The sequence below is a fragment of the Paenibacillus sp. FSL R5-0519 genome (genome assembly GCF_037974275.1).
In the GTDB taxonomy this organism is placed as follows: domain Bacteria; phylum Bacillota; class Bacilli; order Paenibacillales; family Paenibacillaceae; genus Paenibacillus.
This window is the reverse complement of record NZ_CP150234.1, coordinates 3227845-3343187: the sequence shown is the minus strand read 5'-3', so window position 1 is coordinate 3343187 and position 115343 is coordinate 3227845. Positions and strand designations below refer to the sequence as shown.

At 43.9% G+C, this 115343-nt stretch carries 88 protein-coding genes and 2 pseudogenes (2 of these 90 only partly in view); 62 read left to right on the top strand and 28 right to left on the bottom strand.

Annotated features, from left to right (window positions below):
* The 3 genes from MKY73_RS15100 to MKY73_RS15090 form a co-directional block, all read left to right on the top strand.
* On the top strand, positions 1-293 hold the 3' end of the coding sequence (locus tag MKY73_RS15100) for a HAMP domain-containing sensor histidine kinase (RefSeq protein WP_339302426.1). It extends 961 nt beyond the left edge of the window; only the last 293 of its 1254 coding nucleotides appear in the window; its start codon lies off the left edge, out of view; its stop codon occupies positions 291-293.
* 105 nt (positions 294-398) lie between these two features.
* On the top strand, positions 399-1088 hold the full coding sequence (locus MKY73_RS15095; protein ID WP_339302425.1) for an ABC transporter ATP-binding protein: 690 nt from the start codon (positions 399-401) through the stop codon (positions 1086-1088).
* Positions 1081-3735, top strand: a complete 2655-nt coding sequence (locus MKY73_RS15090; RefSeq protein WP_339302424.1) for an ABC transporter permease — start codon at positions 1081-1083, stop codon at positions 3733-3735. The genes MKY73_RS15095 and MKY73_RS15090 overlap by 8 nt, the downstream gene beginning before the upstream one ends.
* An 84-nt stretch (positions 3736-3819) precedes the next feature.
* On the opposite strand, the gene MKY73_RS15085 is transcribed toward MKY73_RS15090, so the two are convergent.
* Positions 3820-4095, bottom strand: coding sequence for a hypothetical protein (locus tag MKY73_RS15085; protein ID WP_339302423.1), 276 nt, complete (start codon positions 4093-4095; stop codon positions 3820-3822).
* A 187-nt stretch (positions 4096-4282) separates the two neighbouring features.
* Here MKY73_RS15085 and MKY73_RS15080 point away from each other — a divergent pair, with 187 nt between their 5' ends.
* Together MKY73_RS15080 and MKY73_RS15075 are read left to right on the top strand one after the other, a co-directional pair.
* Positions 4283-5899, top strand: a complete 1617-nt coding sequence (locus tag MKY73_RS15080) for a helix-turn-helix domain-containing protein (RefSeq protein WP_339302422.1) — start codon at positions 4283-4285, stop codon at positions 5897-5899.
* 28 nt (positions 5900-5927) lie between these two features.
* Positions 5928-7673 carry a sensor histidine kinase gene (locus MKY73_RS15075; protein ID WP_339302421.1) on the top strand — a complete coding sequence of 582 codons (1746 nt, stop codon included), beginning with the start codon at positions 5928-5930 and terminating at the stop codon, positions 7671-7673.
* A gap of 39 nt (positions 7674-7712) precedes the next feature.
* Here the strand turns inward: MKY73_RS15075 and MKY73_RS15070 are convergent, their stop codons facing one another.
* From MKY73_RS15070 to MKY73_RS15055, 4 genes are all read right to left on the bottom strand, one after another.
* Positions 7713-8603: a carbohydrate ABC transporter permease gene (locus MKY73_RS15070; RefSeq protein ID WP_339242749.1), complete on the bottom strand. Its 891-nt coding sequence runs from the start codon at positions 8601-8603 to the stop codon at positions 7713-7715.
* 21 nt (positions 8604-8624) lie between these two features.
* Positions 8625-9515 carry an ABC transporter permease subunit gene (locus MKY73_RS15065; RefSeq protein ID WP_339242751.1) on the bottom strand — a complete coding sequence of 297 codons (891 nt, stop codon included), beginning with the start codon at positions 9513-9515 and terminating at the stop codon, positions 8625-8627.
* Between the two features lie 87 nt (positions 9516-9602).
* Entirely contained in the window at positions 9603-11207 is a 1605-nt protein-coding gene (locus MKY73_RS15060; RefSeq protein WP_339302420.1) for a hypothetical protein, read from the bottom strand.
* Between the two features lie 184 nt (positions 11208-11391).
* Complete coding sequence (locus tag MKY73_RS15055; protein ID WP_339302419.1) at positions 11392-12402, bottom strand: alpha/beta fold hydrolase; 1011 nt, start codon at positions 12400-12402, stop codon at positions 11392-11394.
* A gap of 125 nt (positions 12403-12527) precedes the next feature.
* On the opposite strand from MKY73_RS15055, the gene MKY73_RS15050 reads away from it, so the two are divergent.
* Both MKY73_RS15050 and MKY73_RS15045 read left to right on the top strand, forming a co-directional pair.
* Positions 12528-13412, top strand: a complete 885-nt coding sequence (locus MKY73_RS15050; RefSeq protein WP_339302418.1) for a LysR family transcriptional regulator — start codon at positions 12528-12530, stop codon at positions 13410-13412.
* 66 nt (positions 13413-13478) lie between these two features.
* The gene (locus tag MKY73_RS15045) at positions 13479-13943 is read left to right on the top strand and encodes an NUDIX domain-containing protein (RefSeq protein ID WP_339302417.1); all 465 of its coding nucleotides are present in this window, start codon (positions 13479-13481) and stop codon (positions 13941-13943) included.
* 208 nt (positions 13944-14151) lie between these two features.
* Here the strand turns inward: MKY73_RS15045 and MKY73_RS15040 are convergent, their stop codons facing one another.
* Entirely contained in the window at positions 14152-14499 is a 348-nt protein-coding gene (locus MKY73_RS15040) for a helix-turn-helix domain-containing protein (RefSeq protein WP_339302416.1), read from the bottom strand.
* A gap of 130 nt (positions 14500-14629) precedes the next feature.
* Between MKY73_RS15040 and MKY73_RS15035 the strand changes: the two genes are divergently transcribed.
* Positions 14630-15544 (top strand): DsbA family protein, encoded by a 915-nt coding sequence (locus MKY73_RS15035; protein ID WP_339302415.1) that lies wholly within the window; start codon positions 14630-14632, stop codon positions 15542-15544.
* Between the two features lie 139 nt (positions 15545-15683).
* A complete protein-coding gene (locus MKY73_RS15030) occupies positions 15684-16268 on the top strand; it encodes a hypothetical protein (protein WP_339242762.1) in 585 nt (194 codons plus the stop codon).
* A gap of 501 nt (positions 16269-16769) precedes the next feature.
* Here the strand turns inward: MKY73_RS15030 and MKY73_RS15025 are convergent.
* On the bottom strand, positions 16770-18293 hold the full coding sequence (locus tag MKY73_RS15025; RefSeq protein WP_339302414.1) for an alpha-N-arabinofuranosidase: 1524 nt from the start codon (positions 18291-18293) through the stop codon (positions 16770-16772).
* 196 nt (positions 18294-18489) lie between these two features.
* Here MKY73_RS15025 and MKY73_RS15020 point away from each other — a divergent pair, with 196 nt between their 5' ends.
* The 5 genes from MKY73_RS15020 to MKY73_RS15000 all read left to right on the top strand — a co-directional run bounded on the left by MKY73_RS15020 (position 18490) and on the right by MKY73_RS15000 (position 25441).
* Positions 18490-19425, top strand: coding sequence for an ArsR family transcriptional regulator (locus MKY73_RS15020; RefSeq protein WP_339242764.1), 936 nt, complete (start codon positions 18490-18492; stop codon positions 19423-19425).
* Positions 19426-19653: 228 nt separating this feature from the next.
* Positions 19654-20502 carry a PRD domain-containing protein gene (locus MKY73_RS15015; RefSeq protein ID WP_339302413.1) on the top strand — a complete coding sequence of 283 codons (849 nt, stop codon included), beginning with the start codon at positions 19654-19656 and terminating at the stop codon, positions 20500-20502.
* A 152-nt stretch (positions 20503-20654) separates the two neighbouring features.
* Positions 20655-22595: a beta-glucoside-specific PTS transporter subunit IIABC gene (locus MKY73_RS15010; protein ID WP_339302412.1), complete on the top strand. Its 1941-nt coding sequence runs from the start codon at positions 20655-20657 to the stop codon at positions 22593-22595.
* 81 nt (positions 22596-22676) lie between these two features.
* Positions 22677-24143: a family 1 glycosylhydrolase gene (locus tag MKY73_RS15005; protein ID WP_339302411.1), complete on the top strand. Its 1467-nt coding sequence runs from the start codon at positions 22677-22679 to the stop codon at positions 24141-24143.
* Positions 24144-24316: 173 nt separating this feature from the next.
* Entirely contained in the window at positions 24317-25441 is a 1125-nt protein-coding gene (locus MKY73_RS15000; protein ID WP_339302410.1) for a phosphotransferase, read from the top strand.
* A gap of 102 nt (positions 25442-25543) precedes the next feature.
* Here the strand turns inward: MKY73_RS15000 and MKY73_RS14995 are convergent, their stop codons facing one another.
* Entirely contained in the window at positions 25544-26374 is an 831-nt protein-coding gene (locus MKY73_RS14995; RefSeq protein WP_339242773.1) for an AraC family transcriptional regulator, read from the bottom strand.
* A gap of 197 nt (positions 26375-26571) precedes the next feature.
* On the opposite strand from MKY73_RS14995, the gene MKY73_RS14990 reads away from it, so the two are divergent.
* Positions 26572-27978, top strand: a complete 1407-nt coding sequence (locus tag MKY73_RS14990; RefSeq protein WP_339302409.1) for a glycoside hydrolase family 4 — start codon at positions 26572-26574, stop codon at positions 27976-27978.
* Positions 27979-28073: 95 nt separating this feature from the next.
* On the opposite strand, the gene MKY73_RS14985 is transcribed toward MKY73_RS14990, so the two are convergent.
* Entirely contained in the window at positions 28074-28961 is an 888-nt protein-coding gene (locus tag MKY73_RS14985) for a LysR family transcriptional regulator (protein ID WP_339302408.1), read from the bottom strand.
* A 151-nt stretch (positions 28962-29112) separates the two neighbouring features.
* Between MKY73_RS14985 and MKY73_RS14980 the strand changes: the two genes are divergently transcribed.
* From MKY73_RS14980 to MKY73_RS14965, 4 genes are all read left to right on the top strand, one after another.
* Positions 29113-29859 (top strand): acetoacetate decarboxylase, encoded by a 747-nt coding sequence (locus MKY73_RS14980; RefSeq protein WP_339308607.1) that lies wholly within the window; start codon positions 29113-29115, stop codon positions 29857-29859.
* 14 nt (positions 29860-29873) lie between these two features.
* A complete protein-coding gene (locus MKY73_RS14975; protein ID WP_339302407.1) occupies positions 29874-30908 on the top strand; it encodes a ketopantoate reductase family protein in 1035 nt (344 codons plus the stop codon).
* Positions 30909-31339: 431 nt separating this feature from the next.
* Complete coding sequence (gene codB, locus MKY73_RS14970; RefSeq protein ID WP_339302406.1) at positions 31340-32617, top strand: cytosine permease; 1278 nt, start codon at positions 31340-31342, stop codon at positions 32615-32617.
* On the top strand, positions 32586-33854 hold the full coding sequence (locus MKY73_RS14965) for a cytosine deaminase (protein ID WP_339302405.1): 1269 nt from the start codon (positions 32586-32588) through the stop codon (positions 33852-33854). Before codB ends, MKY73_RS14965 begins: the two co-directional genes overlap by 32 nt.
* A gap of 443 nt (positions 33855-34297) precedes the next feature.
* On the opposite strand, the gene MKY73_RS14960 is transcribed toward MKY73_RS14965, so the two are convergent.
* Positions 34298-34945: a GerAB/ArcD/ProY family transporter gene (locus MKY73_RS14960; RefSeq protein ID WP_339302404.1), complete on the bottom strand. Its 648-nt coding sequence runs from the start codon at positions 34943-34945 to the stop codon at positions 34298-34300.
* A 12-nt stretch (positions 34946-34957) separates the two neighbouring features.
* Between MKY73_RS14960 and MKY73_RS14955 the strand changes: the two genes are divergently transcribed.
* The 6 genes from MKY73_RS14955 to MKY73_RS14930 all read left to right on the top strand — a co-directional run bounded on the left by MKY73_RS14955 (position 34958) and on the right by MKY73_RS14930 (position 39995).
* Complete coding sequence (locus tag MKY73_RS14955) at positions 34958-35347, top strand: hypothetical protein (protein ID WP_339302403.1); 390 nt, start codon at positions 34958-34960, stop codon at positions 35345-35347.
* A 271-nt stretch (positions 35348-35618) separates the two neighbouring features.
* Positions 35619-36359: a type I methionyl aminopeptidase gene (gene map, locus MKY73_RS14950; RefSeq protein ID WP_339302402.1), complete on the top strand. Its 741-nt coding sequence runs from the start codon at positions 35619-35621 to the stop codon at positions 36357-36359.
* Positions 36360-36915: 556 nt separating this feature from the next.
* Positions 36916-37287 carry a hypothetical protein gene (locus tag MKY73_RS14945; RefSeq protein ID WP_339302401.1) on the top strand — a complete coding sequence of 124 codons (372 nt, stop codon included), beginning with the start codon at positions 36916-36918 and terminating at the stop codon, positions 37285-37287.
* 39 nt (positions 37288-37326) lie between these two features.
* On the top strand, positions 37327-38208 hold the full coding sequence (locus MKY73_RS14940; RefSeq protein ID WP_339302400.1) for an aminoglycoside phosphotransferase family protein: 882 nt from the start codon (positions 37327-37329) through the stop codon (positions 38206-38208).
* Between the two features lie 312 nt (positions 38209-38520).
* Positions 38521-39375 (top strand): AraC family transcriptional regulator, encoded by an 855-nt coding sequence (locus MKY73_RS14935; protein WP_339302399.1) that lies wholly within the window; start codon positions 38521-38523, stop codon positions 39373-39375.
* Positions 39376-39545: 170 nt separating this feature from the next.
* Complete coding sequence (locus MKY73_RS14930) at positions 39546-39995, top strand: GNAT family N-acetyltransferase (RefSeq protein WP_339302398.1); 450 nt, start codon at positions 39546-39548, stop codon at positions 39993-39995.
* A gap of 105 nt (positions 39996-40100) precedes the next feature.
* Here the strand turns inward: MKY73_RS14930 and MKY73_RS14925 are convergent, their stop codons facing one another.
* Together MKY73_RS14925 and MKY73_RS14920 are read right to left on the bottom strand one after the other, a co-directional pair.
* The gene (locus tag MKY73_RS14925; protein ID WP_339302396.1) at positions 40101-41450 is read right to left on the bottom strand and encodes a response regulator; all 1350 of its coding nucleotides are present in this window, start codon (positions 41448-41450) and stop codon (positions 40101-40103) included.
* 1 nt (position 41451) lies between these two features.
* Positions 41452-43080, bottom strand: coding sequence for a histidine kinase (locus MKY73_RS14920; RefSeq protein ID WP_339302395.1), 1629 nt, complete (start codon positions 43078-43080; stop codon positions 41452-41454).
* Between the two features lie 488 nt (positions 43081-43568).
* On the opposite strand from MKY73_RS14920, the gene MKY73_RS14915 reads away from it, so the two are divergent.
* The 4 genes from MKY73_RS14915 (at position 43569) to MKY73_RS14900 (ending at position 48748) form a co-directional block, all read left to right on the top strand.
* Positions 43569-44363, top strand: a complete 795-nt coding sequence (locus MKY73_RS14915) for an ABC transporter permease subunit (protein WP_339255194.1) — start codon at positions 43569-43571, stop codon at positions 44361-44363.
* Between the two features lie 18 nt (positions 44364-44381).
* Positions 44382-45251, top strand: a complete 870-nt coding sequence (locus MKY73_RS14910) for a carbohydrate ABC transporter permease (protein ID WP_215077778.1) — start codon at positions 44382-44384, stop codon at positions 45249-45251.
* 24 nt (positions 45252-45275) lie between these two features.
* Entirely contained in the window at positions 45276-46961 is a 1686-nt protein-coding gene (locus tag MKY73_RS14905; protein ID WP_339302393.1) for a hypothetical protein, read from the top strand.
* A gap of 71 nt (positions 46962-47032) precedes the next feature.
* Positions 47033-48748: a discoidin domain-containing protein gene (locus tag MKY73_RS14900; protein WP_339302392.1), complete on the top strand. Its 1716-nt coding sequence runs from the start codon at positions 47033-47035 to the stop codon at positions 48746-48748.
* Between the two features lie 147 nt (positions 48749-48895).
* Here the strand turns inward: MKY73_RS14900 and MKY73_RS14895 are convergent, their stop codons facing one another.
* The 3 genes from MKY73_RS14895 to MKY73_RS14885 all read right to left on the bottom strand — a co-directional run bounded on the left by MKY73_RS14895 (position 48896) and on the right by MKY73_RS14885 (position 53128).
* Positions 48896-49423, bottom strand: a complete 528-nt coding sequence (locus MKY73_RS14895; protein WP_339302391.1) for a DinB family protein — start codon at positions 49421-49423, stop codon at positions 48896-48898.
* Between the two features lie 145 nt (positions 49424-49568).
* On the bottom strand, positions 49569-51590 hold the full coding sequence (locus MKY73_RS14890) for an ATP-dependent DNA helicase (RefSeq protein ID WP_339308451.1): 2022 nt from the start codon (positions 51588-51590) through the stop codon (positions 49569-49571).
* A 59-nt stretch (positions 51591-51649) separates the two neighbouring features.
* Complete coding sequence (locus MKY73_RS14885) at positions 51650-53128, bottom strand: PLP-dependent aminotransferase family protein (RefSeq protein ID WP_339308450.1); 1479 nt, start codon at positions 53126-53128, stop codon at positions 51650-51652.
* A 146-nt stretch (positions 53129-53274) separates the two neighbouring features.
* Between MKY73_RS14885 and pdxS the strand changes: the two genes are divergently transcribed.
* Together pdxS and MKY73_RS14875 are read left to right on the top strand one after the other, a co-directional pair.
* Entirely contained in the window at positions 53275-54159 is an 885-nt protein-coding gene (pdxS, locus tag MKY73_RS14880; protein ID WP_253442583.1) for a pyridoxal 5'-phosphate synthase lyase subunit PdxS, read from the top strand.
* A 246-nt stretch (positions 54160-54405) separates the two neighbouring features.
* Positions 54406-55476 carry an ABC transporter substrate-binding protein gene (locus MKY73_RS14875; RefSeq protein WP_339308448.1) on the top strand — a complete coding sequence of 357 codons (1071 nt, stop codon included), beginning with the start codon at positions 54406-54408 and terminating at the stop codon, positions 55474-55476.
* A 159-nt stretch (positions 55477-55635) separates the two neighbouring features.
* Here the strand turns inward: MKY73_RS14875 and MKY73_RS14870 are convergent.
* Together MKY73_RS14870 and MKY73_RS14865 are read right to left on the bottom strand one after the other, a co-directional pair.
* Positions 55636-55973: pseudogene (locus MKY73_RS14870) on the bottom strand (cupin domain-containing protein).
* A 54-nt stretch (positions 55974-56027) separates the two neighbouring features.
* Positions 56028-56629 (bottom strand): annotated as a pseudogene (locus MKY73_RS14865) (AraC family transcriptional regulator); the annotation flags it as partial.
* 168 nt (positions 56630-56797) lie between these two features.
* Here MKY73_RS14865 and MKY73_RS14860 point away from each other — a divergent pair.
* The 6 genes from MKY73_RS14860 to MKY73_RS14835 all read left to right on the top strand — a co-directional run bounded on the left by MKY73_RS14860 (position 56798) and on the right by MKY73_RS14835 (position 64186).
* Positions 56798-58267, top strand: a complete 1470-nt coding sequence (locus tag MKY73_RS14860; RefSeq protein WP_339308446.1) for a HAMP domain-containing sensor histidine kinase — start codon at positions 56798-56800, stop codon at positions 58265-58267.
* A gap of 6 nt (positions 58268-58273) precedes the next feature.
* Entirely contained in the window at positions 58274-58966 is a 693-nt protein-coding gene (locus tag MKY73_RS14855; RefSeq protein WP_339308444.1) for a response regulator transcription factor, read from the top strand.
* 119 nt (positions 58967-59085) lie between these two features.
* Complete coding sequence (locus tag MKY73_RS14850; RefSeq protein WP_339308442.1) at positions 59086-60594, top strand: S-layer homology domain-containing protein; 1509 nt, start codon at positions 59086-59088, stop codon at positions 60592-60594.
* 10 nt (positions 60595-60604) lie between these two features.
* A complete protein-coding gene (locus MKY73_RS14845; RefSeq protein ID WP_339308440.1) occupies positions 60605-61309 on the top strand; it encodes an ankyrin repeat domain-containing protein in 705 nt (234 codons plus the stop codon).
* 286 nt (positions 61310-61595) lie between these two features.
* Entirely contained in the window at positions 61596-62309 is a 714-nt protein-coding gene (locus MKY73_RS14840; RefSeq protein ID WP_339308605.1) for a glycoside hydrolase family 16 protein, read from the top strand.
* A 191-nt stretch (positions 62310-62500) separates the two neighbouring features.
* Entirely contained in the window at positions 62501-64186 is a 1686-nt protein-coding gene (locus MKY73_RS14835) for an extracellular solute-binding protein (protein ID WP_339308438.1), read from the top strand.
* A 162-nt stretch (positions 64187-64348) separates the two neighbouring features.
* On the opposite strand, the gene MKY73_RS14830 is transcribed toward MKY73_RS14835, so the two are convergent.
* Both MKY73_RS14830 and MKY73_RS14825 read right to left on the bottom strand, forming a co-directional pair.
* The gene (locus MKY73_RS14830; RefSeq protein ID WP_339308436.1) at positions 64349-65989 is read right to left on the bottom strand and encodes a response regulator; all 1641 of its coding nucleotides are present in this window, start codon (positions 65987-65989) and stop codon (positions 64349-64351) included.
* Positions 65990-66000: 11 nt separating this feature from the next.
* Positions 66001-67710, bottom strand: coding sequence for a histidine kinase (locus MKY73_RS14825; RefSeq protein WP_339242820.1), 1710 nt, complete (start codon positions 67708-67710; stop codon positions 66001-66003).
* 212 nt (positions 67711-67922) lie between these two features.
* On the opposite strand from MKY73_RS14825, the gene MKY73_RS14820 reads away from it, so the two are divergent.
* From MKY73_RS14820 to MKY73_RS14795, 6 genes are all read left to right on the top strand, one after another.
* Entirely contained in the window at positions 67923-68807 is an 885-nt protein-coding gene (locus MKY73_RS14820) for an ABC transporter permease subunit (protein ID WP_253442589.1), read from the top strand.
* 15 nt (positions 68808-68822) lie between these two features.
* Positions 68823-69701, top strand: coding sequence for a carbohydrate ABC transporter permease (locus tag MKY73_RS14815; protein ID WP_253435956.1), 879 nt, complete (start codon positions 68823-68825; stop codon positions 69699-69701).
* Between the two features lie 41 nt (positions 69702-69742).
* Positions 69743-74200, top strand: coding sequence for a carbohydrate binding domain-containing protein (locus tag MKY73_RS14810; RefSeq protein WP_339308435.1), 4458 nt, complete (start codon positions 69743-69745; stop codon positions 74198-74200).
* A 107-nt stretch (positions 74201-74307) separates the two neighbouring features.
* Positions 74308-74436, top strand: coding sequence for a DUF6254 family protein (locus tag MKY73_RS14805; RefSeq protein WP_219845137.1), 129 nt, complete (start codon positions 74308-74310; stop codon positions 74434-74436).
* Positions 74437-74821: 385 nt separating this feature from the next.
* Positions 74822-76120 (top strand): NCS2 family permease, encoded by a 1299-nt coding sequence (locus MKY73_RS14800; protein WP_339308433.1) that lies wholly within the window; start codon positions 74822-74824, stop codon positions 76118-76120.
* A gap of 164 nt (positions 76121-76284) precedes the next feature.
* The gene (locus tag MKY73_RS14795) at positions 76285-77262 is read left to right on the top strand and encodes an alpha/beta hydrolase (RefSeq protein WP_339308431.1); all 978 of its coding nucleotides are present in this window, start codon (positions 76285-76287) and stop codon (positions 77260-77262) included.
* A gap of 67 nt (positions 77263-77329) precedes the next feature.
* Here the strand turns inward: MKY73_RS14795 and MKY73_RS14790 are convergent, their stop codons facing one another.
* Positions 77330-78682, bottom strand: a complete 1353-nt coding sequence (locus MKY73_RS14790) for an MATE family efflux transporter (RefSeq protein ID WP_339308429.1) — start codon at positions 78680-78682, stop codon at positions 77330-77332.
* A 137-nt stretch (positions 78683-78819) separates the two neighbouring features.
* Here MKY73_RS14790 and MKY73_RS14785 point away from each other — a divergent pair, with 137 nt between their 5' ends.
* Complete coding sequence (locus tag MKY73_RS14785; protein ID WP_339308428.1) at positions 78820-79500, top strand: TetR family transcriptional regulator; 681 nt, start codon at positions 78820-78822, stop codon at positions 79498-79500.
* Positions 79501-80044: 544 nt separating this feature from the next.
* Here MKY73_RS14785 and MKY73_RS14780 read toward each other — a convergent pair.
* Entirely contained in the window at positions 80045-80704 is a 660-nt protein-coding gene (locus MKY73_RS14780; protein WP_339308427.1) for a metalloregulator ArsR/SmtB family transcription factor, read from the bottom strand.
* 166 nt (positions 80705-80870) lie between these two features.
* Between MKY73_RS14780 and MKY73_RS14775 the strand changes: the two genes are divergently transcribed.
* The 6 genes from MKY73_RS14775 to MKY73_RS14750 all read left to right on the top strand — a co-directional run bounded on the left by MKY73_RS14775 (position 80871) and on the right by MKY73_RS14750 (position 87463).
* A complete protein-coding gene (locus MKY73_RS14775) occupies positions 80871-82229 on the top strand; it encodes an MFS transporter (protein ID WP_339308425.1) in 1359 nt (452 codons plus the stop codon).
* Positions 82230-82579: 350 nt separating this feature from the next.
* Positions 82580-82939: an iron-sulfur cluster assembly accessory protein gene (locus MKY73_RS14770; protein ID WP_017688344.1), complete on the top strand. Its 360-nt coding sequence runs from the start codon at positions 82580-82582 to the stop codon at positions 82937-82939.
* A gap of 21 nt (positions 82940-82960) precedes the next feature.
* Positions 82961-83248, top strand: coding sequence for a Fe-S cluster assembly protein HesB (locus tag MKY73_RS14765; protein ID WP_339308424.1), 288 nt, complete (start codon positions 82961-82963; stop codon positions 83246-83248).
* Between the two features lie 189 nt (positions 83249-83437).
* Positions 83438-84802 (top strand): MFS transporter, encoded by a 1365-nt coding sequence (locus tag MKY73_RS14760; RefSeq protein WP_339308423.1) that lies wholly within the window; start codon positions 83438-83440, stop codon positions 84800-84802.
* A gap of 70 nt (positions 84803-84872) precedes the next feature.
* The gene (locus MKY73_RS14755) at positions 84873-86096 is read left to right on the top strand and encodes a macrolide family glycosyltransferase (RefSeq protein ID WP_339308421.1); all 1224 of its coding nucleotides are present in this window, start codon (positions 84873-84875) and stop codon (positions 86094-86096) included.
* Positions 86097-86233: 137 nt separating this feature from the next.
* Complete coding sequence (locus MKY73_RS14750) at positions 86234-87463, top strand: multidrug effflux MFS transporter (RefSeq protein ID WP_339308420.1); 1230 nt, start codon at positions 86234-86236, stop codon at positions 87461-87463.
* Positions 87464-87567: 104 nt separating this feature from the next.
* On the opposite strand, the gene MKY73_RS14745 is transcribed toward MKY73_RS14750, so the two are convergent.
* Positions 87568-88542, bottom strand: a complete 975-nt coding sequence (locus MKY73_RS14745; protein ID WP_339308419.1) for an HTH domain-containing protein — start codon at positions 88540-88542, stop codon at positions 87568-87570.
* A gap of 104 nt (positions 88543-88646) precedes the next feature.
* Between MKY73_RS14745 and MKY73_RS14740 the strand changes: the two genes are divergently transcribed.
* From MKY73_RS14740 to MKY73_RS14685, 12 genes are all read left to right on the top strand, one after another.
* Positions 88647-89126, top strand: coding sequence for a GyrI-like domain-containing protein (locus MKY73_RS14740; RefSeq protein ID WP_339308418.1), 480 nt, complete (start codon positions 88647-88649; stop codon positions 89124-89126).
* 302 nt (positions 89127-89428) lie between these two features.
* Positions 89429-91729 carry a stalk domain-containing protein gene (locus tag MKY73_RS14735; RefSeq protein WP_339308416.1) on the top strand — a complete coding sequence of 767 codons (2301 nt, stop codon included), beginning with the start codon at positions 89429-89431 and terminating at the stop codon, positions 91727-91729.
* A 275-nt stretch (positions 91730-92004) separates the two neighbouring features.
* Complete coding sequence (locus tag MKY73_RS14730) at positions 92005-92760, top strand: class I SAM-dependent methyltransferase (protein ID WP_339308415.1); 756 nt, start codon at positions 92005-92007, stop codon at positions 92758-92760.
* Positions 92761-92961: 201 nt separating this feature from the next.
* Positions 92962-93909: an ABC transporter permease subunit gene (locus tag MKY73_RS14725; protein ID WP_339308413.1), complete on the top strand. Its 948-nt coding sequence runs from the start codon at positions 92962-92964 to the stop codon at positions 93907-93909.
* A gap of 13 nt (positions 93910-93922) precedes the next feature.
* Positions 93923-94792, top strand: a complete 870-nt coding sequence (locus tag MKY73_RS14720) for a carbohydrate ABC transporter permease (protein WP_339308411.1) — start codon at positions 93923-93925, stop codon at positions 94790-94792.
* Between the two features lie 65 nt (positions 94793-94857).
* The gene (locus MKY73_RS14715; RefSeq protein ID WP_339308409.1) at positions 94858-96441 is read left to right on the top strand and encodes an extracellular solute-binding protein; all 1584 of its coding nucleotides are present in this window, start codon (positions 94858-94860) and stop codon (positions 96439-96441) included.
* A gap of 93 nt (positions 96442-96534) precedes the next feature.
* Positions 96535-98274: a histidine kinase gene (locus MKY73_RS14710; protein ID WP_339308407.1), complete on the top strand. Its 1740-nt coding sequence runs from the start codon at positions 96535-96537 to the stop codon at positions 98272-98274.
* Positions 98274-99896: a response regulator gene (locus tag MKY73_RS14705; protein ID WP_339308405.1), complete on the top strand. Its 1623-nt coding sequence runs from the start codon at positions 98274-98276 to the stop codon at positions 99894-99896. The genes MKY73_RS14710 and MKY73_RS14705 overlap by 1 nt, the downstream gene beginning before the upstream one ends.
* 84 nt (positions 99897-99980) lie before the next feature.
* Positions 99981-102221 carry an FAD-dependent oxidoreductase gene (locus MKY73_RS14700; RefSeq protein ID WP_339308401.1) on the top strand — a complete coding sequence of 747 codons (2241 nt, stop codon included), beginning with the start codon at positions 99981-99983 and terminating at the stop codon, positions 102219-102221.
* 7 nt (positions 102222-102228) lie between these two features.
* A complete protein-coding gene (locus tag MKY73_RS14695; RefSeq protein WP_339308399.1) occupies positions 102229-103437 on the top strand; it encodes a GDSL-type esterase/lipase family protein in 1209 nt (402 codons plus the stop codon).
* A gap of 288 nt (positions 103438-103725) precedes the next feature.
* On the top strand, positions 103726-108798 hold the full coding sequence (locus tag MKY73_RS14690) for a hypothetical protein (RefSeq protein ID WP_339308397.1): 5073 nt from the start codon (positions 103726-103728) through the stop codon (positions 108796-108798).
* 340 nt (positions 108799-109138) lie between these two features.
* A complete protein-coding gene (locus MKY73_RS14685; protein WP_339308395.1) occupies positions 109139-110026 on the top strand; it encodes a cation diffusion facilitator family transporter in 888 nt (295 codons plus the stop codon).
* Positions 110027-110153: 127 nt separating this feature from the next.
* Here MKY73_RS14685 and MKY73_RS14680 read toward each other — a convergent pair whose 3' ends face one another.
* The 6 genes from MKY73_RS14680 to MKY73_RS14655 form a co-directional block, all read right to left on the bottom strand.
* A complete protein-coding gene (locus tag MKY73_RS14680) occupies positions 110154-110624 on the bottom strand; it encodes a ferritin-like domain-containing protein (protein WP_339308393.1) in 471 nt (156 codons plus the stop codon).
* Positions 110625-110717: 93 nt separating this feature from the next.
* Positions 110718-111176, bottom strand: a complete 459-nt coding sequence (locus MKY73_RS14675) for a hypothetical protein (RefSeq protein WP_339308391.1) — start codon at positions 111174-111176, stop codon at positions 110718-110720.
* Positions 111177-111234: 58 nt separating this feature from the next.
* Positions 111235-111420 (bottom strand): hypothetical protein, encoded by a 186-nt coding sequence (locus MKY73_RS14670; RefSeq protein WP_339308389.1) that lies wholly within the window; start codon positions 111418-111420, stop codon positions 111235-111237.
* 230 nt (positions 111421-111650) lie between these two features.
* Positions 111651-113072 carry an alpha-L-fucosidase gene (locus tag MKY73_RS14665; RefSeq protein ID WP_339308387.1) on the bottom strand — a complete coding sequence of 474 codons (1422 nt, stop codon included), beginning with the start codon at positions 113070-113072 and terminating at the stop codon, positions 111651-111653.
* A 14-nt stretch (positions 113073-113086) separates the two neighbouring features.
* Entirely contained in the window at positions 113087-115111 is a 2025-nt protein-coding gene (locus MKY73_RS14660) for a beta-galactosidase (RefSeq protein ID WP_339308385.1), read from the bottom strand.
* 108 nt (positions 115112-115219) lie between these two features.
* Positions 115220-115343: the end of an AraC family transcriptional regulator gene (locus MKY73_RS14655; protein WP_339308383.1), read on the bottom strand. Its footprint extends 704 nt past the window's final position; the window shows 124 of its 828 coding nt (coding positions 705-828); the start codon falls outside the window, past its right edge; it ends in the stop codon at positions 115220-115222.

Here is a 115343-nt window from a genome sequence, read left to right as displayed (position 1 = left end):
CACTGGAACACACCCCCTCAGAGGGAGAGGTTCGAATCCATTTGGAGGAGAATTCACTGTTTGATACAATCATTATTCAGGACTACGGCGAAGGTATTCATCCCGAAGATATGCCTCACATTTTCAAGCGGTTTTATAAAGGCAAGAACCATAACAAGCCTAACAGTATAGGCATTGGTCTGGCTTTGAGCAAATCGATCATTGAGGAACAACACGGGATCATAACGGTGGAGAGTGTGCCTCAAGAAGGGACGACATTCAGAGTTTCGTTTTTCAAAAAAGAGTGGAACTAAGAAGAAGCTTACGATAATGTAAGCTTCTTCTTCACTTCAACGTAAGCTTCCACACCTATAATAACAATCAAGCAATGTTAATCATACAACTGGAGGTACAACAGGGTGGAAATTTTGAAGACCGATCATTTATGTAAAATATACGGAAGTGCTGAGGCAAGGGTGGAAGCATTGAGAGATGTTAATCTGTCCGTCAATCAAGGAGAATTCGTCGCGATCGTAGGCGCCAGCGGATCTGGCAAAAGTTCATTGCTGCATCTGCTCGGGGGAGTGGATCAACCGACAAGTGGTCATGTCATTATTGACGGTATTGACCTGTATTCTCAAAGTGAAAATGAACTTGCTGTGTTTAGAAGACGCAAAATCGGTTTTATTTTTCAATCGTATAATCTGATCCCGGTATTAACTGCGCAAGAAAACATTAAATTGCCAATGCTGCTTGAGAATAAACATGTAGACGAGGGTTATCTTGAGGAATTATTGAGCGTGCTGGGACTCAGCGATCGAAGGCACCACCTTCCATCCCAATTATCAGGTGGGCAACAGCAGCGAACTGCAATTGGACGCGCATTGATCAATAAACCATCGATTATTCTGGCGGATGAACCAACCGGCAACCTGGACAGCAAAAACAGTAGAGAAATTGTGGATCTGCTTACCTACTCCGTCAGAAAGTACAATCAAACCTTGATTATGATCACACATGATTTGAATGTTGCTCAGAGAGCGGACCGTGTTGTAAATATAAAAGATGGTGCACTCTTGCAGCAAACAGGGGTGATAGGTCGTGAATAGGTATACCAGTCTTACCCAAAAATATTTGCTGGGGCAGAAAAAAAGATCAATCCTAACGATCGCTGGCATTATTTTATCCGTAACTCTACTTACTGCCATAGGAACCATTGGTCTTAGCTTCAGAGACAAGGTGATTCGGCAAACCGTTCAAGAGTACGGGGATTACCATGTTTCTTTTAACGGATTACCTGGAGAAGCAGTCCCAAGAGTCGTCAATAATGCATCCGTAGAGAGTGCTGGGATCATTAGCAGAGAAGGTTATTCGGTCATCAGCAAAACGAATGAAAAAGAAAAGAAGGAAAATCCGTTTGCCGCACCTTATCGGTATTTGAACCTCAAAGGTTATGATGCCGATGCGATGAACATGCTCCAAGTTCAACTGGATTCGGGCAGGCTGCCGAAAAATTCGCATGAAGTTATTCTTTCGACCTGGAGTCTGGATCGATTTGCGACCAAACCAAAGCTTGGAGAATCGATTACCCTGGGTCTGGGAGAACGAACGGTCGCATCAACCGGGGAGATCAAACCTGTCAATGGTCTGGGTGATTTTGGTTGGGATCTTGATGAAGACTTTCGTCCGCAAAAAGAGAGAGAGTTCACTGTTGTAGGGTTTATGAAGGGAGGTACTAATGCTTCGTGGTCGTCCAACTTCATCTTTCCAGCCATCACGTATGAAGATAATGTAAACATCGATGCGAACAAAAGTTATTTTATTTATGTCAAAATGAAATCGATGAATCAGATTCAGGCGAAGACGGAAGCGATAATATCTTCATTAAAGCTTAACCAAGTGGATCAAGGCTCTGCCTTAGCCTTGGATAAGGATAATCAATATAAAAATATTCGTGTCGAATACAATAATGAACTGCTTAAGCTGTATGGCAAAAGCACCTTTGAAGGTGTAAACCATAGTTTGTTATATGCATTCGCAGCGATCATCATTATTATTATGGGTTGTACGAGTGCAGTGATCTATAATACGTTTCATATTTCTGTTCTGGAGCGGACCTCCCAATTCGGAATGTTACGGTGCATAGGGGCTACCCCATCACAAATACGTAAATTAGTTCTCAAAGAGGCTACAATACTTAGTCTAATTGCTATCCCTATTGGATTACTGACGGGAACTGTTTTTATGAAACTTTTGTTTTACAACATCAGCTTTTTGGCGTTGGGAATTCTGAATGATATGCAAATGGTCATCTCCATGCCAATTTTAATCATCGCCGGGGTACTGGGATTATTGACTGTCTATCTGTCGGCAATCGGACCTGCGAGACTGGCAGCGAAGGTATCTCCACTTGAGGCGGTTCATAGCTCAGGTAGCCTGAATGTCGAGAACGTAACATCTGTCCGGAGATCAAAGCTGCTGGGAAAACTGTTAGGTATCGAAGGGCAGTTTGCTAGTCGAAACATCAGACGGAACAAAAAACGCTTCCGCATCACTGCCTTTTCAATAGTGGTCAGTATGATTCTATTTATTGTCTTTAACGGATTGGCTGGTTTACTTGGGCAGCCATCGCAATCAGGTATCGATTATTCCTACTCGGTTATGTATGAAGGACCTTCCAAACGGATCGATGATTCCGTATATTCTGACATTGTCAAGCTTGATGCAGTAGAACATGCTTACAGGTTTTATAGCAATCAGATTATGGCGATATATCCCAAGGAAAAAGTTAACCCTAAATATTATGAAATCCGTCCAGGTATGTATCCTGTTGCCATAGGGGAAGAGTATCAAACAAGCAACAACTTTATAGAATCTTTTGGTAATAATGGCCTTGACGCTCTGAAATCCAAACTAACCGCTGGTACGGTCAACATAGAGAAGATGAACAAGGAAAATGGTGTTATCATTAATCAAAAACTAAGAGTAGTAACCGATGATGGCAAACAGATAGTTACAGATCAAACTCAATTTAAGGTTGGGGATCACATAAAAGTACGCAGTATGGATAGTGAGAATCAAGAATACGAGACTTTGACGGTAACTGGAATTGTTGATCAAGGCTTGTTGTCGAACAGTTATAATGAGAGTGCAATGCTTGAATTCATAACCACGCCTGAAGTCGTAGAGAAGGTCACAGGAAACGATACGTACTCCAGAATCTTTATTCTTGCCAAAACCGATGTTTCCAACAAACCAATTACGGACTATCTCAAATCTTTACCCCAAAAAGATGCTGGTTATAGCTACACAAATAAGGTGGAGCAACTGGCCCAAGCAAAAAACGATGCGACAACTGCCAAGATCTTTTTATACGGATTTATTGGTGTCATTGTCCTGATTGCCTTCCTGAATATACTGAACACCGTCAGCACAAACCTCATTCTACGCACCAAAGAATTTGCGGTGCTCAAAGCGATCGGCATGACACAGCGTAATGTCGGTAAAATGATTCTATTAGAAGGTGTTATATACGGCGTGTACGCTGCAGGATATGGTAGTATACTCGGAACAATACTAAGCTATGGGATACATCTTCTCTTCAAAGGTGCTTTCGATGTAGGTTGGTCCATTCCATGGGCTAGTATAGTTCTTGCTTGTGCAGGTGCCATAGCAACAACACTTGCTGCCACTGCTTGGCCGATGTATCGATTGAACCAAACGAGCATCGTTGAGGCATTTAGAAAGGAAACATAGACAACTATACAACAGATGATTGCTTGAAAAGTCGCATAGATAGAATGCGGCTTTTTTGGTTTTAAGACCGTCTTTTCAATACCTTTACATCACAGCAGATGATTCAGATGCCTTATTTTTCTTCGCAAGCGGTTTTTTCCTGAGTGTTCGATCATATAGATACGGTTTACCGTGATATTCCCATGCTTTCTTTTGTTTTTGCTTTTTATGTATATCAACCTTAATCTCCAGATTGGCAACGTTGCTCTGGAATTCAGTCGCAATTCGTTTGCACCATTTCAGTCCACTTTCTTCTGATGCACTGAAGTGCACGCGTAACAGATATCCATTCACCGTCAATTCAAACTTATATAAATTCATGGTATGTATCCTTTCCAGGTAGAGATTATATACTGCACAAAATACGATAATCTGATTATAACACGAACGTATGTTCTGGAAAAGTGGTATTTATGAAAACCATAATCCAAGAAGGTTCGTTAGACTCCTTCGCAGGAGTTCGTTTAATGGTAAAATATCTAAAAATGGTTCATGTTGGGGGATACGCATGTATAAACTGATGATCGTCGATGATGAATTGCTCATGCGGGTTGGAATTCGTTCTATGCTGAATTGGGAAGAGTACAATTTCCATGTTGTTGGTGAAGCTGGAAATGGTAAAGAGGCATTGAGCCTGGCACTTGAAGTAATGCCGGACCTAATTATTACAGATATCAAGATGCCGGTTATGGATGGACTGCAGCTTATACAAGAGGCCTCCAGCTCACTAAAAACCTGTAAGTATGTCATCCTGAGTAATTTTGACGAATTTCATTATGTGAAAGAGGCACTGAAACTTGGCGCTACAGATTACTTGATTAAAAGCGAGATCACCGAATCCTCCCTTATTGAGCTCCTGAGCACGGTTGGACAGAAACTGCAAAGTGAACATGTTCATCCAACCAATTCACCCTCTATCGCGCAGGATTATTCCAAGAATCTAAGATATCTAAAGGATAGTTTTTTTCAAGATATTGTAAGCGGATTCATAAGTGGAGAGTACATCTTCTCCAGAGCAGAAGAACTGCATTTTCGTATCCATTCGGACCAGCTGGTTGTCATCAAGTTCATCGTGAACTATTACGAGGACGCAAAGAGGAAATATGTTGAGAAGGGGGAAAAGCTACTCCGATTTTCAATTCTTAATATTATGGAAGAGATTATTCCCTCGAAGTGGGAGAAGGAGATTTTTGTTGAAAGCTCTTCTGAATATTGGGTGATCGTCAATGTACATCCTGAGAGCCAATCGGTAAACACCGATATAAATAAACTATGTAACAAATTGCTGTCTTCCATCAAGGATTTTATGAATCTGTCACTCACCGCAGGGGTAAGTACGATGGTTTCCGGCTTCCCTCACATTAAGAAGGCCTGCCAAGAGGCGGAAATGGCTCTACAACATGGGTTCTTCACAGGTAGCAACAAGGTATTGTATTACGAGTATATGGTCGAATCCCCAGATCGACAGGAAGTTAAAGGGGCTTTAAGCCCGCAACAAGAACGAGATTTGTTGAAGTTATGGGTAAGCAAAGACATCAATAAAGCGAAAGAGTTCCTCGAAGGAATCCGATCCAATATGGAGCAGCTACGAGCGGATGAGAATAGCATTCGCAAGCAATATATCATGGTATTGGAAGTGATACATTCCCATCTTTCCCGAGCTACGGAAAGAGGTACATCTTCTTTAACAGAAAAATCGCCATATGAAATCGTTCTAAAGGGGGAGTATTGGGAAGATATTCACCAAGATATGCTTGCCCATATTGCGTATTACTTCCAAACCGATTCCCAAAACAAACAGGAAAGCACCTACACCGATCTGGCCACTGAATTGATCGACAAGTATTATGCTGAAGATATTTCCTTGCAAGGCATCGCAAGCCAAATCAGTGTTAATCCGTCATATTTAAGCCGGGTGTTCAAGCAGGAACGAGGAGAGAACTTTATCACGTATTTGACCCGAGTTCGCATTGAACACGCTAAAACGTATCTATCGAGCAGAGGAATGAGAGTGTATGAAATCGCAGAAAAGGTAGGCTACCATAATTACACGTACTTCAGTAAGATTTTCAAAAAATCGGTAGGTGTCACCCCTGAGGAATATCGAGAGTTACAGCAGGGATAAATGTAATCGGTGAATAGAGGTGCAGCATATGAAGCATGTTCGGCCTTTCCGAATCAAGTACAAAATTATGGTGATCTGTATGACCGTCATTATCCTTCCGGTATTGGTGATGACGATCAATTCGTATTACTCCTCAGAGCGGTTATTGGCACAGAACTATACAACGCTGCTCAATGATCTGGCCAAACAGACGAATATTCGCATTGACGAGTTCCTCAAGGAGATTGAAAAAATTTCATTACTGGCTAGCAATGGTCTTAGTGACAATCTGTCTGCCACTCATGAAGGAAGTTTTCCGATCCAGGATTTCCTGCGAACGGGTGATGAACAGCATGAGATTGCCGCATACAACATTCTGATGAATTATATCATGATGAAAGATCGTGTATTCTCTATCTACCTCTACAATATGAACGGGGGACAGGACCTTTTTGTCAGTCCGCATCAACCCATTGATCCGAACTACAAAGTAGCGAATGAATTATGGTTTAAAAAGTTCATGCATGATAATGATCGAACCATTACCCTCACAACACGAATCGACGAGCAATTGGAGAATAAAATACTGGCCGTGTCACACGCTCGCAAAATTCATGATGTGTCTAGTGGAGAGCTGCTTGGTGTAATCGTTGTCAGTATTGATATCAAATTCATCGAGATTGTCAATCGAAATTTGCAGGAAGGGTTACGCTCCAGATTCATGATCGTTGATGAGGATGACAAAATCGTATATAACGTGAACGAACGATTAATTGGGACATTGTTCAGGGACAACGTGCGTCCACCTGAAACATTCAATGTCGTGGTGACCAGTCCCCTTAGTCAGCAAAAATGGACAACTTACTTATATATGCCTTTGGATGAGTTGACTGCGGATGGCAAAATATTGGGCCGTAATCTGGTTACACTCGCCATAGTCATTGTTCTTTTTGCTGCCGTCATATCCATTTTTCTATCTCACGTGATCACAACGCCCATTAAAAAACTGTTACGGAATATCGCGTTAGTTGAGAAAGGTCAGTTTGAACAAGTCGAACCTATTGGCTCAAGAGACGAGATTGGACACTTATCCATTCGATTTAATAGAATGTCTCACGAGTTGAAGCGGTTGGTCGAACGGATGCAGCAAGAAGAGATCGAAAAAGCCAAGGCCGAGATGCGTGCGCTCCATGACCAGATCAAGCCTCATTTTCTATATAATACCCTTGGGTCGGTGAAATGGATCGCCTCGATGCAACAAGCTGACAAAATCGTGGATATGACTGATGCCCTAATCTCGATGCTCCGCTATGCCACAAAATCCGATGGAACCCTCGTAACGATTCGTGAGGAACTCGATAATATAGCCAATTATGTAACGATCCAGAATGTCAGGTACTATGATTGTATTCAGATGAGATATGAGATTGAGGATAGCGTGTTGGATTATCGGATGCCCAAAATGATCCTGCAGCCCATTGTGGAGAATGCAATTTTTCATGGCCTGGCCGAGCTAGAGGAAGACGGAATCATCACCATTCGGATTCAACTGCGAATGGATGAAGTTGTCATTGAAATCTGTGATAATGGCGTGGGTATGGATCAACATACGATGCAGAACCTCATGGAAGAAAAGTCCGGTGCAGGTACAGGAACCAATGGAATTGGACTGCATAATGTGCAGCGACGAATTCAACTTCATTTTGGGAAACCTTATGGAATACAGGTGGAGAGTATAGCAGGTGAAGGTACCAAGTTCTCCATTTTGCTGCCTGCCATTTCAGAGTTTAGATAGAACCAAAGGGCTTGCAGTATGAACTGCAAGCCCTTTGGTTTACCCCTTGACGCTTCCTAGCACCAAACCTTTGGTAAAGTATTTCTGTAGGAACGGATACACGAGTAAAATCGGAATGGCTCCCAAGAACATTTGTGCTGCGCGTCCCGTTCTGGCGTTCATCATGGACAACAGCTGCGTGTAATCTGATCCTGATTTCAGCATAATTTGTTCAAAGCTCTGCAACAGGGTCTGCAGGTAGCTTTGTAATGGATAATTGGCTGGATTGTTCATATAAATAATGCCATCGAACCACGAATTCCAGTGGGCAACGATACTGAACAAACCAACGGTTGCGAGAGCGGGCTTAAGAAGTGGAAGCAGAATCCGAAGCAATACCTGTACTGGACCAGCACCATCGATAATGGCTGATTCTTCAATCTCCTCGGGCAACCCCCTAATGAAATTCATGAGGATAATCATACTGAATACGGGGAGAGCCCCAGGCAGGATCAGAGACCATATGGAATCGATTAGTCCCATTTTGACCACCACGAGATAGGTCGGAATTAATCCTCCACTGAATAACATGGTTACGATGAAAAATCCCATGTAGATATTACGCCCCATCAATTTTTGTTTGGATTTGGAAAGGGGATAAGCTGTAAGTACGATCAGAACCAGATTCACCAATGTTCCGAGAACGGTTCGTTGGATGGCCACCCAGAGAGAGGAGAAAAATGACCCTCCCGTTAACGCAAATTCATAGGCTTTTGTCGTAAATTCCACAGGCCAGAATGTAACACTCCCCGCAGATACAGCTGCGCTGCTGCTGAATGATACAGCGAGCAGGTTAATAAATGGCAGGATACATAAGAGAGAAATTAGAAGCAATATAGTGTAGTTTAAGATAAGAAATACACGTCTGCTCATACTTTTATCATGGATCATAATGTGAGTTCCTCCTCCTTCTTAGAAGATACGATAGCCAGCCACTCTGTAAGCCAGAATGTACGATACAGCAACGAGAACACTGGAAATGATGGATTTGAATAACCCGACAGCGGTTCCGATCGAATATTGAGCCTGTTGAATTCCCAACCGATATACATAGGTATCAATAATATCACCGGTCTGATAGACAACAGGGGAGTAGAGATTATAGATCTGGTCAAAGCCGGCATTCAGTACATTTCCTAACGACAGCACAGTCATTAAGACAATCGTTGGCATGAGGAGAGGCAGCGTAATGTAGATGGTTTGCTTCCAGCGTTTGGCTCCGTCAATTACCGCGGCTTCGTAAAGTCCCGGATCAATACTGGTCAGGGCTGCCAAATATACAACTGTGCCAAACCCGAAGCCTTTCCATATGTCGCTCACGATCATTGTCCAGGGAAAAATGGAGGGTGTGCCAAGAAAGGAGATCGGTGCAATCCCGAATACGCCTAAAAAGGTATTGATAATGCCGTCAGAGCTCAGTATGTCCAGCATGATGCCAGCCATAATGACCCAAGAGAGGAAATTTGGAATATATACAAGCGTTTGAAATGTACGTTTGATTCCGCTGTGAAGGACTTCGTTAAGGAGTAATGCGAAAATAACGGGCACGATTATCCCGCCGATAATCTTGAAGACAGACATGTACAGTGTATTCCAGATGGTTCTTACGAAGTTCGGCTGATTGAATACGTGCGTGAAATTATCCCATCCCACCCATGGCGAGTTGAAGCCGAGTCCCGGATTGTATTTCTGAAACGCGATAATAAGTCCGTAGAAAGGAATGTAACTAAAGATGAAGACCAAGACCAGGCTTGGGATCAACATGAGATGGTAAGGACTCTGCTGTTTCCATTTTCTCAACATTCATATTCCTCCGTTCATCGTGCGGGAAATGTAATCGCTATCAAATAGAGGGGTGAGATCACCCTCATCCCCTCTTTATGAACGAGATTATTTTGCCCCGTATGCCTCATTGACTGCCTGGGTTGCATCATCGCCTCCGGCTGCACGCCAATTCTGGACAATCACATCGAAATAATCGATACTTTCACTTCCCATAATGATCTTGGTAAAGCCCTCTGTCAGGATATCATCCAAGGTTGTTCCATAGCTGGACAGGATCTCTGGTGTAACACCCCATAAGGCTGTCTTCGTATAGTTTTCGCTGTCGAGTACTTTTTTGGCTAGGCCATATGCATTTTTGGGAGCACCTTGTTGCAAATAATCACCGACTGCACCAGGGGTTGCGTTCTCCATGAATTCAACACTGTTATTATATTTTTGCCACATACCCGAAGTCGTGAGTCCACTGGTATCCTTGGATTCAAGGGCAGCCGACACCGCCTCGAATTGCTCGTAATCGGAATTGGGGTTAAGTACACGGAAGGCTCCAACAACATGGGCAATATCGTTATCCAGCAACGCAGATAGCGTTTCTGTAGATTCCTTGCCATTGCCTTCATCCACGATATAAGCATAGTCGTTCAAAATCTGGATCACTTTCTCGGGGTTCTTGAATCCCTTCTTCATGACAATATAATTGTTGTTGGCGAAGAAGATGGATTGTGTGGCTTCCTTCCCATCGACGGTAGGAATGATATAAGGGTAGAAGATCGCGTCCTTACCCAAGTTGGATACGGTATCGACACCCGGATTATAACCCCACCATTGGTAATAAGGCTGCATTCCCACTTTGCCGGCGACAATGTCCGCGTTCATCGCATTGAAGTCTTTGATTGCAAATTCCGGATCAATAATGCCTCGCTTGTACCATTCCGACCACTCCGCCAGCGCATGCTTCATCTCAGGCTGTACAGATCCGTATACGAGTTTTCCACTGGCATCTTCCATCCACAGGTCCGGATGTGCATTCCATGCGATCGCGAGCAGGTTGAGGTAGTCCAACGACTGGTCTACTGCTATGCCGTAACCGCCATGCTTTTCCATGAATTTAAGTGCGATATTCTTAATGTCTTCCACAGATTTCGGGTCCTGAAGCCCTAATTCTTCTTTCCAGTCGTTCCGAATCCAGATGAAGTCTGGTTGTTCGATTAATCCCCAGTGCATCTGTGGTATGCCGTACAGCTTACCATCCTTTTTTCCGGACTCGTAACTGTCTGCATCCGCTTCCATATAACCTTTGAGACGATCCGAAGCGTGTTGATCAAAGACCTCGGAGAGATCCATGACCATATCGGCTTCGACCAACTGTCTCAGTTGTGATGGATTAACTCTGAATACGTCAGGAAGATCGTTCGATGCGATAGCCAAATTCAATTTGGTATCATATTCATCGCTGACCCAGTCTGTTTTGACATCGATATTAAACTTCTCTTTGTATCGCTTAATCCACACATTGTTGGTGATATCATCGCCCTTTGGATATTTGGCAGAAGAGTATTCTGACGTTACGGTGTGAATAGTTGTCGTTCCAGCCTCGTTGGAATCCGGGTTCGTCGTTGGATCTTTCTCGGCACCGCTTCCACTGCTACAGGCAGCAAGTAATAAGGTTGACATGCACACAGACAAGAGTAAAGCTTTCGTTTTCTTGTTCATTTCTTTTCCCCCTTATCAGTCATTTCAATAATGCTTTCTTGAAAATATTCTAAACGAGAAAGGGGAAAGGGGATATAAAGGTTATTGACGAGAACCCATACGTTTTTTTACTTTTGAGTTGTAGCGAAGAAAAGATAAATAAGCGTAGTGCACTTTTTTTACTCTATACGCCTTCTTTTTTTACTCATGTCTCCAAAAATTGCTTTAGATGACGATCGATAACGAGTGAATCCGCTTCGTTAGCTCCGATTCCAAAGCAGTGTCCCCACTTGGATTCTATCGGTTGATACACAGCGTTGGGCATGTGTAGAACATCATACGCACTGTCTTCTGGTGTAAAGAACAAGTCGCTGGACCCAGGCATAACGAGGGCAGGAGAGGTGATCTTACGCAGTGCCTGTTCAAAGTTGCGATTATCTGTGGGATTATCACTAATGTCTCCATATATTCCTGTACGAAGCATGGTGATTAAGTCGTTAGCATCAAAGGATAGAAACACCTGGTCCCAGTAATCTTCAACATAAGACTTCAAGGTATCGTAACCTTCAGATTGATACAATTTCTCCAAATAGTACGCCTGCGAAAACCCCCATGGAGCATAAACTCTCCCCATTGCAGAGAGACCAGCAACCGGAGGGCGCTCATATCTGCCATTTTTAAAATTGGAATCTGCCTGTAACGCTGCGATCATTGCTTCGAATACCAACTGTGTATGGGGTCTGCTTTTTGCTGTCCCGCCAAAGGGGGCAATACGTTCGACCATCTCCGGATAACTCGTGCCCCATTGAAACACCTGCATGGCTCCCAGAGACCAGCCCACAACGAGTTTGATTTTGGAGATACCGAATTTCTCAGTGATGAGTTGATGTTGGGCACGCACATTGTCATACATGGAGATGAGAGGAAAGTTCTCTCTATTAAATGGGGCAGGGGTATTGCTCGGAGACGACGATAATCCGTTACCCAACATATTGGGCACAACGATAAAATACCGACTGGGGTCCAGTGCCTTGTCCACTCCAATTAACCATTCATTATCTGTGTGAAGTCCAGCAAACCAGGTTGGGACAACAATAACATTGTCTTTGGCCGCATTGAGGTTACCATAGGTCTTGTAGGCAATAAAAGCTTGCGGGAGATGCTGACCCGATTGAAGTAATGTAGCTCCAAGGTGATATGTTTCATAATCGTTCATGGATGGATTCTCCTTATAAAAGTAGTGATAACTTGATTTCACTCTACAATACGTCTATCATCAATTCAACGAAACGTTGTTGAATATAACATTCATTTATTTTGAACAAAGGAGGTTTTGGATTCATGGAAATACGACAGCTAAAAACCTTTTGGACCCTTGCATCGACTTGTAGCTTTCATCAAACTGCTGAATTATTGAGTTATGTCCCGTCTACCATAACCATGCAAATCAAATCGCTTGAAGAAGAGTTGGGCGTGAAATTGCTGGATCGATTAGGTAAAAAGGTTGTATTAACAGATGCTGGGCAGCAATTCCTGCCGTACGCCACTAAAATCTTAAACGATGTAGAGGAAGCGAAGTGCATATCTAGTCAACACGGGGAATTGGCGGGAACGGTAGTTATTGGAGCGGACGAAGTGCTGTGTGCTTATCTTCTTCCAGCCTTGTTCAAACGTTTCCGAGCGGACTATCCTGGTGTGCGGTTATTGTTCCGCCCGTTGTCTGGTCAAGAGCTTAAATCAAGTCTGAGGGAAGGGCATACGGATGTCGTTTTTGTATTGGATGAGCACGTGGGTGCCAAAGATCTTCACTCCACGTTTTTGAAGAACGAAACCTTTCAAATGGTGGTTTCACCCGATCATATGTTAGCATCGCGTTCCGCGTTAGTTATCGATGACTTTCACAAACAGCATTTTTTGCTGACCGAAAAGAACTGTTCTTATCGTGCTTATTTTGAACAATCTCTGCTGAAGAAAGGCGCAGATGTGCTGACAGAGCTGGAGTTTCATAGTGTAGAAGCCATTAAACAATGCGCAGTGGCAGGTCTCGGGATCGCTTTATTGCCTGAAATGGCTTTGAAACAAGAGTTAAGCAAAGGGGAACTGGTTGCATTACCTTGGAATTTAACAGATGTATCGTTTTCTGCACAAATGCTTTGGCATCGAGAAAAATGGATATCTCCATCCATCACTGCTTTCATCCAGGTCGCCAAGCGTGAGCTAAGTTGATTGTTCAGAATTTGTTTAGATGTATGTGTTAAGATATTCTTCACAGACATATATGGGGGATTAACAATGGAAAGAAAGATTCGAAATTCTGCAAAAGCATTGATCATCAACGATGGAAGGATGCTTGCAATGAAGCAGGATGATCATGATGAAGTGATCTATATCCTGCCGGGCGGGAGCCAGAATGCAGGGGAGACATTGACCGACGCTGTGAAGCGTGAAGTCGGAGAAGAAATCAGAGTAGAGGTAGAACCGTTATCATTGGAATTCGTTATTGAAGGGGTATACGGTGAAGCTTTTCATCGTGTAGATTTTGTTTTTTTGTGCGAGTACATAGGTTTGATGGACACAGATAGTTCTATTCTGCCAAGTGACGAAAATCAGGTGGAATATGAATGGCTGGAAATTAAAAACATAAACGAACTACCTTTATTCCCTTCAAAATTACGAAAGCAGATTCTTAGATTGGTTGGGGGAGAACCCACGGTTATGTATTTAGGAAATGAGGAAGATGAGGAACTGTATGGTTAGTCGTGTCTAACACATCGAAGCCGAGAATGAATATGAAGTGATGCATAAACAAGCGGAAGTCTTTTATTTATATAAGGAAAGGCTATTTCAAAGGACGTGATGGTCCAGTGAGATAGCCTTTTTTGCCGTTGAACAAAGTGTACTGATCGATTCGAAAATAACCCTAGACTAAGGGGTTACATAAGGCAAGGCCCACCAAAGTGAGGTGTTACATATCTTGTTCCTTCACACCTGCTGTCATATGTTTCTGACCCCACAAGACCATGGATTCAATTAAAGGAACCAATTCCTTGCCTGATTCGGTGAGTGAATATTCCACTCTCGGTGGTATCTCGTTATATTGCTCCCGATGCACGATACCGGAATGAATCAAATCCTTCAAACAGTTCGTTAGCATCGTTCCGGTAATGCCAGGCAATCTTCTTTTTAATTCATTGTAACGTATACAGTCACTTTCACTGAGGATGGCCAGGATCGGAAGATTCCACTTGCCTCCAATGACCTGAAATGCATAAGTCGCTGGACATAACTGATCGAAATTAAACTCGTATTTCACTTGATACCCTCCAATAGTATACTTTTTGATACTAAGTCAGAAAAAGAATCGTACTTGTTCAGAAGATTGTAGACATTATAATCAAACTAACACAAGGAAATCAATTCATAAAGTTAAAGGCGGGATATATGTGAGTAACGAATCTATGATGTGTGATCTGGAAACAGGCATATGTGGTGTGAGTGAAGAGGAGGCTATGCAAAAAATCAATCTGAATCACGTTGAAAAAAGGATAACTGTTTATTACGCAACAGATCCGATCTGTTCTCACTGCTGGGCGCTAGAGCCTGTGCTTCAACGGTTTGTTGAGGAATACGGTCATTATTTTACGATGCAAACCAAAATGGGTGGGCTACTGGCTAACTGGAATGGTTTCTCGGATGGAGCTAACGGGATTCAGAAGCCTTCGGACGTTGCAGGGCATTGGAAGCAAGTGGGTGAGCATTCACGCATGCCCATCGACGGTTCCTTATGGCACGATAATCCAATACTTTCTTCCTATCCGCCTTCTCGCGTATATAAGGTCATTCAGAGTACACACCCTGGTAAAGAACATGAATTTTTAAGACGTGCGCGTGAAGCCGTGTTTGCATTTAATCGAAATATTGGGGAAGATGATGTGCTGACAGATATCGTCAATCAACTGGGCATGAATGGAAAAGAAGTGGTTGAGGCGGCTGCACAGCAATCTGCACAAGAGTTACTGGAGGAAGACTTTGAACGTGTCGCCAGTTTGGGAGTTAGAGGTTTCCCATCCATTATCATTGTGAATGAAGAGAACGAAGGTATGAAAATTGTCGGAGCGCGTTCTCTTGAAACCTATGTGCAAGTACTTCAGCAAGTACTGGGAGTTGATCTGCAACCCAAACAGATTACCCCGTTGGAGCAGAAAATCAATGAGGGACACCTTCTTTTTTCTAAAGAAATAGAAGTCATGTACGATATCGAAAAGAGTGATGTTGCATCCTATGTGACATCTGAATTGGCTGAAAACACATATCGTATGGGTCATATTTTGAATGAGATGTATATTGAGTATATCTGAGAAAAAACAAGAAATCTGTAGCAGCACATTATCCTTAACAGAATCTTCCTGCTTCGGCACACGGTTGTGTTATTCGCACAGGCAAGTCGTCCACCCATTGCGTAGACTAAAGTAGATCAAGTCAAGTGAGGTGAATTCCATGGTTAAGACCAATGAAATACACGTCAAGGCAAAACGGCTCAAAGATCGTCCAGTCTGCGTGACTCTTCATAATGGGGAAACGTACGTTGGCTATATCTCTGGTGTCAATCACGCAGGGGTAGTGATTACCGGAGGCGGAAAGCTTACTCAGGCCGCAATCTCAGCACCCTCATCTGAAGGAAGTGCTCGCAAAAGCAAACCTAAAGCAGAGGCTACAAGAAAAACAGTATCCTCTCGAAAGCGTAAACGGACGAACAATACTCGTAAGTCGCAGGTACGATCCCGGTCGATGTCTTCTCGTTCAATCTCTCGGCAAGCTCAGGTATCATCATTCATGCCTATGTTAGGTTCATTGTTAGGTGGTGGCTTTGGCGGACTTGGCGGTGCAGGCTCGATTGGAGGTATGTTAGGCGGTGGTATGCGGTTGTTTGGCATGATCCAGCGGTTTACACCTGTGGTCAAAATGGGGTATGGCATGATTAAGCAGATTCAGCCATTTATGGGGGCGGTTCAAGGGCTGATGACTCCAGCAAGCCAGGCTGCGGCAGATGCCGAAGGTGAAGAGGAGGCACAACGAGGATAATACTTGAAATGAAAATCGTGAAATAGTGAAATAGAACACAACCTTCGTTGCATATGGAAAGGAAGGATTGCTAGTATGTTGGGTGATCTGATCTCTTTCTGATCTGTTCTTATCTTCTCAGCTAGATGCTTAACTGCAAGCTGCTCTCCGTGCGCCAGACGGGGGGTGGCTTATTTGCTTATGCTGTATATGAGATTTGAACCAGCTCGATTTCGCATGATTGCTCAGTGCTAACGAACCTCAGAAACCTTATTCGGGTCAATATCAAGTCATTAAAATTCGCCCGAATCGGGTTAATAAGACTCCCTGTGTTCATTAAATTCCTTCGTTGCGAGGAATAAAAACCGAGATTTTCAATACGCGTCTAACATTTATCTTTGATACCATGTAGTTCGGCCGACTACCCTTATGCAGCAAAAAGCACCGCGCGCAGGGAGCTGCACGCGGTGCGAAAAACAATGCTGATGTTGCAGAGTAAGAGAAAGTTCTATTCCGCTCTGATTAAGCTTGTTTGGTTTTAAGACGAATGACGTTCCAGGACGCTTTGTTCAGTACAGCTTGCACTTTACCTTGATCTACGGTTGTGTGCCCGCCGTTGTGAGGAAGAACGTTGCGTGGGTTTTCCTTGGTATTGGTTGCTTTTAAGTCGTTGTTCTCCAATACAATATGCTCCACAAATGTGGTTTCTCCGAAGGAACGCAGATCCACATTCAGTTCCAATTGCTCATCCAGATGTCTGTTCACCGCAAAGATCGTGATCGTGCCATTCTCTTCATCATGCACACTGATTGCTTCGAGATAAGGAACATCTGTAAAGTCTTTGGAATCATATTTAGGTGAAGTAGTGATGGAACGCAACACTGTACCACGACCGAAGTTGGATGCATGCATGAACGGGAAATATGTCGTCTGGAACCAGATCGCTCCGTTATTTTCCGTCATGATTGGTGCAATGGTGTTAATCAACTGAGCAAGACAAGCCATTTTTACACGGTCGGCGTGCTTGAGAATGGTAATCAGGTAACAACCCACGGCTAGTGCATCTTCATGCGTGTATACATCTTCAAATTCAGGAGGAGCAATCTGCCAGCGTTCTTCCATACGACTTGTGCCAATGGATTTCCAGACATTCCATTCATCCAGGGACAGCATCAATTTCTTTTTACTGCGTTTTTTGGCTTGTACAAAATCACAGATCGAAGCCACACTATCAATAAATTGATCCAAATCCAGCGATGTCGCCAGGAAGTCATACGTGTTGTCTTTGTTGTTATTGTAATACTGATGCAGGGACAAGTAGTCTACATTTTCATAGGTGAGATCGAGTACAGTTGCTTCCCAATCTGCAAATGTCTTCATGTCACGGCTGGAGCTGCCACATGCAACGAGTTCAATCTCTGGATCAACCCATTTCATCGCTTTTGCTGTTTCGTTCGCAATACGACCGTATTCATATGCAGTCATTGCACCAATCTGCCAAGGGCCGTCCATTTCGTTGCCAAGACACCAGGTTTTGAATTTATGCGGGTCCTTGTAACCGTGAGAGATACGCAGATCACTCCAATATGTGCCGGATGGGTGGTTGCAGTATTCAATCAGGTTTCTGGCCGCATCAATACCGCGAGTACCCAGATTTACAGCCATCATCACTTCGGTTCCAACCAGTTTGGCCCAATCTGCAAATTCATTCGTACCTACCGCATTCGTTTCAATCGTCCACCATGCGAGTTCAAGTCTGCGTTTGCGCTCAGCAACCGGGCCCACACCATCTTCCCAGTTGTAACCGGATACGAAATTGCCACCTGGGTAACGAACGATGGGTACATTCAGCGCTTTGATCGCTTCAATAGCGTCCTGACGGAAACCTTGAGCATTCGCAGTAGGGTGACCTGGATCATAAATACCGCCGTACACGGCCCGTCCCAGATGTTCTATGAATGAACCATAGACACGTGGATCTACTTCAGCAATCTGAAAGTCTTTATCGATAAGCATTTTGGATGTAAGCAATGGGAAAACCTCCATAGAATTAATTTTAGGTGCGTAATGGACTTTATTTTACTTTGAATTCGCATAAAAGCAAAATCAACTCATTGATTTGTTATCTAATGTGTATCATAATGCTATTATATTGAGCAAGTTCATTTTACAGGGTTCGCTAAAAAACGAATCCTAAATCACTAAATATAATGGATTTTATAGAGATATGGGAGTGAAGTTCATGATGCTTGGCACGGATGCCGCGTCCTTAATCATTTACGAGGCCCTCGCAAGCGAGGCCCGTCTAAATATTGTTCGCTTATTATTGCAGAACAGAGAAATGCACATTAATGCGCTGGCCAAAGAACTGTATCTGAGCAAAGCCATCGTGAGTACTCATGTGAGCAAGCTGCAAAAAGCCGGGATTGTAGGCAGTCGCATGAAGCGGGAGAATGGTGGTACATATAAATACTGCTTTATTCTGCAAGAATTCATGACGATCAATCTCTCTCCTGAACCCGTTGATGCTCCGTACCATGAAGTATCTATTCCAGTTGGTCACTACACGGATTACGAAGCCTGGCCCACCTGTGGAATTGCAACAACAACACAAATGATTGGGCAATATGATACGCCGGCGTGCTTTATGGACCCGGATCGGGTTAATGCGGGTATACTCTGGTTGGCACGCGGGTTCTTGGAATATAAAGTCCCTAATTATCTGAATACAGAACAGCATCTCCAAGAGATTGAGATTTCACTCGAACTCAGTTCGGAAGCACCTCAAGTTAATGAAAACTGGCCTTCCGACATTCGTTTCTCCCTTAATGGAAAACACCTGGGAACATGGACAAGCCCCGGGGACTTTGGGGATCGGAAAGGCAAACATACACCGCTGTGGTGGAAGTTGGACGTTAATCAGTATGGTGTTCTGAAGGTACTTCGTATTAACAGAGAAGGAACGTTTATGGATGGCCAGCGTATCTCGGATGTGTGTATCCATGATCTGCAACTCGATTCATCGACCTACTGGACGTTTGCATTAAGGCCGGAAGAAGGGGTGCCCGGGCGTGGTGGTCTGACACTTTTCGGGAAAGGGTTCGGCAACTACGATCAGGACATTTTGATTCGATACTATTACGAGGATGCAAGGGAATCTACGCCTATTGATGTATAAAATTCCTTCTTTTATGTCAATTTAATAAGACAACGCACACATAGACGAATTGCATGTAAATTCCATAGTATTGGTATTGACAACGATTACATGGGTGGTATAAGATACAGCTAAATAAGGAGTGTCACTGATTCGATCAGGCACCACCACAGTCTGGATTTCACAAGTTTGTTTGACTTGTGCTCTGGACCATGGTGGTGCTTTTTGCATATTGGGGGTGAGAACATCATGAGGTTCAAAAAATCGTTAAACAACAACATCGCTCTGGCAGAAGATGCCGAAGGCTGCGAAGTCATTGTGATCGGGACCGGAGTTGGGTTCAAAAAAGTGAAAGGACAATGGATTGAACGGGAGCAGATTCAAAAAACATTTCGAATCGGCTCAGATGACAAATACCAGCGATTGGAGCAATTTTTTAATGATATCCCGCTGCAAGTCATTAACGTCACCGATCAAATCATTGAGCATGGCCGGAAACAAATCGGTAAAAAGTTGAATGATTCCATTCTGCTCACCCTGGCTGATCACATTCACTTTGCGCTGGATCGCTTCAAGAGCGGTGTGGACATGCAGAATCCGCTTCACTGGGATATCCGTCATCTGTATCCTGTGGAATACCGTATCGGAGCCTATGCCGTCGAGCTAATTAACGAAGCTTTTGAGGTAAGTTTGCCGTCAACAGAGGCAAGCTCCATCGCTCTTCATTTTGTGAATTCGCAGTTTGATTCCGGCAGTATGAATCAAACGATCAAGATAACCCAGATGATTAATGACATTCTGGGTATCATGACAGATCATTTTGGCATGGCACTGGATCAGGAAACCACTGATTTTTCCCGTTTCGTTACCCATCTCCGATATTTCATCGTTCGACAATTGAACAGGGAAGTGCTCTCCTTCAAAGATCAGCAGTTTCTGTATGATGTATTATCGGAACGATACCCGTTCAGTTTCCAATGTGCACTTAAGATAAAGGAAGAGATGGAGCAGCAGCGCGGATTCGCGATTACTCCCGATGAGATGGTATACCTCATGATTCACATCGAGAGAGTAACATCTCGTTCCGACAAGGGTTGATCTCAATTCAACCAGCTTAAGTTATACCACATGATTATGAATATGGAGTGTTACTGATTCGATCAGGCACCACCAAATGTTTCGGACTTCGCTACCTATGGCGGGCCGGTTGACATTTGGTTTTTTTTTCGCCCAAAAAAGGAGGAAGCAGCATGAATCATCGGGAGTTGTCGAAAGAAATCATTCACTTAACAGGAGGGCAAGGGAACATAACACAAGCCTGGCACTGCATCACACGGCTGCGATTCAATGTTCGTGATGAAGATAAGGTTCAGCTCGAGCAGATCAGAGCTTTGGACGGTGTGCTCGGAGCCCAGTTTCAGAGTGACCAGTTTCAAGTCGTCATCGGAAATAAGGTCGCGGCCGTGTATGAAGAGATTGAAGATCAACTGAAACAGGATGGCAAGCCGCAACCCGAAGCAAGTGCTCCCCGTTCCAAAGGCATTAATGCTGTATTGGATACCATCTCGGGTATCTTCACTCCGATCCTTCCTGCCATCATAGGCACAGGTATGCTGAAGGGGATTCTGGCACTACTCGTTACACTCGGAGCAATCCAGGAGACAAGTGGAGAGTATCAGGTTCTGTCATCTGTAGGGAATGCAGCCTTTTACTTTTTACCTTTTCTCCTTGCTGTCTCGTCTGCTCGCAAGTTCAAAGTCAATGAATATATTGCCTTGACCCTCGCGGGTACGTTATTGTATCCAACCATTTTGAATGCATATTTGGCAAATCAGTTGGAGCCGATACGGTTTCTATCACTACCCGTGTCCATTGTGAATTATACCCAGTCTGTCATTCCAATCATTCTGGGTGTGTGGCTTCTGAGTTACATTCATCGCTGGGTGGATCGATTCATTCCTGGCCCAGTCAAGGTGATCTTCACCTCGATGATTGTATTGGTCATCACGGTTCCAATTCTACTCATTGCTATTGGTCCCCTCGGGAATTACATCGGTATCTATCTGGAAATGGGTACCTCATGGCTATTTGCTCATTCAGGTCCGTTGACCGGAATTGTTCTTGGTGGATTAATGCCATTGATCGTCATGACAGGCATGCACTACGCGTTCTTCCCGGGTACGTTGCAGAACTTGAGCAAACTTGGATATGACGTGCTTTTGTTGCCGATCAACCTTGTGACCAATATGAGTCAGGCGGGTGCCGTGGCGGCCGTGTTTCTCAAAACAAAAGACAAGTCCATGAAGTCCATAGCCTTATCCAGCGGCATCTCTGCTTTGCTTGGCATCACCGAGCCAGCGCTGTATGGGGTAACACTGAAGTTGAAAAAACCATTTTATGCTTCACTGATCGGCGGGGCTGCTGGCGGCGGGTTTATTACTGCAGTTGGTTTGAAGTGCTTTGGCTTTGCCGTGCCGGGACTGCTGGCCCTTCCATTATACATTGGCCCAGGCGGAGGCATGGCTAACTTCTGGTATGCTCTGATCGGTATCGGCATCAGCTTTACCGTTTCCTTCATCCTGACTTTATTGCTCAAGTGGGATGAGCCCAACTCAAATCGTATTTCCGTATCTGGTTCATCCCAGCAGCATGCATCCCAACCGCAACAAGCCACAACAACTGTTGTGACTGATGAAGAGTCAAGCGCTGTAACCGTACATTCCATTGAGGAAAAGAAAGGCGAAGTATTCAGCCCGCTCACTGGTGAAGTCGTGCCGCTTGCATCGCTACCGGACAAAACCTTTGCTGAGGAGATGACCGGAAAAGGTATTGCCATTCTTCCGCAGGAAGGACGCGTAACAGCCCCATTTGACGGGATCGTCACCATGGTTGCCAAGAGTAAACATGCCGTCATGTTAACGTCGACGAGCGGAATTGAAATTCTTATTCACGTTGGATTGAACAGTGTATCGCTCAAAGGGAAATTTTTTGACGTGAAGGTTACTGCTGGACAAGAAGTGACGAAGGGTGATCTGCTTCTGGAGTTTGACATGGATGGCTTGCGGGATGCTGGGGTTAATCCGGTCACACCTGTAATCGTAGCCAATACACCAGATTATCTTGACGTGGTGCCGGTTCAGGTGAAGGGGGTGATTCCGATGAATGAATTGCTTCTCCTCACCGTTCGTTAACAGCTGTGTGAAGGCGTAATTTTATAAAAGGATCAACATAAGACAAATTTTTATTCAACCAAAAAAAAGGAGAGAAACCACATGACAAAAACAATCAAACACTCATTTCCTAAAGGATTCCTATGGGGAGGAGCTACCGCGGCCAATCAGCTCGAAGGGGCATATGATGCAGATGGCAAAGGTCTCTCTACTTCAGACATGGCACCGTATATCCCTCATGAAGAACGCAACGGAAAAGATTTCACTTTTGATGTGGATTCCGTTCAGCTGGAAGAATATCTGAGCGGTAACTCAGGCGTCTACTTTCCCAAACGAAATGGCGTAGATTTCTATCATCGCTATCAAGAAGACATCGCACTGTTTGCAGAGATGGGATTCAAGGTATTCCGACTTTCCATCGCGTGGACACGCATCTTCCCGACAGGAGAGGAGGAAGCTCCTAATGAAGCGGGTCTGGCATTCTATGACAACGTACTGGACGAGCTGCTGAAATACGGGATTGAACCGCTTGTAACGATCTCACACTACGAAATGCCCGTAGAATTAACCCGTAAATACAACGGCTGGGAAAGCCGTGAGATGATCGATCTGTATCTGAAATTTGCCAACACACTGTTTGACCGTTACAAAGATAAAGTGAAATACTGGATTACCTTTAATGAAATGAATATGATGCTGACAAGTCTGTACACTGGCGGCGGCATTCTGGAAGATAAAATTAAGGGGACACCGGAGCAGGTAGCCTATCAGGCAACTCACCATCAATTTGTAGCAAGCTCACTGGCTGTCAAAAGTGGTAAAGAGAAGATGCCAAATGCTCAGATTGGCTGCATGATCTGTCGTCTGGAAACGTATGCTGCTTCTAGTAAACCGGAAGATGTGTTGCAGACGATGAAGGAAGATCAGGTGAACCTGTTCTACCCAGAGGTGCAGGCAAGAGGCGAATATCCATCCTACATGCAGAGATATTTTGAGGAAAACGGCATTGAACTGGTTAAAGCTCCTGACGACGATGCCATTATTCGGGACAATACCGTGGACTTTATTGCTTTCAGTTATTACATGACGTATATCGGAAAATATGACCCGAATGACAACAGCAACTCGGGTATGCTGGTAAGTCAGATCAAAAACCCTCATCTGAAAGCTACCGAATGGGGATGGCCTATCGATCCAATTGGTCTTCGCGTCGCGCTGAACCGATTGTATGATCGTTACCGGATGCCACTCTTCATCGTTGAGAACGGGCTGGGTGCTACCGACACACTGAAAGAGGATGGAACAGTGCATGACCCTTATCGCATCAATTACTTGCGCAGCCACATTGAGCAGATGAAAGAAGCTGTCGCTGACGGTGTAGAATTGATGGGATTCACGAGCTGGGGACCTATAGATATCATTAGCTGTTCAACCTCAGAGATGGGTAAACGTTACGGATTTATCTACGTGGATCAGGACAATGCAGGACACGGTTCATTGGAAAGGACCCGCAAGGATTCCTTCTACTGGTACAAACAAGTTATTGAAACGAACGGAGAAACCCTGTAATCATAAAAATTCTTACACGCCGCCCATATGGGCGGTCTTTATTTTGCACTAGTAAAATTAGGAATAATTATGTAGAATTGCGATATTAAAACAAAAGGAGCGAATTCAATGTCTAACAAGGTGATTGTGCTTTAGGTTCACAAAAGGATATTTTCGTTACAGAGATTCCTTTTGTGAACATTGCAGTAGGGGAACCGTCCCAACAATGTTTACTGGAGGAGATCATTATTAAATTTAACGAGGTTGTTAACATTAGCAATACACATGTACTGTCAGTGGTAACCGAGTTGTTTCATCTGGAGGGGTACAATATTCAGCTTATTCCGCCTCATGAGGGAGGACGGAATGTCGTATACACCTGTGAGCAAGAGGGGTGTGAATCGCTAATTCTCCGAGTGTCTTTTTTGTCTGACAGAAAGCGTGAAGATTACGTTGCCGAACTGGAGTATGTACGGTATTTATTTGATCATGGAGGCAGCGTTTCGAATGTAATGAATTCCAAGAATGGCCATCTGCTGGAAGAGATAACTTATGATGAGCATAAGTTCTTTGTATGCCTGTTTAATAAGGCAAAGGGGAAGTTGCTGGTAGAGAACCATTATCAGTATCGTGAAGGGGTTCCGCTTACCGAATACTATTATAATAGCGGTAAAGTCCTGGGCAAAATGCATCAGCTATCCCAAAGCTATGTACCCGTTCACAGCAGGCATCATTTTTTGGACAAATATAACATGGAGCATATCGAGAGATTAGTCCCTAAATCATACTCTCTGCTCAGAAACAAAATGGAGGAACTTCTCCAAGCGGTAAAAGAATTGAGTTCGACTCAGGAGACGTTTGGCATGATCCATTTTGATTATAATGACGGGAATTATTCGATTGATTTTGATACGGGACAAATCACGGTATATGATTTCGACAATTCCTGTTATGGCTGGTACATGCTTGACCTCGCAAGTCTGTGGATGAACGGAGTCGGTTGGGTTCAATTTGAACCTAAAGCAGACAAACGTAAACAGTTCATGGATGAGTATTTCCAAACCGTGCTCGCCGGATACACGTCAGAAACCCAGATTTCTGGTGCCATGCTGGAGAAGCTGCCTTTATTTATTCAAGTCAGCCTTCTGGAGAATATTTTGGATCATTTTGAGGTGGCGCAACGCGAAGGGGAAGAACTAGAAGAAGATGACGAGGTTCTGTTATATCTCATTAAATGTCTGGAAGAGGATATACCATTGAAGGGTTTTTTCCATGATATCTATTCGAGTGAAGCACCCTTTGAATATGAGGAGCGCTGAAGGATCTAGATCCTAATTAAACCATGAATAACCAATGATTCTAATGATTCACCAAGGTATAGAGGCAGCCGGATTGACAGGTTGCCTCTTTTTTGTCTATTGTTATTCGAATTTGGAAGGAGGCACATTGTAGAATTTTTTGAATGCTTTGGAGAACGTAAAGGGGTCGGGATAGCCCAGAAATGCGGCAATTTGCTGGATCGTATATTTTTTCTCGTACAAATAATCTCTGGCCCGGTTCATTTTGATTTGATTAATGTACTGCCCCGGTGTGATACCGAGAATTTTTTTGAACAAAGAAATAAAATATTTCTCAGAGACGCCAGCAATTACAGCAAGTTCATTCACTCGAATGGCACGATGCAGATTCGCATCCACGTATGGGAATACGTTCTGTAGAACTTCCAGACTCGCTTCAATTTTCCTCGGTTTTCGGTCTTTCAAAAATTCACCGTGATAGAAGCCTTGCCCATGTAATTCGAAAATTTTGGCGATCACGAGAAGAAGAGCGGCTTTCATGTAAAGTGGACTTCCGGTAGCGCCGCTACTCTGCTTAAACCTTCGGTAGGACGAGGTGAACAGCGTTGATTCCTCCTGAATCAGGTTACCAGGTACGATGCCAGGAAGCTGAAACTCGCCAAGAATCCGTTTTTGATCAGCGATGCTGAAGTCAAAGTGTATGTATATGAACCGGCAAAGCTCTCCTGTCGTGGAAGCAGTGTAGGGCATATCCGGATAAAAAAACACGACGTCCCCCGTGGCCGCCATATGCTCGACTCCAGCGATGGTAATCTTGACAGAACCTGATGTAATGAACCACAGATCGTAATCGGAATGTGACTTATGTTCAATCCAATGACTGTCATGCGTTTGTTCCAGATAAGAGCTCATGCGAAGCGTGACATACTCCGAAAGCTCGTCGATTATACTCATATTTACAGTTCCCGATTGCATCGAATTCAGCCGAATCCTCTCTACTTTATGACATCTTTCATTTTCCCCTATCATATCAAAGGAATTACCCTTTGTTAACTATCGTACGATTTGACATCTTTTGAAAACTATCACACATTCCGATTCCATCCCACTCCCCTATAATGAACTTATATCGTTACAAGGAGGGGTAATTAATGAATGTTACAAGCACACAGCATCCAAAAGTAGTCGTTATTGGCGCAGGAAGCCTGTTTTTCGGTCGTCAGTCCATCTGGCAGATGGTTCACTCCCCCTATTTGAATCAGGGCACGCTGGCTTTGGTCGATACAGACGAGGAACGGCTCTCGAAAATGGTAACTCTGGCGGAGATGGTCGCTAGGGAGAACAACGTATCTTTAAAGATCGAGGGCTCGGTCGACCGTAGACAGGTACTTCCAGGAGCTGACTTCGTTGTACTCAGCTTTGCGGAGCAATCGGTGAAATATCGTGGCATCGACTGCCAAGTCTCTCTAAAATATGGGATTCGCATGTGTTCCGGTGATACGATCGGCCCGGGTGGGATCTTTCGCGCGATGCGGGAATTGCCGGTGATTATGGAATGTGCCAAGGATATTGAGGAACTGTGTCCAGAGGCCTGGGTGATCAACTATATTAACCCGTCAACCGTTCATGGCATCGCATTACATCGCTATGCACCGAAGCTTAAGTCGTTTGCGCTGTGCGATAGTCATCATATGCCGCATAAAAAAGCCTATTACGCGGTAAGAGCTGGCATCATTGAAGAGAACAGTCAGTTCACCACAGAAATTGACCAAAAATTTGATTTCCGCATCGCTGGAGTCAATCATTTCACTTGGCTGCTCAAAGCCGAGTATGAAGGAAAGAATGTAATGCCCACAATCGCAGAAGCCATGCGTAAGCTGGCAGGTGAAGAGAACAACGGCGGTGATCGGGGAGCCAAAGCTCTTTTTAACGATGCCATTACCTACGAACTGTATAATATTTTTGGAATCATTCCTACTTGCACGGCACATACGAAGGAATACGTTCGATATTGGCAAGGGCTTGGCAAGACAACGGACACGATTCCACCGTTATCAATCTGGGAGACAGAGGACAGGTATCAGCGGCATGATGAGATGTGGCAGCAGGTGGATGACTTCCTTGCAGGTACTATACCGATTGCCGACTATATGAACAGATTTGGCCCGGATCATGCGACCGATATCATTGAAAATATGGTGGGAAATTTGGGCAAGAAGTTCTTCATCAATACACTCAATCAAGGTGCGGTAACCAATATGAATGCAGATTCCTTCTTGGAACTATTATGCGATGTAGATATGAATGGTGTGAGACCACTCCATATAGGCGAGATGCCGCGTGGGATCAGAGGGATGCAAGAACTTGTACTGGATACGCATGAACTTACGGTTGAAGCTGTGCTGGAACAGAGCTACGAGAAGCTGAGAAGAGCAATGCTCACCGACCCGCTCGTGAATTCCATTAGTGATGCAGACAAGATTATACACGAATTGTTGGAACTGGAGCGTCAGATGATTCCGGACGTTTGGTACAAGGATAGACTACAGTTCAACTAGGAACAGATATCAATAGAAGACCACGTCGTTTCCTTCATAAGGATTAACGTGGTCTTTGTTTTTAACAATTACCATATGTCATTTAGGAAGATATTCTATTGCACTTTAAACAAGCCAGCATGGTCTTCATAGTACGAAGTAATAAAATCACGAAATTCTCCAACAGAAGGGGATAACCATTTTTGTTTGACCCAGGAGAGGCTAATTGGATATATCGCTGAATCATCAGCAATTTTTACATAGCTTAACCCGAGTGTTCTACATACGGAGATTGGAAGTAATGCAACACCCTGATCAAGTCTGATAATTTCGAGCAGGGTATGAGAATCGACCTCAAATGCAAGATTGGGGAGGAAGCCTGCTTTCTCACAGAGGGTGGTTGTAAACCGGCTATATTCCTTATTATCTGCAAGCGAAATAAAGGGCTCATCTGCAACAACACTCAAAGAGATGCTTGTCTCTCCGACGTATGCATGATTCGTTGGCACAACCAGAACAATATCCTCCTCGACAAGCACAACACTCTCAATTTCCTCATCCTGAATCGGATGCCCCGTAATGCCCAGATTCAACTCACCTTTCTTCAAACCTGTAATAATCTCAGCGCGCGTTCCTATGCCTTGATGGAGCTTGGTATCAGGAGAAGCGTTGATATAGTCACTTATGAGACCCGTGAGGAAGCGGGTATTCGTAATGGAGATCCTGATCGTATTGGATATATGATGTTCCTCCGCTTTAATCTCCATCTCTGCATTTTCAATTTCAATAAAAATTCGGTTTACGTGTTTCAATAGAATTGCACCTGAGGCATTTAATTGAATGTTTCGTCCTCTCCTGTGAAATAAAGGCGTACCCAGTTCATCTTCAAGTCGTTTAATCGTCAAGCTTAGGGAAGGTTGAGCAATATTCAATTGTGCAGCTGCCTTGGAGATGTGTTCAGTATAGGCAACGGTCTGAAAGTATTTGAGCTGAAGCAATTCCAATTTTCTGCACCTCTTATTTATTTTGATAAATATATATAGTACTTATTATGTATTATATTAAATTTAAATATTGATGTAGAATTTTTTTATGAGATACAGTTCAAATTTTTATATAACAAAACTTAATTAATGTATGAGGCAGGTGTCTTTGATGAAAATCGATGTGAATAACATAACTAAAAATCTGAATACACCCCTAACGGCTCCAGCATATCCAATGCCACCGTACAAATTCGTGAATCGTGAATACTTGAACATTATTTATCGAACTGATGAAAAAGCGTTGCGGGCAGCCGTGCCCGAGCCTTTGGAAATTACTGAAGCTTTGGTTAAATTCGAAGTGATGTGGATGCCCGATGTATCTGGGCTGGGCGCCTACACGGAAGCTGGACAAGTTATCCCTGTGCAATTCAATGGGGAGGAGGGCGATTATGTGCATTCGATGTATGTAGACAATTTCCCCGCGATTGCAAGTGGTCGAGAACTCACCGCCTATCCGAAAAAGCTGGGCGCACCGAAGTTGTATACCGATTCAGATACACTTGTCGGCACACTTGATTATGGAACGCTGCGTGTAGCCACGGCAACGATGGGATATAAACATGTGGAGGTGGATAAAGAACTCGCCAAACGTGAGATATGCCGACCTAACTTCATGATTAAGATTGCGACAGACTATACCGGGAATTTAAGAGTATGTGATCTGATCCGAACTCAGATTACGGACATCGAAGTAAAAGAGGCTTGGACAGGACCTGCCCGGCTGCAACTGTTCGAACATGCATTGGCACCTCTGGCAGATCTGCCTGTGTTGGAAGTTGTGTCCGCTTCTCATATCCTTACCAACTTAACCTTGAACGCTGCACAACCTGTATACAACTACCTGGAAGAGAACTAAGGAGGAAAAATAAAATGAAAATTGCAATTGTAGGAGCAGGATCATTGGGAACCATCGTAGGTGCATACCTGGCGGATGGCGGAATGGACGTTGAGTTAATTGATGCATATCAGGAACATGTTGAAGCTTTAAATCAAACGGGTGCTAAAGTGACGGGTACAACGGAGTTTCAGGCAAATGTAAAAGCCATTACACCTGAGCAGAAATCAGGACAATATGACCTCGTGTTACTTTTGACCAAACAACTCTATAACGATTCCATTCTTCAGGAATTACTTCCATTCTTGAAAGAAGACAGCATGGTGTGTTCGTTGCAGAACGGGATTCCGGAAGAAAAAGTCGCTTCTATTGTTGGTGAAAAACGCGTCATCGCAGGCTCTGTTGAGTTTGGCGCTACGTTTATTGAACCAGGTGTATCAAGTCTCACAACGGAGTACACTCAATTTAAGCAGTATGCTTTTCAAATTGGTGAATTGAATGGTGACATCACTGAACGAATTCAACAAGTGAAATCGGTGTTAGACCTTGTGGGTGGAACACATATTTCCGATAACCTGGTTGGAACCAAATGGTCCAAATTACTGATCAACAATGCATTCAGTGGGTTGTCAGCTGCATTGAATGGGGAATATGGGGACATTATTGATCATGAAGCCGGCATTGAGAGTGCAGCTCATATTGCAGACGAGACGATTAAAGTTGCTCGCGCCAATGGAGTCACATTGGTTAAAATGAATGGATTCGACATCGCTTCACTCGAACTGAACAGCGAAGCCGATATCCCTGAACGGGTGAAAACATTACGTTACGTGATGGAGCCATCCAGACTGCTCAAAGCAAGCATGCTTCAAGATCTGGAGAAGAACCGCAAAACGGAAATTGATTATATTAACGGAGTAGTTTCAAGCAAAGCAGAAGGCACCGGAATTGCGACACCTTATAATGATTTGGTTGTAAAGCTGGTCAAATCTGCTGAAGAAACACAAACCGTTCCTGATTTTGACACGAATATCAAAGCGTTTGAAAAACTGTTAAGCACACATAAATAAAATTTATATATTTACAGGTTCATTAGCACAAAATCACATTAAGTAGGGATGTCCTCCGTCATATTTATGACTTGTGAGACATCCCTGTTTGTTGTATTAATAAATCTAGGAGGTGATTACGACAAAAAAACAGCATGCTGTATAAGGGATTAATAACCGTTGGATAATAATTACATTGACAACTGCGGGATTTTCCAAAATAATAGATTGTAATTGAATACTGGTACCTTTAATTCAGTCCAGAGAGGCTGGCAAGGGCAGCGGATTTCATAATCACGCGAGAATCAGGGCATATTCCGTCATGGGATGCTCTGTGTCTTCGCGCGGGTTATGATACAAAAAGAGGCTACTTGTCAGTGTAAAACCTGATGAGTAGCCTCTTTTTTCTGCTTTTTTTGGTATCAGATACACTTTATGTTGGGGGTATTCTGATGAGCAAACAAGATCAAGAGTTTTCATGGCAAGCGGTGCCGAAAGGACAAAGAAACAATTTTTGGAAGACGTTATCGGTCATGCTCGGTTTTACATTTTTCTCAGCAAGCATGCTGGCAGGAGGAACGTTGGGCGTCAGTTTGACGTTCATGGAGTTCATTGGCATCGTGCTTGCAGGTAATCTGGTGCTCGGTATCTATACAGGGGCACTGGCCCATATCGCTGCCAAAACAGGCTTGTCCACACATTTGCTCGCTAAGTATGCATTCGGTGCAAAAGGGTCGTATCTGCCTTCGTTTCTGCTAGGCTTCACACAGGTCGGATGGTTCGGAGTCGGCGTAGCCATGTTCGCCATTCCAGTCGCGAAAGCGATGGACTGGAACGTGTATCTGTTGATCATCATATTTGGACTTGCCATGACGGCATCGGCCATCTTCGGTATGAAGTCACTCGTCATTCTCGGTTATATCGCAGTTCCTGCGATTGCCATTCTCGGTGGATACTCCATGTTCGAAGGTGCAGGTTCGCTGGGAGGTCTGCAAGGGTTGCTTGAATACACGCCAACACAGTCACTTACTGCTGCGGCCGCATTAACGATCTGTATCGGATCATTCATCAGTGGCGGAACACTGACACCCGATTTTGCCCGGTTCTCCCGGACATCCAAACAGGCAGTTACCGCAACCGTCATTGCTTTTTTCCTGGGCAACTCGCTTATGTTTCTGTTCGGAGCAGTTGGCGCAATGGCGTATAACCTGGCTGATATCTCGGAGGTCATGTTCCTGCAAGGATTGATCATCCCGGCGATCATCGTTCTGGGCTTGAATATATGGACGACCAACGATAATGCACTGTACGCTTCAGGTCTTGGTTTTGCCAACATCACCAAAATTTCAAAGAAATTCTTCGTCGTTGTTAATGGCATCGTCGGTACCGTATTCGCCATGTGGATGTACAACAACTTCGTCAGTTTCCTGAACGTACTTGGCGCGGCGATACCATCCATCGGAGCTATTATTATTGCAGATTACTTCATTGTGAAACGTAGAAACTATAAGCCTTTTGCGGATATGTCTTTCAAAAATGTAAACTGGGTAGCGCTTGTCGCTTGGGCCATCGGCGTGGCATTCGCTCAACTGGCTCCTGGCGTAACACCATTGAATGCACTGCTTGGTACAGCAGTAGCTTATATCATCTTGATGTTGATTGTTCCTGCCAATGAATCCAAAGAAATGGGGAAAATAAATGATTATACAGAACGCAAAATTGCGGGGTAAAGAAGGATTATGGAGTATTGTTGTGAAAGACGGGAAGTTCGAACAAATCACACAATCACTGGAAGTGACCTACAATGAAGAGATCCTTGATGTCAACGGATCACTTGTACTGCCACCATTTATCGAACCTCATATTCATCTCGATACAACGCTAACAGCAGGCGAGCCGGAGTGGAATCTAAGCGGAACGCTGTTCGAAGGCATCCAGCGCTGGTCTGAGCGCAAGGTATCCCTGACGCTTGAGGATGTCAAAACACGTTCCAAAACGGCGCTAAAGTGGCAATTGGCACAGGGCATCCAGCATGTAAGGACTCATGTGGACGTTACAGATCCAAGCTTGATCGCAGTTAAAGCGATGCTTGAAGTCAAAGAAGAAATGTCCCCATACATGGACATTCAGCTTGTTGCTTTCCCACAGGAAGGCATTCACTCTTATCCAAACGGTGCGGAATTGTTAGAGGAGTCACTGAAAATGGGCGTTGACGTGGTCGGTGGTATTCCACACTTCGAATTCACGCGAGAATACGGTGTTGATTCCATGAAAGTTGCGTTTGATCTGGCTGAAAAATATGATCGGCTCATTGATATCCATTGCGATGAGATCGATGACGAGCAATCTCGTTTCGTAGAAGTCGTTGCCAAGGAAGCTTACGAACGTGGACTAGGCTCACGCACAACGGCTAGTCACACAACAGCAATGGGGTCGTATAATGATGCTTATACGTACAAATTGTTCCGTCTGCTTAAGATGGCTGATTTGAACTTTGTCTCCAATCCGCTAGTCAACATTCACCTGCAGGGACGTTTCGACACGTATCCGAAGAGAAGAGGTCTGACACGTGTTAAAGAATTGCAGGAAGCAGGTCTGAATGTATGTTTTGGTCACGATGACATTTTCGATCCGTGGTATCCGCTAGGTACGGGCAACATGTTGCAAGTGCTGCACATGGGGATTCATGCGTCGCAGCTGCTTGGTTACGATCAGATCGTGAATTCGATTGACCTCATTACCAAAAACAGCGCAAGAACGTTACACATTGAAGATGTATACGGTATTGAAGAAAGCAAACCCGCTAACTTTATCGTACTTGAAGCAGAGAACGAATATGAGGCTGTCCGCAAACAAGCCGGTGTACTGTATTCCTTCAGAGGCGGTCGTAAAATTGCGGAGTCGAAACCGAGGGACACTTCAATCATTTTTGAAGGCAGTTCAGAGAAAGTTACTTTCAATAAATAATCACGCTTTCCTTGAAAGTCGCTATTTTAGCGGCTTTTTTCTTTTTTGTACGGATTACACCATGCATTATACACCCAACATTTAACTTACCTCAAGGTTTCCACTAGTAGCTTGCTTCCCGCCTTTCTTACGAACAAAGCTAAGAATCAGCAGCAGTGGTAACAAACCAAATAAAAAAATGGACATATTGCCAAGAAAATCACCCAAAGCTAGCGTTTCCTCCAGGTTTTTGGGTAAATAAGCAATCAAATAGAGCACGGGTAACATCGCAAATTGTATTCGGGTAATATTTTGAGACGAAACAAATCTCCTAAACTCCGAACCATATCAAACGTTGGCCACATCCGTGTCTCAACACCCGACAAAGATAAATTCCCACGACTGTAACAATTGTTACCATATATATAATCGTACATATAAGTATGCTGAAAATAGCAGTCTTATTACTTGCCTTCAACGTCTGTCATATAAGCTGTGACGATGAGCAAAACTTCATATCCGGAATAGGAGAGACAAGATGGCTTAAGTCCCTTCAATATAGGCATACTCCCTTCACCCAGCATGGGTCTGAGTTTATTGATATCACACATTTTCGTACTCAAAAGGAATACCAGTGCGAGCAATGCCAGCGTTACGGGCAGAACGATTGAAAAGACACGAATGATGACCATAAGACCACCCGTTAGCATGTAAATACCAATCCACAAACTAACCATAATGGTGACCCAACTAGGGGTACGCTCAAGAATGTACATACTTGTAATTTCAGCCATGACTCTGACTTCGAATGAACATAGAACAGTAAAATATACGATAATTAGAATTCCTAACAGATAAGAAATCCATTTTCCCGTGATTTCAGGAATAAAGTCGAACACCGTTTTACCGGGGAATCTGCGACATAACGTTACAAGAAGAAGGCTGATTGTCGTTACGATCAAACCAGCCAGAATGATGGAGATCCATACATCTGGTGTTTTTACCACCTTGCCAATCGTACGAGGAAGCGTTAGTATTCCTGCACCAAGGATGGAGTTAATAACTACAATTATTACTTCAGAGGCACTGATTGTTGTTGCGGATGTCCTCACAGGCTTCACTCCGTGTTGAAAGTGAATGGAGAAAGGCAAGATTTTCATATTGAGAATGGGTACGCAAAAATAAAGAGAAGTTGGTCAGATGCTGGCAAAGTAGCCATTCAACGCGGCCCGCTCGTGTATTGCATCGAAGAAGCAGACAATGGAGCCCCGCTCACTACAATCGCGTTGGCTGCGGAGCCACAATTAACGGAGTATGCAGATCCAGATCTACTAGGTGGTTGTGTCATCATAGAAGGCGATGGTCTAGTGACTGATGACAGCAATTTATGGTTAGACGGGATGCCGTACCGTTCTTATATTAATCAGAGAAAGGCTGTAGGTTTTAAGGCCATTCCCTATTATTTGTGGGGGAATCGCCAGGCTGGTGAGATGAGAATATGGCTCCATTTTTAAAGAGGACGTAGGAAAACTGGAGGCTTTTTTCGCAGTTACTTTCCAAATAAGCATAATAGAAAAAACGAAGGCATTGACCTTCGTTTTTTTTCTGTTTTGATGAACTCCACCGACTAGTCACTTTTATAAAACTGAATTTATGTGACAATCATGACTCATGACATTTGGACGCTGCTAACCGTTACAGCCACATGTAGATAAAAAAGTTGCGAAGCTATGCTGCTTTGGATATGATTAATTAATTGATGATTAAGATAGTGAGGTAGAAAAAATGATCGCAAGAACAGAAGAAGACTTTAATGGTTTGAAAGAGATCGGAAAAATTGTTGGTGCTATTCGTGATGAATTGGTACAAAAAACAGTTCCAGGTATAACAACTAAAGAACTTGATGATCTGGCCGGGGCACTGTTTGAGAAAGCTGGTGCAGTTTCTGCTCCAAAAAGTGAATATAATTTCCCGGGGTTTACTTGTATTAGTGTTAATGAAGAAGTGGCACATGGTATTCCGGGAGAGCGGGTTATTCAAGAAGGGGACATCGTGAATATTGATGTGTCCGGCTCCAAAAACGGTTATTTTGCTGATACGGGAATATCAATTGTCGTAGGCGAAGGTGAAGAAGTATTAACGAAAATATGCGACGTTGTTAAACTGGCATTCGAAGCAGGACTTAAGAAAGCAAAACCGGGTTCCAAAAAAAGTGGAATTGGAAAAGCCGTATTCCAAACTGCCAGACAGCATGGATTAACCGTTATTAAAAACCTTACGGGGCATGGTGTTGGACGTGCGATACACGAAGCACCTGACCACATCTACAATTATAATGATCCATCGGATGATGAATTGTTAAAAGAAGGCATGGTTATTGCATTTGAGCCATTTGTCTCAACTTCAGAAGAAGAAGTATTCCAGACCGGAGACGGCTGGACCTTTGCTACCAAAAATAGCTATGTAGCTCAAATCGAACATACGATTATTCTTACTAAAAATGGTCCAATTATTGTTACTCAATAAATTTCTGCAAACTGAAAGTCGCTAAATTTAGCGACTTTTTTTGTTTTCTTGTACGTTATAGCATATCGTAATATCTACGTTTGCTTATTAATTTATGTTGAAATTATGGAAGGATTTAACGTATATTTAGGATCTGAAGAAAAATAAGAAATACCCCTAATTTTTCCTGTTATAATTTTGTAGTTTTATAGATTCAACATAGCAACTCCAATACATATGTTTACTATTATAGTGCGGGCAGTGGTGAGGTAATGCGAAATGAAAAATGAAGCATGTACATTCAACTTTTTCCACTCAGACTTGAAAGGATCGTAATTGTGCTAAAAATAATTAATTTTCTTCTCTTCTTGCTAATCATTTGGGTAGTCATTTTTTATCCTTTTCGTTTGGTTTGGTTTGAAGGTGTAAAACAGATTCCTGCAGACCTTCATGGTGTTTATTTACTTTTCTTGTTCTTTGGATATCTGATCATTTCATCTGCTATGGGACTTATGGCTGGCAAGATGTTTTTCAAACGAAAAGAACAGTAAGTATGAGTAAAAAAGGAGGTTTGAGAATGGACAGAGACATTTTAATCAATCAATTCTTAAAATTGTTTCCTGAATTTCACTATTCTTACATAGAGCACTTGGAATTAAATCAAGAGTTTTTAGGTCATGTGTTTTTCGGTGATGAAGTGGCTACTTATGTAGAAGGATTGCTTCGTGAAAATAACGACAAAGAACAAATCGAGAAATTTTTTAATTTTTTTGAATGGATGGCAACTCAAACGATCCTTTATATTGTACAAGTGTTATCCACTACAATCTTGTATGATTTAGGTGGACATACAGATATTTTGCAAAAAGCTCAATGTTATATGAAGCCACATACTAAAAGACTTTCTTATGAAATAGAAGATTTGCACTCAGGGAGATATTTCTCGTAGAATAATCTGCCATGTATTCTCCAAAACAGGAGGCGACATATGAATACCATTCTGAAAGTTATAGAAAAGCTAAAGTTGAAGGTCTTACATATTGAAGATGTTCCAGAGTCATATAGTTCTGATGTATACAAACTTACTCTTGTCAGTGGAGAAAATGTATTTGTGAAAATCCCATTTAATAAGGATAAACTATACCGTGAATTTCAGATCCTCGAACGATTAAAGGGTGTAATACCTGTTCCTAAGGTATTGGACATTTGGTATGGGGATGAAAGTGCTATTGGAGCGTTGCTCCTTTCAGCACTTCAAGGTATGCCTTTTACAGGAGAGATGGATGAGCGTCTTTCTTATCAGATTGGCATGTATCATGCTATGCTCCATGAGGTTAAAACTTCTGGGTATGGTTACCATGGAACTGATGGTTTTAAGTTACTTGACCAAAATAATTGGAGATTATATATCAAAAGTAACTTTGAGAAATGGAAAGAACCCTGTAAAGATATTCTCGACTCTGAATTGGTTGAGAGATGTATTCATCACTTTGATGGTGTTTTCTCTGCTTTACCGCATCCTGACGGACCATGCATTGTTCACATGGATTTTAGACCAGGTAATATATTGGTGAATGGTAACGAGGTTGCTGGTATTATTGATTTCGAGAGCGCTCGTAGCGGTTCCTCGGAAATAGATTTCACAAAAGTGAATCGATATATTTGGAAAGTCAATCCGAAAACTAAGATCCCGTATATTAAAGGCTATGAATCAATTCGACCTATGTTGGATTTGGAAAGAGTGCTGCCATTTTACGATCTGTACGATGCTTTCAGCGCAGTTGTTTGGTGTAAAAATAGAGGCATTGAAAAAAATCGTACGTTCCTTCAGGAGAATATTCTTATTTTAAGGAATTCTGTGGGTTATTGAGTAGAATTGATTATATATGATAGGGCTTAATCTCATAAGTACTCCATATAATTGTATGCGGTTTCAAAAAAACCTAATTGATATAATAAATTCCGTAATTACACCTGGCTTCAAAATAAAAAAATTTGATGAGCATCGTGACTGGGAAAATGAAAATATCCAATGGAAATTTACAATTGAGGCAAATAAATAAATTGAAGATTTATCCCTAGAAAATTTGCTCTTTTGTCGGAGTGACTTTTTCGTGCATAAATTGCAAGGTATTCATTATGTATTTCCCATAAGCTTACCTTGAAGGGAGGGACTACTACGATGGATTGGTTGGACAGGATGAATGGTGCCATGGAATATATCGAATCAAATCTAGCGGACATTATTTCAATTGATGAAATAGCACAGAGAGCCTGTTGCTCTACCTATCATTTCCAGAGAATGTTTCCATTTATTACTGGCGTATCGTTATCGGAGTATATTCGACGTCGACGGTTGACATTGGCAGCATTCGAACTGCAGACAACAGAATCAAAGGTTATTGATGTAGCTATGAAATATGGATATGATTCGCCGGAGGCGTTTGCACGAGCCTTTAAGAATCTTCATGGTATTATGCCTACATCTGCACGCAATACAGGCAACTCTCTAAAAGCCTATCCTCGAATGTCCTTTCACATTTCAATCAAAGGGGATGTCGAAATGAATTACCGTATTGAGCAAAGAGATTCGTTTGAGATGTTTGGAGTATATGGGATTATCAATGCAGATCAGAAAACAGCATTCGCTGAAGTACCTCAATTCCGTATAAAATGTGATGATGATGGCAGCGTTGATCATATGAATGACTTACTGGGACGTTTTGGTGATACCATGTTGCATGCCGCCCTCTATGATCACACGAAAGAATCTTTCAAATACATGATCTGTTATCATGCACCTAAAGGACTTGAGATTCCAGAGAGATTCACAAAACTTGCTGTCCCAGCATTAACGTGGGCGGTTTTCCCCGAGCCGCAAAGTGATATGCAAAAACTATGGGTACGAATCTATTCTGAGTGGTTTCCGACATCTGAATACGAACAGGTTGAGGGCCCTACTTTCGAAATGTATTATGGAATGGCACGGCATGGAAATGTTTCAGGAGAAATCTGGATACCGGTGAAGAAAAAATAACGCACTGATGTTTGCGAAATGCAGGCATTAACGAAGAAGACAACGGAATAAATTCAGCGTATAGTATGGGTCATCCCCACAAAGGATGGCCCTAAAACTTGCCGTTACAGACAGCGCCATTAGAGGGAAAGGGAAGATTGTTTGATTATATTATCTTGAGGGGGTTAGATATGGATATTAAAATACGAGAAATAATATCAGATGATTATGCTGAGGTTGTTTTTTTATGGAACGATGTGCTTGGAATGTGCAATGTTAATATTGCAAACTTTCGAGAGACTATGGAAGAGATGAATAGAGAAGGGAATTATAAAACATTTGTCGCATTAATAGAAAATGAAGTGGTCGGATTTGTAACTATTGTTCAAGCATTATCTGTTGGCGTTCCAATTGGTTATCTACATATTCAAGGTCTTGCGGTTAAAAGGAATGTTCAACACAGGGGAATCGGAACAAAATTACTAAGACAGGCTGAAAATTATGCCAAAGAACGGGGAATAGCAAGTATTTTATTATGTAGCGGAGTTAAGCGAACCGATGCCCATGCTTTTTATGAACATAACGGCTATGACAGAGATTCATATTGCTTCGATAAGATGATCGACCTAACTCAAGGTTAAACGGCACTAAATAGGCCCAACTCACTCTGTAATCACAAGAGTAGGATGTTGGGCTTTTTCCGTACTGCTTTACACATATCATTCAAATAACCTATACATACGAAGTCATTGATGGATCATATTTCTTCGGTATTGATAAGGCGTAACTCCGTATTCCACTTTGAACAGTTGGATAAAATATTGATTTTTTTTGTAACCGACCATTTGCGCGATATCGTGGACCCGGAGTTCCGAATCTTGAAGCAATTGAGAAGCTTTCTCCAGTCTCTTCCTGGAAATGTAGTTTGACACATTTTCGCCCGTCTCTTGTTTAAACAGTTTGGAAAAGTAGACTGGATGCAGATGTGCAACTTTGCCCAGTTCATCCAGGCTAAGGCCATGTGACAGGTGCTCTTCGATATACGTTTGTACTTTATCGATGATGGTTTGAATGGACATCTGTTTGTTGTTTGTGATCCGACTGACCCGTTCCATGAGAGTTGACGATAGTTCATCAGGATACTGTAACTGGTTGAATATCCAATCCACGATCTCGGTGGTATCACGATCCTTATCCGTCAGATACACATATCGAATGATCTCCATGAGAAAGATTACTTTTTGCTTTCGGGAACGGATATGATCATATTTTTTAATAATGAGTCCGGCTGACTCCCCATCACCGCATGATGGAGAATGGTTGAATATGGCTATGAAGTCTTCTGAGTGTACATCTTCATTAAGGAAGAACCTGTAGAATATCTGTCGGGTCATGTTTCGATCAGTTAACAAAAATGGAGGAGACACGACCGATTGCTCCAGTTTGATAGTCAGTTCTCCAGCAGCTTCTTCCGGAATAAAAGCAGTCAGTCGGGTTCCGGTAGCCCATACGAGACGATCCAATTTGTCTCCGACAGCATATTTTATAACACTCTCCTGTTCTTGTGTGAAACCCTCCAGTTTGAGACAGCAAAAATGGCGTCCCCCTAGAAATGTAGTATAAGCCTCATACTCCTTACTTAATGTCGCGTTATGACCCAGCAGCGAGAGCAGAAACGCCAATCCATCGAAGTTTTCCCATACGATAGATTGGGCGGGCCTTGTCTTTGCAATATTGTTAATGGCTTTGGACATGGCTTTCTCCACGTCATCTTTATCGACAGGTTTGAGCAGGTAGTCGAGTGCACCCAGACGAATTCCCTGTTGCGCATATTCGAACTCGGAGTAACCGGAGAGGATGATAACTTTGGTTGACAAGCCATGTTGGTGGATATGTTGAAGCAGATCGATACCAGAGACTTCGGGCATTCGGATGTCAGTAATCAGAATGTCGATGTGATTTTGAGTCAGCATGTCCCTTGCTTCAATCGAATTGGTCAACGTCTCGATCTGGTCAATACCGAAAGTGTTCCAATCGAGCAAATGCTTCATGTACTCCACGACATAATGTCCGTCATCCACAATTAATAAACGCATATCAGCTATCTCCTTTCATCTCGGGAATACGGATGAGCAGCAGGACGGACAATCCGCCCCAATCATTGGTAGTAAAATGTAAACCGCTACGTTCGCCGTACGTATTTTTCAGACGTCGATTTACATTCCAGAGCCCTACACCTTTGATTCCTTCAGGAGGGGAATCGCTCTCAAGCCGAGTCTCCAGGTTGCGGATATCGTCCAGTGAAAGACCCTTCCCGTCATCAGAGACCTTGATCGTTATCGCATCCTCCGTCTGTTTTACATCAATAGTTACTCGATGGGCACCTTGTTGTCCTTCAATCCCATGTTGAATCGCATTTTCAACTACGGGCTGGATGATCAGCGGTGTGAGAGAAAGGGAGGCCAGCTCCGGCGGAAGATCAATGCTGTACTCCATTTTTTTGCTGAGCGCCATAATAATCAGGAAATGTTCTGCAAACTGAAGCTCGCTTTCCAGCGTGACCTCATGCTGATCCAATCTGGTTAAATAACGATAATATTCAGCTAGATGTTTACTCATGCGCATGACCGAATCAGGTGAAAACTGGGCCACCGACATGATGAAAAACAAACTGTTGTACAAAAAATGAGGGTTGATCTGAGCCTGGAGTTGTTGAAGTTCCGCACTTCGCCTGAGCTCCGTTTCGGTCTTCAAGGATACGAACAGATCCTGGATCTCGGTAACCATATGATTAAAACTTTTAAACAGGCTGTAGAATTCTCTATCCGTATTTTCGGTAATACGCGTGTTGTGATTGCCTTGTTCAACCTGAGAAAACTTTCGCTCCAACAAACGGATATTTCGGTAATAGTTCCGGTAAAACGTAAAGATCACAACCAGCCCAAGCGTAAAAACGGCTAAAATACTGCCAAAAAAAACCTTGCGATTGCGGTCAAGCGGCTGCAGGAAATCATTCGTCTGTGTATATGTAATCAGATAGGCATCGATGGATTCAATATATCGGGAAAGAACATAGTAATCGTCCGAATTGGTGTGATAATCATATTTTAAAGTGACCTCCGGCTGTGGAGAAACCATATCGGTAACCGTTTTCAAGAGTTCGTTATCGACTTCTTTTTCACTCCATAACTGATCAGTGTTAAACAGAAATAGAGCGTTTGAGCTGTCATTGTTTACAGCCTTTTTAAGCAGATTTTTCAAATAATCGGTATTCAGCTTTACCCCAACAACGTACTGAGTCGGTTCATTTTGTCCGGATTTTTGGATGTAAGGATAGAGGGCAAAGTAATACAAGCTATTGCCGACAATTTGCCAACCCCGCCCATGAACATCCTTGAAAGGTATTCGCGCCTCTGGCGTATTGTTCGTGGACAGAAACGTTTCTTCAGATTTCCAGTAGATGCCGATGGACTCGATGGAGCGACTGGATAGAAGCGTTTGCCGCAAGCGATCAACGATATCGTTTTTCTTCATTTGCGAATCGTAATTGCTCAGCTCGATCACATGCCTCTGATAAAACCGGACATCACTGTCAGCTGCATACTGAACCCCATACATATTTGCCTCGTACATCACTCCATCAAGAATGCCTTTCACATAATCAAGCTGGTTTTTGGAAGCGCCGATCAGATTTTCTTCCAGTGTCTTGGAACTCAATTGATTCATTACGAAAAACAAACTCAACGTTAACAACAGAAAAAAAACAAAAAAATAAATGAATCGTTTCATATACATTTTTCTGATCATATGTGGTTCCTTTCATAACGCCAAACGTAGAAGTTCAAACTCCAGATCGGATTATCCTTAATATAAGGCAAACCTTCGAAAAGCGGAAGGGCAGCATAGGCAATACATGAAAGCGGTTTTAAATTGCTTCAGGTTGGGGTGATGATCTTGAAATTTTGGCATTTTGGAATGAAAGCGCTTTTGTTAAGCTTATCTTCAAGGATCGCTTTTGAAGAGCCATCATAGAGGAGGTATGCAACATTAACGAAACTGTGCCCGCCAGATCCCCGAAAAAAACAAAAACAAAGATTCCCCAGCGATCTTCATTGAAAAAGGAACTTAAGAAAAGCTGGCCTTTGTACGTACTGTGTATTCCCGCTTTTGTGTTTGTCTGCATCTTTTCCTATGGCCCGATGGTAGGATTGCTCATGGCATTTCAGGACTACAAACCATGGCTTGGCATCACAGGTTCACGATGGATCGGGTTAGATAATTTTGAACGAATTTTCCAGTACAAAGAAGCCACACAAGCAATTGTGAATACGCTGATTATCGCCGTTTCCAAAATTATCGTCGGCATTATCGTTCCAATCGTCATGGCTATTTTGCTGAGTGAGATCCGAAATATGGGCATTAAGAAAAGTGTGCAGACACTAGTGTATCTGCCGCATTTCTTGTCTTGGGTTACTGTGGCAGGATTAATGATCGACATTCTCGGATTAGACGGAGGCATCAATCACATCTTGACCCGGATTTTCGGAACCGATCCCATTTATTTCTTGGGTGATCCTGATTTGTTTCGATTCACGGTTGTCATCAGCGACGTGTGGAAGAGCTTTGGCTTCGGCATGATTGTTTATCTGGCTACCATTGCCGGGATCAATCCTTCCTATTACGAAGCGGCTGAGATCGACGGGGCCACACGCCGACAGCAAATTCGATACGTCACTTTGCCAAGCATGTTGCCCATGATTATCGTCATTTCTACCCTGAGTCTAGGCAATATTCTGGACGCAGGCTTTGATCAAGTATTCAATCTGTACAACCCGCTTGTCTACAGTACAGGAGATATCATTGACACCTATGTCTACCGTTCATCCTTGTTAAACGGGCAATACGGGTTCGGGACCGCTGTTGGACTGTTCAAATCGGGAATCAGCTTGATTTTGATCGTTGTCTCCTACAGGCTGGCCTATAAATATGCCAATTACAAAATATTCTAACAAGGAGGGAGAGGGATCATGTACCATAAGACGACAGGCTATAGAGTATTCTCATATTTTAATTACGCGTTTATGATACTGGCTGGTCTGGCGTGTTTTCTGCCACTGCTTCATCTATTGGCACAATCGCTCAGCAGCAAAGCGGCCATTAGCGGGAATATGGTGTCATTTTGGCCGGTCGGATTCAACGTGGACGCCTATGTCAAAACGTTCAACAATTCCAATTTTAACGGTGCCATGCTGACATCCATTACTCGAACCGTGTTGGGTACAACCATCAGCATGTTTATCCTAATCTGTGCCGGATATGCCCTGTCCAAAGAATTCCGGGGACGCAACGTGCTCATGTGGTTTTTTATCTTCACCATGCTCTTCTCGGGGGGCTTGATACCTTCTTACATATTGATCACAGCCCTTGGATTAAAAGACACGATATGGGCTCTTGTGCTGCCGGGTGCTTTCGGTGCTTATAACCTGATTCTTCTCGTCAATTTTTTCAAAACGATTCCAAAAGCCTTGGAAGAAGCAGCTTTCATTGATGGAGCGTCCTTCTTCGTCATCCTCAGCAAAATATATTTACCATTATCTCTGCCTGGCATAGCGACCGTATCCCTGTTCATTATGGTGGGGCACTGGAACTCCTGGTTTGACGGAATTTTGTATATGTCGGATGCAAGCAAGTATCCGCTGGCTTCGTTCCTACAAACCGTTGTTGTGCAGAGTAACATGCAGAACATGGCGATGAGCCAGTCCGAGGTGGCAGCGATGTCGGAGCAAAGTATCAAGGCAGCTCAAATTTTTGTCAGCACGCTACCGATCATTTTGGTTTATCCATTTTTGCAGCGTTATTTCGTGAAGGGAATCGTACTGGGAGCCGTCAAAGAATAGTTAGAGTAAAGGGGACATGAATTCATGAAGAAAAGAAATGATTTGTGGAAAACGGTAAGTCTGGTCATACTGTCGGCCATGCTTGTGGCTGGCTGTAGCAAAGGGGAGAGTGCTTCCGAGACCGCATCGGCATCGGTACTCAAAGACGGAAAATATGATCCGCCAATGACGATCACCATCGCCAAACAGCAGGATGAAAATGCGGGAAAGTATATCAATGGGGAGACCTTGAATGACAATGTCTTGACCCGTTGGGGTGAACAAAATCTGGGCATCAAGATCCAAACCACCCTGCTGGGCGGAGATGCCTCCCAGTATAATACCAAGCTGCGGCTGGCGTTGACGGGTTCGGAAAAACTGCCAGACGTTCTCCCCGTCTATGATACCATGCTGGTTAATGATCTGATCGAGTCGGGGCAGGTCAAGGAGATTACGGAAGACATCTCCGCTTACATGCCTGACCGCCTTAAAGAAATATACAAACAATACCCGACCACTTTCAATCCAGTGGTTAGGGATGGCAAGGTGTACGGGATGGCCATCGCGCCCAATCTGACGGAAGGCGAAGTCATGTTGATCCGCCAGGACTGGTTGGACCAATTGAATTTGAAAGCGCCAACAACGATTGAGGAGTTTGAGCAAGTCATCGCTGCGTTCAGCAATGAGGACCCGGATGGGAACGGCAAGAAAGACACATACGGCTTTACATTCTCGGGTAAAGATTCCTACAACACGGGCTGGGTCAGCGATCCGGTCATGATTTTCAGCGCATACACGGGTAAACATCTTCCAAGGCAATGGCATAACGACAATGGCAAACTCACCTATGGATCTGTGGCTCCTGGCAACAAAGAGGCACTTTCCAAGTTACGCGATTGGTATGCAAAAGGGTACTTGAACAAAGAATTGGCCACCCAAGGGGCTTGGGACGCACTGTCCGATTTTACGGAGGGGAAAGCTGGCATTATCATTGGTCGTCCTTGGCTTTACGACAGTGTGAAGGACGTAGAGAAGAACGTAGAGGGTGCAAAAATTAGTGCTTATCCGACCATTCAAGGCGTGAACGGTGATAAGACCTATCAGTCCGCCCAATTGAACGATGGTGTGTTCATGTTTAATAAGGACTTTCAGAACATGGAAGCCTTCTTCCTATACTACGATAAAATGTACGACGCAGCGTTCAGCACGGGAGATTTCAAATACGGCTACGCTCAGGGATACGATTACGATATCGTCAACGACGAAGTGACTTTTGATCCAACGAAATTTAATAAGCCATTAGAGGCTATACAAGGCGTTGGGAAGATGGCATTCACCAAAAACACACCGAGTGTTGATGGTCCCGGCCAATCGTACTATGATCTGGCGAATGGTGTTAAAGCTGACACGGGCGTCCTCATTCAAAGCGCTTCAAAGGACCAAACGACCCAGGACGGATACCGGATTTCATATGAAAACAAGGATGTTTTGCTGCCCAATGCGTTTAATGGTCCACCAACACCAACGATGCAAAATGTATGGGAACAGTTGACCACCATGGAACAAGAAACTTTCACCAAAATTATATATGGCAATGAGCCGCTTGAGGCATTTGATACCTTTGTCACACAGTGGCACGAAAAAGGCGGAGACACGGTTATCGAAGAAGTTAACGAATGGTACAACCAAGCCAGCGAGACGGATGTTATGACACTGATGAATTTGAAATAAAGTCAATTTTCACCTGAACCAGCCTTCCGACAACAGGGAGGTTGGTTTCCTAAAAAAGGAGATGATGAGACATGATCAAAGGTAAATCGTGGATGGCTATTGTCATTGCATTGATGCTGTTAACTGTTTATTTAACGTCCTCAGCACAAACCGTTCATGCGGCTGGTGAAGAGACCAAGATAGCTGCAACACTATTTGTGTTGAAAAATGAATCTGACGTATCCAATGCCAAAATCCATTGGGCACCTGTATCGGGGGCGACTGCATACGAGTTGTACAGATCCGAGAACAATGCGCCATATACGTTAATACAGACCTTAACAGGTATAACGACGGATGATTACGAGCTCAACTTGGGTAACACGTATAAATACCAAGTGAAGGCATACGGTGGGACTTCCTTGTTAACCTCTGCGATCTCGCCAGAATACACCCCTTACAGTCTTCCAGATAACCTCACAACTTTTGATAACACAACGCAATCCACACTGATGCTCCCGAATGAACTTAAAGTGGGGGATACCTACTATAGGTTTAACTTTGTACAAAAGTCATCAGGCGGTTTTGGTGAAATGATTCAACAGACGTCAACAGATGATATCACATACGGTAACGACAAAGTGGTCCTTTCCTACACGGATCACCCCGATCTGGCGAATTCCAAGTTTGAAGGGATTAACATCCTGTACCATGCGCCTACGAATAAATTTGTTTTTTGGGCTCACTATGAAAACAGTACAGACTACACGCTTGCCAGAGTATCTGTGGCTTCAGCAACGCCTGGAGAAGACTTTACATTTCACAAAAGCTTTCGGCCGGAAGGAAATGAGTCCAGAGATATCTCCATTTTCAAAGATGACGATGACTCAGCTTATCTGATCTCTACCGCCAATAATAATTCGGACACGATTCTGTATAAGTTAACCTCTGATTGGCTGGATGTGGATCATCAAGTATCTGTTATATATGAAAATCAACACCGAGAACTACCTAAAATGATCAAAAAGGATGGCATTTATTATTTGTTCTCTTCCCAAGCGGCAGGTTGGTATCCGAGTATTCCTTTGTATTCTTCCGCAGCAAGCATAGACGGAGATTGGTCTGAATTACGGACCATTGGCAACACATCAACTTTCTCGGCGCAGTCGGGTTCCGTTATGCGGGTGAAGCCAAACACGGGTGACAACGTGGTTATGGTTGCGTATCGCTGGATGTTCGGTTGGGCAGGTACACAAAATGGAACAACAGAGGAACGATTGCTTCCCGTGTGGTTCTCCGATGGATATGCATTTTATGATTATTTTGATCAAGTCCTGTACAACACAAGCGATGATACGCTAGTTCCAGTCCAAAATGGAAAACTCCTGTCACAAGGTAAACCGGCAACAGCGCAAACGGCTACCGGAACGAACCCTGCAAGTTATGCTAATGACGGCAACTATCAAACCGAATGGGTGGGCACAGGCAGTTCCTGGCCACATTGGTGGAAGGTCGATCTTGGCTCCGTTCAACCATTGAGTAATGTACAAATCTCCTGGTGGATGCAAAAAGGCTCTGAAGGATTTTACAAATATAAAATAGAAACCAGCACGGATAATGTAAACTGGACCGTGGCGTTGGATCGAACTAATAATACATCTTATGGCTTCACCTCAGATTCTATATCGAACACTGCCGCCAGGTATGTACGGATTAATATGTTAAATGCGACGCTCCATAATAACCCTAACAACTGGTATACCCCAAGGTTATGGGAAGTGAAGGTATTTGGATCGGGTACAAATTAAACGATGTTTTTAAAAGAAAAGAAGAGAAGAGAGGTAACGGTATGCACATCTGATTCATTTTGAACGCTAATTTAACTATAAAACGACTGATGAGAAAAGACTTTGATCCTACGAAAAATGTAGGTTCAAAGTCTTTTTGCACAAATTTTATAATTTCAAATCTAACGAATAACGATCGCGAAGTACGGATAAATGGTGGAGCTCATGTCCAGCCATAACATATGCTATCGATCGAGTTGAAGCAGGATTCTCACTGACGAGTCCTCTACAGAGCCAAGCTTCCGGCGTGAGGCGACGGAGCATCAGAATGGTTGAGCGGCGTGTAACGGCATATTCTTCGCTCAAATCGGCCAGTGTATACGCATCGAAGGGATGGCTCTGCATAAGCACGTCCTGATCGTAACCGGGATGATTCGTTTTGTCACCTCTGGCGATTCGAAGCAATCGGCTGCTCATAATGCGTTCGTTATCCAGAAGATGGCCGATGACCTCCTTCACGCTCCATTTGCCTTCGTCGTAACGATAATTGGCTTGCTCCTCTGTTAATGAAGAGAGCAACGTTGGTACGATATTGGCTTGCAGTTCCAAGCGTTCGATGATGTTCCCTTCAGGAACAAGCCGGATATAACCTTCATAAAAAGCTCCATATTCATCTGTATTAGGTCGTTCAACCATGGTAATGCCTCCTTCGGTATTCATAACTATGGAATATATTGTAGCATATATCTTGCTACCAGCATTAAGTTAGGCCCATCCGCTTGATTGCCAGAAGGGCTGTTTCATATGATTTGAACATTGTATGTAGTTGGGGTGACTACGTCTAATCTGCACGTCCTATGCCTTTTTTCTGAACAAACTTCTCCAATACCTCCAAAGATTCAGTCATATTTTTGAAGGGCAACGTGTCCAGCACTTGTTCCCGGTAATTCTTTTTTGCCGCTGCGCTGAGACGGGAGTCAAGTATGCTGAGTATGCCAAGGTCGGTTTCACTACGAATCAAGCGACCCGTTCCTTGCCTTAACCGAAGAAGCATATCCGGTACAAACACCTCCATGAACGGATTCTTCGTTACAGATGCCTTATATTCATACACAGGGTCGGAAGGAACAGGGAAGGGCAGACGGAAAATAATAATCTGTGACAGGTCAGAGCCCTCGATATTCACACCTTCCCAGAATACACCTGTACCCAGGAGTACACCTTTGCTTTTCCTGAATTCGGCGATGACACTATCTTGAGAAGATCCCTCTTTTTGAACATGGACTGCCCATGTATTTTCACTTCCCCTTGAAATCAACTTTTGGTGAATGTACTTCATGTCCTCCTTTGCTGAGAAAAGGACGATGGTTCTACCGTGAGTCAGATTACAGAGTTCAACCAGTTCCTTATAAGCTGCTTCAACATAGTTTTCGCGCTGGTCATGGTCATAATATGGAACGTTGTTCGAGATGTACATCATGGCATGATTGGTGTAGTCAAAAGGGGAGGATTTGCGATCCATGAACTCCCCGGTATACCCGAGGGAATGTGCCAGATAAGCATATTGTTCCTCCAGTGTATCTCCGCCTTGGCACAGCGTTGCCGATGTTAGGATGACAGGCACCTTGTCATTAAATAAGGCGTATTTCAGGAATTGGCTGATATCTTTGGGACAGATGCTGATCGTGGCTGCACCGAAAGGACTGCTTGCCCATAAGAGATAGTTATCTTCTTTTTCTATCAAGACATGAATGAGGGCAATAAGTCCGTTGATGGCTTCAAAAGCGTCATCGATCTCCCGCTCATGGCGTGAGGTCAAAATGGAAAGGCGTAGACTGAAATCTTTCAAATCACTCAACGCTTGGTTCAACGGTATTCCTTTGATCTCCGACACTTTGATTCGGTCGTTATCCTGCTTGGCGTGGTGGAGCAGATCCACATTTACCTGTTTGAATATATGCCGGACACATTTTTTAATAAAATTGGATTGTGAAAAGAGCCCTTTATCCCCGGACTGCTTCGTGAGCAGCTGCACCGTGGTATCCAGAACGCGGCAGATTCCTCGGTAAGTGAACTCCAGTGTTCTGGCGTCTCGAACTTTTGCTTCCAGATTATGCGCTTCATCAATGACGATCAGAGCAGGCTGTTCCGAGATAATACGCTTGGTTCCTTCTTTTTTCTTCATCAAATCCCGGATGAGCAGGTCTTGGTTCACGATAATAAAATCAATCTCATGAGCTTTTGCATTCAATTTTGCTCTCATATCATAAAACAAACATGCATTTTTGTGCTGGCAACGTTCAAATTTGCAATCATTCACGGAAACGTGGGACCATTCGGCATCACTAACTCCAGCTTTAATATCAGCTCGCTCATCAATCTCATAATCTAATATGCGCTGGGCAAGAGGAGACCCGGAGGGGTTGGGATCATCAGACCTGATTAATTCCGCAGCCCTGCTTCGGCAAGCGTACTGACCCATGCCTTTCCCCACAACGGAACGAACCGTTGAGAATCCCAACCGACTGCCAATGATCCTTAAATCTTTATGTATCTGTTCCGAAAGCTGAATGGAGGATGTAGCTATAATGACAGGTTTCTGAGACATTTGATTCGTGAGCAGACTTGGTATCAAGTACGCAAAAGATTTGCCGATTCCAACACCAGCTTCAATCATGGCATGATGTCCATGGATATAAGCATCGGCGATATCGAGTGACATTTCTTGCTGTCCAATCCGCTCTCTAAGACCGAATCGGGGGAACCGGTCATATATTCGGAAGATCGCGTTAACCATAGAACGTTCGATTTCCTTTTGCGGTTCCCGTTGATTTTTTTTATAGAGTTCATTCAACCAATTCATAACGATCCCCTCCTTCCGAATGATGATCTTCTTGTACTGCACTTTGGAAACGATTTACTTCACAATGGAGTGTTCACGGCATTTTTTAATCTGGATACGCCTTCCTGTAATTGTTCATCTGACAAATGTGCAAAAGATAAATAGATCCCATACTTCGTACCATCAGACGTTGAACTGTTGACTTCTGAGTATACCACACCTTGTAATCTAGCCGATGCCCGAAAGGCCTCATAAGTGGTCACATTATCTCGCCACCAGCCAAACACGTGCAGACCTGCTTCATTCTCTACCCAATCAAACCATGTCGAGAGCTGCTGATTCAACAGTTTGAGTAAGAGATGGAATTTACGACTGTACAGACGATTCATCCTGCGCAGATGCCGCTCATATTGACCGCTTGTCATAAATGCTGCTAATGCTCGTTGTTCGATCAGGTTGACGGGTCGTGGCTCGTATAATGCCTGCGCCTTTCTAAAGGTATCCGCCAAGGCAGGGGGAAGAACCACATAGCCAAGTCGTACTTCTAAAGGCAAGGTTTTTGTGAAGCTGCCAAGGTAGATAACACGACCTGCTTTATCAAGTGTTTTTAGCGGTTCAACATGCATTCCGCGATATCGGAATTCACTATCATAATCATCTTCGACAATCATGGCATCATGCCGATGTGCCCAGTCCAGCAAGGTTTGTCTGCGCTCAAGGCTGAGCATCTCGCCGGTAGGAAATTGTCGTGACGGCGTGACAAACAACATGCGAGCTTCCCAGTCTTGAGGTACAACTCCCTGGCCATCAAGATTGGCTTCTATCAACTTTGCACCCGCAGCCCAAATAGCTTGAGATATCCCGACATAACAAGGACTCTCAGTTACTACATAATCCCCTGGATCTGCAAGTAACTGAGTGAGTAGAGCTATGGCTTGCATGGAACCTGCAGTCACGGCGATATGATCCGGATCGACTTGAATTCCCCGCATTCTCCGAAGATAGGCAGCAATGGCTTCTCTCAATCTAGGCTCACCTGTTGAACTCACCATAGCAGAGGTTGTTTCCAGGTGATGCTCACGATGCCTTATCTCTGCATACAATCGATTATTCCATTCATCATAAGGAAACTTGGAGAAATCAGGTTGGTATTTACTAAAGTCGATCACTTCATCGCTCACCATACTGAAACTATTGGTATGTGCATCTCTTTGAATCGTCTGTTGTCCCAACTGCTGAATACGATTCCCCCAGGCTGATAAGTGATGGGTACACGTTTTCTCGGTGGATGCATCATTGTTCAAATCCAACTGATACGCGACAAAGGTTCCTCTTCCATGCTCTGAAAGAATGTAACCTTGCGCAGTCAACGTATCATACACTTGATTCACGGTTCCCCGGGAAATGTGATACGTCGCAGCCAACTCTCTGGTCGAGGGTAACTTCTCACCATATATTAGATTGCCTTCATGAATAGCATCACGAATCGCATGATAAAGAGCCTTCATTTTGGTATATTTTCGGTTTAAATATGAACTGTAAGCTACGTGAAATTGCATATGCCCTCCAGAGTTATCATTGAAGTGGTACAATAAAAATCGAAATTATTGGATCTTTTTATATGACCATTCTCATTTTATACTAAATCATAGTTTAGAGCGATGCCTTTATTGAAAATCACCCCAAAGTTAATAGGAGGAATACAATTATGCAAACAGGTACAGATCGTGTAAAAAGAGGAATGGCTGAGATGCAAAAAGGTGGCGTCATCATGGACGTTATGAACGCTGAGCAAGCTAAAATCGCTGAGGCGGCAGGGGCAACAGCAGTTATGGCTCTTGAGCGGGTGCCTTCTGATATTCGCGCAGCCGGCGGTGTAGCCCGCATGGCAGATCCAACGATCGTTGAAGAAGTTATGAAAGTTGTGTCTATTCCAGTTATGGCCAAAGCACGTATCGGTCATTACATAGAAGCCAAAGTGCTTGAATCACTTGGTGTGGACTATCTCGATGAAAGTGAAGTTCTCACGCCTGCAGACGAAGTGTTCCATATTGATAAACATGAGTTCACTGTACCATTTGTATGTGGAGCCAAAGATTTGGGAGAGGCTCTTCGCCGTATTGGCGAGGGAGCATCCATGATTCGTACAAAAGGCGAGCCAGGAACGGGCAACATTGTAGAGGCAGTTCGTCATATGCGCCTAATTAACAGCCAGCTTCGCAAAGTGCAAAACATGTCCAAGGACGAGCTGTATGCTGAAGCCAAAAACCTGGGTGTAGCTTATGAGTTACTCCGCGAAATACATGAAAATGGCAAACTTCCTGTCGTTAACTTTGCAGCAGGTGGTGTAGCTACTCCGGCGGATGCAGCACTAATGATGCACCTTGGAGCAGATGGTGTATTTGTAGGATCAGGTATTTTCAAATCAGATAACCCTGAGAAATTCGCTCGTGCCATCGTTGAAGCTACAACACATTACACGGATTACAAACTGATTGCCGAAGTATCCAAAAACTTGGGCGCCCCTATGAAAGGGATCGAAATTTCCAAATTGGCTCCAGAAGAGCGCATGTCCAACCGCGGTTGGTAAGAGCAGATTTAACAGCTGGAGTATGAATAGTGTCAAGCAAAGCCGATCCATAGACAAAATGGATCGGCTTTTTTGGTATTGTTGACAAAGGCAAGCAAAAAGACGGATAAGAGAATAGCTGTGTTGACATCAAATGAGAATGATTATGATTATCATTTACGAAATTCGACATTTGCTGTATACTGACATTAACTATTTTACATAATGCACAAATAGAAAAATAAAAATGAAAAGGGAGAGAATTAAATGTCCACATGGTTAAAAAAAGGAATGTTATTTTGCTTTATTGCTGCACTTGTTTTTGTACTTGCAGCCTGTTCCAGTAGTAAGGGTGAAAGCAATGAGGCAAACAATAGCTCACAGGAAGCAACGAAGGAGGTTGCAGCAGATGAGAAGACATCGGGTGCAGACGCTTCAGGTGCAGCTCAAACCACGTATCCGATAACCGTTTCAAATTATACGACAGAGAACGGCTCATGGGTGAAGAAGGATCAAACGTTTGACAAGGCACCTGAACGAGTAGTTGCTAATACCCAAGGTGCAGCCGAGCTGATGATTCGCCTTGGTTTGACAGACAAGCTTGTAGGTGTAGCAGCGCTGTTCGGCAGTGTGCCTGATGATATTGCTGATGAGTTCAAAAAAATTCCTGTGCTGGCTGAAGGCTATGTAGGTAAGGAAGTGACCATAGGTGCTTCGCCTGACCTGGTTGTGGGGCGTGGTGGATTGTTTGAGGATGCAGATTGGGGTGTTGGTACAGTAAGCAGCTTGAATGATATGGGGATCAAAACATATGTACAAAGCACCAGTGTTCCTGATGCATCGTTAGATAGCCTGTATCAGGATATTACTGAATTAGGTGAGATATTCAACGTACAAGCGAATGCAGCGGCATATATTGAGACGCTAAAAGCACGCGAGACTGCGTTGTCGGACCGAGCTAGCGCTGAAACGATCAACTATGCATCTTTTTCGGATAATGGTGATGGGACGATTGGAATCTACAACGGAAATGGAGATACGTTTATTGAAAGTGCAATGTCATTAATCAATATGCATAATATGCTGATTAATGAAACCGGCACACTCAGTCTGGAGAAGCTAATCGAGATTAATCCGGATGCCCTGATTATTTCAAGGTATGCTGGTGGCATTGATCCTGAACAGACAATTGAAAAACTGCTAGCCAACAAGCAGGTACAGAACATCAATGCAGTTAAAAACAAGAAAATCTACATTATTGATTTCAACAACTTCTGGGGCTACGGAGATTCCATCTTCACAGGTGTTGAAGGGCTCGCTGATGATCTCGGTTTGTAAACGCCATTTCAGCTAGTGAACATTCGTGCCTACAGATTGTTTCATGAGCTAAGTGTATAGTACCAATGAAAGTCGCTATTTTAGCGGCTTTTTTTGTTATAAAAGAACCAAGATCCTGTCCCTAACCGAGGAGAAGATCTTGGTTCTTGGCACTACTGGTTATACTGAAGCAGTTCCGCCAGTGCTTACTTCACTTCCAGGCTCCATTAACATGATATGACATTCCTTTTCGGCGGAAGGTTTGATCTCGACTCCCTTGGGTACGATATACATCTCATCCTTACGAATCTTCACTTGCCCATCACGAAAATCTATTATCATTTCCCCTTCGAGCACAAAAACAACTTATCGGTTTCCTCATGAACATGCCACTCAAAATCTCCAGCAATCTTTACGATCTTAAATTGATGGTTATTCATTTCTCCAATGAGTTTCGGAGACCACAGATCGTTGATTTTAGCAAATTCCTCATTCAATTTAATAGCTTGATCGTGCATTGTAATTCCTCCTGTGTAATGTTCGTTTAAGTTCAGTATAATGATTTAGATTTAAAGTCGGTTACGATTAACGTTATTTTGTTCTGCAAGCGATGCGATCGTCAGACTTTGATCATAGTATTTTTGAATATAGGCAGAGACCCGTTCAAATAAAACAACTGATTTACAACTTTTTTGCCTATGGTCAACACATAACAAAGTTTCATTCAGCACTTCGCGAAACAGCATTTCTGTCTGAAACCTTGAAATACCTCCATGCTGGTTATACACATGCCAAAGACGCATGATTAATTCGATCAGACGAGGGGATTGGCCCGTTGATAATTCAAAATGCTGATGAGAGAAGCTTGACTCTTCCAGATCTGAACTACATATTCGGTATAAAACCAAGATATACTCCAGTCATTTTTATTAAACACGGTCTGATCCAGTTTCATTTTTGCTCCCCCATGTACAACTACTACTGGTGAAAAGATATAGGGCGTCCCATCAAAATGAAATTGTATTTTTCCTGTAAGGGGGAACACGAATCCAGGGAGGGAATCGGTATAGTCAGCGTGAGGAACCCCTGGATTACTAGCATATCGATATATTCCTTCTACTTGAAAAGGAATGTGTGCAAAATGCGCTGCTAACTGATTAACGTCTACTTTCACATTCCGTACCTCGTTTCAATAATGTTGCCAGTCCTGTTGAGATAAAAGGCTGCAGATCTTACTACAAACGAGAGTACGAAACCTCTTTTTTACATCTGGGCAATTGAATCGATCTTGTGTTAACATGTGCACTAACTAATCTAAATGTTTGCTTGAGAAGGGGAACCCATGTCCATTCGAATTAAAATGCTGCTATCTTTCACGAGTATGCTCGTAATAAGTCTGCTGTTCATCCTGCTAACAGCAAGCCTGTACACGATTGCGGCCACAGGGGATCTGCAGAGTTTTCGTGATATATACAAGGTACATTATCAGATCAATCCACTGAGTGACCAGGGAGAATCGATCTTTCAAGAGATGAAGTTTCTGGCTAAAAATGATCCTGACGACCTGCAGAACAAGGTTTTGCTGCGTGAATATGACATGAAGCTGAGAGCTGAGAAGTCAGGGCTCTACGTCAGACGGGAGAATAGTCAGATCTTCGAATCGCTGACCTTCAACCAGCCTGAACTGAGACAAGCTCTACCTGCCTACGATCTTAACAATTATCAGATTCGAAGCACCTTCAATATTGGTGAGCGATTCTACGCGTATGCGAAATTTGATTTTCAATACTCGGATGGAGAACGGGGAAGTATCTTCGTTATTCGGGAGCGAAGCCCCTTTGCGGAACTTACTCGCAAATTATTGCCTGTGATGTCACTTCTGCTAATCGGTGTCCTGATTATCACCAATCTGCTACTGTTCCGCTGGATCACGCGCAGTTTTATTAAGCCGTTGAATCAACTACGAAGCTCAGCCGAACATATTAAAGATGGCAATCTATCCTTTGAGATTCAGCTGAATTCCAATGACGAGGTTGGGCAACTCAGCGAAGCATTTGAGAGTATGCGGAATCAATTGCAGCGCTCCTATGCGTTACGACAGCAGGACGAAGCGAACCGAAAAGAGCTTATCTCGAACATTTCGCATGATCTCCGTACGCCGATTACCAATATTAAAGGTTATATTGAGGGTATTCGTGACGGAGTGGCCAATACTCCTGAGAAAATGGAGAGTTACGTTAATATCATTCACTCCAAAGCAGTTAGTATGGATAAACTGGTGGATGAACTGTTTTTATATTCGAAGCTCGACCTGAACCAGGAACCTTTCCTGTTCAAAACAGTTGATCTCGCTGATTTCCTGGAAGACAGCATTGAAGAGTTGAGATACGATCTGGAGGACAAAGGTGTTGCCTTGCATTGGAACAACCATGTGTCTGGTCCCGCTATGTCTGCTGTGGATCCGGAGAAGTTAAAACGTACCGTTGTCAATGTGGTGGATAATGCACTCAAATACATGGAGAATGACAACAAACGATTCGAGATTACACTTCAAGCTGATGAGAAATGGATTACGATGGCGTTTAAAGACAATGGCAAGGGGATAGCCGAAGAGTCACTGCCCTATATATTTGAACGTTTCTATCGGGCAGAACAATCCCGCAACTCGTCAACGGGTGGCAGTGGACTTGGGCTAGCTATTGCCCGGCAAATTATTGATGGACATGGGGGCTTCATCTGGGCAGAAAGTAAGCCTCATAACGGCACTAGCTTATATATCAAACTGAAACGGCTAAATGAAGAGAGGGACTAATGAGTCATGGCAAACATTTTGATCATTGAGGACGAAACAACGATTGCGGAACTGGAACGGGATTATTTTGAGCTCAATGGATTCTCCGTGGATCTCTGCCACAACGGAGATGAAGGTCTGAAGCAGGCACTGGAGGGGGACTACAATCTGATCATTGTTGATCTGATGCTTCCGGGACTCGACGGCTTCGAATGTTGCAGGCGTATTCGCGAGGTGAAGGAGGTGCCCATCCTTGTTGTTTCAGCGAAAAAGGAAGAAATCGACAAGATCAGGACATTTAATCTGGGCGTGGATGACTTTATTACAAAACCGTTCAGCCCAAGTGAATTGGTTGCGCGAGCAAAGGCTCATTTGACCCGATACGAGAGACTGCTTGGCAAAAACAAACCAACTGAGCAGGATGAAATCCACATTCGGGGGCTTCACATTGACAAAGGATCACGCCGTGTTTTCGTTAATGGAGAAGAGGTGGCAATTACAACCAAGGAATTCGAGTTACTTGTATTTCTAGCGAGTCATCCCAATCGTGTATTCAGCAAATCCGATCTGTTCGAGCGCATCTGGGGCATGGATTCCACCGGAGACATAGCAACGGTTACCGTCCATATTCGCAAACTGCGTGGCAAGCTGGAGACAGACCCCAAAAATCCGGCGTATATTGAAACCGTATGGGGCGCAGGCTACCGGTTTACTGCATAAGTTTCGTGAAAATTTAGAGCCAGTTTATATTTTGTTAATAACTTTATCATTGGGAGTTTCTTTTTGTCCTCTATTCTATAGATACAGGCAACTACAACCTATAGAGGAGGAATTCAACCATGAATTCGACAACCCGCAAAATCGCTACATTTCTAACCATAACTGCATTAGGTACAGCAGTATTCCCGCTAACTGGGAATCAAGTACATGCAGCTACATACGTTAATACCATTGCGGCAACAACCGCACAGCTTACTCCACAGCAGATTGATGCTGCTGTCAAAGAACTGAATAGTTTGGGGATCATGAACGGGTACGCAGATCAATCCATGGGTGAACATCGAGCAATTACCCGTGCAGAGTTAGCGTCATTGGTTTTTAAAACGTTTCATTTGGAGAGCAAAACAGGAGAAACCTTAGAATTAACAGATGTCAATCCCAATGCATGGTATGCGCCATATGCGTCAAAGCTTGTTGAACTCGGCATCATGGAGGCAAACGATGGACAATTCCAGCCACAAGCTCAAGTGACAGATGCGGAACTTGAACAGGTCGTATCCAAAGCGATGCAGCGTGACGTAAAATCCGTTCAGCATTGGATGAGCGAGTTCTACTCCGAGAACGGTTCGGCAACACGTGGCGAAGCAGCGGTGCTATTGCAAACAGCTCACCGAGCCGTTCCTTCGGAGCAAGCTCAAATCAAGAGCGTTAGATCGCTGAATGCCATTACGTTAATCGTCACGTTTGACAAACCACTGACAGCAACGGATGAAGCTTTTGCCAAGGCACAATCGGACTTTGCGTTTAGTGGTGGATTGACCTTAACCAATATGCCCCGTTTGAAAACAGGCTCGATTGCCACTTACATCGTTCCAACGTCCGTACAAGATGCTGGTGAAGTGTACAGCCTTACTTACAAAGGTCAAGATGCTGGTTCCTTTGAAGGCAGTGGCACGAAAATAAACATGACCACAGCTAGTCAAGTCACGAATGATACATTCGAGATTGAAGCATTGAAAGAGAACGGAGTCGTGGATTACGGTTACATTATCTCGGCTTACAGCGGTGGTCGAGGCGCGAATGCGTTCGTGCTGAATGATCAAGAACAAGCCGGAGGCAAAACGTTTCAAATCATTTCTTCCATGCAGGCAAGGCAAGTTGTAATTACGCCAGAAGACGGCGAGCCCATCATTGCCAGATATGTACCGTTCACACAATCGACAGACGGCAAACAAGAATCAAAGTTCCGTTTGCCTGAAGGTCAAGTGTTGAAACCAGGTGTAACATATACCGTTTCTTCAGACTGGGCAAACCTTGAAAATGCTTCATTCACTGCAAAATCGTTTGATGCGCTGGAGGTTGCAAGTGCTCAGGCTGTGAGTGAAACCTCCATTGAAGTTACACTTGCCCAAGATCCCGGAGATGAACTGTTCTCTGGTCGTAGTGTAACGTTAACAGCACCTAGCGGGGAAGTTCTGACAGCCACCTATAAATACTCAAGTCGAAAAGGATCTACAGGTGTATTCGACATTACGAATGACGGAAAGCTGACTCCAGGTACGACCTATACATTAAACCCAGTTGGGGATTGGAGCGTCTCTTCTTCGGTTACCCTGACCCTGGAGTAAAGGAGGCCGTATGAGTAAGTTGCTGATCATCGTTATACTAATAAGTAGTATGTTTATCTTGCAAGGCTGTGTACCTGAGTTGAAAAACGACTCGAATGTGGAGGAGAAGAACATGACTTCACTGGAAGAACAGTTGTTCAAGGCGGTAGAGGATAGAGATAACGAAAGTATTCAAATTTGGATTCAAGCGGGCGCCCATATCAATGCTCAGGATGAGAACGGAAGAACGGCTGCCATGATGGCAACTTATAACAACGATCTGGCCTCAGCAAAAATATTGATTGAAGCTGGTGCAGATGTAAATGTACAAGATGATATGAAGAATAACCCATTCCTGTATGCTGGCGCTGAAGGATATTTGGACATTTTGAAATTGACGATCGAGGCGGGAGCAGACCCAGCGATAACGAATCGATATGGAGGAACGGCACTTATTCCGGCTTCGGAGCATGGATATGTGGAGGTGGTACGGGAACTCCTGACCCAAACTTCAGTGAATGTGGACCATGTGAATCAATTGGGATGGACAGCGCTTCTGGAAGCGATCATATTAAACGATGGCAATGCACAACAGCAGGAGACCATTCAATTACTTATTGAGCATGGAGCAGACGTAAACATAACAGATCGTGATGGTGTGTCACCGCTCAGTCATGCAAAAAAGAGAGGTTTTAAGGAAATAGAAGACATTTTGGTACGGGCGGGAGCCCAATAGAAATGATCTAGTGTCAATAAAGAAATCAAAATGTTGAGCTACATGTAAATGGTATTTATAGAGCGCCTGCTTCCTTCGATGCTGAGGGGCAGGCGCTTCAATATATTAAAAAATGAATATCTCTGCTTTGAAATTTTCTATAGTGTACCACTCTGCTTCCAGATAAAATGGAAATACCAACCATGTAAGCGCTATCTATTAGTTGCAGTGCAGTTCTCTTTACCTTATTGACCTGCACTCAGTAATATTAACTTTTACATGTTGGAATCATTCATGGAGGTGTATGATGAAGAGGAAGTCTTGGTATACTTTGGCGGTAACAGGTATTGTTTCGTTGTTTTTTTCAGTAAGCGCTTTCGCGGGTTATGTGTTCTGGGAACCACTAACCTATTTTAACGCAAGTACATGGCAAAAGGCGGATGGATATTCCAATGGGAACATGTTCAACTGTACGTGGAGGGCTAACAATGTTAATTTTACAAGTGATGGCAAGCTTAAGCTTGGTTTGACCAGCTCTGCACAGAACAAGTTTGATTGCGGAGAGTACCGTTCCACCAATACGTACGGGTACGGCTTGTATGAAGTTAGTATGAAACCTGCCAAAAACACAGGTGTCGTTTCTTCATTCTTCACATACACTGGGCCTGCACATGGCACCCAATGGGATGAGATTGATATCGAATTTTTAGGCAAAGACACCACCAAAGTGCAGTTTAATTATTATACTAATGGCGTTGGCAATCATGAGAAGGTTATCAATCTAGGTTTTGATGCATCTCAAGGTTTCCATACGTATGCTTTCGACTGGCAGCCAGGATATATCAAATGGTATGTTGATGGTGTCCTGAAGCATACGGCAACCAGTAATATTCCAAAAACACCGGGCAAAATTATGATGAATCTCTGGAATGGAACGGGTGTAGATAGCTGGCTCGGTCCTTACAACGGTGCCAATCCGCTGTATGCAGAGTACGATTGGGTCAAATATACGAGTAATTAAGTAGACTAAAGCAGCCGTTAGCGGCTGCTTTTTTACTGTCTTCAAGTGTGTTGCATTTATTAAATATATGTATTCAATATCCAATATCCTAAATTAATGCAATAAATGTTGCAATATTAGTATGGGCATAAATATCATTCATTCATTATGATTAACGTGTAAGCAACATTACATAGACTGGGGGAACGAAGTTGGACACAAGTAAAAAGAGACGCGTAGGCAGCTTGGTCATGATCGGTGTATTGGCCCTATCAGCAGCCTTGAGCGGATGCAGCAGCGGAAACGACAAACCAACAGAAACGAGTGCACCGGCGACAACGTTGGAGCTCAAAGATGGGAAATATGATCCACCCGTATCTATTACCTATTTACGGCCATGGGGTCCAGATGTGAAGTTTAAGCCGGGTGAGGATCAGGATAACAACGTGCATACCAAATGGGCAAAGGAGAAACTCGGTATTGAGCTGAAAAACCAGTGGATATCTCCTTCTACCAATAATGCATTTGAGACAAAGCTGCGCCTATCACTGGCGTCCAATGCTGAAATGCCTGACATCATTTCGTATCGCGGCGAGTTCAATCTGGTACGTGAATTGATTGAGTCTGGAAAATTTGTCGATGCTGGCGAGTTGTTTGACCAATATGCAAGCGATACATGGAAAGCAGCCGTAAACGAAGATCCTTCTGTATGGTATCCATACATGCAAGATGGAAAAAGAATCGGTATTCCTATTCTGGACTATGCCTATAACGGCGATCCTGTCATGTGGATCCGTGAAGACTGGATGAAGAAATTCAATCTGGAAGCACCTAAAACCATAGATGATCTTGAAGTTATTATGGAAACGTTTACGAACCAAGATCCAGATGGCAATGGAAAGCAGGATACCTACGGATTGACCATTGGCTTCAAGAACTGGCTTAACACCTGGATGTCAGAAGCCGGATGGGTATTTGGCGCTTATGGTACCATGCCGAACCAATGGAATCTGACGGAAGATGGAAAACTTGAATACGGCTCCGTGACACCCGGTGCGAAACAGGCTTTAGCCAAATTACAAAGCTGGATGAGCAAAGGATATATCCCGGAAGAAGCCGGTGTATATGACGAGACAAAGGCAGCTGAAGAATTTACTGCTGGAAAAGCAGGTATTGTGGTAGGTCCTCACTGGATGCCATCCTGGCCACTGGAGGATGTGAAGAAAAACAATCCTGAGGCTGAATACAAAGCGTACCCGATTCCTTCCGGTCCGAATGGCCAGGCAGGGAGACATGGTACGTCGAATGGAAACGGCGTAGTTCTGATCAACAAAGACATGAAAAATCCGGAAGCCTTTTTCACCTATCAGAACTATCTCTTTGATCACTATGCAAATCCTAAAGAGGGCGATGAGTTCGAACATGGATTTGCAGAAGGATACGATTGGGTTATGGTCGATGGGAAACCATCAACTGATGCAAGTCTGACGGGTGGTTATGCTCCCGAGAAGTACACGTTAACTTTTGATGGAGCGCGTATTCCGAGTTTGAGCATGACAACACTCGCGAAGCTGGCAAGTGGTGAAGAACCAACAACACCTTTTGAGAAAAAAATCAAATCAGGTGTACCTACACCTATGCTTGATGCAGCCAAAATTGTATTGGATCAAAAAGATATCGTGTTCAATCAGATGTTTACCGGTGCACCTTCCATGACGATGCAGATGAACAATGATATTTTGACGAAGATGGAGAAAGATACCTTCTCTCAAATTGTATATGGCAAAACCTCTGTGGATGCGTTCGACTCATTTGTTGAGAAATGGAAGTCTTCCGGCGGAGATCAGATTACAAAAGAAGTAAACGAGTGGTATGATTCCGTGAAAAGCGGAAAATAGTACGAGGACTGAGACGCGAGTATTACTTCGATGCATCGCGCTCACATAAGCAGACAAAAGGCATTGCTGGATATGAACTCCGGCAATGCCTTTTGCTATGCACTATGAAAATGGGGAAAACGGTGAGTCTGGCAAAACGTTAAAGTCTGGTCGGAGTATTGCCTAAACCGGCAGATTTTCCCGATATTCTTGAGGAGTAAGATCATAAAATTTCTTGAAAACTCGTATGAAATAGGCGGTATTGTTGTAACCGACCAGTTCAGCAATTTCAAATACCTTGGCAGTTGACGTTCGCAAATGATAGGCTGCTTTCTCCATCCTTAATCGGTATACATAGGCGGTAAGTGCTTCACCGGTTTCTGCCTTATATACCTTGGACAAGTATACTGGATGCAGATGCACATGGTCGGCAATGGCAGGCAGCGATACATCTCCGGCCAGATGAAGGTCTACGAAACTCTTGACGCTGCGTACAATGGTGCTGTGATTGTCTCTGAGCTCTTGTTCGGCATCATCTCGTATGTAATAAAGCGTACGTATGGACCAGTCCTGCAACTGCTGTGCAGTAGAATAGCTAGGAGCATGAAAATAACGATTGGACTCCGCTGGAATCAATGATGATATTTGTTTACCATTTTTATGAATGATGTACGCAAATGCACCAGCAAGAGCAAAATACACCTCAATGGTTGACTCCGCAATATCATGATGTTCACTCGAATGCAGCAATTCCTCAAAAATATGCCTGATTTTTTGTTCCACATCCTCAAACCGCCCAGCTTCCAATAGACTGATCAACGTTGGCGGCTGATAAAGTGACCTGATCGTATGAAGCGGATTGGCGTCCGTTTCATCGGAAGCTGTGACAAACAAGCCTTGAACTTGCCCCATCCGTTTACGCATGGACATAACGGCCCGCTCATAGATTTCCCCTATTTCGTGAGGAAACTTGCCCCAGTTAGAGACAGAAATCGAGATCGCACCCTTCAAGTATAACTTAACATTCGTTTGAATCTGGGCAGCATATTGCTCAAGCAGGGTCTGAGGTGTCTCATTCCTGCTATAGCTCATCGTTGTGGAGTGCTTCATGCTAACCAGAACAACAATGTAATCGTGAACGTCTCGTGTGTGCCAGATATGAAAATGATTATGCATCACTTCACTAATGATATTACATATCGCATATTCCATTAGGGCAAGGTCACCGTGTGCCATTTCAGATAGATGTTTCTCCATGCGAATAACCAGCATACCCAGGTCTTCACCTATGGAGTAGGGAAGCTCCAGCAGATCAAGCTTGTCTGCCAGTGTCTTCGGATCATAGACTTTTCCAGTCAGCAATTCATGCAGCATTGTGGATTGAAGCAAGGGCAGGTGATCCTGAAAGGCGTGTAAAGCTCGTTGATGGGAGGCTGCCGTTTCCCACTTTTCTTTAATTCGATGAACGAGGCGTTGGACCGTTTCAATAAGATCTTCATCGCTAACCGGTTTTAGCAAGTAATCAAAGCTTTCCTGGGCGATAGCCTGTTTTGCATATTCAAAATCAGCATGACCTGATAACAGAATCGTCTGGACATGGGGCCATTTTTCATGAATCGCTGTAATAAGCGCTATACCTGACATTTCGGGCATTCGTATATCTGTAATGACAATGTCAATGTCGTGGTTTTCCATGATTTCCAACGCTACCGAACCGGATAAGGCTTCATGTACTGTGCCAATCCCGCAGCTTTCCCACGGAATGGTCTCGGCCAGCGTTTCCACGACTGATCGTTCATCGTCCACTAGTAATATTTGCAGCATGAGTTGCTCACCTACTTGTTAGTATTGTCGTGCCATACGATGTTAACTTTGATCCCACCTGATTCAGAATGATCATAGGCCAGTCCTGATCCATCACCATAGAGAAAAGACAAGCGTTGGTGGACATTCCATGTGCCACATCCCATGTTCTCATCCAGCGGTTTGGTAAGATTATTCCTTAATTGTTCAAGCTGTTCATCAGACATACCAAGCCCGCTATCCTCCACTGTAATCGTGTACACATCATTCTCGCAATCGGCATAAATTTTGATCTCACCATTCTCGGATCTGGGTTCCAAACCATGAATAATAGCGTTCTCAATAATAGGCTGAAGGGTCAGTCTGGGAACTGTTTTATCCAAAATAGCATGGGGGACGTCGATTGTAAAATGCATTCGTTCCAATCGCAGTGACTGAATTTCCAAATAATTTTTGACCATCGTCAACTCTTCCCGAAGCGTGGCTTGATCCTTTTCAGACCTGGTTATGTATCGGTAATACTCTCCCAGATTAAGTGCCATGGCTACCACAGCTTTCTCATTTTTCATTCGGGCCATGTTCTTGATATAGAAGAGACAGTTATAGAGAAAATGCGGATTAATCTGCGATTGAAGCTGTTTAAGCGTGGCTTCGCGACTTCTCAATTTTTCCTCATATACATTCTCGATTAACTCTTGAATTCGTTGTGCCATGATGTTGAAACGTGCAAATAAAAGACTAAATTCATTCCTCGCCGTATGATGCAGCCGAACGGAAAAATCCCCGGTGGATAAACGATTCGTTCCTTTCACTAACTGTAGAAGTGGAAGTTGCACACTGCGATAGAGTGTATACAGCACAACAACACTCATCACGATCAGAACCGCAATTGAAGCGTAAAAGAGATTCCGGCTGCTCGTAATCGGTTTTAATATTTGCTGCATGGGAACATAGTCAACATAGTACCAGCCAAGGCTCTTGGATTGAATGTAAGAGACGTAATATTCCGTCTTGTTCAACGTTGTGCTGAATCCACCACTGGTTTTCAGATCTGCTTCTTTCAGAGAGGGCAGGATGGCCTTCAAGGTATCCTTTCCGGAGCTATTACTGATTAAACCATAATCCGGGTGGAACATAAACGGATCACCCTTGTTGTTTAACTTGTTTTGATTCAGCAGTGCGGTTAAATGGTAATCCGGAAAACTGATTTTGGTAATTAACCGAGCTTTGCCGGGTTTCGCCATCGCTGTCGTTGGATCGGTCGTATACCAGATAAACTGATGATCGGCATAGGTCCACGACTGGGACAGCGGCTCCGTGAATTCGTTATCCCTATAGGGAATATAGGCATAATAATCCGTTGATATCACTTTCTTCATCCGGGGGAAGTACAGCGTAATCGTCGAGTGCCATTTACTCGCTGCGTTATACAGATTCATCTTCTCCAGAATGGCGCTTCCGACTTTTACACGTTCATAAGGTACGTCTTTGTAGTCAGGACGTTGATATTCCTGAATACTGGAATCTTGTCCAATAGACATTCCATATAATGACAATTGGTATATATTTGATTCTACTGAATCCGCAAACGTCGAAAGATGATTCATCGTGTTGTTCTGAATCTCATGTTCGATAACTCGTACGCTTTCCCGGTTCGAGTACGTGTAGAGAAACAATACCAAAATAAGCAGCATCACAAACAACAATGTAATTTTGGTAAAGACATTCATGCGTGTGAGCAAAGTTCAACCTCCTTAATCTCATTAAAATAGTGATATCGTTGTTGCAATATTAGGATATAGATCGCAAATTTCCATTGCTATAATTTTAATATACAAGTTCACGATGACTTGTAAAATATAAATTTTAGAACATGGGGGATGCAGGAGTGAAGGAACATACGTTAGAAACGCCGCATAAACGGCGCTCCACCAGGGTCAAGCAGCGCTGGAATATGCAACGGAATTGGACCTTGCATATGATGCTCGTACCAGCCGTATTGCTGGCACTGGTGTTTCAGTACATACCGATGGGCGGCATTGTCATTGCTTTTCAGGATTTTAAGCCTTACTTGGGATTTTCTGAATCCAAATGGGTTGGTTGGGACAATTTTAGATATTTATTCTTATATCCGGATGTAGGTCAGGTGATCTGGAATACACTAGTCATTGCATTTTTCAAAATCATCGCGGGACTGTTCGCCCCATTTTTGTTTGCCATTTTGCTCAATGAAGTTCGCTTGACGGCATTCAAAAGAGTGAGTCAAACGCTTGTGTATCTGCCACATTTCCTATCATGGGTTATTCTCGGTGGGATTCTGCTCGACATCCTGTCTCCTCAGGGCGGCATGGTGAACCAGCTTGTCGTAGCCTTTGGAGGAGAACCGATCTTCTTCCTGGGAGATGGCACATGGTTCCGTATTACGCTAATCGTCAGCGATGTCTGGAAAGAATTTGGTTTTGGTACGATCGTATTTCTGGCTTCTCTATCCGGAATCAATCCTGCGCTCTACGAGGCTGCCGAGGTGGATGGGGCCAACCGCTTCAAACAGACGCTGCACATTACAATTCCAGCATTGATGCCAATCACAATTGTATTGATGACGCTCTCGATCGGCAATATCCTGAACGCCGGATTTGATCAGGTGTTCAACTTGTACAATCCACTTGTGTATGACAAAGGCGACATCATTGACACCTTTGTATATCGACTCGGAATCTTGAACGGGAAGATGAGTTTTGCCACAGCAGTGGGGTTATTCAAATCAGTGGTAGCTACCATTTTGATTGTTATATCGTACAGAATGGCTTACAAACTGGCTAATTATCGAGTTTTCTAGAGAGGAGAAAAGGGCTTGTATTATAAAACAAAAGGATACCGCATATTTAGCATCGCTAACTATACTTTTCTTGGGATATTATCGTTACTCTGCATTTTACCAATTATTCATATATTGGCTGTTTCATTCAGCAGTATGGCGCCGGCATCATCGAATCTTGTCAGCTTCTGGCCCATTGGTTTCACAACGGACGCTTATGTGAAAACCTTCGGAAATTCAAATTTCATCAACTCGCTTCTGGTGTCTCTTAAACGGACTGTGCTTGCCACGATCATCGGTATGGTCATCATGCTCATTACCGCATTTCCGTTGTCGAAGGAAGATATCAGCTTTAAAGGTCGCTCGTTGTATACATGGTTCTTTGTATTCACCATTTTGTTCAGCGGCGGTCTGATTCCCAGTTACATTCTGATTCAGAAGCTTGGTCTGATGAATACGATCTGGGCGCTTATTCTGCCCGGCGCCCTGTCCGTGTGGAACGTCATTCTGATGATGAACTTCTTCCGTGGTCTGCCGAAAGAACTTGAAGAAGCAGCCTATCTGGATGGAGCAGGTCATATCAAAACGTTGATTCTGGTCTACGTCCCACTGTCGCTACCGGCAATCGCAACCTTGTCTTTGTTTACAATGGTGTATCAGTGGAACTCCTGGTTCGACGGAATGATCTACATGTCTGATATTAAAAACTATCCGCTTGCTTCTCTGTTACAGACTATTATTGTTCAGCAAGATCTCAGCAAAATCAACGTGGATCCTTCCATGTTGGAGAATATCTCGCAGCGGACCGTACGCGCAGCACAGATCTTTATCGGTGCGCTTCCGATTCTGATGGTATACCCGTTTTTACAACGTTTCTTCGTAAAGGGAATTGTTATTGGAGCAGTCAAGGAATAGCTAGACTATGCAAGGATAACTGAGCTGAGGGAGGAAGTAAGATGAGAAGAGGACTGGCATGGTTGGTCGCATCAAGTTTAATGGCTTCGCTTGTTTATCCAGCAACTACTGGAGCAGAAAGTGTAAAGGGTCAAGCGGAGGTGGGAAATGTGCAGGCGAAAAGCCTGCACTCCTCTGTTTCCTATAATGACCTTACCGGGCATTGGTCACAATCCGCAGTTACACGGTTGCAGGACTTGAATCTATTGAAAGGTTACACGGACGGCACATTCAAGCCTAATCAGGTCATTAGCCGAGCTGAATTCGTTATGATTTTGGATCGGGCCTTTGGTTTCACGGGTAATGCGACGACTGATTCATATGCGGATCTGTCTTCAGACGATTGGTACCATGATGTGATGGTTCGGGCCAATGGTTCTGGCATTATTGAAGGCACAGACCGTGAGCATCTGTCACCGAAACAACCGATTACCCGTCAAGATGCAGCGGTTATGGTAGATCGAGCTTTTCAACTTTCAACGGCTATGAACGAAGATAGTGATCTATCAAAATTTCAGGATGCAGATGATATTTCCAGTTATTCCAAGAAAGCGCTTACCTATCTGGTGAACGAAAATATGATCAAAGGCTTCCAGGGGAAATTAAATCCCAAAGCACCAATTACACGAGCGGAGACAGCCCAGTTACTGTCGGCGATGATTGCCGATGTGAAAAACGCTCCTGGTGTATACGAGTCCCGGGTGGATGGCAACTTCATTGTTAACTCGACAGATGTCACGCTGAAAAATACGGTTATCAACGGGAATCTGCTGCTGGCAGAAGGCATTGGCGAGGGGACTGTTGTTCTTCAGGGCGTAACGGTTACAGGAAGTGTCATTATTAAAGGCGGGGGCAGTCATTCCATCGACATTAGCAACTCCAAGCTGAATCGAGTAGTCGTTGACAAACGTGGGGAACCCGTAAGAGTTGCCATCACGGAAGAAAGTACGATTCAGGAGATCGTTGTCATGCAACAATCCATTCTGGATATCTCCTCCAATAGTCTGATTGATACTATGAATATTCTCGCAGGTGCGAACCAGACCCGAGTGGATAGCAAAGGTACGATCCAACAATTAAGTGTTGATGCGAATGATGTTGTTATTAATGGAGAGAAAGTAAAACGAGGTCTGCGTACATCCATGACAGGGGAAGTTCCGCAACCTGCATCGTCACAGCCTGGGGGGTCAACGGGCGTGCCAAATACGCCAACGCCATCTACTCCAGGAGGGCAGACACCATCTAACCCATCAACACCAGGCAATCCTGCGGGTGAAAAACCGGTGCCTGCTACAACGATTCCGCATGATCAATGGGAACTCGTCTGGAATGATGAGTTCAACGGACCTGCGATTGATGCCTCCAAATGGACCGTGCAGGATACGGGTCTGGTATATAATAATGAGTTGCAATATTACAGCCCGGACAATACTCGCATTACGAAAGATCAGAATCGAAGTGTACTGCAGATTGAAGCGAAAAAAGGAGAGAAAAACGGTAAAGATTACAGCTCAGGCAAACTGATCTCCATGGGAAAAGGGGACTGGACCTACGGTAAAGTGGTTGTACGTGCAAAGCTTCCTATTGAAAAGGGCATGTGGCCTGCCATCTGGATGATGCCAACCGATGAAGCGCATTATGGAGGATGGCCGGCATCTGGAGAGATCGATATTATGGAGCTCATTGGTGGCAATGAGAGCAATGACAAGGTATATAGCACATTGCATTATGATAGTGTGAAGCCTGATGGTTCCCATGGACATGATCAGGGAAGCCTTACTCTTCCGGAGGGAGAAACCTTTGCTGACGATTATCATGATTTCCAGGTGGAATGGTTGCCGGGTATGATTCGATTCTATGTAGATGGTAAACTGCATCATGAAGTGACCAACTGGCAAACGAAGGCTGCGGGTCAACCCGAGTATTACACGTTTCCTGCACCATTTGATCGTCCATTCTATCTGATTCTGAATCTGGCAGTTGGCGGAGATTGGCCGGGCTCACCTGAGAGCGATTTCACTTCTGAAACGATGAATGTTGATTTTGTGCGTGTCTACTCTTACAAAAATCTCAACACATGGCCTGATGTAACAACCAACCCCATCGAGCCCACGCAACAGCGTGAACCACAAACCGATGGCAATCAAATCTACAATGATCGTTTTACGGAAGGGTCTGAACAAAATGGAGTACCTCAGCAGTGGAAATTCATTACGAATGCTGATGGAGCCGGCAGTGTCAACGTGGTAAATGATGAGCAGAAAGGGAAAGCAGCACAAGTTACCATTGATGCATCGGGGACTGAAAACTATTCAGTTCAACTCACTCAGATGCCGATGTACATCCAGAAGAATAAAAAGTACAAAATACAATTTGATGCGAAGGCATCTGCTAACCGTACAATCATGTCCAAAGTGAACCAATATGAAAAAAGCTGGACGAATTATTCGGGTGATAACACCTTTGCACTCACGACGGATTGGCAATCCTATGACTATACCTTCAATATGCGGGATGGATCGGATAACAATGCCAGATTTGAATTCAATCTGGGGCTGGATGATACAAGCGTTTGGTTTGCCAATGTCAGGCTGATCGAAGTAGGTGAAGCTGATCCATTAGTTGTAGAACGAAATACACTGCCTGATGGCAATTTCATCTACAATGGTACATTTGATCAAGGCAAGGAACGTCTCGGTTTCTGGACCACCAGTGTTCAGGAGAATGCTGAAGCCAAAATCAGCGTGAATAACTTCTTGAAATTCCCGATTATGGAGCGTCAACTGGTTGTGGATGTTACGCAGACAAATGGTGAACCACAACAGGTGTCTGTGAACCAACCGGAGTTGAAACTGGAGGCCAATTCAACGTATGGATTCTCCTTTGATGCCAAAGCAGATTCATCACGAAGCATCGATATCGATGTTGTCAGCAGTAATGGGCATACGGTGCAGGTTCATCAAGGACAAAACCTCTCATTGAACCAAGAAATGAAAACGTATACCGGAGAGATCATCGTTGGAGATGGGCCAGCAATCGCACAATCCGAACTTAGACTGTTATTCGGAAGTTCCAACGGCAAGGTATATGTGGACAACGTACGTCTGACCAAACGAGGCAAACCGCTGTCCGTGAATGGCTACGCACATATCCCTGCAACCGAAGCCTGGGAGATGCAAGGTTTGCAACTGGAGGACTCCGTCGAAGGCGGCAAACACGTCAGCTACATGGATCAGGGAGATCTGTTGCAATATAAAATTGATGTGGCCCAAGAGGGGGGATATGTACTCTCTGCCCGAATGGCCAGTGGGAAAAGTGATTCTGAAGTACGGTTCAGCATTCAGGATGAACAAGGTACAATCGTTGCTCAATCCGAACTGAATCTCGGAGACACGGGGGGATGGCAAACATACAAAACTGTGTATTTCCCGGGGGTCAACTTGACAGCAGGCAAATCCTATTATGTCAATTTTGAAGGAGCAAATTATAATACACGTTGGGTGGATATCTCACTAAACAAAGTTCGAAACAGCCAGCTTGCAACAGATCTGAATCATTGGGAGCTAATTCCTAATGATCTGACAGCTTCACATGACGAAGGCGAAGGATTAACGATTAACTTGCCTGGTACAACTGAACAATGGTGGGATGCTTTGCTGCAACAAGATCAGATCGAACTGGATGCAAATAAATCATATCGACTTACCTTCGAGGCATCTGCTTCCAGTCCTAAATCCATGCAAGCGGTCCTTTCTCAGAACGCAGGGGATTTTGTGAAGTATTTGGAAGAAGAAGTGGAATTAACTGCTGTTCCACAGTCATATAGTTATACCATCACCATGGGGGATACCCCAGATTCGGCAGCCGTACTTGCATTCGGACTAGGTTACCCGTTATCTACAGGTGAACACTCGATTAACATTCATAACATTCAGTTATATGAAGTTAATCCGAATGCAGATCAAGGAGGGCAACCAGCTCATGTTAATCTTATTTCCAATGGAGACTTCTCCAAAGGTAAAGACAGCTGGTTTACCTACGCGGATGGTAATGCAGATGATCTTGAGATGCAAGTTAGCAATCAACAGCTTCTTGCCAAGATTGGTAACGCTGGACAGAACCCTTGGGATCGTCAAGTCATTAATGAAGGATTTGGCATACAGCAAGGTTTTAAATACAAATTAACGTTTAAAGCCAAAGCGGAGAAGTCCAGAAAAGTGGGTTTGGGAATTGGATGGGTCGACGCAGCTGCCAACTATGAATGGCATGGATTCTTTGGGGCACGAGTTGATTTGACTCCAGAAGAACAGGAGTTTACGTTTACATTTGATGCAACAGAAGCCAGCTATGCGAATACTCGCATCTCATTTGATCTGGGTAACATCGACGGCGCAGAAGACGGTAACACAACTGTCTATTTGTCCGATGTCAGCTTAATTAATCTGGGTCCTGCCAATTAGCTTCTACTCTCACCCTCTTAGTAGCTAAAAACGTAGAATAAAGTTGCCTTATAGTGACATCATAAAGAGGTAGTACACATCTCAGTTTCCAGAGGAGGATCTCTTTTATGGCTGACCAGAAGAAACGAAAAGAAGCTGCCTGGAAGTCACGAAAGCAAGAACAACATCCCCATGGTAAAATCAAATCGCTAAAAGAATTATCCAGCGAGTATGAAGAGAAACCTACTACAAATTAGGCAAAAGACTGTCAGTGAACATTGCTGGCAGTCTTTCTTCATATGTTGCAGACATTGATTTCTAAAATTGAGTACTAAATACTTACTATGTTCTAAAAACGAATGAACACAAGTTATAAGGTATATATAGTTCGTAAATAACTGTGAACAAATCATCAAATCGTTGACATTGCATGTTATTTTAATTAGAATACGAAATGGACTTCAGGTTAAAACAGAGATGAGTATCTTATGTTTCGTTTTTATGTTTCGTATAGAGCATAGCTGTTAAATCTTTAATCCTAACGACGAATATAGGAGCGTTAATAATACAATCCTATATGAAGATTAGGATTTTTTGTTTTTAGCTTGGAGTATAAATTGAAAGTTGGAGGCTGGCTTTAGCATGGACAATTGGTTCAAACTAAAAGAAAGAGGTACGAGCATTCCCACAGAGATTATCGCGGGGATTACAACATTCTTTACAATGGTATACATAGTGATCGTAAACCCAGGTATACTCAGCAGCACGGGCATGGATTTTAACGGAGTATTCATAGCAACGGTACTGGCAAGTATTGTCGGAACCCTGATTATGGGCATATGGTCCAATTATCCCATCGTCATCGCGCCGGGTATGGGACTGAATGCATTCTTTGCGTATAGCGTCGTTGCCGGGTATGGCGTGTCTTGGCAGGTTGCACTGGGAGCGGTATTTATCGCAGGGATTTTGTTTATTATTTTATCACTGACTTCATTCCGTTACATGTTGCTAGATGCCATTCCTGCAAGCTTAAAACATGCCATAACCGCAGGGATCGGATTGTTTATTACAACGGTAGGTCTGCAAAATGCCGGCATTATTGCCGATTCGGAATCGAATTTGATTACAATCGGCAACCTGGCTGAGCCAATGGCTTATCTGACTATTATCGGATTGATTATTACCGTTGTGCTGATGGCTTATAATGTGAAAGGTTACCTGTTCATCGGAATGGTGGTTACAGCGATACTGGCTTGGATCATGGGACTATTTCAAATGCCGGAATCCATTGTATCCATGCCGCAAGGCCTCTCGTCAACGGCTTTGCAACTGGATCTGGCAGGCGTATTCTCGAATGGCTTGTATACGATCATATTTACGTTCCTGCTGATCACACTGTTTGACACGACGGGCACGATGCTCGGCGTTGCCGAACAAGCAGGATTGCTGAAGGAAGGTAAATTCCCACGCTCGCGTGGCGCATTATTGGCAGATGCGGTAGGAACCACAAGTGGCGCTTTACTCGGAACAAGTCCAACCTCAGCTTACATCGAGTCCAGCACAGGGGTAGCTGCAGGAGGAAGAACGGGACTGACCGCGGTAACGGTAAGTGTGCTGCTTGCGCTGACCTTGTTCTTTACACCGATCGTAAGTGTAATATCAAGTATTCCGGCGATTACTTCTCCGGCACTGATCATTGTTGGGTACTTTATGATTAACGTTATCAGTAAAATCAAATGGGATGATCTCGAAGAAGCATTTCCTGCCTTCCTGATTATCATCCTTACTCCGCTCACGCATAGTATTGCAACAGGGATTGGCGTAGGCTTTATTTTCTACCCAGTACTCAAGTTGCTTCGCGGAAAAGGTAAAGATGTTCATCCAATCTTCTACATTTTTGCAGTACTGTTCTTCATTCAGCTTGTGTTTCTTGATCACTAAACAAGGTCTAATCATAAAGAGAACTGCTCTAATAAGCAGCTCTCTTTTTTTGTTTGTTCATATTCAGTTCATATTCCCGTCACGAAGGGTACATCTTACATGGTTACACTATACCTATGTCGCAAGAGCGGCTCTACAGATATAAAGGACAGGAGAAGATGGATATGGCAGAAGCAGTGGATGTAACAACAACGGGGACTAAAGGCCGTAGAAAACGGAACTTATGGTTGAAAATAATAGGTGGTATTATCGGCGCGCTGGTGCTGTTCATGGGCATCACGTTTGTCGTTCATACGATAAGTAATGGGGCAGAGAAAAAGAAAATCGAATCGTACGGCCAATATGTCAATGTAGATGGGAAGAATATGAATGTGTACATTCAAGGCAGCGGCGAACAAACCATTGTGCTTTTGCCTGGACAAGGAACCCCCTCGCCAGTACTTGACTTCAAATTGTTAATTGATGAATTAACTCCTGATTACAAGGTTGTTGCAATCGAACCTTTAGGTTATGGATTAAGCGACGAAACCGAGACGGAGAGAACCACGGAAAATATCGTCAGCGAAATTCATGAAGCTGTACAGCAGCTCGGTATTGACCGTTACATTCTGATGGGGCATTCCATCACGGGACTTTACGCAGCGACTTATGTGAACACGTATCCGGATGAAGTTTCCGCTTTTGTCGGGATCGATAGCAGCGTTCCAAATCAACCTGGCATGGATGTTAAGTTACCTTTGAACCTAATGAAATTTCTTAAACAATCAGGCCTGATGAGAGTAATTGCTAAAGTGAGTGGTGATTCATATGCATCACTTGCATACGACGAGCATACCAAAGAACAGATGAGGTTGATCTCGAATCAAGTCTCTACCAATTCGACAATGATCGATGAGCTTAAACACCTGGGTTCCAATTTCAAAAATGGAGAAAAACTCACTTACCCTCGTGATCTGCCGATGCTGCTCTTCGTTCAATCGAATAACGAGCAAAATCCCCAGTGGATTCCGCTGCATGAAGAGCAAGTGAAACAATCTGCACAGGGCAAAGTGATCCCGATGGATGGTTCACATTACCTGCAACATACGAAATATAAAGAGATCGCTGAAGAGTTCAAATCTTACATGAAACAACTCCATTAGAGATTGATCATTGTTGAACTGCGGTACCGAAATGGGTACCGTGGTTTTTTCTGATATTCAGCAAAAATTACTGTACCAATTGTGCCATATCCGGCTGTAATTTGGTTCGCAAAGCATATAACATGATGGCCCCTACAAGAAACGCGACGGCGTCCGCAATAACAAGTGACCAGATCACTCCATGAAAACCATTCAGTTGATTCGCGATATACAATACAGGAATCAGCGTAATTCCTTGAATGATGGACATCACAAAAGCAGCAGTTCCTTGGGCTGTAGCTTGGAAAATTCCAATAAACAACGAAGTCAATCCTGTAATAAACAAGGATAAGAAGGTCACATGGAGAATGTAGCTACCCATCTCAATTAATTGTGGATCAGTCGTAAATAAACCAATCAAGTGGTCAGAAATCAGATAAACAATAACGCCGAACAGGACAGCCAGGGCCAGAATCGTTTTAATCGTGAATCCTATAGTTTGTTTCATGCGTAATTTGTTCGCTGTAAATGAGAAGGCAATCAACGGCACGACTCCCTCGCACAGACCCATCAGAATAAACTCAGGAAACTGCAACAAACGCGATGAAATCCCATACCCTGCGATGGCCTGATCCCCATATTCGACAAGAAAAAGGTTAAGAATAAGCGACATGGCACCCAAGAAAACACTCATAACAAAGACGGGAACTCCGATTTTGAACACATTGCTCACAATCTCCTTAGTAACCTTGAACCATTTCAAGGAGACGGTTAAGAACGGGCTCTTATAACTGATGTGGAAAGCGTAGAATGCACTTGCAACCATGTTGGAGATGACCGTTGCAGATGCGACACCAATCACGCCCCAATGGAACACAAAGATGAATAGCGCATCAAGAATAATATTCACCACAACACTGAGCATCATGCCGATCATTGACGTGATTGCTGAACCTTCTGAGCGCACGATATTCTCCAACGTGAAAAACCAGATGACAAATGGAGAACCGACAAGCATGATCGTGACATACTCTTTTGTAAATCCGAAGGAGTCGGGTGTTGCCCCCAGCCCATGAACAATAGGCCCGATCAAAGGGAGCCCAACAGCTAGTACGATAATTCCAAGAACTAAACTGCTATAAAAGGCAAATGAAGAGACATGTTTCAGATCATCCACTTTTTTCTCACCCAACAAACGAGAGATGAATGTGCCGCTACCTATGCCTATTAAGTTGCCTAGCGCCATAATGACTGCGAATAATGGCAACGTTAGGGCGAGCGCGGTTAACATGGCCGTATTGCCCAATGTACCAAGGAAATAGGCATTTAAGATGGAATAGATGACACTCATTGACGTGCCCAGCATCATCGGGACAGCGAAGTGAGCTACAGCTTTGGCGATTGGTGCTTTTTCAAAGTAATGGAGGTTTTCTGCATCCATGTGGATCACTACTTTCATCATTAATTTTTGATCTAATCTAACACCGTTAGATTGAACCTTACAGTGTTAGATGTTATCATGAACTTATGAACCTGTAAAGCATAAACTTACACTGTTAGATTAAAGGGCGGATAACGATGAAAAAACAACAGCCTCAGATTTCGGAAGATAAGATCTTGGAAACCTCGTGGGAGCTTTTGGGCGAAGAGGGGATTGAGAAATTCAGCATGAGGCGCTTGGCAGACAAGCTGGGCATTCAGGCTCCATCTCTATATTGGTACTTCAAGAGCAAGCAGGCACTTTACCAGCGGTTAGCCAACCAGATATCAAAAATTATTTTGGATGAATTTCAGACTGATGGGAACTGGAAGGAACAGATGGAAGGGCTTGCGATAACTGTACGGAATGTACTCAGCCGATACCCGTGTTCTACCCAGCTCATGATGATGACACTACCCCACGAGCCGGACATGATCCGGTTCACCAACCGCATATTGCTCTGCATGGAATCGACGCCACTAGAGCAAGAACAAAAACTACAGGCCGTACTCACGCTTGTGAACTATGTGTTTTACTTCGTTCTGGACAATTACCAGCATCAGCGTAATATCTCTGCTGTTGTTAAGTACAACGAGGAACTTCAGGGTGAAGAGATGATTCACCTTCTGGACGCCATGAGTGAGAAGGAAGCTGGAATATTCAGCAGGATGTATAAGAGCGGTATGTTTGAGGTGATGGGAACTGACGGAGCGTTCGAGTTCGGCTTGAAACTGATTTTGTTGGGGATCGAACAAGTGGTCAAGGAGCAGGAGAAGTAGGTGTGTGAAGCAATGGAGACAGTAACGAGGATTACTGAGTGGTAATTAGATAGGTAAAATAACAAAGAATGATAACAACAACCTGCTAAAACAGTGGTTAGTTGGTGTTATCATTCTTTGTTGTTCGAGGATCAAGATGATGATTCTATTGGAAGCTGCAACGCCAGTGATTTTAAAAAGGTTACCGGCAATTTAATTACCTGAAACCAGAAACCCTCTGGGGACCGATTTATCCAACGAAGAGGAAAGCCCCTGGGGAGAATTTATCGATAAGGATGGGATTACAGTCAAGGTATCTGGAACACAGACGTATGATACAAGTCAGCAGATCATGCACTGGGTCAGGTTCCGTGATTGGATCAAGAATCAATATTCGGACTGGGATAAAACACCGTTCCATCCTTTATCTCCTTCGATCATTAGTGTTTGTCGAAAAAAATACAGAGTCTGAAATAAATAATCCCGGGATATTCCTCGGAATGGTTCACTAGTTACTTCACAATCATGATAAAAAGAGCAATCTCCAATGAGGTTGCTCCTTTTGTCATGGTTTATTTTGCCTAACGGTGTACACGCAGTTTCTTCCTCCGGCAAGAATGTATTCTACCCGTTCAATATGAACATTATCGCCTAGAACCGTTTTGAATAAATGTAACTCATTCTTGCATAACCCAGTACAGACCGCGGCCGCTTCACAGATCGGACAATGCTTCTCAATAAACAGGAGACTGCCATCATCCTGCTCCTTAACCTCAGCCATATAACCTTCATTTGTGCGAATTTCGGCCAATTTCTCCAATCTCTCTCTAACTCCTGATGAATCGCCAAGATGCTGAAGATATTGTTCTTGCATATTTTTATTTCGAACATCCAGCAGCTTGTCCAGCCCTTCATGACCAAAAGCTTCTTTCATCGAGTTGATGAGGCTGAGGGATAAATCCGAATATCCGCTTGGGAAAAAACGATTAGCCGCGGAAGTTAATATCCATAGCTTGGTTGGTCGACCCATGGGACGGGCTTCTTCCACAGTGGTAACCAATCCTTCTTCTTTTAGCGCATTCAGATGTTGCCGAATAGCCATTCCGGATAACGAAAACTGAGAGGAGAGAGTGACAACATCCATTCCCCCGCGCTCTTTTAACAGATTAATAATTGCTCTCCGGGTACTGGTCGAGGCATCCTTTTTAGTTTGATTTCCGCTCATCGTGCACCTCCTTTTGAAGCAACTAAATCTACATGACTAACTACATTTTAAACAAAAATGTTGACAAAGTCAAAGCCGAACTGTAGCTTAGACATTATAAACAAAAATGTTTACTAAGTATCCGGATACGATGTATACATACCAATTTTCTTGGAGGTCACATTTCATGTCGTCTAATCATCAAAGTATTTTCAGTCCGCGTTATTTTGCATTGTCCATAGGAATTATTTTGTCAGTGATGGCCGTTGGATTCGAAGGTCTATCCGTCACCACCATTGCTCCTTCGATTGCTGGAGACTTGAACGGCCTTAGCCTGTTCGGATGGATATTCAGTACCTATCTGCTTGCGCAGATTATCGGAACGCTGGTCGTTGGTCGGATCATTGATAAAAGAGAACCTGCAGCACCGTTCACTTTTGCACTTCTGTTGTTTATCGTAGGGCTGATCGCTGCCGCAACCGCAGGCGACATGTATACCATGATAGGATCACGCGCTCTACAGGGTTTGGGTGCCGGAGCCATGATGACTTGTGTGTATACGGCTATATCCTTAAGTTACCCGGATGAGCTACGTGCCAAAATTCTTGGAGCATTTGGTACTGCCTATGTTCTTCCGTCCATGCTCGGTCCATATGTAGCCGGTCTAATCGCAGATCAGTGGTCCTGGCGCTTTGTTTTCTGGGGGATCTTACCTGTGCTGGTGGTTTCAGTATTGCTTAGTTTACCTGCCTTTAGGAAATTGAAAGTGCAGAAGACGGGAGGGGATAGCGGATCTTCATCCACTTGGATGGCGTTACTCTTAACGTTGGGTACAGGGATTTTCCTGGTTGGTCTAAGTAGGCTTCCGAGCATTATGGGATTTGTTTTAGTCATAATTGGCTTCGCATTAATGATATTTCCTCTCCGTAAATTGCTACCGAAGGGAACACTTACGTTACGCAGAGGAATGCCAGCTATTTTGGCAACACGTGGATTGTTCTTCGCTGCCTATACTAGTACACAGAATTTCTTGGTATTGGCTCTCATCGATGTGAAAGGAATTACACCTTCTCAGGCCGGATTAATTGTGGCGAGTGCTGCATTAAGTTGGTGTATCATTGCGTATCTGCAAGGACGGTGGGATGCGGCAGATCAGGGCAGTGGACGTCATATGAGAATTATTCTTGGCGTAATGTTACTTGCCATAGGGATTGCCATCGTACTTTGGGTACCTGTTGTGACCGTTACCATTGCAGTTATTGGTCAGATCATTGCAGGAGTTGGTATTGGATTGGCGCATCCGATTAGCGGTGTTGTCGCATTTTCCCAAACGGGGGAGGAAGGCGTGGGCCAAACCTCGGCCAATCTGCAATTTGCAGATTCTTTTACACCTGGTGTAGTGATCGGCATTGGTGGTTCCATTCTTGTCGTGTGTCAGGCTGGGGGGATGTCACTTCAATCCGGCTTAATTGTAGCCATGGGTTTCCATCTCTTGTTAATCGTCACGAGTATCATTGCCAGCACTCGGATCTCACCACGCGGATGAATAAGAAAGTGGGTGTACAGACCATTGTTCACTGAAGATCCGAATAAACTATTTACGGCTTATCGTATCATCGGAACGAAATGGACGATCCATATTTTATGTGCTCTGTCTCAAGGCCCGAAGAGATTCGGTGAAATATTCGAAAGTATTCCTTCCATTTCCGAAATGATCCTCTCCAGACGTTTAAAGGGTCTTCAACATGATCATTTGGTCAAAAGAACAATACTGACACGCCCTACACAAATTATTTATGAACTTACGCCAAAAGGAGCTGCTCTTGCTGCATTCATACCCTGTCTAATGGACTGGGATACCAGGTTTTCAAAATGAAACATCCGGGAGGAATAAAGATGATCATTGAGGTCAGTGATACAGCATCGGACAAAATCGTTGAGATCTTATCAAGTGCGGATATCCAAAATGCCTTCCTTAGAGTAGGCGTTGATGAAGGGGGATGCAGTGGTTTGTCTTATACCCTTATCGTGGATGAACAGCAGGCAGAAGAAGACATTGTGTTAAATAAAAAGCAATTTAAAATATTGGTTCACGCAAACAGTATTCCATATATTGATGGTCTTGAGATTGACTATGAAGAGAGCGGAATGTTAGGTGGATTCACCATGAATAATCCAAATGCCAAAGTTTCGTGTGGATGCGGGGCCAGTTTTAGAATGGCCAATTATCGTGGTGAAGTGAAAAAATGTGATTAATGTAGGAAGGAGTGCAGAGCAATGATCTCATTTGTAGTATCTGAACAAGCAATTGATTCATTTAAGAATGAATGGGAATTGGAAGAGGACCAATATGTAAGGATTTACGCAAAATATGTTGGAGGAGGCTCCGATGCTTTTACAATTGGCATAAATGCGAGTGCTACACCGGTCGATCCCGCATTGGTTCAATCCATTGGAGGATTTCATTTCTTTGTTGAAAAAACAGATGCCTGGATCCTGGAGGATGATCTTCTCCAAATTGACTGTAATGAAAATGGTATATTTTCAAGCAAAATTTCCTATTGAACATGGGAACCCTATTCTAGACCATAATCTTACTTTTTAAACATTTGAATTTACAAATTATAACACTTAATGTATATTCAGGAAGGTTTATTTTACCATAATATCCATCAAATTATGGAGGTGTAGAAGACAAATAACAATCAGATTGGGATTTTTGATGCTCAGTACAGGGCGCCTACAATTGGGATTATGCTGGTTCTGTCAACCGTAGCATTCGAAGGACTGGCTATCACGACCATTGCTGCGAAAATGGCACAAAGTTTAGAGGGCATTCATTTATACGGTTGGATCTTCAGCGCATTTTTGTTATCTCAGCTTATTGGAACGTTGGTAATTGGTCAGCAGATTGACAAGCGCGGCGTTTTTACATCCATGCTGATATCTTTTAGTGTTTTTGTGTTAGGAACTGTGGTCTCCGCTGTCTCTATCGATATGCACATGCTTATTGGCGGAAGAGCCCTTCAAGGTTTTGGAGCGGGGGCACTGATTACATGTGTTTATACCTGTGTGACGTTACATTATCCAGATACACTTCGTACTCAGATCCTGGCCGCATTCTCCATGGCATTTGTCCTGCCTACCTTAATCGGACCTTATGCAGCAGGCCTTATTGCTTCCTACATCTCGTGGCGATATGTTTTCTGGATTGTTTTACCCTTGATTGGAATAGCGTTGAGCCTCACATTCCGATCTTTCCGGAATTTGCAGCTTCAGCAAGATCTGACAGGTCCAGCGCGCGCAACCGACTCAAAGATTATGTATGCGATTCTGCTTGCCGTTGGAACGGGGCTGTTACTCTCAGGACTTGGTATGATTACCGATTGGAAAGGCATAGTACTCACTTTGGCTGGATTAGTCGTCATGGTCACACCAATGCGCAAATTGCTGCCTGTGGGGACTTTCTCGGTACAAAAAGGATTGCCTGCTACTCTGGTTTCGAGAGGACTATATGTTGCTTGTTATTTTACAACGGAAAGTTTTGTGATCTTGGCACTAACCGAAGTGAAGGGGTTATCAGCTGACCTTGCTGGCCTCATTGTAGCAGCAGGTTCTCTCAGCTGGTCCGCCGCAGCGTGGTTACAAGCCAAGCTTGATGCACGAGATCAAGGTCGTGCCCGAAAGGGTAGGGTCATGACGGGCATTGGGATTATGATCGTTGGAACTGTACTTGTGATCCTGGCTCTTATTTTGACGGACGGCGGGATTATACTCATCCTTCTCTCACAAATGATTACAGGGTTCGGTATTGGATTGGCCAACCCTACAACGGCAGCCATTGCTTTACAACATGCCTTGCCCAGGAAAGAGGGAGAAATGTCCGCGAATCTGCAATTTGTGGACTCCTTTTATATGGGAGTAAGTATTGGAGTCGGTGGCGCACTGATTGCCTTGTCCGAAACTTTACAGTGGGGCATATCGACTGGCGTCTTCATCGTGTTAACACTGCAATTATTATGGGTCTTGTTAAGTTTCTTAGCATCACTACGAATTACCAAACTCGTTCATCAAGAACATCATCCAATCAACCAAGTGAAGGATAACATCTCCATGTAACGGATGACGACCGCGTCGTTAAATACATCATGAAGAACGGGGGGACTAATTACATTGGGAGGTGGATAAGATGGCACGTGTATTAGTCGTCATTACTCCAGCTGAAGGACATGTGAATCCATCGTTAGGATTAGTTACTCAGTTGACTAACAACGGTGAGGAAGTTGTCTATGTGTGCACGGAGGAGTACCGTTCCCGAATTGAACAAACCGGTGCCCAGATCATTACCTATCCGTTTCCACAAGATGCCTTCTCTCATGATCCGGTGTTGAAACCCCAGGAATACAAGCATTCTTATCAGTTCATTCATATGATGGTAAGCGGTATTATTCGGAGGATCATCCCCAAAGTGCTGCAGGTGATAGAGGATCAAAAGTTCGATTATATGATCTTTGATTCCCTGATGGGATGGGGAGGGACTATTCTTGCAGAAAAACTGGGGATTCCTGCGGTGTGCTCGATTGCGTCCTTTGCTTTTGTGGAGCCTCTGGGGTCTATCTCAGTTCTGAATGAAACGGAGAAGAAGGAACTTTATGAGGCTACGATGAAGATCACAACGGAGTTAGCCGAAGAGTTTCAAGTGAGTATCCCAGCCATAGAAGAGATTCCGGCACATGCAGGTCAGTTAAAGCTCGTGTACACCAGCCGTTATTTTCAGCCGCAGGCAGAAAAGCTGGATGATCGTTTTATTTTCACGGGTCCTTCGATCATAACGCGTCAAGATGCTCCGACCTTCTCATTTGAGTTGCTTCGTGAACGGTATCCGCAAACCGTGTACATTGCTATGGGTACGATTTTAAATAAAAATTTGGATTTCTATCAGCTTTGCTTTGAAGCATTAGGGAATCTACCTGTGAATGTTGTTCTATCTTCAGGAAAATACACGGATATGGAGCCGCTGGCTAATCAAATACCTCCTAATTTTATCGTTAAGCCATACATTGCCCAGTTAAACATGCTGCAGCATACCGATGTTTTTATTACACATGCTGGAATGAACAGCACGAGTGAGGCGTTATATTACAACGTTCCGATGGTGATGATTCCATTAACATCGGATCAGCCTCTTGTCGCCAATCGGGTACAGGAGCTCGGCGCGGGTATTACATTAGATAAACATAACCTCAATGCAACTGATTTGAGAGAGGCATTAACAGAGGTACTACACAATCCACTTTATAGACGGCAGGCATACCTCATTGGTGAATCCTTAAGGCAGGCTGGCGGTTACAAGCGAGCTGCAGAAATGATTATGAGTCATATGGGTTCAGGCCGGGGAAGTTACACAATTTAATAATCTTCCATCCAAAGTCGCTTAATTAGCGGCTTTTTTTGTTTTAATAACCTCAAGACTTGACCTACAGTTAACTCTATGTCTTATACTCCGATTAGGCTTGCAAATTATATGAGGAATTGGAGATTTTATTTATCATGGCGAAGAGCACGAATTGGAATGTTTTTGGACTCGCAATACTACTAGGTTTATTTTCTACATTAGGTCCATTTACGATTGATATGTATTTACCGGCTTTCCCGGAGATTGCACAAAATATGAATACAACGGCATCCCTTGTACAATTTAGTCTTACTGCTTGTTTGTTAGGACTAGGTGTAGGACAACTCGTGATGGGTCCTTTGAGTGATGCGTACGGTAGACGGAGACCATTGTTGATCTGCATGGCAGCCTACATTATTTGTTCCTTGGCATGTGCGTTTGCTCCGAATATCGGACTATTGATTTTGTTTCGTTTCACGCAAGGATTTGCGGCATCAGCTGGAATTGTCATTTCCCGTGCGATAGCTAGAGATCTATATAGTGGACATGAACTCACTAAATTTTTCTCTTTGCTGCTGCTTGTAGGTAATTTGGGGCCTTTGGCAGCACCGATTGCGGGAAGTGGCATTCTTTCCTTCACGACATGGGTTGGCGTATTTATCTCGCTTGCATTCCTGGGGATTTTCTTATTGATCATGACCAAGTGGAGCTTAAAAGAAACACACCCAGTTGAAAGACGTATGGTTCCCGACTTCAAACAGCAATTGGGTAATTACAGAATGCTTCTGCGTGACCGCACGTTTGTTGGCTACATGCTCGCACAGGGAATCATGACGGCAGGGGTCTTCGCTTATGTGGCCGGAACACCATTTATTTACCAAAATATATATGGAGTCACACCAACGGTATTTGCTATACTGTTTGCTTCAAACGGCATCAGCTTGATCATCGGTTCTCAAATTGTGGGTCGATTGGCCAAACGTATCCCTGAGCAAACGCTTCTACTATCCGGGCTATGGCTTGCTTTAATAGCAAGTGTCGCGGCTTTGGTGGTAACTTTGGTTCATGGTCCACTTTTCGCTTTGGTCATTCCATTGTTCTTCTTCGTGTGCTCAATCGGTATTACGTCTACAGCGGCATTCCCGCTGGCCATGGAGAGCCAAGCCAAGATGGCCGGAAGTGCTGCAGCACTGCTCGGTGTTGTTCCTTTTCTACTGGGTGCATTGGTTGCTCCTCTGGTCGGGATCGCAGGTGAGGACACTGCCGTCCCGTTAGGACTCACTTTGTTAATGACCAGTGTCATTGCCATTGTTACTTATTTTCTACTCGTTAAAAAAATCTCGCAGCATACACCTAATCATGCCCAGTCTAATGCTGACATTTAATATAGAAGGAACAGCTCGCCAAGGATTGGCGTGAGGCATAATGAATATGATTCCATTACAAGTCGCTAACATAGCGGCTTTTTTTGGTTTTTCGTACTGAACGTTCACTGCTTCAACTGGTATACGTTTAATCTCTCTTGTACAGCGTTCAGGACTTCCTCCGGAATTTCTTTAACTTTGATATCTTCACCTAGAAAAAGCAACCAACTGGTGATTTCAGTTAATTCGTCTACGTTATGAACATTCGTAAATGCCTTTAGAAGGGCTGTAGTTTGGTACGGATTCGTATAGGCAATTGAAAACTTTAAAGGATGGTACTTTTTATATTGGGCAATCCCCTTTGGGCCAAGTTCAAGAACAAGGTTGATGACCTCTTCCTGCGCATTTCGTTTTAGTTGTTCTACAATCTTTTTCGTACTTCGTCTGTTTTTCGTTGGGTATGCTTCTACACGGATGAGGTTGTCGACAGATATGATTCGTCTATTTTCTTCCTCCAAGTCAAAACCTTCAATGATCCAATGGCCTTTTTGATGATGAAGGTGTAAGAGCACGATGGGATAGGACTTTGTTTTTTTCTCTTCTTGGACAGTAACTAACAAATAACGTTCGATAAGAAGAATTTGGATGAGTTTCTCTAAGGTAGGGTGGGGCAAGTCTGACAGATCCAGCAAGTCCGGATTATGGGGATTGGTCCCTTCAAAAAGCAATATTTGATTCAAATGCACAAGGTCATCTTGCTGATTCTCTGAGATAAGGCCCAACAATTTTTCAGCCAAAGATTGACGACTCTTCAGATAAGGAAGTTGTTGATTTCTTGTCGCCATAAAGGCAATGAATAACGCTTTGATTTCATTATCGGTAAACCGGACCGTAGGCAGAAGGGAGTTGTTCATGACAAAATAACCCCCGTCGCGCCCAACTTCAGCGACTAGTGGCATTCCCATCGATTCAATTTCTCTGATATCTCGAATGGCTGTCGAACGCGAAATGTTAAATTCTCGCATGATTTCAGAAATGGTAAAGTGCGCTCGGTTATTGATATACCTCGTGATGATATTAATACGTTCTACTTTTTTCATTGGGCCCCCTAAACAGTATCATATTCTGACATGATTTAAGGTTATTATAAACTCATCAAGTGAAAACACAAATCAATTGAAAATTAAAAGAGGATGGTGTATCAATGAGCAATTATTATTTTGAAGAAAAAGACAGCTTTATCGTTTTAGGTATTGGTACGGAGCCTAAGTGCGACTACACAGACTATGCTGGCATCAACAAAGAGAAGGCGGATTATTGGTCCACCGTGAAAGAGGATGGAAGCCTGGACACATTAAAGTCCCTTGCTACGAATGACTATATTTTTGCTGTAAACGAAGCAGTAAATAACAAAATGATGCATTATGCAGGCGTCATGACAGAAGAATCTCTGCCAGAAGCAACAAGAGTGATCCAATTTCCTAAGGGAGAATACCTGGTTGTGAAGGGCGAAGCAGAGACGGCAGAAGCGCTCAGCAATATGCTTACTGGCATTGCCTTTGGTCAAGCGCTCCCTGCAGAAAAGGATTACGCCTATGTTGGCGGACCCAATACAACGGTTGAAATGGGACAGAAAAACGGTTTGGTATATGGTGAAATGTGGATTCCTGTAGTACGGAATTAAAGAACAGCAGATCATAAGGTCCGAAACTATTTGAAGTGCACCCAGTAGAGTGACATAGGATAACCCCCGGTTGATCCGATGAAATTTTACGAGGTGCACTTTATGCGTTGACGGAGACTCACATTCGCTATCAAAAGAGGCTTTTTATTCAAGAACTTATAACCAAAGTTTGAAAGATCGTTGTCAAAATCCATTATTTACAATTGATTTAGAAACTTTTCCCTGAATCTAGCGTCTAATACTATGAGTTTTTGAGGGGTTGTAAATAAATACTAGAGAGTAGAAGGAGCCAAAGACAACGCATGAATATGAAGAAGAAATTATCCATTTTTACCGCATTAGCTGTTTTTCAGGCATTTGCAGTTGGTTCTGTGAATGCACAATCAACACAGCAAGGTGACACCGCGTCAGTAAACACGGCCAATGTAGAATCCGTAGAGGTGTTAAAACAAGAGCAACCGATTGCAGAGCGTGAAGTGAAGACAGAGAGCAATAACAAATCGATCAATACTCCATCCTCTGAAGCCAAGGAAACTAAAACCTCGACTGGCGATCAGGCAACAAACAAAACAGATAGTGAGAAACCTGCATTGGATGGGGAAGAAGCCACTACTGACGCAACGGGCACGAAACCTGAGGTTCAAGAGGAAGTGCCTGAGAAGGTTGAAACGCCAGCTACGCCAGCAGAAATAGAGCAACCATCCATTGACGGGACGTCTCCTGTAGCAGCAGGTGGTAATCTGACGTTATACATGAATAGCAACAAAATGGAGCAGGATGGAAAAACGTATCTTGCTGGCCAGCCCATGGCTGTCAAAAACGGTGTATCCTATGTTGCAATCCGTGCGCTGGTTGATCGTGTGGGGTACGGGGTCAAATACGATAACATAACCAAGGAAACCATCATTATTAGTGGTGACGATGAACTCCGATTCAAGACGAACAGCAAGGACTATACGGTAAATGGAGAGACCAGAACGATGAAAGGCCCAGCTTATCAGCAAAAAAGTACATTCATGGTGCCGTTAACTTCCATCACTCAAGCCCTGAACATCACCTATAAAGTGAATCAGCCAGCCAAGACGGTTGTGCTGAATCTGAATACCAAACCTGTTGCAAGCTTCACCATTTCCCAAAAGGAAATCTTTGCGGGCGATCAAGTGGACTATGTGACTTCTAACAGCTCCCCCAATGGAATGGATATCGTTGACGAACGCTGGACAGGTCGTCAGGATTCATTTGATCAAGCAGGTACATATACGATTTCATATCAAGTACAGGATTCCAACGGCCAATGGAGTGATCCCTATTCAATCACCATTGAAGTGTTGAGTCCTAATCTTCCTCCTGTAGCCATGTTCGCAACGGATAAAGAAGAATATAAAATGGGCGAAAAAATAACATACACAGACCAAAGCACAGATGATGAAAATAATATTGTCAAAGCCGTATGGGAGAACAATTCACTTGCGTTCTTTGAACCGGGTCCAAAAACGGTGACACTTACGGTTACGGATAATCATGGCGCTACGAACACGTACTCCAAGGTGATCACCATAACCAATGAGACCTTATATTCATTTACTGACTTCAATTTACTCTTCATACCGGTAGGACAGAAGTTTACCTTTAACGGCGGCGAAGTGACAACCATGGAGAAAGTGCCTTATACGTACATGGATGAGCCAAGTTTGTTGATCCGCAGCAACAGCCCGGAAACGGTGAATACGGAAGGCATCGTGTATAAAGAATCATCTTCGGGACAGACCCGTTTCATGATTCACCACGTGAACAATACAGGCAAAAGAGTAAAAATGTATGTGATTGCCACCAATAATAACCCGAATCCGGCTGTATTCGAACAGCAGAATATGGGCTTTGCTGGACCCACACCGTATGCTACTGTAGCCGGGAAATTGTCTATTGATAAATGGTTCAAGTCAATTCAGACCGGAGCGGATCAAAAGAAAGAGTACCTTCAACCTGGGGAAAGCAAATTGATTTTGACCGAACTTAATAAAACGCCGATGAAAGAAGGACAAGTCATCTCTCTCTATTCGGATGCATATAGTGATTATTCCTTAGACTATAACGTTATCCTGGTGGAAGAAAATAAAGATCCGTTCGAAGCGTTGCCATTGCTTCCCGTCCTTGATCGTGACGGAGTGCATAACCGGGGGACGTATCCGAACGCGACTCGCATCATCAAGTACGATGAGCACGTGGGACTCAAACCGGCTCGTCTGCCACTTGGTGACAATTCAAGCGATCCCAATCTGGTAGGAACAGATCCGATGGCTTACACAGACGCATCCAACGCGGGTAATTTCGGCGTATTGTACAAAATCACGCTGACCAATGTTGCACCGCGTACGCTTATCTCCTTTAACCCTCGAGGAGGAAAGTACTCCGGAGTAGCGCTGGTGAACAACCAGTTGGTATCGATTGCCGAAGGCAACGTTGCCGTTGCCAATTCAAGTGAACAAAGCGTTCTTTACCGCACCGGATCAATCGGAGAGAGCGTAACGATTCTGTTCTCAGCCGCGCCAGGAAGCAACCTGCCGGTCAATCTGCTCTTTACACCGCTCCCATCGGAGAAGTAAGATAGTTGTCTCTCTTATCTCTTACAACGAATGGTTTGAGTGGCACATTAATCATCGACAGAAAAGACTCCATATGGGGTCTTTTCTTTTCATAAGGCAATATGAAAATGTACGTAATGGACGCAATTAAAAAAAGCCATATATGGCACTGCTATTTCTACTTAGGAGGAATCCATCCCGATGAATGTATTAGGGATTATATAATCAACGATCAATACAGCCAAGATAAACGTAGCTCATGGACCAGAAAAATATTGATGGGAGCGTGACGATCGATGAACAATAGAGAACGGTTTACAAGCCGGGTCGATTCGTATTTGAAATACCGCCCGAGCTATCCAATTGAGGCTATTGACCATTTATACGACGTTGTTGGTTTACGTGCGAACAGTAATATAGCAGACATCGGGTCAGGTACTGGAATCATCTCGAAGCTACTTCTGGAACGCGGAAGCTATGTAATAGCGGTCGAGCCAAATCAGGCTATGCGGGAAGCCGCCGAGCAAACGTTAAAAAGCAGCCCGCAATTCGTGAGTATAGCAGGTTCTGCAGAATCTACGGGATTACCTGATCAGTCGGTTGATTTTATTGTCTGCGCTCAGGCATTTCACTGGTTTGATCAATCCGCAGCCCAAATCGAGTTTCGCAGAATTCTACGGCCAGGTGGGAGAGTAATACTCATCTGGAATTCACGTCTTACACGCGGTACTCCGTTTCGTGAAGAGTACAATCAACTGCTCCATACATATGGAACCGACTACCAAAAAGTTAATCATAAAAATATTTCTCAAACGATGCTGCTCTCTTTTTTCAAGGAAGGTTCAATGCATGAAATACGATTCAGAATGAGTCAGGAGTTCGATTTCGAGGGGTTGAAAGGCCGGTTGTTATCATCTTCTTACAGTCCTGTACCCGGGCATCCGAATTACGATCCGATGATATCAGCACTGCAAAATTTATTTGATAAAAATAATCAAGAGGGTACTGTTGCATTCGACTATGAAACTGAATTTTTTTGGGGAGAAGTATAAATACGGCATCTGAAAGTCGCTATTTTAGCGGCTTTTTTTATATTTTATTAGAACAAGTTCTTGTCCAGCTTGCTTGGATTCAGTTGTTGAAACGAACCCTGGCAGACTCCTTAAAATCTTATAAGAAATTCTAGAAATTTCAGAAATTTATCCGATAGGCGGGTGCTATTATACAAATACAAACAAAGACGAGGTGATGAAATGCAAGCGAAATTGGCAGCGGACGCCGTTCCCATCTCCACAAAGCGAAAGATATGGATCAGGACGATCCAAAAGTACAAGGTGATGTATGCTCTCTTATTACCAGCCTTAATTTACTTTGCCGTATTCAAATACATCCCCATGGCGGGAATCATGATTGCTTTTAAAAACTATAACCTCGCTCTGGGACTATGGGATAGCCCTTGGGTGGGATTCAAAAATTTTACGGATTTTATGAACGGCGTTTATTTCTGGGACATCATGAAAAATACGATTGTTATATCGCTGTATAAGCTATTGTTCGGATTCTCCGCGCCCATCGTACTTGCTTTACTCCTCAATGAAGTGTATAGCCAGTGGTTTAAGAAAATCGTACAGACCATCACTTATTTACCTCATTTTCTGTCATGGGTCATTGTTTATGGAATTATGGTCGCACTACTAGCCCCAGGCGATGGTCTCTTTAACATGATTATGAAGGATTTTGGTTTTGAACCCATCTCGTTTCTAACGGAACCTGCCTGGGGCAGATTGCTGATCATCTTATCTGAAGTATGGAAGGATATTGGATGGGGGGCAATATTGTACCTTGCCGCCTTGGCAGGAATCGATCCAAGCTTATATGAAGCTGCTCGAATGGATGGCGCTTCCAAATGGAGACAGCTCTGGCATATCACGTTACCTGGCATTCGAGGAGTCATTATTCTGATGCTGATTCTGAAATTAAGCCATATCCTGGATGCGGGTTTTGACCAAATATTCATGTTTGCCAACACCTTTAACCAGGAGAAGATCGATATTATCGATACATGGGTATACCGGGAAGGGTTGGAGCGTCTCAAGATTGGTTTGGCTACTGCTGTAGGATTGTTTAAAGCTGTCATCGGATTTGCTTTAGTGTTGGCAGCGAATAAGCTCGCCAAAAAATTCGATGGGCAAATTTGGTGAGGTGGTCCTTAGAATGATTCATATGACAATCGGGGAAAAAGTCTGGCAAACCGTCGTTTATGTGATGCTTATTTTGTTATCCCTACTGTGCGTGCTGCCTTTTCTATATGTGGTTGCTGTCTCCGTAACGCCAGAATCGGAAGTACTAAGAAGAGGGATTGTGATTATACCCGAATCCTTTACCTTTTTGGCCTATAAAGAAGTATTCGTTTCTCACGGGATCTGGCAGGCGTATAAAATTACGTTGTTTCGAACGATTGTAGGCACTGCGTTAAATGTGTTTTTTACAGTCATCGCGGCATACCCGTTATCCAAAAAATACTTGCCCGGAAGAAGTCCGTTTTTACTCTTCATTGTGTTTACCATGATGTTCAGTGGGGGGTTAATTCCGACTTATTTATTAGTTCGTTCTCTGGGATTGTTAAACAGCCCCTGGGTATTGATTATTCCCAATCTCATTAGTGCATTTAATCTGGTGATTATTAAAGGATTTTTTGAGCAACTACCAGGTGAAATCGAGGAATCAGCGAGGGTAGATGGTGCCAGTGAGCTTCAGACGTTATGGCGGATCATTTTACCCCTGTCGTTACCCGTGCTTTCCACCATTTCCTTGTTTTACGCAGTCGGGCATTGGAACAGTTATTTCGATGCCATTGTATATATCAATGATTCCAACTATATGCCACTTCAAGTTATTTTGCGCAACATCCTGCTTAACGTCGCCACGCAAAGCGCTGATTCACTTGCCAATTCCGGAGCTGTCAGTACGTTCGCTGTGCAAATGGCTACCGTTGTTGTGACTACGGTCCCGATATTAATCGTTTATCCATTTTTGCAAAAGCATTTTACCAAAGGTGTGCTCCTGGGATCTGTTAAAGGTTAAAAGATGCTCCAACCTAACTTATTACGGGGAAACCGTGATAATATACAAACAAAGGAGAGGTCAATATGCAGCGTAAAAAGATTTCATTTGTTATCCTGTCGGCAATCTTGGGACTTGGAACGTTATTGTCAGGTTGTGGGGGAGAAGAAGTTACATCGACAGCTTCGAGTAATTCGCAAGGCCAGTCTGGCCAGTTTGCAACCAAAATGAAAATCTCAATGTTTAACCAAGGTACTTTCAATGCTGCTGCTCCGGTACCTCCACGTGATGAAGATATTCAACGCCAAATGTTGGAAGAAGAAATGAACATCGACTTGGATATGATGATTCCTCAAGCAGGGCAAGCAACAACCAAACTGAATACGCTCATTGCAGGTGGAGATATTCCAGATTTAATCTTCTTGAAGAGTCGTTCTGATCTTGCGCAATATTACGACCAAGGTGTTCTTGCGGATCTGACACCCTATCTGGATCAGTTTCCTGAACTACAAAAAAGGTTTGGCAACGACTCATGGGAAGCGATGTCCTATCAAGGGAAAACGATCGGAGTTCCAGGCTATGATAATGTAAACGGTATCAGTCGAAGCTTCTTCATTCGCAACGATTGGCTGAAAAAGCTCAATATGGAAGTGCCAACAACACCGGATGAGTTATTCGAAGTTATGAAAGCCTTTACAGAGAAAGATCCGGACGGGAATGGCAAAAACGATACGTACGGATTCATCGGCGGTATGAATAAAGAAGGCAATCTGCAAACCTACGGCTTCGATAGCTTGATGTGGATGTTTGGCGTTAATCCGCCTTCGGCCGTTGAGATCAAAGATAATGAACCGGTATTTCTATTTATCGATCCCAAAATGAAAGAGGCGCTTGCTTATATTAATAAAATGATGGCAGCCAAGGTGGTTGACCCGGACTGGGTGACGATGAATTCGCCTGATCTACTGGACCAAAAAATGTTTAAAGGTAAAGTTGGCTTCATGATTAGAGATGCTCGCAGACTGGAGCCGGATTATCAGCAGAAAATGAAAGAAATTAGTGGAGAGGTGCCGGAATGGATCGTTATTCCCCCGATGAAAGGTCCTTACGGGGATCAGATTGTAGAGAGAAAATCGTTCCAGGGCAATTCATGGGCCATATCTGCAAAAGCGGACGAGGACAAAATTATTCGCATCTTGTCCATGCTGAATTATCTCTTTACGGATGAAGAAGCTTATCCCAATTTTGCATACGGAATCAAAGGGATTCATTGGGATGTCGTAGACGGCAAGATCAAAAATAAAACCTCCGAGTTATCGAAAGAAATGAAAGAGAAGTACCTGTGGGTCGATCATTATAGAATGCCGCGGCGTGGTGATGATGCGGAGTACTTCAGCTTCCAGAATCCGAAGACAGCGGAAGCCTTCAAGAACAATCAGCAATATGTGGGGCCAACGTTGCCCGGTAATTTATTGACCCCAGACCCGAGCGACACCTTGGATGCTGACCGCCAACGGTTCATTAATGAAAGCTTGGTCAAATTTATGACGGGCAAAGAACCTCTTTCCAACTGGGACAATTTCCTCCAGACGCTGGATACCAAGTTTGACATGCAGAAATATAAGGAAACAGCCACCCAGCAATTTAAAGACGCCGGCCTCATCAAGTAAAAATAAACAAAGAGAGAGTGGCTATTCGTAGCCCCTCTCTTTATTGGCATATGCTATTCTTAGTTTAAAACGGAACTAAAAGGAAGATGATCGATGCGAAGAAGAATCAGCTTGCCTTTAAAATTATTTTTTATCGTGTTTGCATTTGTATTGGGCTGCATCCTCTTGATAAGCCAATTATCTTATCGTTATGTCCAAAAAGAAATACGAACCAATGATATTTATTACACCAATCAAATATTAGACAAGGTGGACCAGTATTTCACCGTTAACTTTTCCTCCTTCCAAACGATCCTCTTCTCGGTTGAAACTTCGGTGAAAGCTAATATTAACCATACCGAAGTGATTAAAGAGCAATTAAGAGAACTGTATGAACTCAACAGTAATTATGTTAGTAATATTTATTTGATCAAAAGCGATTTATCCATTCTGGGCGGAAGTGCACCTACACGAATATTCGATGAACCTTTATCGGAAAGAGAACCTTTATATGATGCGGCTGACAAAAATAGAAGGACTACCTTTGTTAGTGAACCATACAAATCAAAATACTCCGGCTGGACTGTTACGATGGTTCGTTATCTGAACGGTGCTCCGTTTCCTATGGCCATTGCGGTTGATCTGGATCTAAATGCCATTGAAGAAACCTTGTTCAAGATTAATAAACAGGAACAAATGAATCTGGCTCTGATCACCGAGTCAGGTAAAATCATTGCCGGCTTTTCTGAAAATAAAGGACCCCTGAGTATTCAAGATCATACGTTTTCAATCGGAGAAACGTCAGCGGAAGAAATTTTGGATACGTCAGAAAGCAACCTTCAACTGCATACGAAGGATGGTATTCCCGTCTCTCTTTTGAAGAAGCCAACGGAGAAATTCAACTGGACCATTGTCTCCGTTAATGATGAATCACGTTTGAAAGCAGCTTTGTCCAGATTGGAAACCTATTATATTGAGCTTCTGGCTGCAGGTCTTCTGTTAAGTTTGTTCATTTCTTTCATGGTTGCCAAATTTATAAGAAAACCACTATATACACTCAAAACAAAAATGAAACAGGTCGAACAAGGCATCCTCACAACGACAGTAACCATTAACCGAAACGATGAGTTTGGAGATCTTTCACGCGCATTTGATCGGATGTTACAGCAAATTGTGGAACTGATTCGCCGAGCCGAGCTTCATAATGAACTTGAGCGGAAGCTGGAAATTCAGGTATTACAGTCTCAAATAAACCCACATTTTCTGTATAACACGCTTGGTTCGATCAGCAATGTGATACGTCTTGGACAAATAGAGAAAGTCGATGTGGTAATCGGGTCGCTCATTTCATTATTGGAATATGGGATAGACGACGCTTCAGAGAAGGTTTCCCTACGTCAGGAACTACGCAATGTATCGGACTATATCGAGATCCAGAACATTCGGTATAACCGAAACTTCAACTTGATTGAAGATATCGAAGCAGGGCTAATGGATTTTCCGGTTTTCCGAATGCTGCTGCAGCCTCTTGTCGAGAATAGTATCTTCCATGGTTATAACGGTGGGGGAATCGAGGGTCCTATTACGATTCATGCATACAGGGAGGGTGGCATCGTCATCATCGAAGTTGTTGACCGAGGTGAGGGAATTCCGGCCGATAAAATAAAACATATTTTACGCTCAGAACCGGGTGAAGAGGAAGTGAAAAGGAAACGAATCGGGCTGAATAATATTCATGGTCGAATAAGACTCCACTATGGAGATCAGTTCGGACTGGATATCATTAGCATACCTAAGGAAACGACCCGTATACGCGCCTTATTCCCGGCAGAATTGCAAAAAGGAGATGCATAATGGGGAGAGACTATACCTGCTTCATTGTTGACGATGAAGACCTGATCATTCAACGATTGGAATTGTTTTTTAGTGAGCTCTCCCATAGAGATAGACGATTTGTTCTGGTGGGAAAAGCCAATAATGGGCTGAGTGGGATCGAGGAGATCATGAGATTGAAGCCAGATATCGTCATATCCGATATTGTAATGCCGCGAATGGATGGCATCTCCATGATTGAGCAGCTAAAGGCGGAGCTCCCCCATACCCAATACATACTTCTGACCGCTTATTCATCCTTCGAATACGCTCAGCGAGCTATCCACGCGAACGTATTGGAGTATATTGTAAAGGTGCCGCTAAGGGAAGCCGATTTGAATCGAGCGTTGGATAAGGCAGCCGGAATTTTAAATGAGTTTGAGAAAAAAGAAGCAGAATTTCACTCGTTAAACGTATCCGTACTTGAAAATAAATATAGAGTCCGCAAGCAATTTTTCAACGAATTGATCCGAGGTGAAATTCCTTCTCATCGGGCTTCGGATTTTGCCAATCGCATGAAGTTTCATTTTTTTCAAGCCAACTATTGCTGCTTCATCGTAGAGATGAATACGTATGAAAGCTTCCGCAATGAATACGCTGCCGCAGATCAAAACATCTTGAAATATGCGATAACGAATATCATCGAGGAAACGGTGACGAATGGTGGCAGTGGAGTAGCTGCCGATCTGTCCGATAATCGTTTTATTGGCTTTTTATCCTGGGAGAATAACCGCAGTGATATGGAAACGGAATATGCTTGCCTATCCTTGGGAGGACAGATCATCTCTCATTTGCATCAATATTTGAATCAAAAGGTATCCGTCGCTTTTGGAAGTCCACACCGAGGCTGGGAATCGATCAAACAAGCGTATACAGAAGCTAAACATGTGAGTGAGGATTTCTATTATCATACTGAAAAAGTCGTAAAAACACCGATGCATCGATTCCAGTACCATAATGACAAAAAAACAGACTTTGAGCAGATGCTGGCTGATTTTCTTGTACGGATGAAAAGAAAGATTTCCAAGGAAGAACTTGACAAAGCACTCGCCGAACTTTTGCGATTTGTTTCGGATCATAAAATCCACAAGTCAATCATGGCGCCAATGATTAGAGACTTGTACAGAGACATTACTGTAAAGTTTAAATCGGGGAATAAGGTGACCATGGAAGTAGCTGAATTCCCCATGGAATATATGACATTTCAAGAGCAGCTCGCCTATATTGGCGACTTCACATTTGAATACGTGCATGCAGGCCAACGATTACATCGTGCAGAAATCATGAGTGCTATTCATTTTATAGAGAAAAACCTGAAACAGCGTTTAACGCTGGAGGCCATTGCGGAGGAAGTAAATTTAGCGCCATCGTATTTTAGCAGCTTATTCAAAAAAACAATGAACGAAGGCGTGATTAGCTACATCAACCGTAAAAAAATCCAATTAGCACTCGAGCTGTTAAATGATAAGGATTATTCGTTATTGGAATTATGCGAGGAAGTAGGCATCGTCAATGAAGGTTACTTTTGCAAACTTTTCAAAGAATATACGGGTGATACACCCAAGCAATATCGGATCAAAATGACACGGTACGAATCCAAATAAGGATGCAAAAAATGTATGATTTTTTCGCGAAATCCTGTAAAAAAAGACCGTTCAAAACCATTACCATGATAGGAGCATCTAATCATGGAGGTTATCAAAATGGAGTCTATAAAAGCTGATGTAACCGTCGTAGGTGGAGGTATTGCAGGAATATGCGCTGCCATTGCAGCTGCACGCCAAGGTCTGCAGGTTTCACTTATTAATGATCGGCCGGTTCTAGGGGGAAATGCGAGCAGCGAGGTCAGAGTGCATATCAACGGGTCGGCTTATCTCGGGAACAGTCCATCCTACTATGCACGAGAGGGCGGGTTGATAGAAGAACTGAAGCTGAAGATATTTCATTACAACCCGTTATACAACAAGAAGTTGATGCTTTCGCTTTCCGATACAGTCTTACTCGACATGGTTTATGGTGAGCCCAACATCTCTCTATTCCTGAACACATGCGTACATGAAACAGGCATGGAGAACGGTAGAATCCAATGGGTGGATGGCCTGCAATTGGCTTCCGAAAGAAAATTTCGTTTTGAAAGCCCCACCTACATTGATTGCTCCGGGGATGGAATTGTTGGATACCAGGCAGGCGCTCACTTCCGATGGGGAAGAGAGGCAAAGCATGAATACCAAGAGGAGCTGGCTCCTGAAGTGGCGGATCATTACACCATGGGCGATACGATTCTGTTTCAAGCCCGTGACGTTGACTATGCCGTTCCTTACAAAAGGCCTGGCTTTGCGTATGATATTACGAAGCTGGACTTTTTCGATAGTATTCGAAAAGGGTTAAACCACCGGTCTTTTCCAAGGAAAATCAACGGACTTGGCGGATTGTGGTGGCTGGAATACGGCGGACATATGGATATTATCAAGCATAATGAAGACATTGCATTGGAACTGCGAAAATTGGTGTACGGAATCTGGGATTATATCAAAAATAGCGGCGAGTTCGATGATGTAGACAATCTCATTCTGGATTATGTGTGCCCGATTCCGGGAAAGCGTGAATCAAGACGATTTATAGGAGAGCACATGCTGTCTCAGAATGATCTTACAGCAAAGCCTCATTTCGAAGATGCTGTATCCGTCGGAGGCTGGTATATGGATCTGCATGCGAATAAAGGCATCTACGATGAGGGGCCGGCTACAGCGTGGAATTTCGTGCCGGGATTGTATAATATCCCGTTCCGCAGCTTATTTTCACGCAATATCCCCAATCTCATGTTCGCTGGCCGCAATATAAGCGCTACCCATGTGGCTTTTGGATCTACAAGGGTCATGGCAACCTGTGGTTGTATGGGGCAGGCAGTAGGAACGGCTGCTGCGTTATGCGTAAAATATGAGGCAGACCCTGCAGCTCTCGTCAAAGCCCATATGGGTGAGCTTCAGGCACAGCTGCTTCGAGACGGGCAAACCATTGTAGGGCTTCAAGAGCCCTTGGACCCTTATTTCGCTGAGGGATTAACGATTCGTGCCTCGTCTCAGCGAAGCTATGAACATCCTCATCCAACCGAAGAGATCTCTTTGGAGAAAGCGTTATGTTTGGTTTTGCCGATTCAGACATCCGTGGCTGAAAGCGTGCAGATCAAAATTAAAAATAGATCTGATCATACAGAAACGTTGCAAGTGAAGCTGTATGGCGGGGATCGGAAGGAGAACTATATTCCGACAAGCGAGTTTAAAAAATATCCCTTGCTTATTTCAGCGGGTTACGATGACTGGATTACGCTGGACCTGGGCTGTGAGAAACCGGCTGATGACAAGGTCTACATCGTAATGGAAGGTTCAGAGAGCCTTGCGATACACACCAATGATGAGAAAATGACTGGAGCGGTGAGCTTCCTTTATAGACCGGAAGAGCCATCCAGGCTGAAGAAGCTTAATAAGAGCATTTGCTTCAAGGATCTGAAACCATCGCAGGATATGTATAATCCAGTGAACGTGGTCAACGGCTTCTCCAGACCTTATGGCCTACCGAACGGCTGGATTTCGGAACGTACCGAAGGACAGGAATGGTTGGAAATTGGTTTTGCAAGCCCGAGGAATCTGGATAAAATCCATCTTGTTTTCAATTCGGAGCTGAATTTGGAGCATTTCGACGATCCGATCCAGCCACTAATCCAGGATTATGATGTGACCTTAACGTTAGAGGACGGAACCAAGAGTGAAATTAATATCCGTGGTAATTATCTTTCGTTGAATAAACATCAGGTGAACACAACAGGTGTAACCCGAATCCGGTTTGATTTCTGTGCAACGTATGGTTCACCTTATTATGAAGTGTTTGCTGTGAAACTTTTTGCTCCTAAAACGTTAAGTGAGGTCGGGTGAAGTCGAGATGAAGGAATTTTTCTCACGTAGAGGACTGCCTAATGTCATTCAGAAGTTGGAAAATGGAGAACCCGTGACCATCGTTTATTTTGGTGGCAGTAATACACGTTCGAAAGGATACAGGGTCATGACGGCGGAGTGGCTGCAAGGGGAGTATCCCCATGCCGATATCCGTGCTGTGAACGCAGGTATTGATGGGACAGGATCAGACCTCGGCTGCGCCCGTTTGCAGACAGATGTACTGCGTCATCAGCCTGATCTCGTGTTTGTTGAATTTGTTGGCAACGATGGCGGAGTTCCTGAATCCAAGGCGCGGATCGAAGGCATTGTTCGCCAGATCCGCAAGCGCAGTCGGTTTACCGATATCCTGTTCGTATATACGATTAAAGAGCGGGATTTGAACTTATTTCAATCCGGGGAGTACCAGAAGGGCGCTCTTATGCAAGAGGAAGTCGCCGACTATTACGGTATTCCTTCGATTCATCTGGGCGTGGCGGTCAGTCAATTGGTTTCAGATGGCAAGCTCATTTTCACCTCAAGTTCAGATGTGTCCATTCCCGGTGCCGTTATTTTCACGCATGATTCGATCCATCCAACGATTCCAGAAGGACATCAGATATACACGGACACCATCACCCGGTCATTTGAGAAAATGAGAGAACTACGAGATCACGTGGGAAAAGTGGAACATCATTTGCCGCAGGACCTGTTGGTCCCGGCTAATCCTTGGGAGTATGCTACCATGCTGCCACTGGATCGTCTTACTCATTTTTCCGCAGGATGGTCTTACGTGACTTCCAATGATTTTGCCTTAGTACGCGAGTATGATTGGTTGTTCCCAGGTCTGTGGCGAGCAGTTGATCCTGGTGAGGCGATCACAGTGGAGTTTGAGGGAACACACATCGGCTTATTTGATATCGGGGGACCGGATTCAGGCAGATTGAAGGTGTCGGTGGATGGGGGGGAGTCCTTTATTATCGATCGTTTCACTCCTTATAACGATCATAATCGAAATCAATATGTTTTCTTGCCGGAGCTACCGAATGGGAAACATACCGTTCGCTTCGAGATCGATCATGAGAAGACGGACAAAGCGGCCGTGTTTGAGGCTAACGGCAATGAACGAAGTATGGCGCATATTCGGCAGCATCCAGCTTGGTATGATCAAACGGTCATCCAGCTTGGAAAATTGTTATTGGTGCAGCCGCCATTATAATGGATTAGTCCAATTGGAAGAGTAAGGACATTTGGAACTCTTGGAAAACCTGCATTCTATCTGACGGCAATGAGCGCTCAGTTAGATGTAGGTTTTTTTACTTGAAATCGTATAAGAAATTCTTAAAATGATAGAAATTTTACGGTGATGTGACTGCTAAGATAAAAACAACAGAGCGCAATTAGGCAGAAGAATAAAGCTAAGGTCAATTGCTTTTTTACAATCATTTGAGCAAAAGGTAATCTATTTTTGAAAGCGTTACCATTTTGAGGAGAGGCTGTGAATTGTATGGTCAAAAGGAAGCTGTTTTTCTTCATCGTTTTCATGTTAACGATCGTAGTTCCTTTCAGCCTGATTGGAATAAGGGCCGCTTATGCGGAAACCTTACCTTATCAGACCATTATCATCGATGACGGGAGTATTAAGATCAATGATGTTCTAACACCTGATGCAGGTAACGAGAACAATGGATATTCGGCTCCAAATTGGACAACAAGCACAGGGGTGAAAGGCTATGATCTTTCCAGCTCCAAATATACGAGTACAGCAGGCAGAACGATCACATGGAATCCACGCTTGGAAGCAGGAACAGCGAAAATTTCGTTCTATAAGCTGGATTGGGCAGATAAAGCAGATAGCAATGTGAAAATTGAGATTGTTCATAATGGGACAACAGATGTAGTCTTTATGGATCTTAGACCCTCATCTGGCGCGCCGGCAGGTTGGGTTGATTTGGGAGAGTACTATTTTTCCGGGGTTGGGGAAGAATTCGTTCAATTGAGCCGGTCTACCGGCACCACAAACACGATCCTTACACGTGCTGATGCGGTCAAGTTCGAAGGAAATATTGAGCAAAAAGAGCCACATAAGACGATCATCATTGATGATGGAAGCCTCACGATTGATAATGTCGTCACTGTTGATGCAGATAATGCCAATAACGGATTCTCCGCTCCTTATTGGACCACAAGCGCGGGAGTGAAGGGATACAATAATTCCAGTTCCAAATATACGGATGCTGTAGGCAGAACAATCACATGGAATCCACGCTTGGAAGCAGGGACGGCGAGAATATCGTTCTATAAGCTGGATTGGGCGGACAAAGCAGATAGTAATGTGAAGATTGAAATTGTTCATAACGGGATTACGGATGTGAAGTTTCTGGATCTAAGACCCTCGTCAGGTCCATCAACCGGGTGGGTTGATTTGGGGGAATATGAGTTTAGTGGTGAAGATAGTGAATTTGTCAGACTGACTCGAACGCAACCTACGACGGGTACCATTATTACGCGGGCCGATGCCGTCAAGTTCGAGGGAAATATCCGTCAGCAAGCTCCACCGTTGCCCCCGCTGCGGAGCCGCACATTAGCGAATCTCAGTTACACGGAAAAAGGCAGCATTGAAAATGATAACTATAAAGCAACTTTCTTTGAAGCAGTGTGGGATGGGGGCAGTTCCATCGTTCGTGACATGTTCTACAAAAACACGGAGACGGGGAACTGGGTTCCAATCAATAATGAATCGGAAAGACTTGAAGAACAATGGGTTTTATTAGATGGGAATGCGGGCAGCCGAACCAATTACTACGATACGATGAATAAGCGCTGGATTACATTTGACGGAATTATTTTTCCCGACAGCCACACGGCGGTATTAACCGATTCCTCACATGGAAGTGATTACGATTTACAAGTGAACTGGTCCATGGCAGGAGATAAACCAGATGTTTCCTTTGCCTTCACACCTCGCCGCGACGGTAACTACGTGATAGGATATCACTCCTTCACAACCGAGTCAGTCTCGGGCATCAATGAAGTGTTAAATGGATTCAGGTCTCATGCCAAAATGGTAGGTACAGTGGAATCAACAAGCTTGCGGGAGCTTAGCGCTCCGATGAGTCTGGTTGAGAAGAATGATAACGCGGGAAATCCATTGACGTATGGGGTATTTGTACCTTCGGAAGAGTTACCAGTTGAATTTGAGCCGACGGGAGGTGTTACAAAACAACGGCTGGGCATGAGCCTTGTTAATAACGAAGGCAGCGTGCAGCCCATCCTTTACGCCCCTCAGTTGGGGGCTTATTCGCAGATGACTGCTGAAAGCACCTATCAATTTCATATGGGGCTAATTGCGCAAAAAAGCAATCTGTATGAGTCCTACGTGGATATTCTTCGCAATGAGTACGAATATTCGGCATATCGTGAAAATGTATCAAATAAGTCGCTCACTGACGCAATGTTTAATATGATTGATCTCCTTAAAATTGAGCCGCAAGGGGACGACTCTGTTAATTATGTCCCATCACCCAGCGGGTGGTGGAGCCGTGCCAAGGGTTTTATCGATATTGAAAATGAGGACAGCGTTCGAACAAGCTCGAATGCAGTTCTTCTGGGGGCTTACTATTTGACTGGGGATGACCAGCTATACGATACGAGAGCATTGCCCTCCGTCCAGTATGGCGTATCCCGAAATGGTATTGGTTGGTCGCCAACGCAGAAGAAAGTTTACGGCGTGCCTTCTTTATGGAAAATGGCTACTCTGCCGTTCGATGTTTCAAGCGTAGCCGCTGTCAATCAGATGATGGGCACTTCGGCAGGAATTGGCGCGCTGGCACAGGAAGAGTACCTTATGCGTGATCCTGACCAGAAAGACCGCGGGCCTGTCATTCAGCCTCTAATGATGTATCGTATGACGGGAGAGGCACAGTACTTGCAGGCTGCGAAGGATGCAGCCGACAACTATATTACACAATATATCGATATACCTGCATCTATCGATGTGAGTAAAAATGAGTTCATTTATTATTATAGCAAGCTGTGGATGGAAATTTTGGAGCTGTACGAAGAAACGCAGGAACCCAAATACTTGGATGCCGCTTACAAGGAAGCTAAACGGTATGCAACCATGTTTGTTGCTCGTCCAGTTCCTGAAGGGAACGTTACGATTCCTCAACCAGAGACATATAATTACGCGGAGTCATTCCATTGGCCGGAAAGCGGTAAATTTCAATATCCTCGGCTCAAACTTCCCGAAGATATTGCCGGAGGCGTTCAAGCCGAGCGTTGGCTTGTTTCACCAAGCGGATTGACGTTTGAAGCAGGAAGTACAACCGGCTATTATCGGATGAATGCTCAGGAAGCACCGTTCATGCTGCGATTGTCGCTCTATACAGGGGATAAACTGCTGCAGGATATTGCTCATAATGCGGTTATTGGTCGCTATTCAAGTTATCCAGGTTATTATTATAAAGGCTTCGCCGTTAGCCAACTTGAACCGGACTTCCCTCTGGAAGGCCCAAGCGGGGCAACATCCATCTATTATCACCATATTCCGGGGCAGCTCGGGCAAACGATGGATTATTTGATCAGCGAACAATCCTTGAAATCGAACGGTAGCATTACATTTCCATCCGTATTCGAAACAAATTTTCTGTGGTTCAAATATCACCTCTATGGGAATAAACCAGGTCAATTTTATGGCAATTCCGACGTTTGGCTCTGGATGCCGAAGGGGATCATTAAGACCAATCATCCTCAATTGAACTGGATCACAGGTGAGAGTGGAGATAAATTCTACATTGGGCTAAGCAACGCATCGTCGGAAGAAATTCAGACTTCGATCGAATTGAATGAACAGATCATTGGGTTCAACCCGGCACAAGATTATACTGTAACGATCATCCGCGACAATGGTACACCTGAGCAAACCGTTATGAGTGGCGGAATCATTCAAGCCACCGTTTCAGGCAAGGGCATCACGGCTATCATTGTAGAGGGACTTGACATTGATGTACCGCTGCATCAGGTCAGAACAGCTGAACCATCGGATGCAAGCTATTTCTTTGATACTCACAGTCCAATTGATGCCGTTAAAGGTATGCTGATCGTAAAGCCTGACGAGACGGTCTATGATGCCTATGTACAGGCAAAAACGACAAAACCAGCGACCATTCATTATTCCTTGGATGGCGGGGCTACGTATACGACCGTCCCGGATACGATCTACCCGATGGAATGGTCGATACGGGTGAATGATTTATCCCAAACCTTCACGTACTACGTGGAATCGGAGGGGAAACAAACCCGCAAGCGCACACTCTATCTGCCGGATCGGGTAACGGAAACGCCAGTCCAGCCCGATGATGGGCAGGATCATTCATCGATCATTGTGGATAACACGGAGGCGGAGACAGAAGGTGTCTGGATAAGGGATACGACGGCTAACGACTATTATTATGACAACTATGTATACGCCAAATCTACGACTGGCACGGCAACAAGCACAATGAAATGGCGACCTGAGTTGCCAGAGAGTGTAACTTACAGTGTGTATTACAAGATTCCGCAAATCACTGCAACAAGTGAAAATTGGGCAACAAATGCCTCATTTACCGTTTATTATAACGGAGGCTCCGAGACGGTTACTGTTGATGAGACAATGGCAAATGGTACTTGGGTACACCTGGGTGATTATCCTTTTGTCGCAGGTGATAGCGGATATGTGGAACTAACCAATAAAGCCAACAAATCCAGAGTTGTAGCCGATGCGATGATGTGGGTGGACCCAAACAGGGTACCACAATTGGAGTCTGCGGTGATCCAAACTGATCGCAGTGAGTTGCAGATGACTCAATCCGCACAACTGAGTGTAATCGGTTATTTGGATAACGGTTTGATCGGTGATCTGACACAGGCCGATGTTCAGTATTTCGTTGATCGTACGGATCTGGCTGAAGTGGACAGCAGTGGGTTGTTGACTCTTCTCAATCTCGATGGGGACACGGATCATATTGAGGTATGGGCCACGGTAACGATTGACGGGGTGACCTTAACCACACCGCCTTTGACCATCACGATCAGGGATCTAACGGTTATCGTGGACAGTACAGATACAACAGGGTTATACACGACAGAAGGATCTTGGAGCCAAAGTAATTTAGCCGGCTACAAAATTGGGGTCAAATCTCGCTACTCAACAGTTCAAGGATCATCAGCAACGTGGAAAGGTCAGTTTCCAGAGGGGAAATATACAGTCTCGATCTACAAGCTCGTTCATACAACGGCAAACGATAACCATGTCAAAGTGGAAGTGAAACATAAGACGGGTACAGAGGTCACCTATATCGATGCAACGGTCGGCTCATCAGGTTGGGTTAATCTGGGAACATTCGACTTTACGGGTGACGGCAGCGAGTATGTCCGGTTAACCAGGGTTACGCCTACAACGGTAGATCCGCCAACACTTCCTGCGGATATGATCTATACGAGGGCTGACGCAGTTATGTTTGAACGGCATTCCAATGATTCGGAGTTGCTCACAAATGAGGCGCCAGGTGAACCGACAGTTTCCGAACAAGAGTAGTGAATTATGAATGGAAATGAAACAACGGCAAGTGATGGTATACGAATTATTGTAAAATAACGCTAAGAGCAAAGAGCCAAGTGGATCAAAACGATCCATTTGGCTCTTTTTGTTTAGGAGCAAGAAGGTGTGGTCACAGGTAAGGAAGCCAGTAGGCCACCTTCCTCGTACCCATCAAACACTTAAGTTTGCCAAATCCAACTTTTTTGGATTCTCTTAAAAAAATTGCCGCTTTCAGATTATGTTTCGTCACACTCAAAACGTTTCTCTAGACCCACACAAATCTTCAATGATACCATCATACACGTGCTAGAAATGAATATTGCAGGAGGATATCATTGTGGATCAACTAAAATACGATAATCTAAAGCTGGGGGAGCGCGGAGCCATCATCAGCATTATCGCCTACATATGTTTGACCGTATTAAAACTGATCGTTGGCAATATGGCCGGATCAGAAGCGCTTAAGGCGGATGGATTAAATAATGCTACCGATATTGTGGCCTCCATAGCTGTACTGATCGGTTTGAAGCTTGCCCAACGCCCAGCCGACAAAGATCATACCTATGGTCACTGGAGAGCAGAGACCGTTGCGTCCCTTGTTGCATCTTTTATCATGATGGCGGTAGGTTTACAAGTATTGTTTGAAGCAATCAGTTCTGTGTTCCAGGGTACACATGAATCTCCAGATATCATCGCCGCATACACAGGCATTTTCTGCGCGGTTATTATGTATCTGGTCTATCGATATAACAAGAGACTTGCTACACGTATCAAAAGTCAGGCGGTCATGGCTGCGGCCCGAGATAATATCTCCGATGCCTGGGTGAGTACCGGTGCGGTCATTGGAATCGTGGGTTCCCAGTTCGGCCTTCCATGGTTGGACCCCGTAACGGCTGTTATCGTAGGTTTCCTGATCTGCAAGACCGCTTGGGACATTTTCAAGGAAGCCACACATCATCTGACCGATGGTTTTGATGTCGAACTGATTCAGGAGTACAAAAAGACGATTGCCGGAATAGACGGTGTAGAGAAGGTCAAAGACGTAAGAGCACGCAATTATGGCAATAATGCTGTCGTGGATGTTGTTATCACCGTACATGCTGAGCTGGATCTTCAACAAGCACACGATATCTGTACAGACGTGGAGAACGAGTTAATGGAGGAGCATGACGTATACACCGTTCACGTTCACGTGGAACCTGATATGTTGAAAGAATGCATATAAGATTTAGATTTTAAATGAGAAATTCAGCAAAGCAAAAAACCAGTGAATGATTAAAGCTCACTGGTTTTTTGCTGATTTCAATTGTGTCTCTGTGAAGGAATCCACGCGTTATTTATCCCGAACTTGACTATCTCGGCAGATTGTAAGTAATCAGATTGTTATATTTATCCGCATGTTTCTGTTCGTCCAGAATAATTCCCCAGACCGTGTCTTTATATATCCCATAAGGGAGACCAAACCATATTTTCCGATACTTTTCCACGGCCGCCAATTCACCTTGAAATGCCTGTTGCAGTCCGCCAAGATAAGAGGTGACCTTCTCAACCGGCTCGTTACTCACGCCCGAAATCTCCTGACCTGTCAGATCCTTGTACATTTGACGAAACATTTGATTATGTCCGCGTTCATCATTACGGATGCTTGTGATGATGGCAGCCTGATTGGCATCAGGTGATAACTGAATCAGTGAATCATAGAACATCTCATCGTTTCGTTCTCCCTGCACAGCGGATTTGATTAATTCAAGTGCTTCGGCTGGTGATGTCGCCCATACCGGAGTAAAAGTGTACCTGTAACCATAAGGATATGCCACATACATTACGAATCCCTCCAAGACCAATATGAGTTAGCATATGCACGTATGCCCATCCGCGTTAACCCATAGCTGTTTTGTATGTACGCGTTTAACTTTTCAGACCGGGTTTTGATCGCTGTGTAGATGTTTCAATAACACGCCGTACCCGTAAGCGAGCACAAATGGCAGGAGATAGGACAAGAAAGTCCAAAAGATGTTCCAACCGTTAAAATAGATCACATGTCCCAGCATTTTAGCAATCCATTCTATGAATGTCAGTGATAAGGAGGCCGCAAAAATGGCTGCCCAGGGCTTCGCCCCTTTTACTAAAATGGCATACATCATCAGGCATCCGGCAATTGGATAGATTCCGAGGTCCATAGGAAGAGCGGCAAAAGACTGGTTGCGAGTATTCGGCAGTATGTTCCAGAAATAATTAAACCCCACGTTGTTGATACAAGCGGCAATAGCCACACCCAGTGGGTAATAAATAACGAGGATTTTAACGTGTCGTCGCAAAATCCACACGCCCAACAGAATGGGAAGAACCATACCCAAAAGCAAATTTCCTAACATTTATTTTTCCTCCAAAGCTAGTTACTTCAATTAATGATTCTTGATTCTCATCCTTAAATCAGTCCGTCGTTTTCTTCTCCATAAGACGATCCATTCGATCTGACAGTGCATTTAATTTTTTATCATAATGCTTGTATGTGTAGTATCCAATGATTGCTTTGACCGTAAAAAAGAGTATCGCGGCAATAACAATCAATATATAATTGTGGGCAATATGCCTCAACCAGTCGTTAACCGCATTCATCGGATTTCTCTTCTTCAACACATAGATAGTTAAGTTAGAGTACCCATCTTCATGGGAAATAATGCATGGTTATACGGAAGACTAAAATAAACACAAACGGCAAAAAAAATCGCCACCCTCTGAATTGGCTCTGGTCAATCGGGCAGTAGAACATCCATTTCTACTACATCTATCGACGCAGGGCATTTCAGTTGAGGGTGGCGATCTTTCCATCATACATTCTATTAACATTATTGAGGGCTTAAGTAGACTTCAATAGCAGATAATGTTGGATACCATCTGGATTCTTCAATGATCAAACGAAGCCTTCTTGCTCGGATAGGGAGAAAACGGCATATTCGTTTGTATCCAACGATGGTACAGTCGCACAGATCATGCCATATCTCGCCATCCAGATATTCGATGTGAAGTTTCTCGATACGTTGACCAGCGCGGATATGCTCCTGTATCAGGATAGTATCAAACGTATGCTCTTCCAATAAATCAAGTTCAATGACAGCGTGTTCGGTTCCTTCGTTGGGGCGCCAATACGTCGTTTGGTCCCCATCCAGCACGCGAGTGGCATCATGCTTCTCATCAAGCGATTCTGATACAGTGACGTGTGCTCCGAAGGCCAGGTTATGGCGGAACGTAGCGCGAAGCCGATCGCCAAGCTCTTGCATCCGCTTGGCATCATTCTCATGAATTCTGCCGCGTTGGTCCGGAGGCAGATTTAACAGAAATGTAGCATTACCGCCAACAGACTTGTAATAAATATCAAGGAGCTTCTCAAGACTTCGGACCTGATCATCCTCAGCAGCATGGTAGAACCAGCCCGGACGAATCGAAGTATTAACTTCGGCAGGGTACCAAGTAACCGGCTTTCCGGCTACAGCATCGCGGCTGCCCAGATTTTCGTCTCGAGAGTTGGCAAGCTTGGCAAACTGTCCATCATCCACTTGTTGTGAAGCCTCCTGAATCTTCTCGCAATCCCTGAGCTCCTCCGGGACTACACTCCACTCGGAATCCCGCGTATGTCCTGCTTCATTTCCGCACCAGCGCACATCGGGACCACATACGGATATGACGGCACCTGGCTGTAGTTCGCGAATGACTTCATAGTAGCCATCCCAATCATACACTTGTTTTAACCCGTTCGATCCTTCACCGCAGGCACCATCGAACCATACACAAAAGATATCACCATAAGAGGTCAATAGTTCACGCAACTGCAGCTTGAAATAATCATTGTATTCGGATGTTCCGTATCGATGGTCATGACGATCCCACGGGGATAGATATACGCCAAATGCCAGACCACCCAGCCTGCAAGCCTCAGCGACTTCCTTTACCATATCGCCATTGCCTTCGCGCCACGGACTGCTCTTAACCGTATGTTCCGTATATGCGCTTGGCCAGAGACAGAAACCATCGTGATGTTTACAGGTTAGAATGAGTCCCTTTATTCCTGCAGATTTGCACACCTCTACCCATTGCATGGCATCAAAATCGGTAGGGTTGAAGAGGGCAGGAGATTCGTCACCGAATCCCCATTCCTTATCTGTAAATGTATTTATCCCAAAATGAATAAACGAATAAAATTCGAGCTCCTGCCAGGCCAGTTGACGGTCGGATGGGGTGATATTCGCAAGAGTCTGAATGGAGTGGCTCATGAGTAACATCTCCTTTAATTTGAAATGAATTGAATGATTTCAGCATCATAGGGCTCAAGCTTCAACTCAGAGGCCATGGTCTGGCCTGACAGGATACCAATTGCCGTTTCCTGAATGAGCACGGTCTGCGACTTGCCTGTTGTGTTGACATAGATGGTATTTGCATTGTCCAGATGACGAGCCACGACACCAGATGGTGTGGCGGGACCTTGGGCTATGCCAAGCGTTGGATACAGACGATGCAGAAGCGCACTCAAAAACGTTGTATTTGCAGGCAAGCCCACATAGATTGCCTGACCCTGTCCGTATTTATTGCAGGTGACCGCCGGGGAAGACTCACGTGTATTCGTGAAACTGGCGATGACGCTCGCGGTACGCGGCTCAAGGATCTCATAATAATCGATATCCGGCTGAATGTTTTCCGAATCCATGACAATGACCGGCTTCTCACGCTCCAGGCCAAGCTCGGTTTTTTCCAAACCTCCGGCATTCTCCCAAGGGGTATGGCTCCGCGTTCGAACAAATGCACCACAGCGGATGCCAAATACATCACTCAAGCCTCCTGGCAGGGTAGTATCAAACACCCGATTGTTCGCAGTGACTTTGGCAGAATAAGCCGTCATGATAACGGTACCCCCTTGTTTAACAAAAGCCCGCAGTGTTGCAGCAGATTCTTCATCCATGATCGCATGTCCGGGTACGATAATCAGCTTGTAGTTTTGATGAAGGCTGCGCAGATCGATGATGTTACAATCCAGATTGGACTGTTCCAGAGCGCTGTATGCTTGCAAAACCTGACCTGTATAATCGGTCTTGTAATAGCTTGGATTGCCAGCCATAACTTTCAGCGCCTCAAAGGAGTATGCAATCGCAATTTCAGGGTTTGTTTTTCTTGGCAGGTCCAGCTCCTGCAGCCGTTTGAAATCCTGTGCAATCCGTGCAAATTCATCATATTTCCAGCCAGGTATACCATCATGATCCACAAGACCAAACACATATTGCTCTTCGCCGCCCAGCATTGTGCGCCAGGTCCAGGCACAAACGGCCTGCGCTCTGTGAATCAGAGACAGGTACGCATACATTCGCATCGCTCCCGGTGGAGAAGCGTAGCCGCCAAAGTCCCCCGTCTGGAATTCCAGACACCAGATCGGCCGATCCAGCTCACCAATGCGATGGTCCATGAAGAAGCACGCAGCCGTTAGCGCTTGTGCGTCTTCGGGATTGGTCCCGGGATAGAAGCCAATGCCCGGCAAGTCGATCATCTCTTGGTACTGCTTCAGATAATCGAAACCGTAGCCCGGATTTTCCGACCAGTGGTTCGTTGTCTCTCTGACTTCTGGAGCTAGTTCCCGCACGATGTCACTCAATCCTTGCATATAAGCCAACGTCTCATCGGAGTAAAAACGTGCCATGTCCAGGAGGCGTTCTGGCGCACCTTTGACTTGTCCCGAAATCGGGAGAACCACATCACTGAAACTGTTCAGTTTACGGGACCAGCGCTGTGCAGTCCAGGCTTCATTAAGCTGCTTGACCGTTGCATACTTATTACGAAGCCAGACCTCGAATCGGTCCCGGGTCGCATGGGAATAGGATGGAGCACCAGAGCCCAACTCGTTGCATAATCCGAAAGCATAGAGGGCCGGATGATGTCGGTAGCGAATGACAAGTTTTCTGGCAAAATCATAAGCATATTCTTGAAAGATTGGATGACCGACATCCTCCATATATCTTGTTTGCGCTTCCATACGAAGGCCGCTCGAAGTACTTAAAGAGATTTCGGGATACTTTCTGTGTAGCCAAGTCGGAGCCGGACGGGTCGCAATATCCAGAATGACCTGAATACCGGCTTGGTGAAATAAGGTCATGACTTCGTCAAACCATTCAAAAGTATAGGAGCCTTCCGATGGCTCGAAGCTGTCCCAGCATAAATGGCCGAGTCGAACGATTGTAAACGAAGCTTCACTCATCAAGTCGATATCGTGTTGCCAGCGTTCGCGCGGCCAGTCATGGGGGTGGTAGTTAGCACCTGCATATAACATCCTGATCACCGCCATATAATAATATTAAATATATCAATTATTCTAATCGCTGATGATCGGATAATATATATAATAAAAAATGAAGTTCATATAATAAAATGAAACTGATTAATGGAGTTCACGAAAACGTTGAGGCGTAATATTCTCAAACTTTCGGAAGGTAGAGACAAAATGACTCGCATCCAGAAATCCCACGAGAGAAGCAACGGTTTTGATCGTCATATGTTTGTTA

Coding starts and splice junctions, on each gene's coding strand:
- MKY73_RS14675 (WP_339308391.1), bottom strand. CDS start 111,176: ATGTTAGGAAATTTGCTTTTGGGTATGGTTCTTCCCATTCTGTTGGGC.
- MKY73_RS15005 (WP_339302411.1), top strand. CDS start 22,677: ATGACAAAAACAATCAAACACTCATTTCCTAAAGGATTCCTATGGGGA.
- MKY73_RS14895 (WP_339302391.1), bottom strand. CDS start 49,423: ATGGTTGAACGACCTAATACAGATGAATATGGAGCTTTTTATGAAGGT.
- MKY73_RS14750 (WP_339308420.1), top strand. CDS start 86,234: ATGGCGAAGAGCACGAATTGGAATGTTTTTGGACTCGCAATACTACTA.
- MKY73_RS15075 (WP_339302421.1), top strand. CDS start 5,928: ATGAAGCATGTTCGGCCTTTCCGAATCAAGTACAAAATTATGGTGATC.
- MKY73_RS14930 (WP_339302398.1), top strand. CDS start 39,546: ATGGATATTAAAATACGAGAAATAATATCAGATGATTATGCTGAGGTT.
- MKY73_RS14740 (WP_339308418.1), top strand. CDS start 88,647: ATGAGCAATTATTATTTTGAAGAAAAAGACAGCTTTATCGTTTTAGGT.
- MKY73_RS14820 (WP_253442589.1), top strand. CDS start 67,923: ATGCAACGGAATTGGACCTTGCATATGATGCTCGTACCAGCCGTATTG.
- MKY73_RS14845 (WP_339308440.1), top strand. CDS start 60,605: ATGAGTAAGTTGCTGATCATCGTTATACTAATAAGTAGTATGTTTATC.
- MKY73_RS14765 (WP_339308424.1), top strand. CDS start 82,961: ATGATCTCATTTGTAGTATCTGAACAAGCAATTGATTCATTTAAGAAT.
- MKY73_RS14725 (WP_339308413.1), top strand. CDS start 92,962: ATGCAAGCGAAATTGGCAGCGGACGCCGTTCCCATCTCCACAAAGCGA.
- MKY73_RS14680 (WP_339308393.1), bottom strand. CDS start 110,624: ATGTATGTGGCATATCCTTATGGTTACAGGTACACTTTTACTCCGGTA.
- MKY73_RS14690 (WP_339308397.1), top strand. CDS start 103,726: ATGGTCAAAAGGAAGCTGTTTTTCTTCATCGTTTTCATGTTAACGATC.
- MKY73_RS14855 (WP_339308444.1), top strand. CDS start 58,274: ATGGCAAACATTTTGATCATTGAGGACGAAACAACGATTGCGGAACTG.
- MKY73_RS14670 (WP_339308389.1), bottom strand. CDS start 111,420: ATGAATGCGGTTAACGACTGGTTGAGGCATATTGCCCACAATTATATA.
- MKY73_RS14840 (WP_339308605.1), top strand. CDS start 61,596: ATGAAGAGGAAGTCTTGGTATACTTTGGCGGTAACAGGTATTGTTTCG.
- MKY73_RS14890 (WP_339308451.1), bottom strand. CDS start 51,590: ATGAATTGGTTGAATGAACTCTATAAAAAAAATCAACGGGAACCGCAA.
- MKY73_RS14700 (WP_339308401.1), top strand. CDS start 99,981: ATGGAGGTTATCAAAATGGAGTCTATAAAAGCTGATGTAACCGTCGTA.
- MKY73_RS14780 (WP_339308427.1), bottom strand. CDS start 80,704: ATGAGCGGAAATCAAACTAAAAAGGATGCCTCGACCAGTACCCGGAGA.
- MKY73_RS14995 (WP_339242773.1), bottom strand. CDS start 26,374: ATGAGTATAATCGACGAGCTTTCGGAGTATGTCACGCTTCGCATGAGC.
- MKY73_RS14935 (WP_339302399.1), top strand. CDS start 38,521: ATGGATTGGTTGGACAGGATGAATGGTGCCATGGAATATATCGAATCA.
- MKY73_RS14885 (WP_339308450.1), bottom strand. CDS start 53,128: ATGCAATTTCACGTAGCTTACAGTTCATATTTAAACCGAAAATATACC.
- MKY73_RS14975 (WP_339302407.1), top strand. CDS start 29,874: ATGAAAATTGCAATTGTAGGAGCAGGATCATTGGGAACCATCGTAGGT.
- MKY73_RS14915 (WP_339255194.1), top strand. CDS start 43,569: ATGGCATTTCAGGACTACAAACCATGGCTTGGCATCACAGGTTCACGA.
- MKY73_RS14945 (WP_339302401.1), top strand. CDS start 36,916: ATGGACAGAGACATTTTAATCAATCAATTCTTAAAATTGTTTCCTGAA.
- MKY73_RS14925 (WP_339302396.1), bottom strand. CDS start 41,450: ATGCGTTTATTAATTGTGGATGACGGACATTATGTCGTGGAGTACATG.
- MKY73_RS15080 (WP_339302422.1), top strand. CDS start 4,283: ATGTATAAACTGATGATCGTCGATGATGAATTGCTCATGCGGGTTGGA.
- MKY73_RS15065 (WP_339242751.1), bottom strand. CDS start 9,515: ATGTTGAGAAAATGGAAACAGCAGAGTCCTTACCATCTCATGTTGATC.
- MKY73_RS15070 (WP_339242749.1), bottom strand. CDS start 8,603: ATGATCCATGATAAAAGTATGAGCAGACGTGTATTTCTTATCTTAAAC.
- MKY73_RS14785 (WP_339308428.1), top strand. CDS start 78,820: ATGAAAAAACAACAGCCTCAGATTTCGGAAGATAAGATCTTGGAAACC.
- MKY73_RS14710 (WP_339308407.1), top strand. CDS start 96,535: ATGCGAAGAAGAATCAGCTTGCCTTTAAAATTATTTTTTATCGTGTTT.
- MKY73_RS14705 (WP_339308405.1), top strand. CDS start 98,274: ATGGGGAGAGACTATACCTGCTTCATTGTTGACGATGAAGACCTGATC.
- MKY73_RS14800 (WP_339308433.1), top strand. CDS start 74,822: ATGGACAATTGGTTCAAACTAAAAGAAAGAGGTACGAGCATTCCCACA.
- MKY73_RS15055 (WP_339302419.1), bottom strand. CDS start 12,402: ATGAACGATTATGAAACATATCACCTTGGAGCTACATTACTTCAATCG.
- MKY73_RS14735 (WP_339308416.1), top strand. CDS start 89,429: ATGAATATGAAGAAGAAATTATCCATTTTTACCGCATTAGCTGTTTTT.
- MKY73_RS15020 (WP_339242764.1), top strand. CDS start 18,490: ATGATGCTTGGCACGGATGCCGCGTCCTTAATCATTTACGAGGCCCTC.
- MKY73_RS14760 (WP_339308423.1), top strand. CDS start 83,438: ATGCTGGTTCTGTCAACCGTAGCATTCGAAGGACTGGCTATCACGACC.
- MKY73_RS15085 (WP_339302423.1), bottom strand. CDS start 4,095: ATGAATTTATATAAGTTTGAATTGACGGTGAATGGATATCTGTTACGC.
- MKY73_RS14875 (WP_339308448.1), top strand. CDS start 54,406: ATGTCCACATGGTTAAAAAAAGGAATGTTATTTTGCTTTATTGCTGCA.
- MKY73_RS15025 (WP_339302414.1), bottom strand. CDS start 18,293: ATGGAGGTTTTCCCATTGCTTACATCCAAAATGCTTATCGATAAAGAC.
- MKY73_RS14965 (WP_339302405.1), top strand. CDS start 32,586: ATGATTATACAGAACGCAAAATTGCGGGGTAAAGAAGGATTATGGAGT.
- MKY73_RS14730 (WP_339308415.1), top strand. CDS start 92,005: ATGAACAATAGAGAACGGTTTACAAGCCGGGTCGATTCGTATTTGAAA.
- MKY73_RS14980 (WP_339308607.1), top strand. CDS start 29,113: ATGAAAATCGATGTGAATAACATAACTAAAAATCTGAATACACCCCTA.
- MKY73_RS14860 (WP_339308446.1), top strand. CDS start 56,798: ATGTCCATTCGAATTAAAATGCTGCTATCTTTCACGAGTATGCTCGTA.
- MKY73_RS14715 (WP_339308409.1), top strand. CDS start 94,858: ATGCAGCGTAAAAAGATTTCATTTGTTATCCTGTCGGCAATCTTGGGA.
- MKY73_RS14770 (WP_017688344.1), top strand. CDS start 82,580: ATGATCATTGAGGTCAGTGATACAGCATCGGACAAAATCGTTGAGATC.
- MKY73_RS15010 (WP_339302412.1), top strand. CDS start 20,655: ATGAATCATCGGGAGTTGTCGAAAGAAATCATTCACTTAACAGGAGGG.
- MKY73_RS14755 (WP_339308421.1), top strand. CDS start 84,873: ATGGCACGTGTATTAGTCGTCATTACTCCAGCTGAAGGACATGTGAAT.
- MKY73_RS14990 (WP_339302409.1), top strand. CDS start 26,572: ATGAATGTTACAAGCACACAGCATCCAAAAGTAGTCGTTATTGGCGCA.
- map (WP_339302402.1), top strand. CDS start 35,619: ATGATCGCAAGAACAGAAGAAGACTTTAATGGTTTGAAAGAGATCGGA.
- MKY73_RS14660 (WP_339308385.1), bottom strand. CDS start 115,111: ATGTTATATGCAGGTGCTAACTACCACCCCCATGACTGGCCGCGCGAA.
- MKY73_RS14795 (WP_339308431.1), top strand. CDS start 76,285: ATGGCAGAAGCAGTGGATGTAACAACAACGGGGACTAAAGGCCGTAGA.
- MKY73_RS15030 (WP_339242762.1), top strand. CDS start 15,684: ATGGTTAAGACCAATGAAATACACGTCAAGGCAAAACGGCTCAAAGAT.
- MKY73_RS14775 (WP_339308425.1), top strand. CDS start 80,871: ATGTCGTCTAATCATCAAAGTATTTTCAGTCCGCGTTATTTTGCATTG.
- MKY73_RS14910 (WP_215077778.1), top strand. CDS start 44,382: ATGTACCATAAGACGACAGGCTATAGAGTATTCTCATATTTTAATTAC.
- MKY73_RS15015 (WP_339302413.1), top strand. CDS start 19,654: ATGAGGTTCAAAAAATCGTTAAACAACAACATCGCTCTGGCAGAAGAT.
- MKY73_RS14830 (WP_339308436.1), bottom strand. CDS start 65,989: ATGCTGCAAATATTACTAGTGGACGATGAACGATCAGTCGTGGAAACG.
- MKY73_RS14900 (WP_339302392.1), top strand. CDS start 47,033: ATGATCAAAGGTAAATCGTGGATGGCTATTGTCATTGCATTGATGCTG.
- MKY73_RS14720 (WP_339308411.1), top strand. CDS start 93,923: ATGATTCATATGACAATCGGGGAAAAAGTCTGGCAAACCGTCGTTTAT.
- MKY73_RS14850 (WP_339308442.1), top strand. CDS start 59,086: ATGAATTCGACAACCCGCAAAATCGCTACATTTCTAACCATAACTGCA.
- MKY73_RS14905 (WP_339302393.1), top strand. CDS start 45,276: ATGAAGAAAAGAAATGATTTGTGGAAAACGGTAAGTCTGGTCATACTG.
- MKY73_RS14920 (WP_339302395.1), bottom strand. CDS start 43,080: ATGAATCAATTGAGTTCCAAGACACTGGAAGAAAATCTGATCGGCGCT.
- MKY73_RS14665 (WP_339308387.1), bottom strand. CDS start 113,072: ATGAGCCACTCCATTCAGACTCTTGCGAATATCACCCCATCCGACCGT.
- MKY73_RS14790 (WP_339308429.1), bottom strand. CDS start 78,682: ATGGATGCAGAAAACCTCCATTACTTTGAAAAAGCACCAATCGCCAAA.
- MKY73_RS14810 (WP_339308435.1), top strand. CDS start 69,743: ATGAGAAGAGGACTGGCATGGTTGGTCGCATCAAGTTTAATGGCTTCG.
- MKY73_RS15060 (WP_339302420.1), bottom strand. CDS start 11,207: ATGAACAAGAAAACGAAAGCTTTACTCTTGTCTGTGTGCATGTCAACC.
- MKY73_RS15045 (WP_339302417.1), top strand. CDS start 13,479: ATGGAAAGAAAGATTCGAAATTCTGCAAAAGCATTGATCATCAACGAT.
- MKY73_RS14745 (WP_339308419.1), bottom strand. CDS start 88,542: ATGAAAAAAGTAGAACGTATTAATATCATCACGAGGTATATCAATAAC.
- MKY73_RS14805 (WP_219845137.1), top strand. CDS start 74,308: ATGGCTGACCAGAAGAAACGAAAAGAAGCTGCCTGGAAGTCACGAAAG.
- codB (WP_339302406.1), top strand. CDS start 31,340: ATGAGCAAACAAGATCAAGAGTTTTCATGGCAAGCGGTGCCGAAAGGA.
- MKY73_RS14940 (WP_339302400.1), top strand. CDS start 37,327: ATGAATACCATTCTGAAAGTTATAGAAAAGCTAAAGTTGAAGGTCTTA.
- MKY73_RS15050 (WP_339302418.1), top strand. CDS start 12,528: ATGGAAATACGACAGCTAAAAACCTTTTGGACCCTTGCATCGACTTGT.
- MKY73_RS14695 (WP_339308399.1), top strand. CDS start 102,229: ATGAAGGAATTTTTCTCACGTAGAGGACTGCCTAATGTCATTCAGAAG.